Annotated in this window: 94 protein-coding genes (2 of these 94 running past the window's edge); 45 read left to right on the forward strand and 49 right to left on the reverse strand. The window is 68.5% G+C overall.

Features of this window, described 5'->3' with window-relative positions:
* A protein-coding gene (locus PotMrB4_RS12365) for a shikimate 5-dehydrogenase (protein ID WP_172433430.1) crosses the window boundary here: on the forward strand, positions 1-233 show its end. It extends 586 nt beyond the left edge of the window; only the last 233 of its 819 coding nucleotides appear in the window; the start codon falls outside the window, past its left edge; its stop codon occupies positions 231-233.
* A gap of 15 nt (positions 234-248) precedes the next feature.
* On the opposite strand, the gene PotMrB4_RS12370 is transcribed toward PotMrB4_RS12365, so the two are convergent.
* Entirely contained in the window at positions 249-2630 is a 2382-nt protein-coding gene (locus PotMrB4_RS12370; protein WP_172433431.1) for an autotransporter family protein, read from the reverse strand.
* Positions 2631-3007: 377 nt separating this feature from the next.
* Between PotMrB4_RS12370 and PotMrB4_RS12375 the strand changes: the two genes are divergently transcribed.
* A complete protein-coding gene (locus PotMrB4_RS12375) occupies positions 3008-3451 on the forward strand; it encodes a sn-glycerol-3-phosphate transporter (RefSeq protein ID WP_074971329.1) in 444 nt (147 codons plus the stop codon).
* A gap of 4 nt (positions 3452-3455) precedes the next feature.
* On the opposite strand, the gene antC is transcribed toward PotMrB4_RS12375, so the two are convergent.
* The 3 genes from antC to antA are packed head-to-tail and all read right to left on the reverse strand — an operon-like array spanning position 3456 to position 6373.
* Complete coding sequence (gene antC / locus PotMrB4_RS12380) at positions 3456-4475, reverse strand: anthranilate 1,2-dioxygenase electron transfer component AntC (RefSeq protein ID WP_172433432.1); 1020 nt, start codon at positions 4473-4475, stop codon at positions 3456-3458.
* Positions 4476-4490: 15 nt separating this feature from the next.
* Positions 4491-4982, reverse strand: coding sequence for an anthranilate 1,2-dioxygenase small subunit (gene antB, locus PotMrB4_RS12385; RefSeq protein WP_172433433.1), 492 nt, complete (start codon positions 4980-4982; stop codon positions 4491-4493).
* Entirely contained in the window at positions 4979-6373 is a 1395-nt protein-coding gene (antA, locus tag PotMrB4_RS12390) for an anthranilate 1,2-dioxygenase large subunit (RefSeq protein WP_172433434.1), read from the reverse strand. Before antA ends, antB begins: the two co-directional genes overlap by 4 nt.
* A gap of 313 nt (positions 6374-6686) precedes the next feature.
* Between antA and PotMrB4_RS12395 the strand changes: the two genes are divergently transcribed.
* Entirely contained in the window at positions 6687-7700 is a 1014-nt protein-coding gene (locus tag PotMrB4_RS12395) for an AraC family transcriptional regulator (protein ID WP_172433435.1), read from the forward strand.
* A 574-nt stretch (positions 7701-8274) separates the two neighbouring features.
* Complete coding sequence (locus PotMrB4_RS12400) at positions 8275-8502, forward strand: hypothetical protein (RefSeq protein WP_044404113.1); 228 nt, start codon at positions 8275-8277, stop codon at positions 8500-8502.
* Positions 8503-8815: 313 nt separating this feature from the next.
* Here the strand turns inward: PotMrB4_RS12400 and acuI are convergent, their stop codons facing one another.
* The 3 genes from acuI to PotMrB4_RS12415 form a co-directional block, all read right to left on the reverse strand.
* Positions 8816-9799: an acrylyl-CoA reductase (NADPH) gene (acuI, locus tag PotMrB4_RS12405; RefSeq protein WP_172433436.1), complete on the reverse strand. Its 984-nt coding sequence runs from the start codon at positions 9797-9799 to the stop codon at positions 8816-8818.
* Between the two features lie 39 nt (positions 9800-9838).
* Positions 9839-10471 (reverse strand): acrylate utilization transcriptional regulator AcuR, encoded by a 633-nt coding sequence (acuR, locus tag PotMrB4_RS12410; protein WP_172433437.1) that lies wholly within the window; start codon positions 10469-10471, stop codon positions 9839-9841.
* Between the two features lie 81 nt (positions 10472-10552).
* Complete coding sequence (locus PotMrB4_RS12415; protein WP_172433438.1) at positions 10553-11200, reverse strand: DsbA family oxidoreductase; 648 nt, start codon at positions 11198-11200, stop codon at positions 10553-10555.
* A 241-nt stretch (positions 11201-11441) separates the two neighbouring features.
* On the opposite strand from PotMrB4_RS12415, the gene fusA reads away from it, so the two are divergent.
* Entirely contained in the window at positions 11442-13544 is a 2103-nt protein-coding gene (gene fusA / locus PotMrB4_RS12420) for an elongation factor G (protein WP_044404101.1), read from the forward strand.
* Between the two features lie 33 nt (positions 13545-13577).
* On the opposite strand, the gene PotMrB4_RS12425 is transcribed toward fusA, so the two are convergent.
* Positions 13578-13799: a hypothetical protein gene (locus PotMrB4_RS12425; RefSeq protein ID WP_044404098.1), complete on the reverse strand. Its 222-nt coding sequence runs from the start codon at positions 13797-13799 to the stop codon at positions 13578-13580.
* A 207-nt stretch (positions 13800-14006) separates the two neighbouring features.
* On the opposite strand from PotMrB4_RS12425, the gene PotMrB4_RS12430 reads away from it, so the two are divergent.
* The 3 genes from PotMrB4_RS12430 to PotMrB4_RS12440 all read left to right on the forward strand — a co-directional run bounded on the left by PotMrB4_RS12430 (position 14007) and on the right by PotMrB4_RS12440 (position 16708).
* Entirely contained in the window at positions 14007-14408 is a 402-nt protein-coding gene (locus tag PotMrB4_RS12430) for a hypothetical protein (protein WP_044404095.1), read from the forward strand.
* 50 nt (positions 14409-14458) lie between these two features.
* Positions 14459-15814 carry a chromate efflux transporter gene (chrA, locus tag PotMrB4_RS12435; protein WP_172435077.1) on the forward strand — a complete coding sequence of 452 codons (1356 nt, stop codon included), beginning with the start codon at positions 14459-14461 and terminating at the stop codon, positions 15812-15814.
* 111 nt (positions 15815-15925) lie between these two features.
* Positions 15926-16708 (forward strand): APH(3') family aminoglycoside O-phosphotransferase, encoded by a 783-nt coding sequence (locus tag PotMrB4_RS12440; RefSeq protein WP_142009834.1) that lies wholly within the window; start codon positions 15926-15928, stop codon positions 16706-16708.
* Here PotMrB4_RS12440 and PotMrB4_RS12445 read toward each other — a convergent pair.
* Together PotMrB4_RS12445 and ppnN are read right to left on the reverse strand one after the other, a co-directional pair.
* Positions 16705-17901 (reverse strand): sugar transporter, encoded by a 1197-nt coding sequence (locus PotMrB4_RS12445; RefSeq protein WP_172433439.1) that lies wholly within the window; start codon positions 17899-17901, stop codon positions 16705-16707. The two genes, PotMrB4_RS12440 and PotMrB4_RS12445, sit on opposite strands and share 4 nt — an antisense overlap.
* Before the next feature lie 187 nt (positions 17902-18088).
* Positions 18089-19471, reverse strand: a complete 1383-nt coding sequence (gene ppnN / locus PotMrB4_RS12450; protein ID WP_172433440.1) for a nucleotide 5'-monophosphate nucleosidase PpnN — start codon at positions 19469-19471, stop codon at positions 18089-18091.
* Positions 19472-19778: 307 nt separating this feature from the next.
* Here ppnN and PotMrB4_RS12455 point away from each other — a divergent pair, with 307 nt between their 5' ends.
* The 3 genes from PotMrB4_RS12455 (at position 19779) to PotMrB4_RS12465 (ending at position 22839) form a co-directional block, all read left to right on the forward strand.
* The gene (locus tag PotMrB4_RS12455) at positions 19779-20033 is read left to right on the forward strand and encodes a hypothetical protein (RefSeq protein WP_074971052.1); all 255 of its coding nucleotides are present in this window, start codon (positions 19779-19781) and stop codon (positions 20031-20033) included.
* Between the two features lie 57 nt (positions 20034-20090).
* Positions 20091-22451 carry a DNA polymerase II gene (locus PotMrB4_RS12460; protein ID WP_172435078.1) on the forward strand — a complete coding sequence of 787 codons (2361 nt, stop codon included), beginning with the start codon at positions 20091-20093 and terminating at the stop codon, positions 22449-22451.
* A 100-nt stretch (positions 22452-22551) separates the two neighbouring features.
* Positions 22552-22839: a hypothetical protein gene (locus PotMrB4_RS12465; protein ID WP_044404077.1), complete on the forward strand. Its 288-nt coding sequence runs from the start codon at positions 22552-22554 to the stop codon at positions 22837-22839.
* A 3-nt stretch (positions 22840-22842) separates the two neighbouring features.
* On the opposite strand, the gene PotMrB4_RS12470 is transcribed toward PotMrB4_RS12465, so the two are convergent.
* The 6 genes from PotMrB4_RS12470 to PotMrB4_RS12495 form a co-directional block, all read right to left on the reverse strand.
* Positions 22843-23118: a hypothetical protein gene (locus PotMrB4_RS12470; RefSeq protein WP_044404075.1), complete on the reverse strand. Its 276-nt coding sequence runs from the start codon at positions 23116-23118 to the stop codon at positions 22843-22845.
* 102 nt (positions 23119-23220) lie between these two features.
* Positions 23221-24858 carry a hypothetical protein gene (locus tag PotMrB4_RS12475; protein WP_172433441.1) on the reverse strand — a complete coding sequence of 546 codons (1638 nt, stop codon included), beginning with the start codon at positions 24856-24858 and terminating at the stop codon, positions 23221-23223.
* A 106-nt stretch (positions 24859-24964) separates the two neighbouring features.
* Positions 24965-28516 carry an ATP-binding protein gene (locus PotMrB4_RS12480; protein WP_172433442.1) on the reverse strand — a complete coding sequence of 1184 codons (3552 nt, stop codon included), beginning with the start codon at positions 28514-28516 and terminating at the stop codon, positions 24965-24967.
* Positions 28510-29151, reverse strand: coding sequence for a response regulator (locus PotMrB4_RS12485; protein WP_172433443.1), 642 nt, complete (start codon positions 29149-29151; stop codon positions 28510-28512). Before PotMrB4_RS12485 ends, PotMrB4_RS12480 begins: the two co-directional genes overlap by 7 nt.
* Before the next feature lie 195 nt (positions 29152-29346).
* Positions 29347-30456 (reverse strand): tetratricopeptide repeat protein, encoded by a 1110-nt coding sequence (locus PotMrB4_RS12490; RefSeq protein ID WP_172433444.1) that lies wholly within the window; start codon positions 30454-30456, stop codon positions 29347-29349.
* Between the two features lie 134 nt (positions 30457-30590).
* Positions 30591-31154 (reverse strand): hypothetical protein, encoded by a 564-nt coding sequence (locus tag PotMrB4_RS12495; RefSeq protein ID WP_172433445.1) that lies wholly within the window; start codon positions 31152-31154, stop codon positions 30591-30593.
* Positions 31155-31341: 187 nt separating this feature from the next.
* Between PotMrB4_RS12495 and zapE the strand changes: the two genes are divergently transcribed.
* A complete protein-coding gene (gene zapE, locus PotMrB4_RS12500) occupies positions 31342-32445 on the forward strand; it encodes a cell division protein ZapE (protein ID WP_160480263.1) in 1104 nt (367 codons plus the stop codon).
* A 207-nt stretch (positions 32446-32652) separates the two neighbouring features.
* On the opposite strand, the gene paaZ is transcribed toward zapE, so the two are convergent.
* From paaZ to paaA, 9 genes are all read right to left on the reverse strand, one after another.
* Positions 32653-34713, reverse strand: a complete 2061-nt coding sequence (paaZ, locus tag PotMrB4_RS12505) for a phenylacetic acid degradation bifunctional protein PaaZ (protein WP_172433446.1) — start codon at positions 34711-34713, stop codon at positions 32653-32655.
* A gap of 59 nt (positions 34714-34772) precedes the next feature.
* Positions 34773-36008, reverse strand: coding sequence for an OprD family porin (locus tag PotMrB4_RS12510; protein WP_172433447.1), 1236 nt, complete (start codon positions 36006-36008; stop codon positions 34773-34775).
* 27 nt (positions 36009-36035) lie between these two features.
* Positions 36036-37679: a cation acetate symporter gene (locus tag PotMrB4_RS12515; RefSeq protein ID WP_172433448.1), complete on the reverse strand. Its 1644-nt coding sequence runs from the start codon at positions 37677-37679 to the stop codon at positions 36036-36038.
* Entirely contained in the window at positions 37676-37984 is a 309-nt protein-coding gene (locus PotMrB4_RS12520) for a DUF485 domain-containing protein (protein WP_172433449.1), read from the reverse strand. Before PotMrB4_RS12520 ends, PotMrB4_RS12515 begins: the two co-directional genes overlap by 4 nt.
* Positions 37985-38127: 143 nt before the next feature.
* On the reverse strand, positions 38128-39204 hold the full coding sequence (paaE, locus tag PotMrB4_RS12525) for a 1,2-phenylacetyl-CoA epoxidase subunit PaaE (protein ID WP_172433450.1): 1077 nt from the start codon (positions 39202-39204) through the stop codon (positions 38128-38130).
* 64 nt (positions 39205-39268) lie between these two features.
* Positions 39269-39793 carry a 1,2-phenylacetyl-CoA epoxidase subunit PaaD gene (gene paaD, locus PotMrB4_RS12530; protein ID WP_142009809.1) on the reverse strand — a complete coding sequence of 175 codons (525 nt, stop codon included), beginning with the start codon at positions 39791-39793 and terminating at the stop codon, positions 39269-39271.
* Positions 39780-40541: a 1,2-phenylacetyl-CoA epoxidase subunit PaaC gene (paaC, locus tag PotMrB4_RS12535; RefSeq protein ID WP_172433451.1), complete on the reverse strand. Its 762-nt coding sequence runs from the start codon at positions 40539-40541 to the stop codon at positions 39780-39782. Before paaC ends, paaD begins: the two co-directional genes overlap by 14 nt.
* 10 nt (positions 40542-40551) lie before the next feature.
* Positions 40552-40833: a 1,2-phenylacetyl-CoA epoxidase subunit PaaB gene (gene paaB, locus PotMrB4_RS12540; RefSeq protein WP_044404046.1), complete on the reverse strand. Its 282-nt coding sequence runs from the start codon at positions 40831-40833 to the stop codon at positions 40552-40554.
* 53 nt (positions 40834-40886) lie between these two features.
* Complete coding sequence (gene paaA, locus PotMrB4_RS12545; protein ID WP_044404043.1) at positions 40887-41876, reverse strand: 1,2-phenylacetyl-CoA epoxidase subunit PaaA; 990 nt, start codon at positions 41874-41876, stop codon at positions 40887-40889.
* 369 nt (positions 41877-42245) lie between these two features.
* On the opposite strand from paaA, the gene PotMrB4_RS12550 reads away from it, so the two are divergent.
* Positions 42246-42638 (forward strand): DUF4280 domain-containing protein, encoded by a 393-nt coding sequence (locus PotMrB4_RS12550; protein WP_172433452.1) that lies wholly within the window; start codon positions 42246-42248, stop codon positions 42636-42638.
* A gap of 18 nt (positions 42639-42656) precedes the next feature.
* On the opposite strand, the gene PotMrB4_RS12555 is transcribed toward PotMrB4_RS12550, so the two are convergent.
* From PotMrB4_RS12555 to tssB, 11 genes are all read right to left on the reverse strand, one after another.
* Positions 42657-43199, reverse strand: a complete 543-nt coding sequence (locus PotMrB4_RS12555; protein WP_160480271.1) for a toxin-antitoxin system YwqK family antitoxin — start codon at positions 43197-43199, stop codon at positions 42657-42659.
* Between the two features lie 151 nt (positions 43200-43350).
* Positions 43351-45351: a type VI secretion system Vgr family protein gene (gene tssI, locus PotMrB4_RS12560; RefSeq protein ID WP_172433453.1), complete on the reverse strand. Its 2001-nt coding sequence runs from the start codon at positions 45349-45351 to the stop codon at positions 43351-43353.
* 13 nt (positions 45352-45364) lie between these two features.
* Positions 45365-46192 (reverse strand): exonuclease/endonuclease/phosphatase family protein, encoded by an 828-nt coding sequence (locus tag PotMrB4_RS12565; protein WP_172433454.1) that lies wholly within the window; start codon positions 46190-46192, stop codon positions 45365-45367.
* A gap of 101 nt (positions 46193-46293) precedes the next feature.
* Positions 46294-47724: a hypothetical protein gene (locus PotMrB4_RS12570; RefSeq protein ID WP_172433455.1), complete on the reverse strand. Its 1431-nt coding sequence runs from the start codon at positions 47722-47724 to the stop codon at positions 46294-46296.
* A 64-nt stretch (positions 47725-47788) separates the two neighbouring features.
* A complete protein-coding gene (gene tssH / locus PotMrB4_RS12575; RefSeq protein WP_172433456.1) occupies positions 47789-50338 on the reverse strand; it encodes a type VI secretion system ATPase TssH in 2550 nt (849 codons plus the stop codon).
* A complete protein-coding gene (tssG, locus tag PotMrB4_RS12580; RefSeq protein ID WP_172433457.1) occupies positions 50338-51378 on the reverse strand; it encodes a type VI secretion system baseplate subunit TssG in 1041 nt (346 codons plus the stop codon). Before tssG ends, tssH begins: the two co-directional genes overlap by 1 nt.
* Positions 51342-53129, reverse strand: coding sequence for a type VI secretion system baseplate subunit TssF (gene tssF, locus PotMrB4_RS12585; protein WP_172433458.1), 1788 nt, complete (start codon positions 53127-53129; stop codon positions 51342-51344). The genes tssG and tssF overlap by 37 nt, the downstream gene beginning before the upstream one ends.
* On the reverse strand, positions 53113-53553 hold the full coding sequence (gene tssE / locus PotMrB4_RS12590; protein WP_142009784.1) for a type VI secretion system baseplate subunit TssE: 441 nt from the start codon (positions 53551-53553) through the stop codon (positions 53113-53115). The genes tssF and tssE overlap by 17 nt, the downstream gene beginning before the upstream one ends.
* Positions 53554-53568: 15 nt before the next feature.
* Complete coding sequence (locus tag PotMrB4_RS12595) at positions 53569-54066, reverse strand: Hcp family type VI secretion system effector (protein ID WP_074971089.1); 498 nt, start codon at positions 54064-54066, stop codon at positions 53569-53571.
* Between the two features lie 82 nt (positions 54067-54148).
* Positions 54149-55627 carry a type VI secretion system contractile sheath large subunit gene (gene tssC / locus PotMrB4_RS12600; RefSeq protein ID WP_172433459.1) on the reverse strand — a complete coding sequence of 493 codons (1479 nt, stop codon included), beginning with the start codon at positions 55625-55627 and terminating at the stop codon, positions 54149-54151.
* Positions 55628-55656: 29 nt separating this feature from the next.
* Positions 55657-56214 carry a type VI secretion system contractile sheath small subunit gene (tssB, locus tag PotMrB4_RS12605; protein ID WP_044404012.1) on the reverse strand — a complete coding sequence of 186 codons (558 nt, stop codon included), beginning with the start codon at positions 56212-56214 and terminating at the stop codon, positions 55657-55659.
* Positions 56215-56418: 204 nt separating this feature from the next.
* Here tssB and PotMrB4_RS12610 point away from each other — a divergent pair, with 204 nt between their 5' ends.
* The 5 genes from PotMrB4_RS12610 to tssA all read left to right on the forward strand — a co-directional run bounded on the left by PotMrB4_RS12610 (position 56419) and on the right by tssA (position 63976).
* Positions 56419-56895: a type VI secretion protein gene (locus PotMrB4_RS12610; protein ID WP_172433460.1), complete on the forward strand. Its 477-nt coding sequence runs from the start codon at positions 56419-56421 to the stop codon at positions 56893-56895.
* 66 nt (positions 56896-56961) lie between these two features.
* Positions 56962-58296 (forward strand): type VI secretion system baseplate subunit TssK, encoded by a 1335-nt coding sequence (tssK, locus tag PotMrB4_RS12615; RefSeq protein WP_172433461.1) that lies wholly within the window; start codon positions 56962-56964, stop codon positions 58294-58296.
* Positions 58297-58314: 18 nt separating this feature from the next.
* Positions 58315-59085, forward strand: coding sequence for a DotU family type IV/VI secretion system protein (locus tag PotMrB4_RS12620; RefSeq protein ID WP_074971099.1), 771 nt, complete (start codon positions 58315-58317; stop codon positions 59083-59085).
* Positions 59082-62903 (forward strand): type VI secretion protein IcmF/TssM N-terminal domain-containing protein, encoded by a 3822-nt coding sequence (locus PotMrB4_RS12625; RefSeq protein WP_172433462.1) that lies wholly within the window; start codon positions 59082-59084, stop codon positions 62901-62903. Before PotMrB4_RS12620 ends, PotMrB4_RS12625 begins: the two co-directional genes overlap by 4 nt.
* On the forward strand, positions 62900-63976 hold the full coding sequence (gene tssA / locus PotMrB4_RS12630) for a type VI secretion system protein TssA (RefSeq protein WP_172433463.1): 1077 nt from the start codon (positions 62900-62902) through the stop codon (positions 63974-63976). Before PotMrB4_RS12625 ends, tssA begins: the two co-directional genes overlap by 4 nt.
* A gap of 8 nt (positions 63977-63984) precedes the next feature.
* Here tssA and PotMrB4_RS12635 read toward each other — a convergent pair whose 3' ends face one another.
* Positions 63985-64341 (reverse strand): DUF1428 domain-containing protein, encoded by a 357-nt coding sequence (locus tag PotMrB4_RS12635; protein WP_232060825.1) that lies wholly within the window; start codon positions 64339-64341, stop codon positions 63985-63987.
* Positions 64342-64506: 165 nt separating this feature from the next.
* Here PotMrB4_RS12635 and PotMrB4_RS12640 point away from each other — a divergent pair, with 165 nt between their 5' ends.
* On the forward strand, positions 64507-64899 hold the full coding sequence (locus PotMrB4_RS12640; protein WP_172433464.1) for a VOC family protein: 393 nt from the start codon (positions 64507-64509) through the stop codon (positions 64897-64899).
* 1 nt (position 64900) lies between these two features.
* Positions 64901-65632: a hypothetical protein gene (locus PotMrB4_RS12645; protein ID WP_172433465.1), complete on the forward strand. Its 732-nt coding sequence runs from the start codon at positions 64901-64903 to the stop codon at positions 65630-65632.
* 36 nt (positions 65633-65668) lie between these two features.
* Here the strand turns inward: PotMrB4_RS12645 and paaK are convergent, their stop codons facing one another.
* The 6 genes from paaK to paaF form a co-directional block, all read right to left on the reverse strand.
* Complete coding sequence (gene paaK / locus PotMrB4_RS12650) at positions 65669-66982, reverse strand: phenylacetate--CoA ligase PaaK (RefSeq protein WP_044404129.1); 1314 nt, start codon at positions 66980-66982, stop codon at positions 65669-65671.
* Between the two features lie 104 nt (positions 66983-67086).
* Entirely contained in the window at positions 67087-68292 is a 1206-nt protein-coding gene (pcaF, locus tag PotMrB4_RS12655; protein WP_197939524.1) for a 3-oxoadipyl-CoA thiolase, read from the reverse strand.
* Between the two features lie 7 nt (positions 68293-68299).
* Positions 68300-68749, reverse strand: coding sequence for a hydroxyphenylacetyl-CoA thioesterase PaaI (gene paaI / locus PotMrB4_RS12660; RefSeq protein WP_107330720.1), 450 nt, complete (start codon positions 68747-68749; stop codon positions 68300-68302).
* Positions 68736-70259 carry a 3-hydroxyacyl-CoA dehydrogenase PaaH gene (gene paaH, locus PotMrB4_RS12665; protein ID WP_172433467.1) on the reverse strand — a complete coding sequence of 508 codons (1524 nt, stop codon included), beginning with the start codon at positions 70257-70259 and terminating at the stop codon, positions 68736-68738. The genes paaI and paaH overlap by 14 nt, the downstream gene beginning before the upstream one ends.
* A 4-nt stretch (positions 70260-70263) precedes the next feature.
* Positions 70264-71055, reverse strand: a complete 792-nt coding sequence (gene paaG / locus PotMrB4_RS12670) for a 2-(1,2-epoxy-1,2-dihydrophenyl)acetyl-CoA isomerase PaaG (RefSeq protein ID WP_172433468.1) — start codon at positions 71053-71055, stop codon at positions 70264-70266.
* Positions 71056-71096: 41 nt separating this feature from the next.
* On the reverse strand, positions 71097-71870 hold the full coding sequence (paaF, locus tag PotMrB4_RS12675; protein WP_044403976.1) for a 2,3-dehydroadipyl-CoA hydratase PaaF: 774 nt from the start codon (positions 71868-71870) through the stop codon (positions 71097-71099).
* Positions 71871-72206: 336 nt separating this feature from the next.
* Here paaF and paaY point away from each other — a divergent pair, with 336 nt between their 5' ends.
* Both paaY and paaX read left to right on the forward strand, forming a co-directional pair.
* The gene (gene paaY, locus PotMrB4_RS12680) at positions 72207-72803 is read left to right on the forward strand and encodes a phenylacetic acid degradation protein PaaY (protein WP_172433469.1); all 597 of its coding nucleotides are present in this window, start codon (positions 72207-72209) and stop codon (positions 72801-72803) included.
* Positions 72804-72891: 88 nt separating this feature from the next.
* Entirely contained in the window at positions 72892-73815 is a 924-nt protein-coding gene (gene paaX / locus PotMrB4_RS12685) for a phenylacetic acid degradation operon negative regulatory protein PaaX (protein ID WP_044404127.1), read from the forward strand.
* A 75-nt stretch (positions 73816-73890) separates the two neighbouring features.
* On the opposite strand, the gene PotMrB4_RS12690 is transcribed toward paaX, so the two are convergent.
* Complete coding sequence (locus tag PotMrB4_RS12690; protein WP_142009762.1) at positions 73891-75384, reverse strand: aldehyde dehydrogenase family protein; 1494 nt, start codon at positions 75382-75384, stop codon at positions 73891-73893.
* 406 nt (positions 75385-75790) lie between these two features.
* Between PotMrB4_RS12690 and peaA the strand changes: the two genes are divergently transcribed.
* The 6 genes from peaA (at position 75791) to PotMrB4_RS12720 (ending at position 83377) form a co-directional block, all read left to right on the forward strand.
* Positions 75791-77356, forward strand: a complete 1566-nt coding sequence (peaA, locus tag PotMrB4_RS12695) for a quinohemoprotein amine dehydrogenase subunit alpha (RefSeq protein ID WP_172433470.1) — start codon at positions 75791-75793, stop codon at positions 77354-77356.
* A 73-nt stretch (positions 77357-77429) separates the two neighbouring features.
* Positions 77430-78860, forward strand: coding sequence for a quinohemoprotein amine dehydrogenase maturation protein (peaB, locus tag PotMrB4_RS12700; protein WP_142009758.1), 1431 nt, complete (start codon positions 77430-77432; stop codon positions 78858-78860).
* A 1-nt stretch (position 78861) separates the two neighbouring features.
* Positions 78862-79185 (forward strand): quinohemoprotein amine dehydrogenase subunit gamma, encoded by a 324-nt coding sequence (gene qhpC / locus PotMrB4_RS12705; RefSeq protein WP_044403960.1) that lies wholly within the window; start codon positions 78862-78864, stop codon positions 79183-79185.
* Between the two features lie 29 nt (positions 79186-79214).
* Positions 79215-80336: a quinohemoprotein amine dehydrogenase subunit beta gene (gene peaD, locus PotMrB4_RS12710; protein WP_074971126.1), complete on the forward strand. Its 1122-nt coding sequence runs from the start codon at positions 79215-79217 to the stop codon at positions 80334-80336.
* 223 nt (positions 80337-80559) lie between these two features.
* The gene (locus PotMrB4_RS12715; protein WP_172433471.1) at positions 80560-82260 is read left to right on the forward strand and encodes an AMP-binding protein; all 1701 of its coding nucleotides are present in this window, start codon (positions 80560-80562) and stop codon (positions 82258-82260) included.
* A 91-nt stretch (positions 82261-82351) separates the two neighbouring features.
* Complete coding sequence (locus PotMrB4_RS12720) at positions 82352-83377, forward strand: AraC family transcriptional regulator (protein ID WP_172433472.1); 1026 nt, start codon at positions 82352-82354, stop codon at positions 83375-83377.
* A gap of 6 nt (positions 83378-83383) precedes the next feature.
* Here the strand turns inward: PotMrB4_RS12720 and PotMrB4_RS12725 are convergent, their stop codons facing one another.
* On the reverse strand, positions 83384-83809 hold the full coding sequence (locus PotMrB4_RS12725; protein ID WP_172433473.1) for a VOC family protein: 426 nt from the start codon (positions 83807-83809) through the stop codon (positions 83384-83386).
* Positions 83810-83912: 103 nt separating this feature from the next.
* Between PotMrB4_RS12725 and PotMrB4_RS12730 the strand changes: the two genes are divergently transcribed.
* Complete coding sequence (locus tag PotMrB4_RS12730) at positions 83913-84782, forward strand: LysR family transcriptional regulator (protein WP_172433474.1); 870 nt, start codon at positions 83913-83915, stop codon at positions 84780-84782.
* A gap of 7 nt (positions 84783-84789) precedes the next feature.
* Here PotMrB4_RS12730 and PotMrB4_RS12735 read toward each other — a convergent pair whose 3' ends face one another.
* The 3 genes from PotMrB4_RS12735 to PotMrB4_RS12745 all read right to left on the reverse strand — a co-directional run bounded on the left by PotMrB4_RS12735 (position 84790) and on the right by PotMrB4_RS12745 (position 88448).
* Positions 84790-86868 carry a hybrid sensor histidine kinase/response regulator gene (locus PotMrB4_RS12735; protein WP_232060826.1) on the reverse strand — a complete coding sequence of 693 codons (2079 nt, stop codon included), beginning with the start codon at positions 86866-86868 and terminating at the stop codon, positions 84790-84792.
* A 124-nt stretch (positions 86869-86992) separates the two neighbouring features.
* Positions 86993-87499, reverse strand: coding sequence for a thioredoxin family protein (locus PotMrB4_RS12740; protein WP_074971210.1), 507 nt, complete (start codon positions 87497-87499; stop codon positions 86993-86995).
* A 64-nt stretch (positions 87500-87563) separates the two neighbouring features.
* The gene (locus tag PotMrB4_RS12745; RefSeq protein ID WP_074971212.1) at positions 87564-88448 is read right to left on the reverse strand and encodes a LysR family transcriptional regulator; all 885 of its coding nucleotides are present in this window, start codon (positions 88446-88448) and stop codon (positions 87564-87566) included.
* Positions 88449-88546: 98 nt separating this feature from the next.
* On the opposite strand from PotMrB4_RS12745, the gene PotMrB4_RS12750 reads away from it, so the two are divergent.
* The 12 genes from PotMrB4_RS12750 (at position 88547) to PotMrB4_RS12805 (ending at position 109450) form a co-directional block, all read left to right on the forward strand.
* Complete coding sequence (locus PotMrB4_RS12750; protein ID WP_172433475.1) at positions 88547-89509, forward strand: DMT family transporter; 963 nt, start codon at positions 88547-88549, stop codon at positions 89507-89509.
* 190 nt (positions 89510-89699) lie between these two features.
* Positions 89700-91274, forward strand: coding sequence for a sensor domain-containing diguanylate cyclase (locus tag PotMrB4_RS12755; RefSeq protein ID WP_172433476.1), 1575 nt, complete (start codon positions 89700-89702; stop codon positions 91272-91274).
* 114 nt (positions 91275-91388) lie between these two features.
* Complete coding sequence (locus PotMrB4_RS12760; protein WP_172433477.1) at positions 91389-98087, forward strand: MBG domain-containing protein; 6699 nt, start codon at positions 91389-91391, stop codon at positions 98085-98087.
* A gap of 2 nt (positions 98088-98089) precedes the next feature.
* Positions 98090-99742: a ShlB/FhaC/HecB family hemolysin secretion/activation protein gene (locus tag PotMrB4_RS12765; RefSeq protein WP_172433478.1), complete on the forward strand. Its 1653-nt coding sequence runs from the start codon at positions 98090-98092 to the stop codon at positions 99740-99742.
* Positions 99743-99817: 75 nt separating this feature from the next.
* Positions 99818-100390 carry a DUF1993 domain-containing protein gene (locus PotMrB4_RS12770; RefSeq protein ID WP_172433479.1) on the forward strand — a complete coding sequence of 191 codons (573 nt, stop codon included), beginning with the start codon at positions 99818-99820 and terminating at the stop codon, positions 100388-100390.
* A gap of 292 nt (positions 100391-100682) precedes the next feature.
* Positions 100683-102623 carry a methyl-accepting chemotaxis protein gene (locus PotMrB4_RS12775; RefSeq protein WP_172433480.1) on the forward strand — a complete coding sequence of 647 codons (1941 nt, stop codon included), beginning with the start codon at positions 100683-100685 and terminating at the stop codon, positions 102621-102623.
* Positions 102624-102831: 208 nt separating this feature from the next.
* On the forward strand, positions 102832-104514 hold the full coding sequence (locus tag PotMrB4_RS12780) for a BCCT family transporter (RefSeq protein WP_232060827.1): 1683 nt from the start codon (positions 102832-102834) through the stop codon (positions 104512-104514).
* A gap of 122 nt (positions 104515-104636) precedes the next feature.
* The gene (locus tag PotMrB4_RS12785) at positions 104637-105134 is read left to right on the forward strand and encodes a DinB family protein (RefSeq protein WP_044403922.1); all 498 of its coding nucleotides are present in this window, start codon (positions 104637-104639) and stop codon (positions 105132-105134) included.
* 15 nt (positions 105135-105149) lie between these two features.
* Positions 105150-106289 carry a site-2 protease family protein gene (locus tag PotMrB4_RS12790; RefSeq protein ID WP_172433482.1) on the forward strand — a complete coding sequence of 380 codons (1140 nt, stop codon included), beginning with the start codon at positions 105150-105152 and terminating at the stop codon, positions 106287-106289.
* Positions 106279-106968, forward strand: a complete 690-nt coding sequence (locus PotMrB4_RS12795; protein ID WP_172433483.1) for a helix-turn-helix transcriptional regulator — start codon at positions 106279-106281, stop codon at positions 106966-106968. The genes PotMrB4_RS12790 and PotMrB4_RS12795 overlap by 11 nt, the downstream gene beginning before the upstream one ends.
* A gap of 87 nt (positions 106969-107055) precedes the next feature.
* Positions 107056-107424, forward strand: coding sequence for a VOC family protein (locus PotMrB4_RS12800; RefSeq protein ID WP_172433484.1), 369 nt, complete (start codon positions 107056-107058; stop codon positions 107422-107424).
* Positions 107425-107521: 97 nt separating this feature from the next.
* Positions 107522-109450: a hypothetical protein gene (locus PotMrB4_RS12805; RefSeq protein ID WP_172433485.1), complete on the forward strand. Its 1929-nt coding sequence runs from the start codon at positions 107522-107524 to the stop codon at positions 109448-109450.
* Positions 109451-109523: 73 nt separating this feature from the next.
* On the opposite strand, the gene gltS is transcribed toward PotMrB4_RS12805, so the two are convergent.
* The gene (gltS, locus tag PotMrB4_RS12810; protein WP_172433486.1) at positions 109524-110738 is read right to left on the reverse strand and encodes a sodium/glutamate symporter; all 1215 of its coding nucleotides are present in this window, start codon (positions 110736-110738) and stop codon (positions 109524-109526) included.
* 480 nt (positions 110739-111218) lie between these two features.
* Between gltS and PotMrB4_RS12815 the strand changes: the two genes are divergently transcribed.
* The 4 genes in view from PotMrB4_RS12815 to PotMrB4_RS12830 are tightly spaced (at most 13 nt apart) and all read left to right on the forward strand, a layout consistent with a single transcriptional unit that may run on beyond the window.
* Positions 111219-111872, forward strand: coding sequence for a hydrolase (locus PotMrB4_RS12815; RefSeq protein ID WP_172433487.1), 654 nt, complete (start codon positions 111219-111221; stop codon positions 111870-111872).
* A 1-nt stretch (position 111873) separates the two neighbouring features.
* Positions 111874-112302, forward strand: a complete 429-nt coding sequence (locus PotMrB4_RS12820; protein WP_172433488.1) for an organic hydroperoxide resistance protein — start codon at positions 111874-111876, stop codon at positions 112300-112302.
* A gap of 13 nt (positions 112303-112315) precedes the next feature.
* On the forward strand, positions 112316-113329 hold the full coding sequence (locus tag PotMrB4_RS12825) for an alpha/beta hydrolase (protein ID WP_172433489.1): 1014 nt from the start codon (positions 112316-112318) through the stop codon (positions 113327-113329).
* Positions 113326-113843: the 5' portion of an antibiotic biosynthesis monooxygenase gene (locus PotMrB4_RS12830; protein ID WP_172433490.1), read on the forward strand. The gene runs 91 nt beyond the window's last position; the window shows 518 of its 609 coding nt (coding positions 1-518); the start codon lies at positions 113326-113328; the stop codon falls past the right edge of the window. Before PotMrB4_RS12825 ends, PotMrB4_RS12830 begins: the two co-directional genes overlap by 4 nt.

Raw genomic sequence — 113843 nt, forward strand, 5'->3', positions numbered from 1 at the left:
CCGGCCAGTTGGCGTTCGGCGCCGAGCAGGTGGCGGCGGCCGAGGTGGTCTTCGATGTGGTGGCGATCCCGGTGGAGACGCCGCTGATCCGCCTGGCCCGTTCCCTGGGCAAGCGGGTGATCACCGGGGGCGAGGTCATCGTGCTGCAGGCGGTGGAGCAGTTCGTGCTCTACACCGGCGTGCGGCCCACGCCGGAGCAGATCCGCCAGGCGGAAGCGGTGGCCCGCGCCTGAGCGCGGGCCGTTGGCTCAGAAGGCGAGGGCAGCGGTGAGGCCGGCGCTGTTCCACTGTGCGTCGCTGCGCTGGGTGCGGCTGAAGCCGGCACCGAGGGTCAGGTCGCCCAGGTCGTAGCGCACGCCGAGGCGAGCTTCGAGGGTGTCGCGGCCCTGGCGGACGCCCGGGGTGGTGAAGGTATCGCCACCCACCAGGAAGCGCGCCTGGGTATCGCTGCGGTCACCGATGCCGTCGTGCCAGGCCATCAGCGAGGCCTCCGGGGTGAGGCGGCCGCTGGCCAGGGGGAACAGGCCGGCCACCCGCAGGCCGGCGCCGACTTCGCCGCTTTCATAGCGCGAGCTTTCCACTTTCAGCGCGGCGGAGGAGCCGTGCTCGCGGTAGCCGTCCAGCTCCACGCGGGTGTAGCGCATGCCGAGGCGGGGCTCCACCAGCAGGCTGTCCAGCTCCAGGCGGTAGCCGCCGATCAGGCTGGCGCCGTACTGCTGGCCGTCCTGGTCGCCGGAGGCGCGGGTGCCGGTGATGTAGCGACGGCTGTCGTGCTCGAACCAGCCCATGGACAGGCTGCCATCCACGAAGTAGGGGCCCCAGCCCTGGTGGGCGTAGAGGCTGACCAGGTGGCCCTTGGTGTCCAGCTTGTTACCGGTGTGGCTGTCGCTATTGCCCTGGTAGTGGCTGTAGGCGATGCCTGCCAGGCCTTGGTCACCGAAGGCCTGTTCCAGGCCGAGGGCGATGCCCTGGGTGTCCTGGTCGAAGCCACGGGCACCGTCGCGCTCGCCGGTGTGCCCACGGTTGTCCAGCAGGCTGACCCAGGCGCGGGGGCCGCGTGCCGGGTCGCCGGCCGGCTCGTGGCGCTGCTGAGTGGCGCTCTCCAGCAGGCGCAGGCCGGCGATGGGGGCGAGGGTATTGGCACCGTTGGATTCAGGGGCCAGCTGCTCGGCGATCTCGGCGGTGCGGGCTGCATCGGCAGCGGCCAGGCTGAGGAACACCGGGTCATCGGCGGCCAGGGCCGGCATCTGCGCGGAGAAGCTCGCCAGGGCGCGCTGGGCGCGGCGCGAGGCGCCCTGGTTGGCCACCAGGCTGGCGGCGGCAACACCGCTGAGGGTTTCCACTTCGGCACTGAGCACCTGGCCATCGAAGCTGTGGCTGAGGACGCGCAGCAGGCCGGAGGTGCTTTCTGGGGCGTTGGGGGTTTCGGTCCAGGTGTTAGACCTAATCAACTGGTAGGTGCGCGGACCGCTCAGGCCGAAGTCGTTGGGTTTGGGGGTGAGGAGGATGCGGCTCTCGTTGCCTGGCGTGCGATCAACCTCGACGCGTCCCTGGACGTTGAGGAACGGGGTGTTGGGGTCGGTGGCATTGCTCAGCATCAGGTTGAGGTCGGCACCCAGCAACTCGAGATCGCCGGTCAGGATAGATCCTGCATGCACCAATGTTAGGCGGCCATCGCTCATTTCCAGGTAACGTGCGTCGATCAGCGCGCTGTCCAGGGTGACATCACCGACAAACATCTCGATAACACCGATGCCGGTGATGTTGCCGCGGATCTCACCCCCTTGCAGCCACAGGTTGCTGTCGCCCTGGCCCTTGACCGCAACCACGCCGCTGGTGAGACCACTCATTTGATGGTAGGTACTCTCGCGGACGGTACTTATGTCGACGGCTACGTCATCCGAGAGCACATTGCCGTAGTTGGTCAGCCTATGGTCATCGACGATGCGTGCGGCGGTGGCGCCGGTGCCCCGTGCCTCGAGGGTGCCGTGGTTGAGCAGGTTGTTTGGGCCAAGGGTCATGCCGGTGCCGACCGATAACGCGGTTACGTTGGTGCCCTCGGCGAAGATCGTGCCTTGGTTATCCACCAGGCCTATGGTGCTGTCTTCCATTTCGAGGGCAATCGCGCCGTTGCCGGTGGCGCGCAGGGCACCTGCGTTGATCAGGTTGCCGGTAATCACGGCATTGTTGACCGCGAGGTTGGGAGTGTCAGGGACACGGTTACCGACTTTCTCGATCAGGCTGTTGTTGATGAAGCTGCCGCCAATGGTCCCTTCCAGAAATACGTTAACGTCTGATGTGTCCTGGCTGCTCAGTTGGCCATTGTTGATCATGTTCCCTGTCACACGCCCGTTTTGCAGGTAGAGCGTGCCGTTGGTGATCAGTTGGCCATTGCCGTTGATGTTCATGTCGGCGTTGTTGACCAGATTGCCGTTGACCTGTCCGGTGACATCAATTACGTGGTTGCCAGCAGCGCTCACACTGCCCGTCAGTGTCAGTCCGTCGTAGGTCCCGGAAAGAGTGGCTGGCGTCGCATTGGTGATGTCGAAGGTATCGGCCTTTGCCACCTGAGACAGGGTGGCAAGGGTGATGGCGAGAGCGAGGTGATGGCGACGGGCGAGCGGGTGCATCGTGTCAGGCATCCTTGTCTGAGTGGGTGGGTATGCGAAAGGGCGGAGAGCCTAAGGTGACCTGTCGAGAGGGTCAAGAACCGTACAGGCACAGTGATGGCATTTCGTGAGTAGGGTCGCAAAAGCGCTTGGCCCCGGCCCGCTGGGTGCCGAGGTCGTTGCTTTCAACGTGACTCTGCGCTTTGCGTTCTGCAGCGGGTATCGACTGGGTACTTGTGCGGAACTGGCGCCTTCATCCAGGCGGCAGGATCGGACATCCCTGAGCAAGCCCGCCGCAGGAAGACGCCGCTGGACAGGGCTCGTTCAGCTTCGTTCAGGCAGGCTGTCGGGCCTTTACCTGACCCGAGGTCCTGAACGCCATGATCCGTCGCGGACTCCTGTCTTCGCTCTGCCTGTCGCTGCTGCTGGCCTTGCCGGTGGCGGCCGAGGAGGCCTGGTACCTGCAGACCAGCGTCTACACCCGCCACTTCCATCCGGACCCCGAGCACAACAACCACCAGAACCTCATCGGCCTGGAGTACCAGGCCGATGACGGTGTGGTGGCGGGTGGGGCGACCTTCCGGAACTCGTTTCGCCAGCGCAGCCAGTACGCCTACGTAGGCAAGCGTTTCGACAGTGATGTGGCGCCGGTCTACCTGAAGGTGACCGGCGGGCTGCTGCAGGGTTACCGCGGCGAGTACCGCGACAAGATCCCGCTCAACCGCTTCGGCGTGGCGCCAGTACTGATCCCGTCCCTCGGGGCCCGCCTGGGCCCGGTGGGTGGGGAGCTGGTGCTGCTGGGCAACTCGGCGATGATGGTGAACCTCGGGGTCTACCTCTAGCGGCTCAGGTGCCGCTGTCGAGGAATTTCTCCAGGTACAGCCGGGTCTGGCCCAGTGCGTTGGACTCCAGCCAAGCCTTGACCGCGTCGACCATGGGCGGTGGCCCGCACACATAGAGGTCGCAGGCCTGTTCCCGTAGCGCATCGGCGTCCAAGTGTTCGGGCACGTAGCCCCGCGCACCCCTCCAGTCGGCTTCGCCGGGTTCGCTGACCACCGGGGTGAAGCGAAAGCCGGGCAGCCGCTCGGCATACCCTTCGATCCGCGACTGTTCGCAGAGGTCCGCCGCCTGGCGGACGCCGTGCAGCAGGTGGATGGGCTGCTGGCAGCCCTGTTCGGCCAGGGTGTCGAGCATGCCGAGGAAGGCCGAAAGCCCCGTCCCTCCAGCGGCCATGACCACCGGGCGCTCCACCTGGCGCAGGTAGAAGGCCCCCAGCGGCGCTTCCAGTTGCAGGGTGTCGCCCACCTGGCAGCGTTCGCGCAGGTAGTCGCTCATCACCCCCTGTGGCAGCAGGCGGATGAGGAACTGCAGGCGATTGCCCGGGTTGGGGCGGTTGGCGAAGGAGTAGGCCCGGTGAGCCTCGGTGCCGGGCACCTGGAGCCGGGCGTACTGCCCGGGGAGGTAGTCCAGCGGCGCACCGTCCGCCTCGACTTCCAGGATCGCCGCTGCGGACGAGACCTGCTGCAGGGCGATGACCCGTGCGTTGCGGCGCACCAGCGGTGCGGCGTTGCACAGGCTGGAGTCGAAATCGAAGCGGAAGGTGGCGTCGGACTGCACCAGCGTCTGGCAGGCCAGGATGTAGCGGCGGGCCACTTCGTCCGCCGACAGCGCTTCTTCATCGGCGTAGTCGAGGCGGTACTGGCCGGATTCGCATTGGCCCCTGCAGGTGCCGCAGACGCCTTCGCGGCAGTCGAGGGGGATGTTGAGGCCGTGGCGCAGGGCGGCGTCCAGCAGGCGCTCGTTGCCCTGCACGGTGAGGAACTGGGTTGTGCCGTCGGCGAAGCTGAGGGCGACCTTGTGATCCATGGGCGTGGGTCCGGTTCAGAGGTGATAGAAGTCGAGCACGGCATTGATCCGGTCGTTCAGCAACAGGATGTGCTTGCGGGTGATCAGCCAGCTGTCGCCATGGGGCTTGAGCCGGTAGGTGACGTGGCCGAAGAACTGCCCGCTCTCGCCCAGGCGATGGAACAAGGTGTGCCAGTTGGCCCGCACCTCCAGTTGGCCATCGGCCTGCTCGGCAACGCGCACGTTGCTGATGCTGTGCAGGGTGCGGGGCATGGGCACGGTGGATGCGGCCTTGCCGGTGCGGATGCGGAACACCCGGTCTTCCAGGCCGGCGCGGCTGGCGTAGTAGATCAGCGACATCTCGCGCTTGGGGTCGCGGGTGTAGACGTGCTCCGAGTCCCACTGCGGCAGGTGGAACTCGCACTGCTCGTCGAACAGCGCGAGGTAGGCGTCCCAGTCCTGGGCGTCGCACAACTCGCAGGCGCGGTAGAGGAACTGCTCGATCCGGTGCTGCAGCGGCGCGTTCATTCGGTCACCTCCTTGGGTTGCAGGGCCTTGCGTTCCAGCCCGTCGAGGAGGAAGCGCTGCCAGTGGCGGTGCTGGTTGACGTAGAGGCCTTCGTGGGTGCACTCCACACCGGTCATCAGCGGGGCGATGCCGAGGATCTCGCTGTTGCGGGTGGCGCCGGTGGCCCAGCGCGGGTGCCCGCGGGAGATGTCGCTCCAGCGTTCCAGGCGCCCCTGGAAACCACGCTGCTGTTCGCGGAACTCCACCAGGTCGTCGGGGGTGCCCATGCCGGAGACGTTGAAGAAGTCTTCGAACTGTCGGATGCGGCTTTCGCGGTCGGCGTCCGACTCGCCCTTGACGCCGATGCACTGGCTGATGATCTCGGTCTTGTTCCAGGCCAGCGGCCGCACGATGCGCAACTGGGAGCTGATCTGGTCCATGAAGAACAGGCTGGGGTAGATGTTCAGGTTGCGCAGGCGGTGCATCATCCACTCCGCCTTGGCCTGGCCGTAGGCCTCCACCAGGCGCGGCATCACGCTGGCGTAGCCGGGGCGCACGCTGGGGTTGGGCATGTCGCTGAACAGCACGCTGTGGCCGTTGTGGAAGGAGAACCAGCCGTCGTCGGTCTCGGCATCGCCAGCGCCGAGCTTGCTGTAGTCGAGGGTGGCGCTGGCGGTCCCTTGTGCGGCGTCCACCTGCTGGCGGTGCTGCACGGTGGCCACGTAGTTGTAGTGCACGGTGCTCACGTGGTAGCCGTCGAGGCCGTTCTCGTTCTGCAGCTTCCAGTTGCCGTCGAAGGTGTAGCTGGAACGGCCGGGCAGCACCTCCAGTTCACCGGTGGGGGACTGGGCCACCATCATGTCGAAGAACACCCGCGCGTCGCCGAGGAAGTCCTCCAGGCGGTCGCTGCCGTGGATGTCGAGGCTGACGAAGACGAAGCCCTTGTAGCTCTCGATGCGGGCCTTGCGCAGGCCACGGGTGGCCTTGTCGAAGCATTCGGAATATTCGCCGGGGGCCTTCACCTTCAGCAGCCGGCCGTCGTTCTTGTAGCACCAGGCGTGGAAGGGGCAGGTGAAGGTGGACTGGTTGCCCTTGCCGACACGGGTGAGGGTGGCGCCGCGGTGCTGGCAGGCGTTGACCAGGGCGTGCAACTGCCCGCTGGCGTCGCGGGTGACGATCAGTGGCTGGCGGCCGGCCTGCAGGGTGATGAAGTCGTTGGCGTTGGCGATCTCGCTCTCGTGGCAGGCGTAGATCCAGTTGCGCTCGAAGATCAGCTCCATCTCCAGTTCGAACAACGCCGGCTCGGTGAACATGTCCCGGGCGATGCGGAACACGCCATCGTGCGGGCGGAAGTCCAGGCAGCCGGTGATGTAGGCCTTCCAGTCGTCGAGGCTTCTTGTCGTGATGGGCATGGGGGGCTCCAGGCGGTGATTCGGTGGAGCGCATTAGGGGGCGCGGGTGGGGTGGGGGTCTATCCGCTTAGTGGGCGAACACTCGCCGGAAAATCCGCACCCCGGCGGGGCGTGGGGTAACGCTCGGGAGCCTCGGGTAACGCTTCGTGCGGTGGGGCAGGGTGCCCGTCCGTTTTGTCTATCCGGAAAGTTGAAGAAGCCTGTCCCAAAGATTCGATTCCGGCCTGTGGGACGGCCGTGGCATGGTGCTTGCCTTGATCCTGGCAATGCGCCGCCAGAGCGCGCTTCCATAAACCCTCATGGGTGCCGCGTGATGAACCTGAACGAATCCCCTCGTTGCCGGGGCCTGCTCGCCGATCGTTTCGATCTGGCGGGTGCCCGTGCCTGGATGGCGGCCATCTGCGGGCCGCACCGACTGGACGCCACGCGCCCGGAGCGCATCCGCTTCCACCACAGTGGCAACGTGCTGCCTACCAGCGCCATCACCCTGGGCCATGTGGAGTACGGCACCGACGTCACCATCGGTGTCGGCGAGGAGGCCACCCTCGACTGCTACAGCCTCAGCCTGCCCCTGGGCGGCGAGCAGGAGCTGGACCTCGCCGGCCGTCGCCTGCGCTCCGACCCTGGGCTGGGCCTGGTGCTGTCGCCCGACCAGAGCCAGCGGCTGACCATCGCCGGCAACTGCCGCAAGCTGCAGGTGGCCATCCCGCGACGGGCGCTGGTGGAGGTGCTGGAGGCGTTGCTGGAGCGCAGCGTCGTCCAGCCCCTGCACTTCGAGCCGCAGATGGACGCGGTCGACGGGGCGACGGGTGCCTGGTGGCGCATGGCCCGCCATCTCACCGATGAGCTGGCACGGGGTGCGGCCCTCTACGGTCAGGGGTTGTTCTCCCGGGACCTGGAGAGCGCCTTCATCAAGGGCCTGCTGCTGGCCCAGCCGAACAGCTACAGCGACGAGCTGCAGGCGCGCCAGGCCCCGCAGCTGCCGCATTACCTGGTCCGGGCGCGGGACTTCATGCGCACCCACGCCCGGGAGAACCTCTGCCTGGAAGACATCGAGCGCGCTGCCGGTGTATCGCGCTTCAAGCTGTTCGAGGGGTTCCGCCGGCACTTCGGGGTGTCGCCCATGGCCTTTCTCAAGCGCCATCGGCTGCTGGCGGTGCGCCAGGCGCTGCTGGACGACCACAGTCCGCGCAACGTCTCCGCCATCGCCATGGCCTGGGGCTTCACCCACCTGGGACGTTTCTCCTGCGAGTACCGCAAGCTCTTCGGCGAGCCGCCCAGCGCCACCCTCCAGCGTCTGGCGGCGCAGCGGGACGCCTCCTGCTGAGCGGGGCGGCCGTCCGTCCGCTTAATTCGAGTCGTCACCCGGTCGTCATCAATCTGTCACGGGCGGTGGACGACCATGGCCCGGACGCTGCCACCATTAGGACCTGTCCCATGGCGGCAGACGGCGAAAGGCTTGATCCTTGGGCCCTCGCCAACGTTGAAAGGAAAGATCAGGAAACAAACTCGGGCCCCCGGGCCTAGCCAAGCTTCGGAGCATGCCGTATGATCCGCCGCCTAGTACCTAGCTGTAAGTCAGTCCGGTCAGCTGTACTCCGCGACGTCCCCGCGCACCACGGCACCGGTCTCCTCGATGGTCACCTGAACGCAACTTCCCGCCCAATGGCGTTCCCGCGTTCCTGGCCAGCCATCCAGAAGTCTGATCAGGACAGCCGCCGGCCCAGAACCTTGCCGCGGCTACAACCTGGCACCCGAAGTACTTCGTCGGCTCACCTATCGTGGGTGGAACCAAATGCCGATTCATTCACTCCGATAAGGATCATCCGTTGCGCCCATTTGGGCGGCGGATTCGGAGTTTTATTACGCGGCCATGCCGCTTGTATGCAGGACATAACAACATGACCATTCATCATCAGGCCAAAGACGCCATCACCACCCTGACCCGCGCATTCGCTCCGCTGCAGTGCCAGATCACCGCCCCGTCCCGCAAGGGCGGCTTCAGCTTCACCATCGTCAGCGAGTACGGTGTTGCCTGCCACAGCCAGCGCCTCTACCCGGAGCACTACCGTGACTCCAGCCAGCTGCAGCAGGTGATCGACCGCGCCCAGCGTGCGCTGACCGCCTGAGGCGAGTCGGCGTTACCCAAAGCCCCGCACAAGCGGGGCTTTTTCATGCCCGTTGAAACGTGGAGACAAAGCAGGGCAGGCTTTTCGCCAGACGAAAAAAAGCAGCCCGGGGGGCGGGCTGCATGGATGGCCAAGGGGGATGGCCATGGGAGGAGCTAGGAGCAATACACGATCGGTTCGCGACCGCCACCAGCAGGGGCGGGTGGCAGCAGGGCTGCCGGCGAGTCGATGGGTGGCAGGATAGTCACCGGCTCCCGTGGCGGGAAATCACCTTAGGTAATAGTGACTATCGGCTGCGCTTATCGCCGTCCCCTCAGCGGTTGACGTCCACCACCACACGCCCGCGCACCTGGCCGTCCAGCAGCTCGCGGGCGACCGGCAGGGCTTCCTCCAGGCTGATCTCGCGGGTGATCGCGTCCAGCAGCGCCAGGTCCAGGTCACGGGCCAGGCGATTCCAGGCTTCGATACGGTCGGCCTTCGGGCGCATCACGCTGTCGATGCCGGCCAGGGTCACGCCACGCAGGATGAAGGGCGCGACGCTGGCGGGAAAGTCCATGCCCTGGGCCAGGCCGCAGGCCGCGACCGCGCCGCCGTAGCGGATGCCGGCGCAGACGTTGGCCAGGGTGTGGCTGCCGACCGAGTCGATGGCACCGGCCCAGCGCTCCTTGCCCAGCGGGCGACCGGGTTCGGCGAGGCTGGCGCGATCGATGATCTCGCTGGCACCCAGGCGCTTGAGGTAGTCCGCTTCCTGCGGTCGACCGGTGGAGGCCGCCACCTGGTAGCCGAGGCGGGCGAGCAGGGCGATGGCGAAGCTGCCGACGCCGCCGTTGGCGCCGGTCACCAGCACCTGGCCTTTGTCCGGGGTCACGCCGTTGCGCTCCAGGGCCAGCACCGAGAGCATCGCGGTGTAGCCGGCGGTGCCGATGGCCATCGCCTGGCGCGGGGTGAAGCCGGCCGGCAGCGGGATCAGCCAGTCGGCCTTGAGGCGCGCCTTCTGAGCCAGGCCGCCCCAGTGCGTCTCGCCCACGCCCCAGCCGTTGAGCAGCACCTTGTCACCGGCCTTGAAGGCGGAGCTGTCGCTGGCCTCCACGGTGCCGGCCAGGTCGATGCCCGCGACCATGGGGAAGCTGCGCACCACCGGGCCCTTGCCGGTGATGGCCAGGCCGTCCTTGTAGTTCAGGGTGCTGTAGTCGACCTTCACGGTGACCTCGCCCGCGGGCAGTTGCGCTTCGTCCAGTTCCGCCAGCGTAGCGCGGTAGCCGGTGTCGTCCTTGTCGATCAGGATGCCTTTGAACATCGGGTGTCTCCTCGTGCGGAACCTAGGGAAAGGGACGGGCTAGCGCGGCAGCCCGGCGAGAAATCCTTGGATGAAGCAGTCCAGCGGCGCATTGCCGCGTACCAGCCGGGCGCGCAGCACGGCGCCTTCCCAGCCGATCCAGAAAAAAGCGGCCCAGCGCTCGCAATCCGTGTCCGTAGCCAGCTCGCCCTCGGCCTTGGCGGCCTCCAGGCACAGCGCCAGGCGCTGCTGCCAACTGAGCAGGATGGCTTCCAGGGATTCGCGGAAGGCTTCCGGCAGCTGGGTCACCTCCTGGCCCAGGTTGCCCACCAGGCAGCCCCGGCGGTAATCGAAGCGCTGCATGCCGGCCTTGGCGTCCTCCACGAAGGCGGCGATGCGCGCCAGCGGCGGGCGCGACGCGTCCAGCAGGCAGCGGTCCAGCTTGCGCGCGAAGTAGTCGGCATAGTTCGCCAGCACCGCGTGGCCGAAGTCTTCCTTGCTCTGGAAGTAGTGGTAGAACGAGCCCTTGGGCACGCCGACGCGGCTCAGCACCGCATCGATGCCGGTGCTGAGGAAGCCCTGCTCGGTGAGGATCTCGGTGCCGCAACGCACCAGGGCGTCGCGGGTGTCGGGGTTGTCGCGATTGACCTTCGGTGGTCGGCCGCGACGGGGCGTGACTATGGAATCGGTCATGGCGGGGGATATTAGACCGACTGTCTATAAAATCAATGGCGGGTGCGTCGCATCGCTCGCACCCGCCTCGCGCCGCGCCCCTTATCCGGCAGCGACGAGCTGGCGGATGGCCTGCTCGAAATACTCCGCCGGCTGGCCACCGCTGATCAGGTGGCGGCCGTTGAGGATCACCGACGGCACCGAGCGGATGCCATGGCTCGTGTAGAAGCGTTCCTCCTCGCGCACCTCCTCGGCGAAGCGGCCTGACTCCAGCACCTCCCGTGCCGCCTCGGCATCCAGCCCGGCGGCTGCGGCCACCTCCACCAGCACCGCGCGGTCGCTGGGGTTGCGCCCCTCGCTGAAATAGGCGGCCAGCAGGCCCTGCTTGAGCGCCAGCTGTCGGCCTTCCAGCCCGGCCCAGTGCAGCAGGCGGTGGGCGTCGAAGGTGTTGTAGATGCGCCCGCGCGCCTGCATGTCGAAGCGGAAGCCCACCTCGGCGCCGCGCTGACGGATGTGCTCGCGGTTGGCCGCCACCTGCTCCGGCGTGCTGCCGTACTTCTGCTGGATGTGCTCGACGATGTCCTGGCCTTCCGGCGGCATGTCGGGGTTCAGCTCGAAGGGCTTGAAGGCGAGCGTGACCGCCACCTCGTCGCCGAGGTTGGCGATGGCCTGCTGCAGCGCGCCCAGCCCCACCGCGCACCAGGGGCAGACCACGTCGGATACGAAGTCGATGTGGATGGCCTTGCTCATGGGCATGCTCCGTGAAGGATGAAAGGCGCCCAGTCTATGCCTCGAAAGCCCGTACCGCGACGTATCGCACGGCTGTCATCGGCAGGCAGTAAAAAACAGCGGGCGGGTGCCGCTTGGCGGCTTGCGTCGGCGGCATCTTCAACCATGCTTGCTAATCCATCCCGGCTGCTTCGCCGCTCGCGTCCCCGAGCGGCCGTGCCGTTCCCGTCCCGAACCCATCCCGACCATCACGAGGTGAGCCATGGCCCGCGCCACATCCATCGACCGTTACCGCAACATCGGCATCGTGGCCCATGTGGATGCCGGCAAGACCACCACCACCGAGCGGATCCTGTTCTACACCGGGGTCAACCACAAGATGGGCGAGGTGCACGACGGCGCCGCCACCATGGACTGGATGGTGCAGGAGCAGGAGCGCGGCATCACCATCACCTCGGCCGCCACCACCGCCTTCTGGTCCGGCTCGGCCAAGCAGTACGACAAGCACCGCTTCAACATCATCGACACCCCCGGCCACGTCGACTTCACCATCGAAGTGGAACGCTCCCTGCGGGTGCTGGACGGCGCCGTGGTGGTGTTCAGCGGCGCCGACGGCGTCGAGCCGCAGTCCGAGACGGTCTGGCGCCAGGCCAACAAGTACGGCGTGCCGCGCATCGCCTACGTCAACAAGATGGACCGCGCCGGCGCCAACTTCCTCTGGGTGGTCGGGCAGATCCGCCAGCGCCTCGGCCACACCCCGGTGCCCATCCAGCTGCCCATCGGTGCCGAGGAGAACTTCGAGGGCCAGATCGACCTGTTAAAGATGAAGGCCATCTACTGGAACGACGCCGACCAGGGCACCAGCTTCCGCGAGGAGGCGATCCCCGAGGCCCTGCTCGCCGAGGCCGAGTCCTGGCGGGAGAAGCTGGTGGAGGCCGCCGCCGAAGCCAACGAGACGCTGATGAACAAGTACCTCGAAGGCGAAGCCCTGAGCCTGGAGGAGATCAAGGCCGGCCTGCGCCAGCGCACCATCGCCTGCGAGATCGTCCCCGCCGTGCTGGGCTCCTCCTTCAAGAACAAGGGCGTGCCGCTGGTGCTCGATGCGGTCATCGACTACCTGCCGGCACCCACCGAGATCCCGGCCATCAAGGGCACCCACCCGGACGACGAGAACCGCCACGACGAGCGCCACGCCACCGACGACGAACCGTTCTCCGCCCTGGCCTTCAAGATCGCCACCGACCCCTTCGTCGGCACCCTGACCTTCACCCGCGTCTACTCCGGCGTGCTCAGCTCCGGCGACTCGGTGCTCAACTCGGTCAAGGGCAAGAAGGAGCGGGTCGGCCGCATGGTGCAGATGCACGCCAACACCCGCGAAGAGATCAAGGAGTGCCGGGCCGGCGACATCGCCGCGCTGATCGGCATGAAGGACGTCACCACCGGCGACACCCTGTGCGACATCGACAAGCCGATCATCCTCGAACGCATGGACTTCCCCGAGCCGGTGATCTCAGTCGCCGTCGAGCCCAAGACCAAGGCCGACCAGGAGAAGATGGGCATCGCCCTCGGCAAGCTCGCCCAGGAGGACCCGTCCTTCCGCGTGCGCTCGGACGAGGAGTCGGGGCAGACCATCATCTCCGGCATGGGCGAGCTGCACCTGGACATCCTCATCGACCGCATGAAGCGCGAGTTCAACGTCGAGGCCAACATCGGCAAGCCCCAGGTCGCCTACCGCGAGAAGATCCGCAATCGCTGCGAGATCGAAGGCAAGTTCGTCCGCCAGTCCGGCGGGCGCGGCCAGTTCGGCCATTGCTGGGTGCGCTTCGAGCCGGGCGAGGAGGGCAAGGACACCCTCGAATTCCACAACGAAGTGGTCGGCGGCGTGATCCCCCGCGAATACATCCCGGCCATCCAGAAGGGCATCGAGGAGCAGATGAAGAACGGCGTGCTGGCCGGCTACCCGCTGCTCGGCCTCAAGGCCACCGTGTTCGACGGCTCCTACCACGACGTCGACTCCAACGAGATGGCGTTCAAGATCGCCGCCTCCATGGCCACCAAGCAGCTGGCGCAGCACGGCGGCGCGGTGCTGCTGGAGCCGATCATGAAGGTCGAGGTGGTCACCCCCGAGGACTACATGGGCGACATCATGGGCGACCTCAACCGCCGGCGCGGCCTCATCCAGGGCATGGACGAAGTGCCGGCGGGGCGGGTGATCCGCGCCGAGGTGCCGTTGGGCGAGATGTTCGGCTACGCCACCGTGGTGCGTTCCATGTCCCAGGGGCGGGCCAGCTACTCCATGGAGTTCTCCCGCTATGCCGAGGCGCCGGCCAACATCGCCGACGCCATCATCAAGGGGCATGCCTGAGCCGATCCGGCGGGCCCCAGCGGGCCCGCGGGGTCAGGCGGAGCGGCGGGCGAGGCTGGCCATCTCCAGCGCCACGTCGCGGATCAGCGCGTGCATGCGGCGCTTGCAGAACACCGCCTCGCCGTCGAAGGCGCGGGTCAGCTCCAGCCGGTCGTTGCGGCACATCGACAGCAGCCACTTGCCGTCGGGGCGCGGGGTGACGGCCACGCTGTGGTCGGGAAAGGCGTCGTAGATGTCCTTGATGGCGGTGAACATGGTCCTTCCTCGTGGTGTGTTTGGACCTGACCCCCAATGCAGGGGCCGTGCCAGCGTCCCGACGGACGGCAACGCCCGTGCGGCCGGCCTTGTCGCAGGCGCGCCGCCCCAGGTTTCGTGCAGCCTGCACGATGCCGCCTGCGAAGGCCGGGCAACCTGCATGACGGCGTGGCGCGGAAGCCCGGCTGCTGGCTATGCTGCTGCCCCATGAACGACGCCTTCCCCCTGCGCGCCCCCTGCCCACCGGGCACCTGTGACTGCGACCGTGACCGCCTGCTGGAAACGCCGGGCGCCGACCTGCGTGCCCTGCGCCTCACCCGCATGGAAGAGAAGCGCCTGCTGGAGCGCCTGGAGCAGCTGCGGGATCTGGACGACCTCCACCATATGCAGCAGCGCCTGTTCGACCTGCTGGGCGTGCGCCTGCACCTGGGCCCGGGCCACAACGAGGTGCGCAGCATGCGTGGCCTCGACATCCGCCTGGAGCCCATGCCGGGCCTGTGCCGCAAGGTGCGTCAGTCCGTGCCAGCGGCCATTCGCCGGGCCCTGGAGCAGCGCCCCGAGATCGCCTGGCGCCTGCTGGATGCCCACGACCTGCTGCGTGACGCCTGAGCGTCATGTCCGACGTGCAGACTGCCCCCACCGATCCGCCGAGCCGCGCCATGCCCGACACCCCTGCCGAGCCCCTGACCCCTGTCGCACCCGCCGCCGTCAGCCTGCGCGAGGCGTTGCCGTTCTGGCTGCGGCTCGGCTTCATCAGCTTCGGCGGGCCGGCCGGGCAGATCGCGATCATGCACCAGGAGCTGGTGGAGCGGCGGCGCTGGCTCTCCGAGCGGCGCTTCCTGCATGCCCTCAACTACTGCATGGTCCTGCCCGGGCCGGAGGCCCAGCAGCTGGCCACCTACCTGGGCTGGCTGATGCACCGCACCCTCGGCGGCGTGCTGGCAGGCGTACTGTTCGTGCTGCCTTCCCTGGTGCTGCTGATCGGCCTGGCCTGGGCCTACCTGGTGTATGGCGAGCAGCCCCTGGTGGCCGGGGTGTTCCGGGGCATCAAACCGGCCGTCACCGCGCTGGTGCTGCACGCCGCCTGGCGCATCGGCTCGCGCACGCTGCATGACCCGGGCCTCAAGCTGCTGGCCGTGGTCGCCTTCCTCGCCGTGTTCGCCCTGGATGCGCCGTTCCCCCTGGTGGTGCTGGGCGCCGGCCTGGTCGGCTGGATCGGCGGGCGCCTGGCGCCCTCGCGCTTCCAGCCGGGCGGTCACGCCGGCAGCGTGGCCCACCACGGGCCGGCCCTGATCGACGACGACACGCCTCCACCGCCCCACGCGCGTTTCAACCCGCGTCGGCTGGCGGTCCTGCTGCTGGTGGGCGGGGTGTTGTGGGCGCTGCCCATGGGGCTGCTGCTGGCGGCCTTCGGTCCCGAAGGCACCTTCACCCAGATGGGCTGGTTCTTCACCAAGGCCGCGCTGCTGACGTTCGGCGGCGCCTACGCGGTGCTGCCCTATGTGTTCCAGGGCGCGGTCGAGCACTACGGCTGGGTCAGCGCAACCCAGATGATCGACGGCCTGGCCCTCGGCGAGAGCACGCCGGGCCCGCTGATCATGGTGGTGGCCTTCGTCGCCTTCATCGGCGGCTATGCGCAGCAGGTGTTCGGCCCCGAGCAGGCCTTCCTCGCCGGCGCCGCCGCCGCCGTGCTGGTCACCTGGTTCACCTTCCTGCCGTCGTTCCTGTTCATCCTCGCCGGCGGACCGCTGGTGGAGTCCACCCATGGCGAGCTGCGCTTCACCGCGCCGCTGACGGCCATCAGCGCGGCCCTGGTGGGGGTGATCCTCGACCTCGCGCTGTTCTTCGGCTATCACGTGTTCTGGCCCTCGGGCTTCGACGGGCGCTTCGACTGGGCCTCGGCCGTGCTGGCCGGGCTCGCCGCCCTGGCGCTGCTGCGCTGGCGGCGCGGGGTGATCGAAGTGCTCGCCTGCGCCGGCGGGCTCGGGCTGTTGCTGCAGTGGGCGGGGATCTGATCCGCCCAGGCTGCGGCCATCTGTAGCTTTTCCGACAACGGGCCCGGCAGTAGGCTCGCTGCCGTTTCGCAAGCCCGGCTTGCTCCCATTGGCTCGGCAAAGGACTCCGACATGAACCTGCCCCTCCCGCCCCAGGCCCTCCGCTTCATTGGCGACGCCCCCCTCGAACGTGACGAAGTGGGGGAATCGCCCTGTCCCGTCTACGCCTTCGAGCAGCGCGGCGAGCGCTTCTTCCTCAAGCTGTCACCGGCCATCTACGCCCCCACCACCTACAGCGTGGTGCGCGAGGCCGCCGTGCTCGACTGGCTGACCGGGCGCCTCCCGGTGCCGGAACTGGTGCTGGTGGAGGAGGGCGAGGAGCACGCCTGCATGATCACCCGCGCCGTGCCCGGCGTGCCCCTGTACGACCTGGTGGACGACGGCCAGCACGAGCGCGTGCTGGCGGCCTTCCAGGAAGCGTTGCGGCAATTGCAGGGTGTGCCCGTGGACGGCTGCCCGCTGCGCGCCGGCATCGCCGAGCGCCTGCGGGAGCTGGACCACCTGCTGGCCAACCGGCTGCTGGCCGACGACGTCGACCTCACCCAGTGGCCCGGCCTGGAAACCACCGGTGACCTGCTGGCGCTGCTGCACAAGGGCCTGCCCGACGAGGGCCGGGTGTTCGCCCATGGCGACCTGGGGGACAGCAACCTGTTCATCGACAAGCGCGACCGCCTGTACTTCATCGACCTGGGACGCGGCGGCGTGGCCGACCCCTGGATGGACATCGCCTTCGCCCACCGCAACCTGAGCGAGGAAATCTCCCCGGCCTTCGCCGACCGCCTGCTGGCGGAGCTGCCCTACCCGGACCAGCCGGAGCGGCGGCGTTACTTCCAGCAGCTCGACGAACTCTTCTAGACGCCCGCCCGCGGCCCCAGTTGCGCGGCGTAGCGCCAGCAGGCGAACGCCGCCAGGGCCAGGCCGGCAAGCGCCAGGCTGCCGCCCACCACCCCCACCTGGGCCAGCCCGACATGGCGGCTGACCAGGCTGCCCAGCAGCGCACCGCCGCCGATGCCGACGTTGTAGAGGCCGGAGAACAGCGCCATGGCCACGTCCGTGGCGTCGTGGGCCTGGCGCAGCACCGCCGACTGCTGGGACAGGCTGAAGGCCAGGATCGCCACCCCCCAGAACAGGCTCAGGCCGGCCAGGGCGAGCCCGCTCGAAGCCAGCGGCAGCAGCAGGAACAGGCACACCGCCAGCAGCAGGGTGGAGGCCAGCAGGAAGGCCCGTGGGCGGCCCTCGCTGTAGCGGCTGAACAGCACCGAACCGAACAGCCCCGCGCCGCCGAACAGCAGCAGGAGCAGGGTGGTCATGCGCCCCTCCAGCCCGGCCACCTGGCGGCTGAAGGGCTCGATGTAGGTGTAGGCGGTGAACTGCGCGGTGATCACGATCACCGTCAGCGCATAGAGCGCCAGCAGCGCCGGGCGCTTGAGCAGCACCGGCAGGCTGCGCAGGGAACCGGAGTTCTGGCTCGGCAAGCGCGGCAGCGTGCGTGCCAGGAAGGCCAGGGTCAGCAGCGACAGCCCGGCGATGGCCAGGAAGGTGGTGCGCCAGCCCATGGCCTCGCCAAGCACCCGCCCCAGGGGGATGCCCAGCACCATCGCCAGGATGGTGCCGGTGGCCAGCAGCCCCAGCGCCTTGGCCTGGCGCCCCGGCGGGGCCACGCGCACCGCCAGGGACGCCGTGATGGACCAGAACACCGCATGGGCCAGGGCGATGCCGATGCGGCTGGCCATCAGCGTGGCGAAGCTGGTGGCCAGGCCCGAGGCCACGTGGCTGGCGGCGAACAGCAGGAACACCCCCACCAGCAGGCGGCGCCGCTCGATGTTGCGGGTCACCAGCATCATCGGCAGTGAGGCCAGGGACACCACCCAGGCGTAGACGGTGAGCATCAGGCCCACCTGGTCGGGGCTCATGTCGAAGCTGCGGCCGATGTCGCTGAGCAGCCCCACGGGCACGAACTCGGTGGTGTTGAAGATGAAGGCGGCCAGCGCCAGGGCCATCACGGCCAGCCAGCTGCCCTGGCGGGCGTCCTCGGAAGGGGTGTCCATCGGTGGGGTCGTCTCGTTCAGGTGGGTTCACGCACCCCGGCGGCAGGACCCGGCGACGGCTTCGCCACCCGGCGCGGATGGCCAGGGAGGGGAGCGGCGGGCTTGTTGTAGGTATGGAGGGGGATACGACGCGTGGCGGATTCTACGCCGCCCGCCCGGGCACTGCACCCCGGGCGGGCGTCGTCGGTCAGGCGTGGCGCGGCACCACGCGGTAGCACGGCTCGTAGGCGGCACCGCCGGGCAGCTTCATGCGGTGCTGCTCGACGAAGGCCTGCAGCAGCCGGTCCAGCGGGTCCATGATCGCGGGGTCGCCGTGGATCTCGTACGGGCCGTGCTCCTCGATCAGGCGGATGCCGGTGGCCTTGACGTTGCCGGCGACGATGCCGGAGAACGCCCGCCGCAGGTTGGCAGCCAGCTCGTGGGGCGGCAGGTCGCGGCTCAGGTCCAGCGCTGCCATGTTGGCGTGGGTGGGGTCGAACGGGTGCTGGTAGCGCTCTTCGATCTTCAGCAGCCAGTTGAAGTGGAAGGCATCGTTGCGCTCGCGGCGGAACTGCTTCACCTCCTTCAGCCCGGCGGAGAGGGTGCGGGCCACCTCGGCGGGGTCGTTGATGATGATGCGGTAGCGCGCCTGCGCCTCGGCCCCGAGGGTGGCGCCGACGAAGGCGTGCAGCTGCTCCAGGTAGGCGGCGGCGCTCTTCGGCCCGGTGAGCACCACCGGGAAGGGCAGCTCGCGGTTGTCCGGGTGCATGAGGATGCCCAGCAGGTAGAGGAACTCCTCCGCCGTGCCCACGCCACCGGGGAAGATGATGATGCCGTGGCCGACACGGACGAAGGCCTCCAGGCGCTTCTCGATGTCCGGCAGGATCACCAGCTCGTTGACGATGGGGTTCGGCGCCTCGGCGGCGATGATGCCCGGCTCGGTCAGGCCCAGGTAGCGACCGCCGACCACCCGCTGCTTGGCGTGGCCGATGGTGGCGCCCTTCATCGGGCCCTTCATCACGCCGGGGCCGCAGCCGGTGCAGATGTCCAGGTTGCGCAGGCCCAGCTCGTGGCCGACGCGCTTGGTGTACTTGTATTCCTCGGTGCTGATGGAGTGGCCGCCCCAGCACACGACGATGCGCGGCTCCACGCCCGGGCGCAGGGTGCGGGCGTTGCGCAGCAGGTGGAAGACGTAGTCGGTGATGCCCTGGGAGCTCTCCACGTCGATGCGCAGGCTGTCCAGCTCGCTGGCGGCGTAGACGATGTCGCGCAGGGCGCTGAACAGCATCTCGCGGGTGCTGGCGATCATCTCGCCGTCGACGAAGGCGTCGGCCGGGGCGTTCAGCAGTTCCAGGCGCACGCCCCGGTCCTGCTGGTGGATGCGCACCTCGAAGTCCTTGTAGGCATCGAGGATGGTCTTGGCGTTGTCGATGTGGGCGCCGGTATTGAGGATGGCCAGGGCGCACTGGCGGAAGAGGGTGTAGACGCTGCCGGAGCCGGCCTGGCTCAGCTGTTGCACTTCACGTTGGGAGAGGGTCTCGAGGCTGCCCTTGGGGCTCACCGAGGCATTGATCACGTGTCTTTGCGGCATTTCAGATTCCATGGCTGGGATGCGAGGGCATCCGGGGGTGAAAGTCGCCGGGCGCTTTCCCGCGCTGGCGCAGTCGGCCGCTGCTCGCTGCCGGGCGAGGACGGGCCGGGAGGGGGATTCTACGCATCCTGTGCGGTGCCCGCGCAACGGGCATCCCCTGTGACAAGCCTGGACAGGCTTTGGTTGCAGGGCGATGAAGGCCGATGCACGGTCGCACCGCCCGTCCGTGCTGCCTGCGCAACGGTGGACAGCCGCTGCGCTGCGATTATTCTGGCGTCATTCCTCCGACCCTTGCGGACGCTTCCCCATGACCCTCACGCCCGACGACATCGCGCGGCTGTTCGAGCTCTACCTGCCCGACCACGCCTGCGGCGTGACCCGCCAGGAGGACGGCGCCTTCACCCTGCAGTTCACCCACCGCAGCCGCCACGACGTGCTCACCGTTCCCGGCCTGGCGGCCAGCCAGCTGGCCTCGGCCGGGCTCATCAAGCGCCTCAGCCTCGGCCTGGCCGAGGAATTCGCCGCTGCCGCCCGCAGCCACCTGGCCTTTCGCCTCGCCTGAAGGCAAGCCGGCCCCGGCCCTGTAGAATCACCGCCCTGATCGAAACGAGGGTGGATGGTGGAGCTGCAACAGGGGTTCGTGCTGACCCGACACTGGCGCGACACGCCGTCCGGCACCGAGGTGGAGTTCTGGCTGGCCACCGACGCCGGCCCGCGCCGCGTGCGCGTGGCGCCCCAGGTATCGGTGGCCTTCATCCCCGCCGAGCAACGCCCGGCCGCCGAAGCCCTGCTGCGCGAGGAGCGGGGCGTCGAGCTGCGCCCCCTGGCCCTGCGTGACTTCCATCGACGCCCGGTGCTGGGCCTCTACTGCAACCAGCACCGCCAGCTGATCGCCCTGGACAAGGCCCTGCGCCAGGCCGGCGTCGACGTCTACGAAGCCGACATCCGCCCCCCGGAGCGCTACCTGATGGAGCGCTTCATCACCGCCCCGGTGCTGTTCGGCGGCCGCGACGACGGCCAGGGCCTGCTGCTGGACGCCCAGCTCAAGCCCGCTCCCGACTACCGCCCGCGCCTGCGCCTGGTGTCCCTGGACATCGAGACCACCGAGTACGGCGAGCTGTACTCCATCGCCCTGGAAGGCTGCGGACAGCGCCAGGTGTACATGCTCGGCCCGCCCAACGGCGACGCCAGTGGCGTGGACTTCGACCTCGCCTGGTGCGACAGCCGCGCCGAGCTGCTGGAGTGCCTCAACCGCTGGCTGGCCGAGCACGACCCGGACGCCATCATCGGCTGGAACCTGGTGCAGTTCGACCTGCGCGTGCTCAACGACCACGCGCGCCGGCTCAAGGTGCCGCTGCGCCTTGGGCGCGGCGGCGACGTCATGGGCTGGCGCGAGCACGGCAGCCGCAGCAACCACTACTTCGCCGACGCCGCCGGGCGGTTGATCATCGACGGCATCGAGGCCCTGCGCTCGGCCACCTGGAACTTCGCCTCCTTCAGCCTGGAGAACGTCGCCCAGGAGCTGCTGGGGGAGGGCAAGGCCATCGACGACCCCTACCACCGCATGGCCGAGATCAACCGCATGTTCGCCGAGGACAAGCCGGCCCTGGCCCGCTACAACCTCAAGGACTGCGAGCTGGTCACACGCATCTTCGAGCACACCCGGCTGCTGGACTTCCTGCTGGAGCGGGCCAGCGTCACCGGCCTGCCGGCCGACCGCAGCGGCGGCTCGGTGGCGGCCTTCACCCACCTGTACCTGCCGCCCATGCACCGCCAGGGCTTCGTCGCGCCGAACCTGGGGGAGAAGCAGCCCGAGGCCAGCCCCGGCGGCTTCGTCATGGACTCCCGCCCGGGCCTCTACGACTCAGTGCTGGTGCTGGACTACAAGAGCCTCTACCCCTCGATCATCCGCACCTTCCTGATCGACCCGATCGGCCTGGTGGAAGGGCTGCACGACCCCCGTGACGAAGCCTCGGTGGAGGGCTTTCGCGGCGCCCGCTTCTCCCGCACCCAGCATTGCCTGCCGGCCATCGTCGAGCGCGTCTGGCAGGGGCGCGAGGCGGCCAAGCGCGAGGGCAACGCGCCGCTGTCCCAGGCGCTGAAGATCATCATGAACGCCTTCTACGGCGTGCTCGGCTCCAGCGGCTGCCGCTTCTTCGACACCCGCCTGGCCTCGTCCATCACCCTGCGTGGCCACGCGATCATGCGCCGCACCCGCGAGCTGATCGAAGCCCAGGGGCACCAGGTGATCTACGGCGACACCGACTCCACCTTCGTCTGGCTCGGCCGTGCCCATGAGGAGGCCGAGGCGGTGGCCATCGGCAAGGCCCTGGTGGCCGGGGTGAACCAGTGGTGGCGCGAGCACCTGGCCCGCGAGTTCGGGCTCACCAGCGCCCTGGAGTTGCAGTTCGAAACCCACTACCAGCGCTTCCTCATGCCGCGCATCCGGGGCGCGGAGGAGGGCAGCAAGAAGCGCTATGCCGGCCTGGTGCGCCGTGATGGCCGCGAGGACATGGTGTTCAAGGGCCTGGAGACGGTGCGCACCGACTGGTCACCCCTGGCCCAGCGCTTCCAGCAGGAGCTGTACCTGCGGGTGTTCCGTGGCGAGCCCTGGCAGGACTGGGTGCGCGACTACGTGCAACGCACCCTCGCCGGCGAGCTGGACGACCTGCTGGTGTACCGCAAGCGCCTGCGCCGCCGGCTCTCCGACTACCAGCGCAACGTCCCGCCCCACGTGCGCGCCGCGCGCCTGGCGGACGAGCACAACCAGGCCCTGGGGCGCCCCCGGCAGTACCAGAGCGGCGGCTGGATCAGCTACGTGAACGCCCTCGCCGGGCCCGAGCCACTGGAGGCCCGGCGCACGCCCATCGACTACGAGCACTACGTCAGCCGCCAGCTCAAGCCGGTGGCGGACGCCATCCTGCCCTTCGTCGGCGGGGACTTCGACAAGCTGCTGGACGGCCAGCTGGAGCTGTTCTGAGGGCAAACGGGACGCACCTCGCGACCCGTGCAAGCCGCCTATGGCGGCGGTTACGGGCCTCGCGTACTCTGGCGGGCATTTGCACTCAAGGAGCCAGAGCATGTACCAGGAAACCGTCACCCTGACCGTCAGCGCGGAACACCGGGGCCGCGAAACCGAGGCGGTGGACAACACCGGCGTCGACATCGGCCTGGAGTCCATTTCCCCCGGGCTGATGCGCGTTCACTTCAACGGCCAGCTGGACGCCCCCGACGAGCCCACCCACGTCTGCATCACCCTGGGCAACGGGCTGACCTACTACGGCCCCATCGCCGGCGGCGAAGCCAACGCCGAGGGCGGCTGGCTCACCTTCGAATGCGACATGATCGACCCTTCCCAGCTGGGTTGAGCCTCACTCCTCGTTGCGCCGGAGGCTGAGCAGTTCGCTGTAGGGCCCGACCGGCGCCTGCCCCGGGCGCTGCCGCAGCAGGCGGATGTCGGTGATGACGTAGCCCAGTTCCTCCAGCCACCCCTCGATGCGGTCGATCGGGCGGGAAGGTGCGGGTAGGCCGGGTTGTTCCAGGGAAAGTATCGAGAAGGCGATGGCCTTGATGTTCGGCAGGCCTCGCGTGTTCATGCGCATGTACCGGGTTTCATCCCGGTAGCGGTAGGTCACCAGCCATTCCATCCGTTCGCAGTTCCATACAACGGGCCGCGCCCTGACCAAAGGCGGGAACCGTATCAGAACGCCGTGGTCGCGCAATGCTGGCGCCCTGATGACAGGGCGCCGTCAGGGCGCGGGGCGCTCCACCAGTTGCGGCTGCAACAGCTCGCCCAGGCGCCGCTTCAGGTCCTCCACCGGTTCCAGGTCGTGGGCGCGGCGCAGGCGTTGCACCGCCTCTGCCGGCCAGTCTTCACGGCTCCAGGCTTCCAGTGCATTGAGCGCCATGTTGCGGTTGCGCACCACAGGGCTGGCCAGAGCCGTGTCCAGCAGGTCCCAGCCCTGGCCGGGAAAGGCGCCTAGGCGCTGGATGATGAAGTCCAGGTCACCGTGGGCCTGGTAGGCGAGCCCCAGCCCCAGGGCTGTGCCCGGCCCGCTGGCGATCGCCGCCAGGTCCAGACGTTCGCGGGCCAGGTCCAGCACCTGGGCGATGCGGGCCGGGTCGTCGCTCTGCATCAGGTGGTACCAGGCGCTGGAGCGGCCTTCGCGCTGGCGGGCCAGCCAGCGTTCCCAGCAGTCGATGCCAAGAAGGCCGGCAGCCTGGGCCGCCTCGTGGAAGCGCACGTCATCGGCTGCGTCCAGGCCCTGGTTCACCAGGGCCTCCCAGCGTTCCGGCTGGCACAGCTCCCGCGCACGCCGGAGGATTTCCTCGCGCAGCGCCTCGCTCCAGCCGTGCTCATGCAGCGCGTTCCAGTCGGTGTAGGGGCTCTCGATGAAGTCGGCGACCTGGGCGGCAACGATCAGGTGGGCCAGGGCCCGTGGCGGGCGGCGGGCCAGGTGGTCGAGCAGCAGCAGGACCACTTCGGCGCCGTCGGCGTAGTCATGAATGTCCCGCGCCGGGCCGCCTGCCAGCAGGGCACCCACCAGTTCGTTGGCGGCATCCAGCAGGCCGTCGTCGACGTCCTGCCCGCTCAGCGCCGCTAGCAGGTTGCCACCCACCGCACAGGGGTAGGCGAGGTATTCCACCATCACCGCGTTGCGGTAGCCCTCGCGCAGCAGCCAGTCCTGCACCTCGGGCGAGGGAGCCACGGCCAGGCGCTCCACCAGATGGATGCGCCCCCAGCCATGGACCTTGCGCGCCAGGCTCCACCAGGCACGTTCGCGTTCCGGTGGCGCCAGGCTGCAGCCCAGGGCCACGGCGGCGTACAGGGTGAACTCCTCGTGCAGGCCGAAGGTGAGGAACAGCGCCCGCTGGCTGCCGCTGTCCAGTGCGCCGAGCAGGGCCAGGGCGAACTTCACGGCGCCGCGATCCGGGCTGCTGCGCGCCAGCCACAGGGCCAGCGCGTGCAGCCGTGCGCGGGGCAGGCCGGGGCGGGCCAGCAGGCGTTCGATGAGCGGGTCGATGAAGGCCAGCACGCTGCCATCGGCCACCTGCTGGTAGAGCCGGGGCAGGTTCGGGGTCGGGTCGTCGAGGGTGGCCAGCAGCAGGTCGTGGATGGCCTGGGCGGCCTGCAGGTCATCGCCGGCGGCGTGGTGGCCGAGCACGCCGTCCAGCGCGCCGGGTGCCCAGCTCAGCCCATCGCCGTCCCCGGCGTCCTCGTCGGGCAGTTCGAGGCCGCCGGCGGGCAGGCCTTCGGCGGCCTCGGCATAGGGCTGGAGGACGCTGTACAGGCTGGGCCGGGCAGGGTCCCAGGGGATGGGGTAGCCCTGGGTCTGGCCCTTGTCGTCGCGGACGATGCGGAAGAAGGAGGCGATCCAGTTTTTCATCGGGAAGGGGCGTGGCGGCAAACCACTCCTCTTACCTGAAGCCCCCGGCGCGGGCAATCGCCACGTACCGGGAGCCCGACGCAGTCCGCAACCCGGCCGACGAGCGTCAGGCGGTGCGCTGACGAACCTGCTCCAGCAAGGCCTGCAGCACCCCGCGCAGGGCGTCCAGGGCCGCTGGCCGGTGCTCGTCCTCGGCACGGCGCAGGCCCTCGCAGGCCTTCATCAGGGCCGGCGAATCGATGGTGCAGGCCAGCCCGCCGAGGCGGTGGGCGGTCTGCGCCACGTAGCGCTCGGTGCTGGTGCCGTCGGGGATCTGGCCCAGGCGTTCCAGTTCGTCCCCCAGGTTGCGTTGCAGTTCCTCCATCAGGGTCGCCAGCAGGGTCGGGTCGGCACCGCGGATGCCTTCCAGGTGGCCGAGGTCGAACAGCGCGCCGGGCTGTTCTGCCGGGGCCTCGCCGTCGGGTTCGGCCTGGGCCTGGCAGGCCAGGGCTTCGGCCAGGCGGCCGAGGGTCACCGGCTTGACCATCAGGTCGTCCATGCCGGCCTCGTGGCAGCGCTGGGCCTCGTCGGCCAGGGCGCTGGCGGTGTAGCCGACGATGCGCAACCGGGGGTGCTGGCCCTCGGCTTCGCGGTCGCGCACCGCGCCGGTCAGGGCGTAGCCGTCCATATCCGGCATGTTGCAGTCGGTGATCAGCAGGTCGAAGGCTTCTTCCTCCAGGGCTGCCAGGGCGCTGCCGCCGTCGCCGACGAAGCGCGCCTGGTGCCCCAGGGCTTCCAGTTGCTGCACCAGCACCAGCCCGTTGATCGACAGGTCGTCCACCACCAGGGCGCGCAGCACGCGGGTGGCGCCGGTGGCCTCCACCACCGGGGCCTCCAGCGGCTCGGCAGCGGCTTCCCAGGCGGCGGGCAGCTCCACGCCCACTTCGCAGCCCTGGCCGGGTTCGCTTTCCAGCCACAGGCGGCCGCCCATCAGGCCCACCAGGTGGTGGCAGATGCTCAGCCCCAGCCCGGAGCCGCCGTAGTGGCGGGCGGTCTGTGCGCCGCCCTGCTGGTAGGGCTCGAGGATGCGGTCCTGCATGTGGCGGGGAATGCCGATGCCGGTGTCGCTGACCATCAGCACCAGGCGCGATTGGCCCGGCGCGGTGTCCTCGACCCGGGCCACCAGGCGCACCCGGCCGTGGGCGGTGAACTTCACTGCATTGCCCAGCAGGTTGAACAGCACCTGGCGCAGGCGCAGCGGGTCGAGCCGGTAACGGCGGTCGGCCGGCAGCTTGCAGTCCAGTTCCAGCTCCAGGCCCTTGCTGCGCGCCTGGGCGCCGAACAGGTCGAGCGCGCCGCGCAGCAGCGGCAGCGGCGCCACCGGTTCGAGGGCCAGCTGCATGCGGCCGTTCTCGATGCGGTCCAGGTCGAGGATGTTGCCGATCAGGGCGATCATCGAGGTGGCCGATTGCTGGGCGATGCGCAGGTTCTCGGAGGGGGCGGCCTGGGCGCGGGCCTCCAGCTCCAGCAGGCCCACCAGGGCGTTGAGCGGGGTGCGCAGTTCGTGGCTCATGGTGGCGAGGAAGCGCCCCTTGGCGGCGCTGGCCTGCAGCGCGTCTCGGCGGGCCTCGCGCAGCTCGGTCTCCAGGGCCTTGCGGTCGCTGATGTCGATCCAGCCGCCGAGCAGGCCCTGCAACTGGCCGCCGGCGCTGTAGAAGGGCACCACCCACTGGTAGAGGTCGTGCTCGCGGCCGTCGATCTCGATGCGACCGTCGAAGAAGCGCGGCTGGCGGTTCTGTTGCAGCAACTGGTATTCGGCCTCCATGGCCTGGGCCAGGCTCGCCGGGGCGATGCCCTGCTGGCGCACGGTGGTGCCGCGCAGCTGCTCCAGGTCGCAGCCGAAGAACTGCTCGTAGGCGCGGTTGCAGGTGCTCAGCCGGCCCTGCAGGTCCCGCACGTAGAGCGGTGTCGGCAGGCCGTTGAGCAGGGAGAACTGGAAGGCCAGCTGGTCGCTGAGCTGTTCCTGTGCCTCGCGGCGCTGGCGGATTTCCCGGCGCAGGCGCCAGTTCCACAGCAGCGACAGGGCCACCACCACCAGGGCCAGGATCGACAGGTGCCAGAAGTCTTCCGGCAGGCGCTCCAGCCAGCCGTTGGCGGGGGCAGCGAGCAACTTGATGCCATCGCCGAATTCGCCGCTCTGGGCCAGTGAGCCGAGCAGCTTGTCGAGGATGCCGCGCAGCTCCGGCACCTGGCCGCTGACCGCCAGCATCTGCGCTGGCGATGCGGCCTCGACGCGCTGGCCCAGGCGCAGGCCCTGGCGCTCCAACCACTGCAGGTGGCTGGGGCTGCCGCCGAGGTTGTCCAGGCTGGCGTCCACCTCGCCCAGGCGCACCCGCTCCATGGCCTGGGGCGCGTTCTCGGTTCGCACCAGGGTGATGGCGGGGTAGCGCTTCTCCAGGTAGTCGATCAGCGGGTGGTGCCGTGGCAGGGCCAGGCGGCGGCCGGTCATGGCCTCCAGGGAGCTGGGGGAGCTGGCGTCCTGGCGCACCACGAAGGCCCAGCCGCGGGCGCCGAAGGGCTCGGTGTAGAACACGCCGGGGCTGGCGCTGCCGTCGAGGGTGCTGGCCAGGTCGGCCTCGCCCCGCGCCAGGCGCTGGCGGTCGCGGGCTGCGCCTTCGCTGTCGAGCAGTTCCAGCTTGAGCTGGTAGGTGTCGCCGAGCTGCTTCAGCAGCTCCAGGCCCAGGCCCGACCATTTGCCCCGGGCGTCGCGGAAGAAGTAGGGCGGCGCCTCGGCGAGGATCAGACGCAGGCGGGGCTGCTGGTCCAGCCAGCGTTCCTGGGCGCTGTCGAGGGCGAAGGCGCCGGTGGGTGAGAACAGGCGCGGCGCTGCGGTCCAGTGGGCGAGGATGGTCTCGCGCTGGTGTTCGTCGAGGGTGCCGAGCACGTAGTCCACCAGGGTCAGCAGGCGGGTGTCGTCGGCGCGGCTGGCGAAGCTGAAGCCGCCGCTGGAGAGGTTGGCGGCGAACTTGTTCTGCAGGGCTGCACCAGGCCGGGCGCGCATGTGGTGGTCCACCCGCAGCTTGTCGCCGATGAAGGCATCGGCTTCGCCGCTGAGCACCTGATCGAAGCCCTCGGCGGTGCTGCGCACCGTCTCCAGGTGGGCGGCGGGGTAGGCGTTGCGCACCTGCTCGGGGTCCAGGTACTGGGCCAGCACCAGCACGCGCTTGTCGGCCAGGTCCGGCGGCAGGCAGGGGTCATCGCGGCGGCCGACGATGATCGGGGTGTCGTCCAGGTAGGGGCTGCTGTAGGCCAGCCCGGGTTCGCGCCGTTCGTAGCCGGTGACCCGGGTCAGCAGGTCGACTTCGCCGGCCTTGAGGCCCCGGATGGCGGCCTCGACGCTGGGAAAGGGGACTTCCTCGATGCTGCGCCCGACGAAGGCGCCGACCCGCGCCAGGTAGTCGTGGGTGATGCCGCGCAGCATGGCGCTGCCGGGGTACTGCGGCCACTGGCTGATGGGCCGCACCACCGCCACGCGCACCGGGTGCTCGGGCAGGCCGGCGCCCAGTTCGGCGAGCTGGGCCAGGTCCAGCGGAGGTGTGGCGCCGGCGGGGGCGTGCCAGCCCGGGCCTGCCAGCAACGCCAGCAGGGCGAGCAGCGCCAGCGCGCGCCGCTTCAGCACAGCCCGGCTTCCTGGATGTAGTGGAACAACCCGGCGTTGGTGTCGATGCCCAGCTTGCGCATGGCGCTGCTCTTCTGCGCGCTGATGGTCTGCTTGCTGCGGTTCAGGTGCAGGGCGATCTCGCCGATGGCCATGCCGCTGCCGTACAGGCGCAGCACTTCCGCCTCACGCGGGGAAAGCTCTTCGGCGCTGGCCAGGGGCTTGCCGTGCTCGGCTTCGCTTTCGCCCAGCTGGCGGCGGATGGACTCGGAAAGGAACGGGCGGCGCAGGCTGGCGCGCAGCGCGCGGGGCAGGTCGGCCAGCAGGCCGCGCTTGCTCACCAGGCCCTGGATGCCCAGGCGCAGCAGGGAACTGGCCAGGGCAGCGTTGCCGAGCATGGTGACGACGATGATGGCCATCTGCGGATAGCGGTTGCGCAGGTGTTGCACCAGGCGCAGGCCGTCGGCCTGGCGGCTGTCCGGCATCATCAGGTCGGTGATCAGCAGGTCGCAGGCCTGCCGGTCCAGGAGTTGGTAGAGGCCGTCGACGTCATGGGCCTCGCCAACGATGGCGAGGTCGGATTCGTCGGCCAGAAGGGCGCGCAGGCCGATCAGGGTGATCGGGTGGTCATCGACTATGACGGTTCTCAGAGTCATGCATGGCCTCGGCTCGGATGGGGGCGGGGCGCATGTTAGTGACTCGTGGCGTTCAGAAAAGGGGCGGAGCCCGTCATTGGGCCGGATTAAGTAATACCCTTCTATGTCGTAGGAAAAACCCTACATTTACAGGCTTAATCGGAAAAATCTCGTTGCGTTCGGGGTGGCTGCCGGGCGGGCATTCCACCCCGCCCGTCACTCCGGCTGGCCACCCGGGTTGGCCACGATGGCGCTGTCCAGCGCGGCGATCATCGATTCCACCAGGCCCGGCTGCTGCTGTTCGCTGGCATTGCGTACCGGAGCCAGGCTGGCCACCCGGGCCGGTGCTTCGGGGTGACCGTGGTCGGCGGCCACGGCGAACCAGGCGTAGGCCTCCAGCTCGGGTTGCAGGGACGGGTAGGTGCCCTCGAGCAGATGCTGGCCGTAGTCGTACATCGCCTGCGGGTCACCGGCGAGGGCCTGGCGCTTGGTGGCTTCCGCCTCGGCTTCGCGGGTGACCGGTTCCGCGTCGAGGGCGATGGCGGTGGCGTCGCGTTCGGCAGGGGCCACGGGGTCGCTGGCCAGGCAGGGCAGCCCCGGTTGCTCGGCGCTGGCCGGCAGCGGCTGGCCGACGTCCTGCTGCTGGGCCATCTGGTACAGCGAGGCGGCGATGCGGTCGCCCGCGGCGCTGGCCACCTTCAACTGGGCTAACCCGCGCTCGCGGTCGGCCAGGTCGGGCTGGCAGGTGCCGAGGTAGAGCAGGCTCAGCTCGCGCAGGGCGCGGTCGTTGGTGCGCGCGGATTTCTCCAGCAGGCGCTTGCCGTAGTCCAGGTCCTGCGGCACGCCGGTGCCGCGCAGGTAGTTCCAGGCCAGCACGCGGCTGGCTTCGGCGTTGCCCAGGGCATCGGCCTGGCTCAGGTGGTTGAGGGCCTGGGCCGGGTCGGCGGGTACGCCATCACCCATCAGGTAGTGATGGGCCAGCTCGTAATGGGCACGGCCGTTGCCGGCGTCGGCGGCTTGCTGCAGCAGTTGCAGGGCGGTTTCCTTGTCGCCCTGCTGGTCGGCGAGCACGGCCTGGGCCAGGGTCTCGGCGGCCGGCTCGACACGGGGCTTGACCAGGCGGGTACGGCCCTTGATCTCGGTGGCAGGGACCTCCACCACCCACACCAGCGGTGCCTCATAGCTGGGCACGCCGTAGACCGGGTTTTCCGGTGGCAGGGGGCGGTTGCCGCTGAGAACGGCGGGTTTGGAGTGCAGGGGTTGGAAACCGGAGCTGCAGCCGGCGATGAGCAGGGCGGCGAACAGCAGGGAAAGGCGCGGATTCATGGCGTGACAGAAGGGGATACGGCTCGAAAGGCGCATAGCATTCCAGACTGTGGCGCGCCTTCCAAGGCGTCTGTGCCGCCTGTTCGCATTCCGTGCGCGGGGGAGCCGTCGTCATCCCCCGGTGGCCGGGGGCATCAGCCGTTGATCAGGTTGCGCAGGCGGATGTCCTGGAAGCTGAGGGGGATCGACTCCGGCTCCTTCTCTTCCTTCTGCTGTTGCTGCTGCAGGGCGTTCAGCTCGGTCATGCGCTGGGCGATCATCTTCTCCACCTGCTCGCGCTTCTCCGGTGGCATTTTCTCCAGATCCTCCTCGGTCAGCCCCATCTGCTTGAGGATCTTGTCGCGGATCTTCTCCGAGTCGGTCTTCTCCATGTAGGCATGGAAATCCTGGGAGGCCTTGCTGGCGACGGGTTTCTCGACGCTGGCCGCGGCGCTCTCGGCGTCGGGGTAAACGTCGTCGCGGACGCGCTCGCCGTTGTTCTGCAGGTCCACCTTGAGACGGGCGAAGGCTTCGTCGTAGGCCGCGTCGCGCCGGGCGGCACCGGTGTCGGGGGCGGGGCTGTTCTGGCGCAGGGCACTGGCCGCCTGCCTGGAGGGCGCTTCGCTCGCGGTGGGTGCGGCGGCATTGCCCCGGCTGGTGAGCCGGGCGCTGGCGGTGACGTCCCGTGAGCGGGTGGGGTCGACGGAGAACAGGCTCATGGTGAGTTCCCTCTCGGAAAATTCCTTGTGCCACCCCGGGAGCAAGGGCTGTGCCAGCTTCTGAAACGCCCGTGCCAGAGCCTTCGGCGGTTTCCGCCGGGGCAACGGGCGGCAAGTGCCTGCCGCAGGCGACCGTGGCCTTGCCGCTCGGGTAGACTGCGCCGCGATTCCACAGAGGGAGCTTTACATGGACGCGCTGTCGCCGCTGGCGGCCTACGAAGACGCACTGGCCCGCCAGGGCTTTGCCGAGGACCCGGCGCAACGCCGCGCCGCCACGCTGCTGGAGGTTTGCCAGCAGGCCCTGCAGGCCGGCGAGCCGAGGGTGCGGGGCGTGTACCTGTGGGGGCCGGTGGGGCGCGGCAAGACCTGGCTGATGGACCGCTTCCACGCCAGCCTGTCGGTGCCCGCCCGGCGCCAGCACTTCCACCACTTCATGCGTTGGGTGCACCAGCGGCTGTTCGCCCTGACCGGCACGCCGGACCCGCTGCTCGCCCTGGCCCGTGAGCTGGCCACCGAGGTGCGGGTGCTGTGTTTCGACGAGCTGTTCGTCAGCGACATCGGCGATGCGCTGATCCTCGGGCGGCTGCTGCAGGCGATGTTCGACGAGGGCGTGACCCTGGTGGCCACCTCCAACCAGCCGCCTTCGCAGCTGTATGCCGACGGCTTCAACCGTGACCGCTTCATGCCCGCCATCAGGGCCCTGGAGCGGCACACCGACGTGGTGGAGGTGGACGGCGGCCAGGACCACCGCCTGCACCCGGGCGCCGTGACCCAGCGCTACTGGGTGGCCGAGCCGGACGCCCTGGCCGGGGTGTTCCGCACCTTGAACGGCAATGCGCCGGCCACCGATGCGCCGCTGCAACTGGCCCACCGCGAGGTGACGGTGCGCCTGCGTGGCGAGGGCGTGCTCTGGTGCGACTACGCCCACCTGTGCGAAGCGCCCCTGGCGGCGCTGGACTTCATCGAACTGTGCGACCGCTTCCCGGCCATCCTCCTCGGCGCGGTGCCGGTGCTGGGTGCGGCCGAACGGGAAGGGCGCATCGCCCGAGGCACCGAGGACGCCGCCGAGAAGGTCGCCGCCGGCGACCGCCAGCTGCCGCGCCTGTCGCCGAAGGACGACGGCGTGCGCCGTTTCATCGCCCTGGTGGACGAGTGCTACGACCGCCGGGTGCCGCTCTACCTGGAGGCTGCCGTGCCGCTGGAGGCGCTCTACACCGAGGGCGGCCTGGCCTTTCCCTTCCGCCGTACCCTCAGCCGTCTGCGGGAGATGCAGATGACGCGATTCGCATGAGCCCCCGGTGGTGAGCTCGCGAACCGCATCGTTCCGGTCCCGATCCTTGGCCCGCGATCCCAGGGCGTGTCTTCGTCAAATGGGCTCGCCCGGGAAGGCGAGACGGAGTCGGTAATCGACTTGACCCCGTAACAACGGCGCTGGAGCCCAGCCAAAAAAAGACCGGCCACAAGGCCGGTCGAATCGCTCACGGAGAATCGAGGCTGATCAGGCGCCTTCCGGGCGCTTGAGCACCAGGGTGAGGATGTCGTAGCTGGCCACCAGCTCGCCGTGCTGGTTGGTGACCTCCACATCCCAGGCCACCACGCCCTGGGGTTCGCCTTTGGGGCTCTTCTTGCCCTGGTCGATCTTGCGCTTGCAGGTCAGGCGCGCCTGGAGGGTGTCGCCGATACCCACCGGGTTGATGAAGCGCAGGGTGTCCAGGCCGTAGTTGGCCAGCACCGGGCCCGGGGCGGGGGAGACGAACAGGCCGGCGGCGGCGGAGAGCACGAAGTAGCCATGGGCGATGCGCTTGCCGAACTGGGAGTCCCTGGCCGCCAGCTCGTCGAAGTGCATGTAGAAGTGGTCGCCCGAGAGGCAGCCGAAGTTGACGATGTCCGCCTCGGTCACGGTGCGGCGGTGGGTCAGCAGCGACTCGCCGATCTGCAGTTCGTCGAACCAGCGGCGGAACGGGTGCACCTCGGTCTCGATCACCTGGGCGCCGCGCACGTGCTCGCGGGTGACGGCGGCCAGCATGCTCGGCGAGCCCTGCACGGCGGTGCGCTGCAGGTAGTGCTTCACGGCCCGCAGGCCGCCCAGTTCCTCACCACCGCCGGCGCGGCCGGGGCCGCCGTGCTTGAGCATCGGCAGCGGCGAGCCGTGGCCGGTGGATTCGGCGGCGGCCTCGCGGTCGAGGATGTGCACGCGGCCGTGCAGGGCGCCCATCACCGGCACCACGCGGGCGGCCAAGGCCGGGTCCTTGGTGACCAGGCTGGCCACCAGGCTGCCCTTGCCACGGGCGGCGAGGGCGACGGCTTCGTCCAGGTCCTCGTAGGCCATCAGCGTGCTCACCGGGCCAAAGGCCTCGATGTCGTGGGCGCCGCCTTCGGCATGCGGGTTGCGGGCGCGCAGCAGGGTGGGGGCGAAGAAGGCGCCTTCGGCCACGCCCTCGCCACGGGGGGCGAAGCCGTCCCGGGCGCCGAACAGCAGTTCGCTGCTGGCCAGCAGGGCGTTCACCCGCTCGGCGACGTCCGCCTGCTGGGCGTGGGAGGCCAAGGCGCCCATCTTCACGCCCTCCACCGACGGGTCGCCCACCACCACCTTGGTCAGGCGTTCGCGCAGGCGCTCGGCCACGGCGTCGATGTGCTTCGCCGGGACGATGGCGCGGCGGATGGCGGTGCACTTCTGCCCGGCCTTGACGGTCATCTCGCGGGCCACTTCCTTGACGAAGAGGTCGAACTCCGGGTCGTCCGGGGTGATCTCCGGGGCGAGGATGGCGCAGTTCAGCGAGTCCGCTTCGGCATTGAAGGGGATGGAATGGCGCACCAGGTTGGCGTTGACCCGCAGCTTGGCGGCGGTGTCGGCGGAGCCGGTGAAGGTCACCACGTCCTGGCCCTGCAGGCGGTCCAGCAGGTCACCGGTACTGCCGATCACCAGTTGCAGGCTGCCTTCGGGCAGCAGGCCGGACTCGTGCATCAGGCGCACCGTGGCTTCGGTCAGGTAGCTGGTGGCGCTGGCCGGCTTGACGATGCAGGGCATGCCGGCGAGGAAGGTGGGGGCGAACTTTTCCAGCATCCCCCAGATGGGGAAGTTGAAGGCGTTGATGTGCACCGCCACGCCGCCGCGCGGCACCAGGATGTGGGTGCCGGCGAACTGGTTCTGTTTGCCCAGGGGCAGGGCCGGGCCTTCGTGGACGAGGTTGCCGGAGGGCAGTTCGCGGGCGCCGACGCCGGCATAGGCGAACAGGGTGCCGGTGCCGCCCTCGATGTCGATCCAGCTGTCGGCGCGGGTGGCGCCGCTGTGGTGGGAGAGGGCGTAGAGCTGCTCCTTGCGCTCGTTGAGGTACAGCGCCAGGGCCTTGAGGCGCGCGGCGCGCTGCTGGAAGTCCAGGGCCATGAGCGCCGGGACGCCGCGGGTGCGGCCGAAGTCCACGGCTTCGGCGAAGTCCGGCGTTTCTTCATGGGTGCGGAACAGCGGTTGCCCGTTGAGGGCGCTGCGCAGCACCTGGGCACCGTGCTGGCCGATCCAGCGGCCGCCGATGAAGCTCTGCAGGGTGGGGGCGTTGCTCATGGGGATTCTCCGTGAAAAGGGCCGGCACCCCGGGTGCCGGCTGGGGCTCGTGGGTGGCGCTACCAGAGGGCCAGGGTGTAGCCGAGGATCAGGCGGTTCTCGTCCAGGTCGGTGGTCAGGCCGTTGCCGGAGCGGAAGGTGACGTTGCGCCAGCGCAGGCTGACGCCCTTGAGGGCGCCGCTCTGGATGACGTAGGCGATGTCGGTGTCGCGCTCCCACTCCTCGCCGCGATCACCGCCGGCGGTCTTGACGTTGCGGCCGTCGACGTAGCGGGTCATGAAGGTCAGGCCGGGGACGCCGAGGGCGGCGAAGTCGTAGTCGTAGCGCAGCTGCCAGGCGTCTTCCTCGGCACGGGTGAAGGTGTTGTAGGTCACCAGGTTCACCACGTAGGGGTCGCCGCCGTTGAGGAAGGGGAAGGCGCTGCTGCCGGACATGCGCTGGAACGCCGCGCTGAGGCGGTGGCCGCCCTGGCTGAGGCTGAACAGGCCGTTGAGGTTGCGGTTGTCGATGCGCCCGGCGCGTTCGGCGCCATCGCCCCGGGTGTCGAAGTAGCGCAGGTCGCTCTTCAGGCTGAAGCCACCCGGCAGCGGCAGGGTGTGCACCAGGCCGGCGAACTGCTGGCGGTAGATGCCGTCGAGCTTGCCGTAGTAGTAGCTGGCCGCCAGCTGCGGGTTGATGGCGTAGGTGCCGCCGGCGAAATCGAAGGCGTCGCTGGTGGCGGCCCCGTAGCCGATGTCGTCGCGGCCGGAGGAGTCGCGCAGGTTGGCGCGGGTCAGGCGGCCGCCGTTGAGGGTCAGGCCGTCCAGCTCCTGGCTGGTCAGCATCCCGCCCTGGAAGGTGGAGGAAAGCAGGCGGGTGTCGTTGTAGGTGGCCACCGGCAGCAGCGGTTGCAGGGTGCCCAGGCGCAGCACGCTCCTGGAGACGCGCAGCTTGGCGGTCAGCCCCAGTTCGCTGTAGTCGTCCACCGGCTCCTTGCTCGTGGGGCCGAAGGGCAGCAGGCCGGTGCCGCGCCGATCGCGGCTGGAATCCAGCTTGACGCCCAGTTGGCCGATGGCGTCGAGGCCGACGCCGACGGTGCCTTCAGTGAAGCCGGATTCGATGCGTGCGGTGAAGCCCTGGGCCCATTCCTCGGCCTTGGACTGGGCCGCACCGTGCTGGCGGAAGTCGCGGTTGATGTAGTGGTTGCGCAGCTCCAGGCTGGCCTTGCTGTCGTCGACGAAGCCGGCCAGGGCCGGGGTGGCCAGGGGCAGGGCCAGGGTGGCGAGCAGCGGTGTGGTCCGGTTGAGGCGTTTCATTGTTGTTGTGTCCGTCAATCCGTGGGTTCAGTGGCGGCTGGCAGCGGCGGCGCCGATGCCGGTCATGGAGCGGATGAACTGCGCCAGGTAGCGGCCGCGTTCCTGCCGGGCGCGCTCGGAGGCATCCGTCACCGAGAACGCCCAGGCACTGAAGAAGGCCAGGCCCATGGAGAACAGCGCCGGGTTGGAGTAGGGGAACAGCGGCGATTCGTGGTGCAGCACGTTGACCCACACCGCCGGGCTGAGCACCAGCAGGACGATGGCCGAGAGCAGCCCGGCGACACTGCCGGCGACCGCGCCACGGGTGGTCAGGCCCTTCCAGAACATGGAGAGGAACAGCACCGGGAAGTTGACCGAGGCGGCGATGGCCAGCACCAGGCCGGAGAGGAAGGCGATGTTCTGTGACTCGAAGAGCAGCCCGAGGATCACCGCCAGCACGCCGATGCCGAGGGTGGCGATGCGCGAGACGCGCATTTCCTCGCGCTCGCTGGCCTTGCCCTTGCGCACCACGCAGGCATACAGGTCGTGGGATACGGCGGAGGCGCCGGAGAGCGCCAGCCCGGCCACCACCGCGAGGATGGTGGCGAAGGCCACGGCGGAGATGAAGCCGAGGAACAGGCTGCCGCCCACCGCGTGGGACAGGTGCACCGCCACCATGTTGCCGCCGCCGATGATGGCGCCGGCCGCGTCGCGGAACTCGGGGTTGGTGCCGACCATGACGATGGAGCCGAAGCCGACCACGATCAGCAGCAGGTAGAAGTAGCCGATGAAGCCGGTGGCGTAGAACACGCTCTTGCGCGCTTCACGGGCGTCGCTGACGGTGAAGAAGCGCATGAGGATGTGCGGCAGGCCGGCGGTGCCGAACATCATGCCGAGCCCCAGGGAGATGGCGTCGACGGGGTTCGACAGCAGCCCGCCCGGCGCCATGATCGCGGTGCCCTTGGCGTGCACCTCGGTGGCGGCGGCGAACATCGCCTCGGTGCTGAAGCCGAAGTGCTTGAGCACCATGAAGGCCATGAAGCTGGTGCCGGAGAGCAGCAGCACGGCCTTGATGATCTGCACCCAGGTGGTGGCCAGCATGCCGCCGAAGGTGACGTAGCAGACCATCAGCACGCCCACCAGCAGCACCGCCTGCAGGTAGCTGAGGCCGAACAGCAACTCGATCAGCTTGCCGGCGCCGACCATCTGCGCCACCAGGTACATCAGCGCCACGGTGAGGGTGCCGAAGGCGGCGGTGATGCGGATCGGGCTCTGTTCCAGGCGGTAGGAGACCACGTCGGCGAAGGTGAACTTGCCCAGGTTGCGCAGGCGTTCGGCGATCAGGAAGAGGATGATCGGCCAGCCGGCGAGCACGCCCAGGGCGTAGAGCAGGCCGTCGTAGCCGTTCATGAACATCATCGCGGAGATACCGAGGAAGGACGCCGCGCTGATCATGTCGCCGGCGATCGCCAGCCCGTTCTGGAAGCCGGTGAGGCCGCCGCCGGCAGTGTAGAAATCGGCGGTGGAGCGGGTGCGCAGCGCGGCCCAGCGGGTGATGCCGAGGGTGAACACGACGAAGGCCAGGAACATGTAGATGGCCGTCCAGTTCAGCGGGCGACCGGCATCGGCGGCGAAGGCCAGCGGCGAGGCCAGCAGGCCGGCGCCGAGCAGCAGGGAGGCGAGCGCTTTCATGGGACGAGCACCTCTTTGACCTTGTCGTTGAGCGGGTCGATGACGCTGTTGGTCTTCGAGACGTAGATGCCGGTGAGGGCGAACGACAGCAGGATCACGCCGACGCCCACCAGCATGCCGACGCTGGTGACGCCGCCATTGAGGGACTGGCCGAGCACGCCGGGGGCGAAGGCCACCAGCAGCACGAAGCCGTAGTAGATGACCAGCATGGCGCCGGTGAGGGACCAGGTCAGGCGCTGCTTGCGCCGGACCAGCTGGATGAAATCCGGGTGCTGCCGGATGCGTTCGAGGTCGTGCGGGGTCATGGGTGCTCTCTCTTGTTGTGGTTGTAGAGGCGGTGCAACGCAGGTGAAGCAGATGGAGCTGTTTCCTCGTGGGGTGGGCTTCAGCCCACCGATGGGCGCGCGCTGCGTGGTGGGCTGAAGCCCACCCTACGGAGCGAGTCGGTTCAGGGCTGGTCGAAGTCGAGGACGACCCTGTCGCTCACCGGGTAGGACTGGCACGAGAGCACGTAGCCGGCGGCCACTTCGTAGTCCTCCAGGGCGAAGTTGCTGTCCATCTCCACCTCGCCTTCGATGACCTTGCACTTGCAGGTGGAGCACACCCCGGCCTTGCAGGAGTAGGGCAGTTCCAGGCCCTGGGCGTTGCCGGCGTCGAGCACGCTGCGGGTGTTGCGCGGCAGGTCGAAGCTCAGGGCGCGGCCGTCGCTGATGACGGTGACCTGGCTACTGGCGCTGTCGGCGGCGCGGGCGGCTTCGCGGGCCTCGCGGCGGGCGGCGGCGCCCTCGCTGGCGAAGAGTTCGAAATGGATGCGTTCGGCGGCCAGGCCGTGGCCCTGCAACTGGTCGCGGACGGTCTCGGTCATGGCCTGCGGGCCGCAGATGAAGGCGGCATCCAGGGCTTTCACGTCGATCCAGCGGGCGAACAGCTGGCCGCATTTGTCGGCGTCGATGCGGCCGTTGTAGAGGTCCACGTCCTGCTGCTCGCGGCTGAACACGAAGATCAGGTTGAGGCGCTGGAGGAAGCGGTTCTTCAGGTCCTCCAGCTGTTCGCGGAACAGCGCGGAGGCACTGGAGCGGTTGCCGTAGAGCAGCGTGAAGTGGCTGTGGGGCTCGCGCTCGAGGGTGGTCTTGATGATCGACAGGATCGGCGTGATGCCGCTGCCGGCGGCCACGGCGAGGTACTGGCCGTGGCGGGCCGAGTCGAGGGGCACGAAGAAGCGCCCGTCCGGCGGCATCACGTCCAGGCGCTGGCCGGGTTGCAGGCGTTCGTTGGCGAAGGTGGAGAAGCGCCCGCCGGCCACGCGCTTGATGGCCACGCGCAGTTCGCCGTCGCCGGTGCCAGTGCAGATGGAGTAGGAGCGGCGTACCTCCTCGCCATCCAGCTCGGTGCGCAGCACCAGGTACTGGCCCTGGGTGAAGTGGAAGGCCTCGGCCAGGCTCTCGGGGATGTCGAAGGCGATGGATACGGCGTCGCGGGTTTCCGGGCGCACGTCCTTGATGGTCAGGCTATGGAATTGGCTCATGTTCTCTCCTGCGGCTTGGCCGCGCGGGGGACGAAGGCGAGCGCCGCCGTTCGTGCTCGCCCGCCTAGATGCACTTGAAGTAATCGAACGGCTCCAGGCAGTCCCTGCAGCGGTGCAGGGCCTTGCAGGCGGTGGAGCCGAATTCGCTGAGCTGTTCGGTGTGGGCGCTGCCGCATTGCGGGCAGCGGATCTCCGGCGCCTCCCCGAGCAGGCTGCGTTTGCTGGCGCTGCCCTGGGGTGGGGCAATGCCGTAGGCGCGCAGCCGTTCGCGGCCTTCGGCGCTGATCCAGTCGGTGGTCCAGGCGGGCGTCAGGCGGCGCTCCAGGCGCGGGACGAAGCCCGCCTGCAGCAGCGCCTGCTCGATGTCCCGCTCGATCACCTCGGTGGCCGGGCAGCCGGAGTAGGTGGGCGTGACCACCACGTGCAGCCGGCCGCCGTCGCGCTCCAGCGCCCGCACGATGCCGAGGTCGACCACGCTGACCACCGGGACTTCCGGGTCCATCACCGCATCCAGCACCTGCCAGGCACGGGTGATGTCGCCGGCGCCGAGGGGCGCGCGGTCGCTGGCGATCAGCTCACCAGCTCGCATCGGGGTAGGCCCGCTGGAGGAACTGCATCTCGGCCAGCAGCAGGCCCAGGTGCTCGGTGTGCAGGCCCCGGCGACCGGAGAGGTAGAAGGGGCTGGCCGGCGCCGGCAGCGGCAGGGTGGCGCGGGCGAACACGTCGGCGACCTTGGCCTGCCAGCCGGCCGCGACCTGCTGCGGGTCGGGGGCGAGGCCGGCCTCGAACAGGCGCTGCTCCACCTCGTCGGCATTCACCAGCTCGATGCTGAAGCGCCACAGCGCGCTCACGGCGGCGAGCATGCGCCGGTGGCTTTCCTCGGTGCCGTCGCCCAGGCGCTGCACCCACTCGCTGGAGCGGCGCAGATGGTAGGTGACTTCCTTCAGCGCCTTGGCGGCGATGCCGGCGACCCGTTCGTCAGCGGAGGTGGAGAGGCCATGCAGCACCTGGAAGTGCCAGGCATCAAAGAGGAACTGCTTGGTCATGGTGACGGCGAAGTCGCCGTTGGGCTGCTCCACCAGCAGCAGGTTGCGGTAGGCGCGTTCGTCCCGGCGGTAGGCCAGGTGGTCGGCGTCGCGGCCGTCTCCCAGCAGCTCGGCGGCGTAGTCCAGCCAGTTGCGGGCCTGGCCCACCAGGTCGAGGCCGACGTTCATCAGCGCCAGTTCTTCTTCCAGGGCCGGGGCCCGGCCGCACCATTCGCAGAGGCGCTGGCCCTGGATCAGGGCGCTGTCGCCGAGGCGCAGCAGGAGGTCGATGAGATCGTGCTTGGCAGTCATGGCAGGCGTCTCACATGTGGCCGACTTCGGCCGGCAGCTCGTAGAAGCTGGCGTGGCGGTAGACCTTGTCCTGGGACGGGTCGAACAGCGGCTCCTTCTCGTCCGGGGCGGAGGCGGTGATCAGTGCGGAGGGCACCACCCACAGGCTCACGCCCTCGTTGCGGCGGGTGTACAACTCGCGGGCGTTGTCGATGGCCATGCGGGCGTCGGCGGCGTGCACGCTGCCGACATGCTTGTGGTTGAGGCCGTGCTTGCTGCGCACGAAAACTTCGAAAAGGGTCCACTCAGTCATGGGGCTATCTCCTCATGGGGCCGGGTCGTGCCGGCGCCCTTCTTGTCGTCAGGTCAGGCGGCGCTGCGTTCACGCTGCTTGCGGGCATGGGCCACGGCGGCTTCGCGCACCCAGGCACCGTCCTCGATGGCCTTGCGGCGGGTGGCGAGGCGTTCGTGGTTGCAGGGGCCGTTGCCCTTGAGCACTTCGTAGAACTCGCTCCAGTCGATTTCGCCGAAGTCGTAGTGCCCGCGCGCTTCGTTCCACTTCAGGTCCGGGTCGGGGGCGGTGCAGCCGAGGAACTCCAGCTGCGGCACGGTCTGGTCGATGAAGCGCTGGCGCAGCTCGTCGTTGCTCTGGCGCTTGATCTTCCAGGCCATGGACTGGGCGCTGTTGGGGGAGTCGGCGTCGCTCGGGCCGAACATCATCAGTGCCGGCCACCAGAGGCGGTTGATGGCGTCCTGGACCATGTCCCGCTGGGCCTGGTTACCGTGGCGCATCATGTGCAGGAGGATTTCGTAGCCCTGGCGCTGGTGGAAGGACTCTTCCTTGCAGATGCGCACCATGGCGCGGGAGTAGGGGCCGTAGGAGGTGCGCTGCAGCACCACCTGGTTGACGATCGCGGCGCCGTCCACCAGCCAGCCGATGGCGCCCATGTCGGCCCAGTTCAGCGTGGGGTAGTTGAAGATGCTGGAGTACTTCACCTTGCCGGCGTGCAGCTTGGCGACCTCCTCGTCGCGGCAGGCGCCGAGGGTCTCCATGGCGCTGTAGAGGTACAGGCCGTGGCCGGCCTCGTCCTGGATCTTGGCCATCAGCTGCAGCTTGCGCTTGAGGGTCGGCGCGCGGGTGACCCAGTTGCCTTCCGGCAGCATGCCGACGATCTCGGAGTGGGCATGCTGGGAAATCTGCCGGATCAGCGTCTGGCGGTAGCCGTCGGGCATCCAGTTCTTCGGTTCGATCTTGATCTCGGCGTCGATCCGCTCCTGGAAGGCGCGTTCCTCGGGCGACATCTCGTCCAGCGCCTTCACGCGCTTGGCGCCGGTTTCTACCAATTGTGCGTACATGCCGTTCTCCAGCCATGCAGGGTTCGTGGGAGGGCCATGGCGCTCTTTTTAAATGATACGAAATCAAATATCAAATATAAAAATATGTATCGCGTAGCGGTCGTGTATCGCTTTGCAGATGGCCGGCTCCAATGCCTGGGCCTTGCATGCTGCGTTTTTCCTGGGCTTTGAGCGTGGTTTGACGCTCTGTGGCGAGGGTTGTGGTCGTTGGGTTGGGGGCGAAGGAGGTGTCGTGAGCCGGATTCTGTATCGTATTTTGCGATACGGAATGCTGCGCCGGTTTGTCGGCGAAAAAGCGGCGTGAGGACGCTGGTGGAGGGCGGAGGGCTGGTCTAGAGTCACTGCCGACCAGCAAAAGGAGGGGGTGCGATGGGATGTCCGCAGGTGTGCAGCGGGGCGACGCTGCAATGCAGTTTCGGGGTGGCGCCGTCGGTGCTGAACGTGCTGCCGGTCAACCGGACGCTCACCAACAACATGCCGGCGGCGAACATCATGGATCACATCCCGCTGGTGAACATCATGCCCTTCGGCATGTGCCAGAGCCTGGCCAACCCCATGGTGGCCGCCGCCACCGCTGCCGCACTGGGCGCGCTGACGCCGATGCCGTGCATCCCCGCCACGGCTTCACCCTGGATACCGGGGGCGCCGACGATGCTGCTGGGCAACATGCCTTCGCTGGATGCCAACTGCGTGCTGATGTGCAGCTGGGCGGGCGTGATCAAGGTCGCCATGCCGGGCCAGATGCAGATGCTGATCCCCTAGGTATCGCTCAAGGTCGGATCAGACCTCGCTCGATTCGCTCCAGCGCCTCCACCACCAGCGCAGCCGCGAGATCGGCTTGCCCTCGGCGTCCAGCGGCCGGCCGTCCTCGGCGAAGCCCTGGCCTTCGTCCAGCGGCTTGCCGTTGAGGTAGCGGCTGCGCTGGGCCAGCTGGCCGTTGCCGTGGAAGCGCTGGTAGAGGCCGTCGCGCACGCCGTCGCGGTACTGCTCCAGTTCGGCCAGGCTGCCGTCCGGGTAGTAGCTGCTGGCTTCGCCGTGCATCAGCCCCTGGCGGTAGCCGACCTTGCGTTGCAGCCCGCCTTCGGCTGCGAAGTACTGGGCCACGCCCTGCAGGCGACCGTCCACGTAGGGCAGCAGCGCCGACACCTGGCCGTTGGGGTGGTAGAGGGTGCTGGTGCCGTGCAGTACGCCGTTGGCATAGAGGAGCTGGGCCTGGGGACGACCGGCTTCCTGGATGCGCACCGGGCCGTCGAGGGCGCCATCTTCCAGGCGGCCCTGGAGGCGGCTGTCGCCACGGGTGAGGTCGAGGGTTCCGTTGGCCATGGACGCCTCAGAGGGTGTTTACAAGATAGGCGAACGAAGGCAAGACAAGGCGAAAATGATCGAGAAAGCGGAGTTTACGTGCTGTAAATGAGCATTTCGAGATCGTTTTCAACGCAGTATTGCCAAGTGCAGCCATTTTGTAGAAACCCTCTCAGTTCACCTTTACCAGTCCGCCCTTGAGGGTCAGCATGCCGCCGCCGTCCACGGTCTGTTCGGCGGCGGCCTTGTTGGTGAGGCTGACGCCGGCGTCGTTGGTCAGGGTGGTACCGGCCTTGTTGTCCAGGGAGGTGCCGGCCTGGTTGGTGAGCGAGGTGCCGGCCTTGTCGGTGAGCGCCATGCCGGCCTGGGTGGTGAGGTTCTTGTCGCTCTTGGCGGTGAAGTCGCCGCTGCTCTGCAGGGTGAGGGTGCCGGTCACCTTGATGGTGAGGTTGCCGTCCACCGTCAGTTCGTAGTTGCCGCTCACCTTGTGGCTGTAGTTGCCGCCGGTGCTGTGGGTCTGGTCGGCGCCGACGCTGACGTTGCGGCTGTCCTTCACATCGAGGGTGTCGCTGCCGGTCTGGATGGTCACCGTGCGCTTGCCCTTTTCCAGGGTGATGGTCTCATCGCCTTCCTTCACCGTGCGGGTGCGGGCGTTCTGCACCGTGAGGGTTTCGTCGTGGCCGATGGTGGCGGTGCTGTCGTTGAGCACGTTGACCTTCATGTCCTTCTGCGCCTGGAGGAAGACTTCCTCGGCGTCCTTCTTGTCTTCGAAGCGCAGCTCGTTGAAACCGCCGCCGCCCTTGGAGGAGTTGGTCTTGATGCCGGACTGGGTCTGGTTGTCCGGCAGGGCGTAGGGCAGGGTGTTGTCGCCGTTGTAGACGCAGCCGGTGACCAGCGGGCGATCCGGGTCGCCGTCGATGAAGGTGACGATCACCTCCTGGCCGATGCGCGGAATGAACTGCATGCCGAAGCCCTTGCCGCTCCAGGGCAGCACCACGCGCACCCAGCAGGACGAGGTTTCGTCGTTCTTGCCGTCGCGGTCCCAGGGGAACTGGATCTTGATGCGGCCGTACTGGTCGGTCCAGATCTCCTCGCCGGCCTTGCCCACCACCTGCGCGGTCTGGGTGTGCATGCGTGGCTTGGGCGTGAGCCGGGGCGGGCGGTAGGCAGTGGCCTTGGGGATGGCTTCGAAGCGGTTGCGGTAGTGCTTGTGGCTGGCGTCGTGGGTGACGGCGGTCACCACCCAGTCGATATTGAGGCTGGCGTCGTCATGCCCGGTGAGGGTGAACCAGTGGCCGGGCACCAGCCAGCGGCAGTCGCTCTCGCCGATCAGGCGCCTCTCCTGGCTGCGCAGCCCGTCCACGCGCTGCTTGGTCAAGGCATCGCCCCGCGCCTTGGCGATGTAGCCGCCCGGGTGCTCATACATCGACAGCGGCCCGGCTACCGCCTCGGCCTTGCTGTAGAGCGAGGTGGTGGGGGTGGTGAAGGCATAGTCGGTGGCGCTGTACACCCCGCTCACCGCCTGCACGCTGTACTGCGCCGAACGGATGCCATGCAGCTCGCGCACGCCGATGCCCTGGCCCAGGTAGGGCACCTTCGGCCCGTTGGGGATCGGCACGAAGGCATCGCTGCTGTCGCCCAGCACCAGCGTGTGCTTGCCATCCTCGTGAGTGAAGAACCAGAAGATGCCTTCCTCCTCCAGCAGCCGCGAAACGAAGGCGAAATCCGTCTCCCCGTACTGCACGCAATACTCGCGCGGCTCGTAGCTGCCGGAGAGCGACAACTTGAAATCGGTGAAGCCATGGGCCTTGAAGATGGTGGTGACGATGTCGCTGGTGGAGAGGTTCTGGAACACCCGGTTGTTGCTGGCCAGGGTCAGCCACCAGAGCCAGGGGCGCAGCACCACCTGGTAGCGGTCGGCGGTGGCATCGGCGGGTAGCTGGCGGATCTCCGAAACCAGGGCATCGAGGGGGCGCTGGTTGGCGTCGTTGATCAGCAGCGTAGAGAAGTGACTGGCTACCAAGTCGCCCAGAGCTAGGGCAGTGGTGCAATGGGCATCAAGGCAGAGGTTGCCTAGATCATTTAGTTGTTCGCTACCAGTAAGACCTTGAGCGTGCAGATTGACTGAGGTCGTGGTGTTTATTACGAGGCTAGCGGTTTCGTTTGTGGCCATCCGTCCCTCAGCGTTATGCGTCTTCCAAGGTTACGTACATCAGTGAATGGTCGCTTTTGTTGGTGATCTGTTTGTTGTTGATAGTCTCGCTAGCCTGACTCCAAAGCACATGAATGTCGAATTCGACATTATAGGAGACCAGTATATGTTCGAGATGGTTGCGGCTTGGGGAGATATCTAGGTATCCGTCGAAGAGAGTTTCTTTTTTCATGAATCTCGGTTTGTTTCCCCTTTTGTTTTGCAGCTCAATGTCGATTAGGTACTGCCGCCAATTTTCTTCAAATTCCACCTGTTTGATGTTCAGGTCTCCCGCCAGAATAATTCGTTTGGGTGTCATGTTTGGATTAAAGGTCATAGAAGTCTGTACGCCTACCATGGATTCTAGGTTGCTACCGCCCTTGAGTCGTTTGGATAAATCTCCCGACGTGTGTACATTGATCGGCGCGTGCCAGTTGGCAATGCGATAATCTTTGCCGCCGTGGCTGAGTTCTAAGTATATAGGGCTGCGTCCATATATTTTGTCGAAAAGCGTCAAGGACCATGGGTAATTCAATTTTGCATTTTCAGGGTCAAGGCGGGGGTCAAAACGTTCGATGGAAGAAATGTTGCTGCAGGTGCTTTTATTGATGACGATGTAATAATTCTTGCCGCCATAACCTTCTGGTGCGCTTGCTACATGCCAGTCATTGGCTGAAAGTGCATCTAAATAATTGCTCAGGTCGGTATTGCTGCCGACTTCCTGAAGGCAGGCGACATCGATTTTTATATCGTGAAGATAAGCGGCGATGACATCTGCTTGGCTCTGATCGCAAACTTTGGTGTTCCAGTTGACTATTTTCAATTTCACCCATCCTTGTGATGATCCGGGCGGTCTGGGTTGTACACGGCTATTTCGTCGATTCTTAAGTTGGGGATTTTAATAAAAGGGTGGGTATTTTTTAGTCAGAAAGTCAGTCCTACCAATTGACATCGCTGAATGATGTGGAAGTCTGTGAGGTCCGGCGCATGAGCTTTTATCAAGTTGAAGAGTGCCGGGCGGTCTATTCCAAACATCTCCCGAGTGGGCGTGGGAATGACAGGGCTTACTTGGCTGCGCTCGTTTATCACCGAGGCGGTAAGCGACTCCACCAGATAGGAGGGCCAGTTGTCGAACATCAGGGAAAACAGAATGGTTAGCTGGTTTCTGTCGGCCAGATTGATATTGATATCGTTGCGAGTGATTTTGATGTCGTGCCATTGCCGTGGTTCGCCGGTCGCAACCTGAGTGATGGGGATAAACGAGTTAAGTGCTGAGATAGATGCTCCTACCACGGCAATACCGTCGGGAACCTGAGCATTCCATGGCAGCTCGCTCATCGGTGCGGTTTGTTTGTTGCGTAGGGTTGGCGTCGTCGTATTGTAGGTGGCGGCTCCTACAATCATGATCTTTCTGTCTGCTGTGCCTAGGGCCAAAACACCTTCCTCTCGTGCTCCCAGCGCGCCATTCAGATCAATAATTGGTGACAGTGCATTACCTATTTCCGAGTCGAGAATTTGGTAAAGACTGCTGGTCAGTCTTGTATCGGTATCACCGCCGAGCGCATAGATGAATTGATCAGCAATGTAGTAATAGTTTTTTCCCTTGATATGGATATGCAGCTTGGTATTCACAATCTCGATTCTTTCAACTTCCTCGAGTCGTTTCAGGTCATTATCTTCACAGAGTTTGATGATCTTGGCGTTGCGTGAGCCGGGTAATACTGCGCCGCTGAATTCGGTTCCCCCTGGTCGAGCGAACCAATTCATGCACGGTGAGTTTTGGCTGGCAAGATCCGCTACCCAAGCGGCCGTGGCGCTCCCCCCATAAATGGCGCGATCAATATTCGCTGTGTATTCATCGGGATTAGATAGAAAATCAATGCCCTCTATGATCTGTGTATAGCCAAGTCCTAAGGGGCTCGTACCGCTCACGGGAGGAGGCTTGCGTTGAGCACCTATCCCGGTGGCGATCACGATCTTGTCGACGATCAGCGCGTGGTTGTGATCGAACCAGGCAACGTATTTGCCTGGTTGGCTCAGGGATTTGGAAATGCGCTGCACCTTGCGGCTCGGGTTATACCCATAACGCTTCCCGGCAACGATTCGGCTGACACCTTGTTGAAAAACTCCCGAGGAAAGAAAGTTGTTGAGGTTCATCTCTCCGTTGGGGGCCTGAAATGTCGGGACAGGGGTTCCCGGCAGCTGCAGGAGATGGGCAGGTTGCCCCATCGGATGTTCGGCTAGTTTGGCCCAAAGGCCATCTTCACCGACTACTACGGTTTCATGATCGTCGTCTGACGTTTGCAAGAATGCCGCAGCGGAGACACCGGCGCCTATGATCAATCTGGTCGGCATGTCGTTTTTATCCCTATAACAACACTCAGTCCCGGAGGGACTGTCACAGTGCTTGAGTTCGAATTCATTCCAACACCCACTCCGCCAACTTCCCCGTCACCTGCGCCATCAACACATTCTCGATGTCCCGCGCGCCCGCTGCGCTGCATTTGGCGAGCACGGCCTTGACGATGGCGGGGTCGAAGTCGAACTGTTTGCCGGTGGCGGCCTTGTAGCGTTCGCGCAGTTTTTCCAGCTTGGCCAGGACGATGCCTTCCAGCGTGGTTTCGTCCAGCGGGCGGTAAGGCACAACGGTCATGCGGGCCAGGAAGGCGGGGCGGAAGGCTTGCAGCAGAACCTTGCGCAGGCGTTCGTTGAAGGCGTCGCTGCCGAGCTGGTCGGTGGGGGTGTCCAGCACCAGTTCGGCGCCGACGTTGCTGGTGGCGAGCATCACGGTGTTCTTGAAGTCCACCACCAGGCCGGTGCCGTCTTCCATCACGCCCTTGTCGAAGACGTTGTAGAAGGCTTCCAGCACGTCGGGGTGGGCCTTTTCGATTTCGTCCAGCAGCACCACGGAGTAGGGCCGGCGGCGCACGGCTTCGGTGAGTACGCCGCCGGTGCCGTAGCCGACGTAGCCGGGCGGGGCGCCCTTGAGCTGGCTGACGGTGTGGGCTTCCTGGTACTCGGAGAGGTTGATGCTGATGAGGTTGCGTTCGCCGCCGTAGAGGGCGTCGGCCAGGGCGTAGGCGGTTTCGGTCTTGCCGACGCCGGTGGGGCCCACCAGCAGGAACACGCCCACCGGCTTGGCCGGGTCGGTGAGGCCGGCGCGGTAGGCCTGGATGCGCTGGGCGATGGTGCCCAGGGCGCTGTCCTGCCCCATGACCCGCTGGCCCAGGCGCTGGCCGAGGGTGCGCACGGCATAGGCTTCGTCGGCGAGCATCTTGCCGATGGGGATGCCGGTCCAGCCGGCGATCACGGCGGCCACGGTGCGTGAGTCCACCTGCTCGGGCACCAGGGGGTCGTCCTGGCGGATGGCGTCGAGGCCGGCCTCCAGCCGGGTGAGTTCGGCGGCGAGGTGGTCGATGCGCTCGTCGAGGGCCTCGTCGGGGTGGCTGGCGTCGGCGCTCTCGCTCAGGGCCAGCAGTTCGCGGCGGGCCTCCAGCAGTTCGCGCACCGCTTCGCGCTCTTCGCCCCAGCGGGTTTCCAGTTCGCGGATGGCGGCCTGGTTGCCGGTGGACTCCTGCTCCAGGGCGGTGATGCGCTCGCGGTGGTCGAGGCCGGTGGCCTGTTCCCGGCGCAGGCGTTGCAGTTCCTCGCCCAGGGCCTGCTGGCGGTGGCGCAGGCTTTCCAGCGGCGGCGGCACGTCGTGCTGGCCGAGGGAGACCCGGGCGCAGGCGGTGTCGAGCACGCTGATGGCCTTGTCCGGCAATTGGCGGCCGGAGATGTAGCGGTGGGAGAGCTTGACCGCGTCGTGGATGGCGCTGTCGAGCACCTGCACGCCGTGGTGCTGCTCCAGCTTGGCGGCGACGCCGCGCAGCATCTCCACGGCGGTGGCCTCGTCGGGCTCTTCCACCTGCACCAGTTGGAAGCGGCGGGCCAGGGCCGGGTCTTTCTCGAAGTACTTCTTGTATTCCAGCCAGGTGGTGGCGGCCAGGGTGCGCAGCTCGCCACGGGCCAGGGCCGGCTTGAGCAGGTTGGCGGCGTCGCTGCCGCCCTCGCTGCCGCCGGCGCCGATGAGGGTGTGGGCCTCGTCGATGAACAGGATGATCGGCTGCTCGCTGTTGCGTACGGCGTCGATCACGCCCTTGAGGCGCTGCTCGAACTCGCCCTTGACCCCGGCGCCGGCCTGCAGCAGGCCGAGGTCGAGTACACGGAGGATGACGTTCTGCAGGGGCGGCGGCACGTCACCGGCGGCGATGCGCAGGGCCAGGCCCTCGACCACGGCCGTTTTGCCGACACCGGGGGCGCCGACGAGGATCGGGTTGTTCTGCCGCCGGCGCAGGAGGATGTCGATGCTCTGGCGGATCTCCCCGTCGCGCCCGACGATGGGGTCGATGCGCCCGGCGCGGGCGTCGGCGGTGAGGTCCTGGGTGTACTGGTCGAGCACGCTGTCCTGGGGCGCTTCCTGGGCGGGGCGGGTCTTGCCGGCCGGGCCGGGGCTGCCGGTGTGCTCACGGGAGGTCTGGGTCCATTCCAGCAGGTTGGCGCGCAGGGCTTCGCGGGGGATGCGCAGCAGTGAGGAGGCGCTGTTGAGCAGCAGGCTGCGGCGTTCGTCGCGGTCCAGCAGGGCCACGAGCAGCAGGCCGGAGCGGATGCTCGCCTGGCCCTGAACGCTGGCCTGCACCACGGCGTCTTCCAGCAGGCCGATGGTCTGGGCGGAGAGCGCGGGGGTGCGGGTGCTGCCGGCCTTGAACAGCTCCAGGGCGCGGTTGATCTCGGTGGCGACGGCGTCGCGCTCCAGGCCGAAGCGCGGCAGCAGCCAGGCGAGGTCGCCGCCTTCTATATCCAGCAGCTCCAGCAGCAGGTGCTCGATCTCCACGTAGTGGTGGGTGCGCTGCAGGCAACGCTGGGCAGCCCGCTCCAGGGCGCGGCGGCTGTCGGCGTTGAGGCGGCCGATGAGCGCGGCGAGTTCCATCAGGGCGTCTCCTTGGACGGCAGGCCGGCATCGCTGTGCCGCAGGTGGGTGTCGATGCGTTGCAAGGTGCTTGCTGCGGCCAGGTGCAGCCCGCCGCTCCAGCGCAGGCGTGGCGGTTGCTGGCGGTCCAGGCGCAACGGCGCGCCGGGGCGCACCAGCAGGCGCAGGTGGCAGTCCAGGTCGGGGCCGAGGTAGAGGCCGGCGAGGTCGGCAAGGCGTCGGTGCTGCTCGCCGCCGGGCAGGTAGGCATTGGCCTGTTCGGTGCCCAGCGGGCCGAGGGTGAGGCGGATGCCGGCGTGCTCGTCCCACACCCGGGTACCGGCGATGGCGTCGCGGCCCAGGCCGAGGTTGCGGCCGCCGCGTTGCAGGCGGCTGCGGCTGGCCGGGGGGATCTCCCGCCAGGCGCCCTGGTAGGCCTCGTAGTCCACCGCCACGCCGAACTGGTGGCGCACCAGCACGGCGAAGCCGGCCAGGGAGCGGCGCGGGCCGTTGAACAGCGCGGCGCGGGCGGTGATGGCGGCGTCCGGCAGGTCCATGCGCTGCTGCAGGCTGCGCGGCAGCAGGCCGGCCAGTGCCAGCAGCGGCGGGTGCACGGGGGCTTGCTCGGGCGGCTGGAAGCCGAGGGCCAGGCGATGCCGGCCGAGTACACGGTAGAGCTGGGCGAGCAGGCGGTTCTGGAACAGGTCGAGGAATTCGGCCGGGGCATGGTCCTTGTGGCGGGCGCGCTGTTGCAGCCACTCCTGGTAGGCGTAGGGCAGCGGGCCGTCGGGGCCGCCGAGGCCGAATACGGCGGTGCTCAGCACAGGGGGCTGCCCCGGCTTTTCCTCCAGGCGTTCCACCTGGCTGGCGGCGAAGGTCGGTGTGAGCGGCCCGCGCAGGCGCAGGGCCTCGTCATCCGGGCTGCTGCCCTGACCCAGTGGCATGGCATCGGGGCGCTCGCGCTCCAGCAGCAACAGGGCCTGGAGGAATTCGAAGGCCTGGGGCCTGTCGCGCAGGCGCTGGCTCAGAGGCTGAGGGGCTTGCCGGCCTGGGGCTGCCATGTCCGCACCTCCTTGTCGTGATCCACCAGCACCGTTCGCACGAAGCGGTTGGGCGTGGCGTAGAGGGAGAAGAACTGCGCCAGCACGGCGGAGAACAGCACGGCGCTGCTGCCGGCGAAGTGCTGCGGGTCGAGGCGGATGCGCACCTCCAGGCCGTTGCGCCAGCCGCGCCAGGCGTCGTCGCCGACCCGCGCCACCACCCGTTCGCTGGTGAGTTCCACGAGGCCGTCCACCTGGCGCCGGGGCCCGGCTTCGTCCCGCAGGTTGTGCAGGTGCAGCAGTTCGCGCAGGGCGTCCAGGGCCTCGGGGCCTTCCACCAGGGACAGGTGGTTGAGGCTGAGCTGGGACACCAGGCGCCAGCGCGAGGGGCCGGCGAGGCGCGGCAGGCTCTGCGGCGTGGGCGGTGCCAGCAGGCTGGCCAGGGCCACCGGGCCGGGTCGCTCGAAGCCCAGCCGGGTGCCGGCGGGCAGGTTCTCGGCCAGGTGCCGGTTGGTGCACAGCAGCTCGGCGGTGAGGCTGTATTCGGGGGCGTCGTGCAGCGGGTCGAAGGCGGTGTCCACCAGGCTCAGCAGCAGGTCGCTGCCGGGGCGTGCCGGGTTCAGGCCCTGGACGCGCCGGGCATGCCAGTAGAGGCCGGCGCCGGCATGGCTGTGGCCGTAGTAGGCCGGCACGCGGCGCACGCCCTGGGGCGTGGCGGCGCGGACGCTGCGGACGCTGTGGATCTCCACGCTGCTCTCGCGGTGGGCGTCGGCCACCAGGCGGTATTCGCTGCGGGTACCGTCCGGGCGCAGGGGCTCGGAGGTGCGCGGGAACAGGTTGATGGCCGGGGCGCAGCCCAGGCGCAGTTCACTGGCCTGCAGGTGCGGCCGGCCCGATGGGGCGCGGTCGAAGGCAATCAGCACCTGGCAGTCGCGCCCGCCGCCGGCCGGTGGCAGCAGCGGCAGGTCGAAGAAGGCGAACTTGTCGGGGAAGGCGAAGTACTCCGCCAGCAGGCGCAGGCCGGGGTGCTGGCCGTCTTCGTCGGGCAGCAGCGCCTGGTCTTCGGCGAAGCCCACCGGGGCGACCTCGCCGGGCACCAGCTGCAGCGGGCTGTCCGGGGCGCCGCTCCACACCCCGAGGCTGTGGGCGCCGAGCAGGTCGTAGAGGGTGGCGTTGGTCATCGGCGAGGCGGCCAGGTGCACCCGCAGGTGGCGCACCGGCAGTTGTGACCAGTCGAATTCGCCCAGGCATTCCAGGGTCAGGCGCAGGGCCGAGCGTGCGCGCGGGTGGCCGGAGAAGGCCACGGCGGCATCGCCGTCCAGCAGGGTCGCTTCGCGGATGCGCAGCGGCCAGAGCACGGCTTCGGCGCTGGTGCGCAGGTGCACGCTGGCACCGTCGCGGGTGGTGACGAACAGCGGCGTGTCGCGGGGCAGGCGGTAGCCTTCGGCGAGGCTGCCCTGGGTCGGGTCCGGCTCGAACTGCACGATGGCACAGGAGGGCAGGGGCCTCAGCACCAGGGGGTAGAGCTGCTCCAGCAGGGCGTCGCTGAACTCGGCGTAGTCGTCGTCGAGGCGCCGGTGCAGCCGCGCGCTGAGCAGGGCGAAGCCTTCCAGCAGCCGTTCGACGTGGGGGTCCGGGCATTCGCCGGGGGCCAGTTCCAGGCGCCGCGCCACCTTCGGGTAGCGCTGGGCGAAGCTGTTGCCGGCGTGGCGCAGCCAGGTGAGTTCGCGCTGGTAGTAGTCCAGCAGGTCGGCATCAATCGAGTCGCTCATGGCGCACCTCCAGGCCGTCGTCGCCGGGGGCGAGGAGGAACAGCGCCGGCCAGCTGCGGCGACCGCTGCGCAGGTGCCCGGCCAGGCGGATGCCGAGGCGCTGGGGCTGGTCGGGCAGGGCCTCGACGTCGATCTCGCTCAGCTGCAGGCGGGGTTCGAAGTGCTGCACGGCGGCGCGCAGATCCCTCAACAACAGGCGCCGGTCATCCACCCGCAGGGCCTGCAGGGCGCTCCAGTCGGCGATGCCGTAGTCCAGCACGGTCAGTGGCCGGCCGGGTGCGCGGGGTGGGCGACGGGTGTTGAGCAGGCGCGCCAGCTCCAGGCGGACGGACTCGGCCAGGGCGTCGCGGTCGAAGTCCGGCGCCTCGTCCGCCTGGGCGGAGAGGCGCTCGAACAGGGGGGGCAGCAGTCCGCTGTACGGCATGGAGCGGCGGCGTCCTTACTTGACGAGCTTGTTGGCGGCCAGGTCCCAGGTGGAGGCGGCGGTGCCTTCCTTGGTGCCGTCGTCCTTCTGCGCGGTGAGTTCCCATTTGATCTTGGTGAAGTTCAGCGAGAGGGTTTCCACCGGCTTGCCGCCGGCACCGCCGCTGACGCTGACGTTGGAGAGCACCACGTTGTCGAGGGTGTAGATGATGAACGGCAACAGCTTGCCGTCGCCTTCGGCGGCGTTGCGGCCGATGGTGATCTTGGCCGTGGCGATGGGCTTGCCGGCGCAGCAGTATTCGTTGAGCGAGGGGGTGGCGGTGTCGACGAACTTGGTGACGGTGAACTCGCCGATGTGCGGCTTGCCGGAGGTGCGTTCCGAGTTGCTGACGTCGTTGGTGACCTGCATCGCCACGTTGTGGCTGTAGGACATCAACTCGATCTTGTCGGTGTAGCCCTCGAGCAGGCTGTCGCCTTTGATGTCGTCGCCGAGGTCGAGAATGATGGCATCCATCGCGGATAACTCCTGGGTCTGGAAACGGGGTGGATCGTGAGAGAGGCGAGCCCCCGCCGGAGCGGCCGGCGGGGGCGTCGGGTCAGGCCGCTACCGGCGGTGGCAGGCTGGCCACCAGGCGGATCGAGGCGGTCAGCTCCTCCAGCTGGAAGTGCGGGCGCAGGAACACCGTGGCGCGATAGACCCCCGGCTTGCCGGCCACTTCCGAGACGTCCACGCGGGCTTCGCGCAGCGGGTACTGGGCCTTGATCTCCTGGGGCGCGTTGTCGTTGATCAGCACGTAGTCCGCGATCCAGTTGTTGAGGTAGGTCTGCACGTTGTCGCGGGTCATGAAGCTGCCCACCTTGTCGCGCATGATCACCTTCAGGTAGTGGGCGAAGCGCGAGGCGGCCAGCACGTACGGCAACATGGCCGAGATGCGTGCGTTGGCGTTGGCCTCGTTGGTGTTGTAGACCTTGGCCTTGTTGGTGGTCTGGCCGCCGAAGAACACCGCCATGTCGGTGTTCTTCTTGTGGCAGAGGGAGATGAAGCCGAGGTCGTTCAGCTCCTTCTCGCGGCGGTCGGTGATCGCCACTTCGGTCGGGCACTTCAGCGACAGGTCGCCGGACAGGGTGCGGAAGGTGTGGGCCGGCAGGCCTTCCACCGCGCCACCGCCCTCGGCGCCGCGGATCGCCGCGCACCAGCCGTACTTGGCGAAGGCGCTGGTGATGCGCGCGGCCAGCAGCCAGGCGGCGTTGCCCCAGAGGTACTTGGAGTGGTCGGTGCCGTTGACGTCCTCGACGTAGTCCATGCCTTCCACCGGTTTGGTGTCCGGGCCGTAGGGCAGGCGCAGGAGGAAGTTCGGCAGCACCAGGGAGACGTAGCGCGAATCCTCGCTCTCGCGGAAGCTGCGCCACTTGATCAGCTCCAGGCTCTCGAAGATCTTGCCGAGCTCACGGGGCACGGCCAGCTCGGTGAAGCTGTTCATGTCGAACAGCTTGGGGTTGGCGGCGGCGATGAAGGGCGCGTGAGCGGCGGCGGCGACGTTGGAGAGCTTCTCCAGCAGGGCCACGTCCTGGGGGTGGCGGCCGAAGGCGTAGTCGCCGACCAGCAGGCTGAACGGGTGCCCGCCGAAGGTGCCGTATTCCTCTTCGTAGATCTTCTTGAACAGCGCGCTCTGGTCGAACTCGACGGCCTTCTCCAGGTCGTTCTGCAGCTCCTTCTGGGTGACGTTGAGCAGGCGCAGCTTCAGGCGGCTGCTGGTCTCGGTCTGGTCCACCAGCATGTGCAGGCCGCGCCAGGAGGCTTCCAGCTTCTGTAGCTCGGGGTGGTGCAGGACTTCGTTGAGCTGGTCGCTGATCAGCTTGTCGATCTGGCTGATGCGGTCGTTGATCATGGCCACGGTGTCCTTGTCGATGGCCATGCCTTCGTCGAGGACCTGGGTGGCGAACTCCGCGAGCAGGTCGCGGGCGTAGCCCTGCTGGCTCTCGTCGTGGGCCATGCGGCCCTCGGCGATGATGCGGTCGAGCAGGGTCAGGGTCTGGGTCGTGCTCTCGCTGGATGCACCGGCTTCGGTTGCCATTGCGTTGTCTCCGGGAATTCGGGGGGCGGTCAGGCCGGTTCGGCCGGTGCTTCGCCATCGGCTGCGGCGGCGCCTTCAGCGGCCGGCGCTTCGCCTTCGGGGCGGGCGGACTTGATCTCCTGCAGGCCTTCGGTGTTGCTCACCACCTCCTGCAGCAGCTTGTCGAGGTCGTCGTTGCCGTCGAGCTTGGTGAGCAGGTCGCGCAGGCGCTGGCGGGCCTCGTAGAGACGGCGCAGCGGGGTGATCTGCTTGACGATGTTGACCGGGTCGAAGTCGTCGAAGTGACGGAAGCGCAGCTCGACATTGAGCTTGCTGCCGTCGCCGCTGATGGTGTTCTCCACCTGCAGGGTGCTGCGCGGTTCGATGGAGGCGAGCACCTCGTTGAAGTTGTCGCGGTCGAGTTCGGTGAAGCGACGTTCGATCAGCTTGGGCAGGGGCTTGTCGGGTTTGCCGGAGAGGTCGGCGAGGATGCCGACCACGAGGGGCAGCTCCTTCTTCTCGATGGCGTTGCCGATCTCGACGTCGTAGGTGATCTGGACGCGGGGCGGGCGGATCCGGTCCAGCTTGTGCTGCGTGCTTTCTGCCATGGTGAGGGGGCTCCGATGCAATGCTTCGAGCGCAATGCCTCGGCGACGCCTGCCATTGCACTCCCTTGCGAGGCCGCCGGAACGACGCGGCCTGGAGCCGGTGCCTGTCCGTGGCGGTCCTACAGATTCGTCTGTCAGACGAACTATCCAGACACGCTAGAACAGGTTTATAAATTTGCAAACGCAAACCAAGAACGGACCTCCATGAAGCACGGACGTTTCAAATTCCGCCTCCGAATCCTCCTGCTCGCCCTTGCCGTACTGCCCCTGGCTGGCTGCGCCTGGCTGTTCGCGCCGCGCGTCCAGCTCGACGAAATCACCCTCGATGTCGCTCCCCGCGCCAACGACGACACCCCCCTGGCGGTGGACTTCGTGGCGGTGGACGACCCGGACCTGTTCAAGCTGCTCTCCAGCGTCAATGCGCGGCAGTGGTTCAGCGAGCGCGAGCAGTACCGCCGCGACTACCGCACGCAGTTTTCCGTGTGGAGCCTGGAGCTGGTTCCGGGGCAGTTGATGCAGGTCCAGGACTTTCCGTTTTCCGGCCGCCGCTCGGCTGGACTTTTGGTCTTCGCCGGCTATAACACTCCCGGTGCTCACCGCCTGCGGCTGGATGAGCAGAGCCGTGTGTGGCTCAGGTTCGACAGCCGAGAGATTCGCCTGATGGGTGACGACGGGCGGTGAACCCGAGCCCCTGAAACAGCGGGAAACCGCATTGCGGGATGGTCAAGGATGTCGAAGGGGAGTGGTATGAACGTGTTGCCTGACGCAGTCTGCTGGCACGAGGGCATGCAGTTGCTGCCCCAGCATTTCCAGCTGCAGGGATTGCGCGCCGAGGTCCTCGCCGCCCGTTTCGGTCACGCCGCCAACCCCTGGTTCTGGGGGCTCAGCCAACTCGAACTCGACCCCGCCGCGCTCAGTGCCGGCCTCATCCGCGTGCTGGCCCTGGAGGCCATCCTCCCCGACGGTTTGCCGGTGAGCCTGCAGCCCGGCGACGGCGCCACCCTGGAGCTGGATGTCGGCCCCGCCATCGCCGAATCGCCCACCGCCAGCACCACCGTCTACCTCGCCATCAACCCCCTAGGCCGCAGCGGCCAGGTGCTGCCGCTGCGCGGTCGCCTGCAGTCCCAGGTCGGCGAGGCGGTGCCGGACCTGGCCAGTGGCGAGCACCCGGAGCCGATCCTGGTCTGGCGGCCCGCCGCGCGCCTGGTCACCGACAGCGGCCGGGCCGATTCGGTGTGCCTGCCGCTGCTGCGCATTGCCAAGGAGGGCGGCGGCTTCGTGCGCCAGCCCTATGCCGCGCCAACGCCGCGCATCCTCCCCGAATCCGACCTCGGCCGTGCAGTGGCCGAACTCTGCGCCCGGGCGCGGGAGAAGTGCCTGTTCCTCGGCGGTCGCCTGCGCCAGGCCGAGCAGGCCGGGCAGGACGACGACCGTGCCGAGATCGGCCGCCAGCTCACCGCGTTGTGGGCACGCCTGCCGGAAGTGGAAGCAGCGCTGAACAGCCGCGTCGCTACCCCGGATCGCCTCTACGGCCTGCTGGTGGGCATGGCCGGCGCCTGGTGCGCGCTGGACCCGGTGGCCGGCGTACCCGCATTCGCCCCCCTGGACTACCTGGACCTCAAGCGTGGCTACGACGAAGTGCTCGACTGGCTGGATGCGGTCCTGGCGCGCATTCGCGTCGGCTACCGCTGCCTGCTGTTCCAGGGCCTGGAGCAGGGCTTCGCCATCCAGCTGCCCGACGCCCGTTCCCCCCGCCAGCGCCTGGTGATCGGCCTGCGCATGCCCGCCGGTGCCGGCGAACAGGGCGCGCTGGACTGGCTCGGCCAGGCCATCATCGCCTCGCAATCGAAGGTCGCCACCCTGGCTCGCCAGCGCATGAGCGGCTTGCCCCACCAGAGCATGAGCCGCGCCGAGCAACTGGCCTACGGCGTGGGCGAGGACACCCGGCTGTTCGTGGTCCAGGCCGCCGGGGAGTGGTTCGACCCGGAGCAGCGCTTCTGCCTGATCGTCCCCGGCCAGGCGGCCCAGGTCGGTCCCTGGCAGGTGGTGCTGTTCGTCAACCAGGACACCGAGACCGCCTGATCAGCCAAGGACGCGCACATGCCCGAAAGGAGTCTGGCCCTTTACCCGCCCGAGTTCGGCGAGGCCCCCCTGAGCCTCGCCTTCCGCGAAGCCTGGCTGGAATGGCGAGGGGCCTGGGACCTGCTGGAAGACCTCGACGACCCCGAGCCGCAACTGGTGGAGAAGGTGGCCGAAGCCGCCACGCGCATCGTCCGCCGGCTGTGGCGCAGCGGCTTTGCCCGGGTCGGGGATTCCGCCGCGGACCAGGTCAAGGCCTCGGTCTATGCCTTCGTCGCGCTGCTGGATGAAAGCCTCCTGTTCACCCCCTGGCGTGGCCAGTCCACCTGGCAGGAGCGCCCGCTGGAGATGCGCCTCTACGGCTCGCGCAATGCCGGCGAGCGCCTGCCGGCGGCTATCCGTACCCTGTTGCAGACCCGCTCGCCGTCCACCCGCGACCTGGCCAATGTCTACCTGCAATGCCTGGTGCTGGGCTTCCAGGGGCAACTGCGCGGGGAGCGCGGTCGGGTGCTCCACGAACGCTGGCGGCGGGCGCTGTTCACCTTCGCCTGGCACCGCGAGCCTGATCCCCAGGGGGCCCTGCAGAGCCTGGCGCGGCCGACCCAGGCGGCGCCGCTGCGCCTGCCGCTGCGGCGCACCCTGCCTGACGGTTTCCGCCTGACCCTGGCGGTGGTCGCCGGCGTCCTGCTGCTGACCGCCGTGGGCCATGGGTTCTGGCGCGACATCCAGTCCGAGCTGGAGCCGGTGATGCACCTGGGCCAACTGGTCGATGAAGAGGAAGGCGCCGAATGAGCGGCTTCGCCATCGCCCTGACCGTCTTCCTGGTGATCCTCGCGCTGGTGGCCCTCGGCGCCCTCTATTGGTGGCTGCGCACCCAGTCCGGCGCGGCGATCCGCACCTTCTACAACGCCGTGCGCAAGATGGAGCACGACCAGGGCACCCAGGACCGCTACCAGACGCCCTGGCTGATGCTGGTGGGCGACCCCCGCGAGGGCGCGCTGCTGGCCCCGGACTGGCAACTGGCCCCGGTGGGCCGCCCGGCCTGGTTCGGCCGCTGGTGGGCCGACCCGGACGGCAGCCTGCTGGTGGTGCCGCAGAGCCTGTTCCTGCCGGAGGAGGGCGGTACCGCGCCGGCCTTCGTCTGGCGCCGCCTGCTGGGCATGCTGCTGCGCCTGCGTGGCCAGCGCCCGCTGGACGGGGTGATCTGGGTGGTGCCGCTGTCGCGCCTGATGAACGAGGCGCAACTGGCGTCGGATGCCATCACCGCACGCCGCCGCTTCAGCGAGCTGATGCAGCGCCTGGGCCTGAGCCTGCCGGTGCAGGTGATGGTCACCTGCATGGAAGACATGCCCGGCTTCCTCGAACTGCTCGACGCCCTGCCCGACGAGGCCCGCGAGCGTCTGCTGGGCTGGTCCTCACCCTACAGCCTGGATGCCGGCTGGCAGGGCTACTGGCTGGACGATGGCCTCGACCAGGTGATGCAGGCCCTGCAGGCCACGGTGATGGAAGTGGGCGCCCTGCGTGGCGAGCTGGGGGAGGACCTCTATCGCCTGCCGGGCCAGCTGGACAGCCTGCGCACCCACCTGCGGGCGCTGCTGGAGCCGGTGTTCCAGGGCAACACCCAGGGCGAGGCGCCGCGTTTGCGGGGCATCTACTTCAGCGGCGCGCGTGCGCTCGGCGGCCCGGCCGACCCCTGGGCAGTCGGCACGGGCGAGGGCCAGCCGCAGCAGCCGGCCTTCGCCGCCGGCCTCTGGCGCCAGCGCTTCCTCGCCGAGCAGGGGCTGGCCCAGGCCGTTCCGCGCATCCTCTACCTGCGCCAGCGCTGGCAGCGGGTGACGGCGGTGGTCGCCGGGGTGGTCGGTGTGTGCTGGCTGCTGGGCATGGTCTGGGTCTGGCACGACGCGCGGCAGGATGCCCGCGAGCTGACGCGCCTGGTGCAGGTCACGCAGAACGCCCATGTGCAGCTCAAGGACCCGGCCCGCAGCCAGGAGCAGGCCCGGCGCAACATCCAGGGTTTCTGGAACCTGCTGCGCGATGCGCCGCGCTGGCATTTCGCCGCGCTGGTCTACCCCACCTCCTGGTTCTCCAGCCAGAACGCGCGCATGGACGAGGTTCTGCGCACCCTGGCCCGCAGCGAGGCCCTGTCGCCCGTGCTGCAACTGGAGCAGATGGAGCTGGAGCGCCTGCTGGCGATCCGCCCGACGGAGCGCCACACCAATGTCGAGGGCGAGGTTCCGGAAGACTGGCCCAACTACGTCAAGGCAAAGAGTCTGGCCTACGGCGCTGCGGCCCTGGAGCAGCAGAACCGCTGGCTGGGCGATGCGCTGTCCGGTGACAAGGGCGTGCTGGAGCCCCTGGCGCAACTGGCCAACACCACCCTGGGCATGGAGCTGAACAGCGCCAGCCTGCACCGCCGCGCCTACTACGACCAGGTGCTGCGCAACCTCGGCGGGGCCGGGCTGGCACCGCTGGACCTGCGCAATGCGCGCGAGCCGATCACGGAGAACTTCCAGTCCCTGATGAAGCTCTGGCTGACCCAGTACTTCCTGGCGGAGAACTTCGTCGAGCCGGCGGCCTACCTGCGCATCCACCTGGAGAGCCTGCGCCGGGGGCAGGGCAGCTCGCTGTCCGACCTGGAAACCATCCGTGCCCGCATCGCGCGGCTGCAGGACATCCTCGCCCTGACCAACTCCGCGTGGAGCCACACCAATGGCGAGGAACTGGTGCCCGGCTACGGCAACCTGATGCAGACCGTGCGCCAGAGCAGCCTGCTGGGGAGCACCGTCGAGCAGGAGCTCAACGAGGAAGCCAACAAGCTGCGCCGCAGCTTCCACGGCCAATGGATCGCCGGTAGCGGAAACGACGCGAGCCTGCTGCAACGCCAGGCCGGCAACACCCTGGCCCTGCAGGACCACGTGGTGGCCCTGGACCGCGCCATCGACGACCTGCTGCGGCGGGACTTCACGGTGGCGGCCCTGCGCAAGGACTCGGGCGATGCCAACCCGCGCAGCCTGCGCAACGTCGACGCCCGCGCCCTGACCCAGGCCTTCAGCTACGTGGAGAGCTACCGCGCCTTCGTCGCCAGCGCCATGGCGCCGATCCCTTCGGACTACCGCGAAGGCATGCGCATCGCGGCCGGCGAAGCGGTTGCCCGCGCCGTGTGGGCCAGCCTGGTGGCCTCGCCGGAGCGTGCGCCCGGTGCCACCGGGCGGGTCTTCGACGTACCGGTGGACCAGGCCATGCAGGTGCTCCAGGCGCTGCTGGAAGTGGGGCGCCACGACCTCGCCGGGAGCCTGCGCGGGCAGCTCACGCGGATGGCCATGGCCGACGTCAACGGCGCGCTGGCCAGCATCGACGGCATGCCGCTGTTCACCCAGCGCTACGACATCGCCCAGTGGGACGGCTCCCGCGAGCTGGGCCTGCGCCTGTTCCGCGCCAGCGACGTGCAGGACCTGAAGACCAGCCTCGCCCAGCAGTTCGGCGCCATCCAGGGCAGCTGCGAAAGCGCCGCCCCGGCCCTGGCCTGGCTGCAGGACCAGCCCGAGCTGAGCGTCGCCGAGCAGGACCGGGTGCACCGCCTCGCCGCCCTCAGCGAGGAGATGGTCAAGTACAAGGCACAGAACCCCACCAGCTCGCCGGCCCTGTTCGAGCAACTGGTGGCCCGCGACTTCGTCGAGATGGACCGTGGCTCCTGCCAGCAGGTGCTCACCACCGCCACCCTGTCCACCGGCTCCGGTGACCTGGCGCGCCGCTCCCAGGTGCTGCGTGACCAGGCCGCCCAGCGCTGCAGCGACCTGCAGCGGCAGCAAGCCGCCCAGGCCTGGGACGCCCTGGCGGTCTACTTCAACCAGTACCTGGCGGGGCGCTTCCCCTTCGCCTACAGCCTGCGGACCGAAGACGCCGACCCGGCCCGGGTGCAGCACCTGGTGGAGCTGATCGACACCCACCTGGCTGCCGCCCGCGAGGGGCTCAAGTGGGGGCAGGCCGCCGACCGGCCCGCCGCCGAGGACTTCCTCACCCGCCTGGAGCAGGCGCGGGCCTGGCTCGGGCCGCTGCTGCAGCGCGACAAGTCCGGCGCCCTGGGGCTGGACATGGAAGTGCGCTGGCGCACCGACCGCGAGTCCGAGCGCGGGGCCGACCAGGTGATCGCCTGGTCCCTGCACGCCGCCGATCGCCAGCTGGACTACCCGGGCGAACCCGGGCGCCTGCTGTGGAATGCCGGCGAGCCGCTGCACCTGCTGCTGCGCTGGGCCAAGGACAGCGGCCAGCGGCCGGGCATCGACCCGCTGCAGCCGAGCATGGCGGTCAACGACCTGGAGGTCGGCTGGGAGTACCGCGGGCCCTGGGCGCTGATGCGGCTGCTGCGCACCCATGTGGTCGCGCAGCGCCAGCCCAGCCCGGACTACACCGACTTCCCGCTGACCCTGCGCGTACCCGTGCGCGGCGTGACCCAGGGCGAGCCGCAGGCGCTGATGTTCCTGCGCCTGTCGCTGATGGCCCAGGGCGGCAAGCAGCCCCTGTCGCTGCAGCCCTTGCCGGTGCGCGCGCCGCGCTCGCCGTTCGACGGCTGGCGGCCCGATTCCTTCGTCAGTTCCCAGGTAACCCCATGAGTTGGCAACCCACCGGCCCCAGCCTCGACGACCTGCTGGCACCGATTTCCGACGGCGATCCCTGCGGCGAGAACCTGCGCCACGCCCCCGAGATGGACCGTCTGCGGCAGATGCGCCGCGAGGACGACCCGTCGCTGCCCGAGGGCGTCTGGCAGGCCGAACTCAAGCGCGGTGACTGGAGCGGCGTGGAGGCCCTGGCCGGCGACCTGCTGTGTCGCCGCAGCAAGGACCTGATGCTCGCCGCCTGGCTCGGCGAGGCGTGGTTGATGCGCCATGGCCTGCATGGTGCGGCGCCGGCCCTGGGCCTGCTGGCCGGGCTCTGGGCGCGCTACCCGGACGACCTGCACCCGCGCGCCGAGGATGACGACCGCTCCTGGCGGGTGGCGCCCCTGGAGTGGGTGGCGCGGCGCTACAACGAACTGCTGCTGACCCGCTGCCCGATGCTGGGCGTGGTGGAGGGTGACCTGGCCGATGTCACCCTGGCCCACTGGCAGGGCCTCAAGCAACGCCAGGTCCAGGTCGGCGACAGCAAGGCAGCCAAGGCCGCTGCCGAGGCCGCGCGGCTGGAGCAGAGCAAGCTGGATGAGGCACTGCGGCGCCTGCCCGCCGAGCAGTTCGTCACCCTGGACGCCGAGCTGGGCCAAGCGCTGGCCGAGCTGGCACGGCTCGAGCACGGCTGCGACGAGTGGCTGGGCGAGCTGGCGCCGGGTTTCGGCCCGCTGCGTGGCGTTCTGGACGCCCTGCATGCCTTCGTCCACGAACGTCTTCCCTACGTCCCCGAGGTGCCGCCCATGCCGGAGCCCGTTTCCACCCCCGAGCACGAGGCCGCACCGGCCACTGCCGCCGTCGCCGCCTTGCCCGCCGGTGCGCCCAGCAGCCGCGAGGAGGCCTACCGGCAACTGGCGCAGATTGCCGACTTCCTGGCCCGTACCGAGCCCCACAGCCCGGTGCCCTATGTGATCCGCCGCGCGGTGGAGTGGGGGCATCAGCCGCTGAGCAGCCTGCTGGACGAGCTGCTCAACGCCGACGCCGAGTCGCGGCGCCTGTGGCAGTTGCTGGGGGTGCTGAGGTAGCGCAGCGGTCAGGCGCTCACCAGCACCTCGAACCCGCCGAAGATCATCCGCTTGCCGTCGAAGGGCATTCCCGCGGGGTCGGTCTTCAGGCGCGGGTCTTCCATGGCCCGTTGCATGCCACTGTCGCGCATGGCCTTCGAGGGCCAGGTGATCCAGGAGAACACCACGGTTTCCTCCGGTTTGCACTGCACGGCCATGGGGAAGGACGTCAGAGTCCCTTCCGGGACGTCATCGCCCCAGCATTCGCAGACGCTGAGGGCGCCACAGTCCCTGAACACAGTGGCGGCCTGCTCGGCCAGTTCGCGGTAGGCCTCGCGGGAAGCCGTTGGCACGGCCAGTACATAGCCGTCGACGTAGAGGGTCACGGTCGATCTCCTGGGTGGACTCATGGACAGGCGGTACGGCTTGCCTGGATTCATTCGACACGGGTTTCGTCACCCTGCGGAAGCGTGCCGACCAATGGGCCGCTTGTGGGCGCGGCGGTGAGCGAGGAAGATGCCGGACCTCCCAGACAACACGGACGTACGACCATGAAACTCGGCTACACCATCCTCTACGTCAGCGACGTATCCGCCTCCCTGGCCTTCTTCGAAACAGCCTTCGGGCTGCCGACGCGCTTCCTCCACGAGTCCGGCGACTACGGCGAGGTAGAGACCGGCGCCACCACCCTGGCCTTCGCCAACCATGCCCTGGGCGACTTCAACTTCCCCGGCGGCCATGTGCGTGCCGATGCTTCCGCCCAGCCGCTGGGCATGGAGATCGGCCTGGTCACCGACGATGTGGCCGCCGCGCACCAGCGCGCGCTGTCGGCCGGTGCCCACGAGCTGGCGCCGCCGGTGGCGCGGCCCTGGGGCCAGGTGGTGTCCTACCTGCGCTGCCCGGACGGCCTGCTGGTGGAACTGTGCACCCCGGTGGAGGGCTGACGTGCGCACACGGCACCTGGCACTGGGGGCGCTGCTGGGGCTGGCCGCCGGCCCGCTGCTGGCAGCGCCCTACGAGGGCTATGACGAGTTCTATGCCGGGCTCGGCAGGAACCTGTTCCCGGGTGAGGGGCTCGAGTTGCAGCAGGCCTGCACCGACGAGCCCCGTCATTGCCTGTGGACCAACGCCCTCGGCGTGGCGGCCGAGCGCTACCCGGATGCGCTGTGGAGCGCGCCCGGGGCGCTGGGCAGCGAGGCACCGGCCGGCTGGCCGGCGCTGGTGTTCGATGGCAGCACCCTGGCGGTTGCCGGGCGCACCTTGTCGCTGGCGGACGCGGTGAACCTCGCCCCGGCGGACTGGGGCGGCACCTCGCCCCAGGACCCGGAATCGCTGGCCTCGGTCACCGCCTGGCAACAGGGCACGGACCTGTGCCTGGAGCTGCACTACAACGGCAGCGGGCGCATGACCCGCTACAGCGGCGTGCTGGTGGTGAGGGACGGGAACCTGCATGTGCTGCCGCCGCTGTTCGCCGCCTGCGGGGCGGTGCGCGAAGGGGGCAACGGCGTCTTCTTCTATCCCGACACCCGCTACCTGGAAGGCCCGGGCGACCTGCCGCCGGGTGTGCAGATGGATTACCGGCGCAGCGACGGGGCCGCCTCGGCCGAAACCTATCGCTTGCGCTTCAGTGAGCCGGACAACCCCTATCGCTTCGTGATCGAGCCCGCGCCCCGCTGAGAACGGGCGCAGGCCCGTTCCCGGCGGCGGGGTGGCTCAGCCGGCCTTGCGCCGGTCGTAGACGTGGCAGGCCTTGCCCTCGGAGCGCTTCAGCGAGAAGGGCGGGCGCAGCACCACCCGCGCGCTGATGCCGATGTAGGTCTTGATCAGCTTGCCCAGCTCGCTGCACAGGGCCAGCTCCTGGGCCGTGTTGGCCGGCTCCTGTCCCGGGCGCGGCTCGACGTGGATCTCGATGCCGTCGAGGTTGCCGTCGCGGTAGAGGTGGATCTCGTAGTTCTCCGACAGGGCACGCACTTTCAGCACCAGCTCCTCCACCTGGGTGGGGAACACGTTCACGCCGCGGATGATCAGCATGTCGTCACTGCGCCCGGTGATCTTGTCCATGCGCCGCATCGGCCGTGCGGTGCCGGGCAGCAGGCGGGTGAGGTCGCGGGTGCGGTAGCGGATCATCGGCAGCGCCTCCTTGGACAGGGAGGTGAACACCAGCTCGCCGTACTCGCCGTCTGGCAGCACCTGGCCGGTCACCGGGTCGATGATCTCCGGGTAGAAGTGGTCCTCCCAGATGGTCGGGCCGTCCTTGGTCTCGGCGCATTCCATGGCCACGCCCGGGCCCATGATTTCCGAGAGGCCGTAGATGTCCAGCGCGGTGATGCCCATGCGCTCCTCGATGGCGCGGCGCAGCTCGGCTGTCCAGGGTTCGGCACCGAAGATGCCCAGGCGCAGGGGCAGGTCGTGGGGGTCGATGCCCTGGCGTTCGATCTCGTCCGCCAGGTTCAGCATGTAGGACGGGGTGACCATGATGATGTCGGGCTGGAAGTCGCGGATCAGCTGCACCTGCTTCTCGGTCTGGCCGCCGGACATGGGGATCACCGTGCAGCCCAGGCGCTCGGCGCCGTAGTGCGCGCCCAGGCCGCCGGTGAACAGGCCGTAGCCGTAGGACACGTGCACCTTGTCACCCTTGCGCCCCCCGGCCGCGCGGATGGAGCGCGCCACCACGCCGGCCCAGGTGTCGATGTCGTTGCGGGTGTAGCCCACCACCGTCGGCTTGCCGGTGGTGCCGCTGGAGGCGTGCAGGCGCACCACCTCGCTCTGGGGCACGGCGAACATGCCGTAGGGGTAGTTGTCGCGCAGGTCGTTCTTGCCGGTGAAGGGGAAGCGCGCCAGGTCCTCCAGGGACTGCAGGTCGTCCGGGTGCACGCCCGCCTCGTCGAAGCGGCGGCGGTACAGCGGGACGTTGTCGTAGGCGTGCTTCAGGCTCCAGCGCAGGCGATCCAGCTGGTGCTGGCGCAGTTCGTCGACGCTGGCGGTTTCCATGGGATCGAGCAAGGCGGTGGAGGCGATCGTGTTCATCATGGGTCACTCGAATTGTTGTTGTAGTCGACAGCCGGTGAGGGGCTGCGAGTGCAGGCGAGCAGCATACTCCGCGCTGTTCGCCCGGGCTCGGGCGTAGCGTTTCAGCGCCTTTCAATGACCAGGGCGATGCCCTGGCCGACGCCGATGCACATGGTGCAGAGGGCATAGCGGCCCTGGCGTTCTTCCAGTTCGTGGAGGGCGGTGGTCACCAGGCGCGCGCCGCTCATGCCCAGCGGGTGGCCGAGGGCGATGGCGCCGCCGTTGGGGTTGACCCGGGGGTCGTCGTCGGCCACGCCCAGCTCCCGCAGCACGGCCAGGCCCTGGGCGGCGAAGGCCTCGTTGAGTTCGATCACGTCCATGTCGGCCAGGGACAGCCCGGTCAGCTCCAGCACCTTGCGGGTCGCCGGGACCGGGCCGATGCCCATGATGCGCGGCTCCACCCCGGCAGTGGCCATGCCGACCACCCGGGCGCGGGCCTTGAGGCCGTGGCGCCGGGCGGCGGCGGGGCTGGCCAGCAGCAGGGCACAGGCGCCGTCGTTGACGCCCGAGGCGTTGCCGGCGGTGACCGAACCGCCCGGGCGGAAGGGCGTGCCCAGTTTGGCCAGTTGCTCCAGGGTGGTATCGCCGCGCGGGTGCTCGTCCTGGCTCACCACCTTGGGCGGGCCTTTGCGCTGGGGGATTTCCACGGGGACGATCTCTTTGCCCAGGCGCCCGCTGGCCTGGGCCGCGGCGGCGCGCTGCTGGCTGCGCAGGGCGAAGGCGTCCTGGTCGGCGCGGGAGATGCCGAACTGCTCGGCGACGTTCTCGGCGGTCTCCGGCATGGAGTCGATGCCGAATCCGGCCTGCATCAGCGGGTTGACGAAGCGCCAGCCGATGGTGGTGTCGAAGATCTCCGCCTGGCGGGAGAAGGCGGTGTCGGCCTTGCCCATGACGAAGGGCGCGCGGGACATGGACTCCACCCCGCCGGCGATCATCAGTCCGGCTTCGCCGCAGCGCAGGGCGCGGGCGGCGCTGCCCACGGCGTCGAGGCCGGAGCCGCACAGGCGGTTGAGGGTGGTGCCGGGCACGCTCTGCGGCAGGCCGGCGAGCAGGGCGGCCATGCGCGCGACGTTGCGGTTGTCCTCGCCGGCCTGGTTGGCGCAGCCGTAGATCACGTCGTCGATGGCGCTCCAGTCCAGTTCCGGGTGGCGCGCCATCAGGGCGCGGATCGGCACCGCGCCGAGATCGTCGGCACGCACGCCGGACAGCGCCCCGGCGTAGCGGCCGATGGGGGTGCGCACGGCGTCGATGATCAGGGCGTCGTTCATCTGGACATCACTCATCAGGGGTCTCCTGCGCGAGCACCGTGCCGCGCACTTTGTAGGATTTGCCGTGGAACAGGGCGATCAGCTGCCCGTTCTGGTTCTCGATGCGCACGTCGTAGTTGCCGGTGCGCCCGCTGCGGCTCTGCTCGCTGGCCTGGGCGGTGAGGGTGTCGCCCAGGCGCGCCGGGGCCACGTAGTCGATGCTGCAGCCGATGGCCACGGTGGCTTCGTTGTAGCTGTTGCAGGCGAAGGCGAAGGCCGAGTCGGCCAGGGCGAAGAGGTAGCCGCCGTGGCAGGTGCCGTGGCCCTGGACCATGTCGGCGCGCACGGTCATGCCCATCTGCGCCTGGCCGGGTGCGACGGAGAGCAGGCGCATGCCCATGGCCTGGCTGGCGGTGTCGCGCTCGAACAGGGCGCTGCCGCAGGCCTCGGCCAGGGACAGGGCTTCATGGTTGGTCATGGAAGGTCCTCCCTTCGGCGACGTGGCGGCGCAGCAGCAGCGACGGGCGATAGCGCGCCTCGCCGTAGGCCACCTGCAGGTTGTCCAGGGTGCGCAGCAGCGCCGCCAGGCCGATGGCGTCCGCCCAGGCCAGCGGGCCCTTGGGGTAGTTGACGCCAGCGCGCATGGCCAGGTCGATGTCCGCCGCCGAGCCGACGCCCTGCAGCACCGCATCGGCGCCTTCGTTGGCCAGCATGGCGACGGTGCGCAGCACGGCCAGGCCGGGGATGTCGGCCAACGGCGTGGCGGTGATGCCGGCGCGCTGCAGCAGTGCCACGGCCTGGTCGCGGGCGAGGGCGGAGGTGCTGGCGGCCCAGGTGATGCCCAGGCGGCTGGCCTCGGCGTAGTCCAGCGCCAGGTCCAGCAGCACCAGGTTGGCCAGGCCGTCCTCACGGGCGCGCTGGCTGGCCAGGCGGCCGTCGGAGAGGGCCAGCACGGCATCGCCGACCCGCAGCAGGCCGGTGCCGTCACGGCGGGTCACCGCCAGGCCGGCGGCCTGCAGGCGCGCCGCCAGCGGCTCGGCCACGCCCAGGTGGCCCTCCACCACGCAGCCGTCCACGGTCTGCTCGCTGGAGAGCGCGGCGGGCGTCGGGCGCTGGGCGCCCTCGGCGTAGTCGTAGAAGCCACGGCCGCTCTTGCGCCCGAGGCGGCCGGCGTCCACCAGCTCCTTCTGGATCAGCGAGGGCTGGAAGCGGAAGTCGCCGTAGTAGGCCTCGAACACCGAGCAGGTGACGGCGTAGTTGACGTCGTGGCCGATCAGGTCGGTGAGTTCGAAGGCGCCCATGCGGAAGCCGCCGGCCTCGCGCATCAGGGCGTCGAGGGTGGCGCAGTCGGCGGCACCCTCCTGCAGCAGGCGCAGGCTTTCCGCATAGAAGGGCCGGGCCACGCGGTTGACGATGAAGCCGGGGGTGGAGCGGGTGTGCACCGGCTGCTTGCCCCAGGCACGCGCAGTGGCGTACAGGGCGTCAGCCAGGGCCGGGTCGCTGGCCAGGCCCGAGACGACTTCCACCAGGGCCATCAGCGGTGCCGGGTTGAAGAAATGCAGGCCGATCACCCGCCCCGGGTGGGCGAGCCCGGCGGCCAGGGCGGTGATGGACAGCGAGGAGGTGTTGCTGGCGAGGATGCAGGTGGGGCTGCACAGCGCCTCCAACTGCTGTAGCAGGGCGCGCTTGATCTCCAGGTTCTCGACGATGGCTTCGATCACCAGGCGTGCGTCGGCCAGGGCTTCCAGCGTCTCCGCCGGTTGCAGGCGGGCGACGATGGCCTGGCGCTCGGCGGCATCCAGCTTGCCTTTCTCCACCAGGCGGCCGAGCTGGCGGTCGATGCCGTCCACGGCCTGGGCGGCGGCGCCGGGTCGGTTGTCGTAGAGCCGGACCGGGTGGCCGGCCTGGGCCGCCACCTGGGCGATGCCGGCGCCCATGGCACCGGCGCCGATCACGGCGACGAGGGACGTTTGGGGCAGGGCGGGCATGGGCTCAGCGTCCTTTGAAGACCGGGGTGCGTTTGGCCATGAAGGCGCTGACGCCTTCGCGGTAGTCCTCGCTGCGGCCGGCCAGGCGCTGCAGGTCGCGCTCCAGTTCCAGCTGCTGGTCGAAGCTGTTGTCCAGGCTGGCATTGAGGCTGCGCTTGATCAGCGCCAGGCCGTAGGTCGGCTGGGTGGCCAGGTGGCGGGCGAGCTTGAGGGCCTCGTCACGCAGGGCGGCATCGTCCACCACGCGGTGGATCAGCCCCCACTGCTCGGCCTGCTCGGCGCTCAGGCGCTCGCCCAGCAGGGCCAGGGCCTTGGCGCGGGCCATGCCCACCAGGCGCGGCAGGGTCCAGGTGCCGCCGGAATCGGGGATCAGACCGATCTTGCAGAAGGCCTGGATGAAGCTGGCGGAGCGGGCGGCCAGGACCAGGTCGCACGCCAGGGGGATGTTGGCCCCGGCCCCGGCGGCGACGCCGTTGACGGCGCAGACCACCGGCATGGGCAGGTCGCGCAGGGTGCGGATCAGCGGGTTGTAGAACTGCTCGATGGAGGTACCCAGGTCCGGCGCCTCGCTGCCGGGGGCGACGTTGCGGTCGGCCAGGTCCTGGCCGGCGCAGAAGCCACGGCCTTCGCCGGTCAGCAGCAGCACGCGCACCGCCGGGTCCTGGCGCACCTGCTTGAGGGCCTCGCGGACCTCGCCGTGCATCTGGGCGTTGAAGCTGTTGAGCTGCTCGGGTCGGTTGAGGCTGAGGGTGGCGACACCCGCCTCGATGGAAAAGAGGATGTGTTCGAAGGTCATGTCTCGGGCGCTCCAGGGCGGCGGGAGAGGGCGGCCAGCGGTCACTGGCCGGTGAAGTCGGGGCGGCGCTTTTCCTGGAAGGCACGGATGCCTTCGTCGCGGTCGCGGGTGCCGGCCAGCAGGGTGAAGGCATGGCGCTCGAAGCGCAGGCCGCTGGCGAGGTCGGTGTCCTCGGCCTTGAGCACGGCCTCTTTAGCCAGGCGCACGGCCAGTGGCGCTTTCTGGGCGATCAGCCGGGCGATGGCGAGGGCGCGCTCGACGGTGAACTCGGGTTGGGTCACCTCGCTGACCAGCCCGGCGCGCAGGGCGTGGCGGGCGTCGATGGCTTCGCCGGTGAGCACCATCTGCATGGCCAGGGACTTGCCCACGGCGCGCAGCAGGCGCTGGGTGCCGCCGGCGCCGGGCATGATCCCGAGGTTGATTTCCGGCTGGCCGAAGCGGGCGTCTTCACCGGCGATGAGGATGTCGGCGTGCATGGCCAGCTCGCAGCCACCGCCGAGGCAGAAGCCGTTGACGGCGGCCACCAGCGGTTTGCCGAAGCGTGCGATGCGTTGCCAGTGGGCCTGGCGCGGGTCGTTGAGGATGCCCACCAGGTCGCGCTCGGCCATCTCCTGGATGTCGGCACCGGCGGCGAAGGCCCTGCGGCTGCCGGTGATCACCACCGCGCGGGTGTCGGCGTCCTGCTCGGCCAGGTCCAGCTCGGCAGCCAGTTCGCCGAGCAGCTCGGTGTTCAGCGCATTCAGCGCCTCGGGGCGCTGCAGGGTGATCAGGCGGACACCCAGTTCGGGCGGCAGGACAGCAAGGGTACGAGGCATGACGAACGTCCTCTGGTGCACGCGCGGCTCAGGCATGCCGCTCTTGTTGGTGAGATGGCGCGTGACCCGGGCGTTCGCGACGGGTCGCCATCCGTTGTGGCGGCAGTATAGGCATAAAGCGATACAAAACAACAAATCTAAAAATAGAAAATGTGTCTTAAAAGATCGCGGCTTGGTGGTTGTGAAGGGTCTGCTACAGGGCTTATCGGCCTTTAATTAGCGTTGAGTGGCTGATTGGTCGTGATTCTGGTGCTTTTTTGAAGGTGTTTCCATGTGATACAAGAGCTGTGTATTTTTGAATCGAATAAGGCTTGAGCCTGAGAAGGAGAAACGCCCATGGCCTGCTACAGCCTGGATGGACTGGTTCCGGTGGTGCACCCCACTGCCTATGTGCACCCGAGCGCGGTGCTGATCGGTGACGTGATCATCGGCCCGCACTGCTACGTCGGCCCGCTGGCCAGCCTGCGCGGCGATTTCGGGCGCATCGTTCTGGAGGAGGGCGCCAACATCCAGGACACCTGTGTGATGCACGGCTTCCCCGGCAGCGACACGGTGGTGGCGCGCAACGGCCACATCGGGCACGGCGCGGTGTTGCATGGCTGCCAGATCGGCGAAGACGCCCTGGTGGGCATGAATGCGGTGGTGATGGATGGCGCGCGCATCGGCGCGCGTTCCTTCGTTTCCGCCACGGCCTTCGTCAAGGCGGGTTTCACCTGCGATGCGCAGTCCCTGGTGATGGGCTCCCCGGCGCAGGTGCGCCGTGTGCTGAGCGATGACGAGGTGGCCTGGAAACAGGCCGGCACCCGCGAGTACCAGCGCCTGGCCCAGCGCTGCCTGGCGGCGCTCGAGCCCTGCGAGCCGCTGGCCGAGGTGGAGCCCGGCCGGCCGCGCATGAGCGATCCGGGCCTGCGGCCCAAGGGCGAGGCACACTGATGGGTTCGGTCTGTGGCCCCCTAACGCCTGTGGCCCCATCGTGAAGCGTGCGGGTATAGTCGGCATCCCTTAACGACCCCGTATGCCCATGACCTCCCTCGCGCCCCTGGACCAGCTCATCACCCGCTTCCAGCAGCAGACTCCCATTCGCGCCAGCTCGCTGATCATGACCCTCTACGGGGATGCCATCGAACCCCACGGCGGCACCGTCTGGCTGGGCAGCCTGATCCAGATGCTGGAACCCATCGGCATCAACGAACGGCTGATACGCACCTCGATCTTCCGCCTCACCAAGGACGGCTGGCTGAGTGCCGAGAAGGTCGGGCGGCGCAGCTACTACAGCCTCACCGGCACGGGTCGTCGGCGTTTCGAGAAGGCCTTCAAGCGCGTCTACAGCTCCGGCATCCCGGCCTGGGATGGCTCCTGGCACCTGGTGGTGCTGTCGCAGCTGCCCCAGGAGAAGCGCAAGCAGGTGCGCGAGGAGCTGGAGTGGCAGGGCTTCGGCGCCATCGCGCCGACCGTGCTGGCCAACCCCCGCTGCGACCGCGTGGACCTCACCACCACCCTGCAGGAGCTGGACGCCCTGGAGGACAGCATCGTCTTCGAGACCAGCGCCCAGGATGTGCTGGCCTCCAAGGCCCTGCGCATGCAGGTGCGCGAGAGCTGGCGGCTGGACGAACTGGGCGAGCACTACCGCGAGTTCATCCAGCTGTTCCGCCCGCTCTGGCAGGCCCTGCGCGAGCAGGAAAGCTTGGACCCGGAGGACTGCCTGCTGGCCCGCACGCTGCTGATCCACGAATACCGCCGCCTGCTGCTGCGCGACCCGCAACTGCCGGACGAACTGCTGCCCAGCGACTGGGAAGGCCGCTCGGCACGCCAGCTGTGCCGCAACATCTACCGCCTGATCTACGCCAAGGCCGAGGAATGGCTGAACGCCAACCTGGAAACCGCCGACGGCCCGCTGCCCGACGCCAGCGAGGGCTTCTACCGGCGCTTTGGCGGTCTGCGCTAGCACGCTGAACGAGGTGGGCAGGCCGGCCGCCTGCCCAGTCTTGTGCCGGCCCCTGCCTTGGGGCCGGCGTTGCGCTTACAACCGCATCAGCACCGACTTGAGTTCGGTGTAGTGCTCGATGGCGGCTGCGCCCATCTCGCGGCCGAGCCCCGACATCTTGTAGCCGCCGAAGGGCAGGGCCGGGTCCAATGCGCTGTGGCAGTTGACCCACACGGAGCCGGACTTGATGCGCGGGATCATCCGGTGCACGGCGCCCAGGTCGTTGGACCAGATGCTCGCGCCGAGGCCGTAGGGGTTGTCGTTGGCCAGGCGCACGGCTTCGTCGAGGTCGTCGAAGGGCATGGCCACCAGCACCGGGCCGAAGATCTCTTCCTGCACCAGGCGGTGCTTCTGGTCGACGTCGGCGATCACCGTCGGCTTGACGAAATACCCCGGCCCGAAGCCTTCGCCGCCGCAGACCACCGACGCCCCCAGCTCGCGGCCGAGGTTGATGTAGCCGGTCACGCGGTCCTGCTGGCGGGCGGAGATCAGCGGGCCCATCTGCACGCTCGGGTCCAGCCCGTTGCCCAGCTTCATGCCGTTGGCGATGCCGGCGATGTCGGCCACCACGTTGTCGAAGTGCTTGCGCTGCACGTACAGGCGCGAGCCGGCGCAGCACACCTGGCCCTGGTTGAAGAAGATCGCCGTGGCGGCGCCGGCGGCGGCGTCCTGTAGGTTGGCGTCGGCCAGTACCAGGGTGGGCGACTTGCCACCCAGCTCCAGGGTGACGCGGGTCATGTTGTCCATGGCGGCTTTGCCGATCTGCTTGCCGACCTCGGTGGAGCCGGTGAAGGTCAGCTTGTCCACGCCCGGGTGGCGGGTGAGGGCGGCGCCGGCGTTCAGGCCGGTGCCGGTCACCACGTTGAACACCCCGGCGGGGTAGCCCGCCTCCAGCACCAGTTCGGCCAGCTTGAGGGCGGTAACCGGCGTTTCGTCCGCCGGCTTGAGCACCACCGTGCAGCCGGTGGCCAGGGCCGGGCCGAGCTTCCAGCAGGCCAGCAGCAGGGGGAAGTTCCAGGCGACGATGGCGCCCACCACGCCGACGGCTTCGCGGCGGATGAAACCGTGGAACTGGTCGTCCGGCATCAGCGGCAGGGAGACGTCGACGCTGCTGCCTTCGATCTTGGTGGCCCAGCCGGCCATGTAGCGGAGGAAGTCGATGGCCAGTTGCACGTCCATCACCTGCGCCACCGCCGCGCTCTTGCCGTTGTTCAGGCATTCCAGCTCCGCCAGTTGCTGGGCATCGCGCTGCATCAGGTCGGCCAGGCGCCACAGCAGGTTCTGCCGTTCGCGGGGGCGCATGCGGCTCCAGGCGGAGTCATCGAAAGCCTGGCGGGCGGCGCGCACGGCACGGTCCACGTCGTCCGCGTCGGCCGAAGGCACGCGGCCGATGACGTCACCCGTGGCCGGGTTGCGGAAGTCTAGGGTGGCGCCGCTGGTGGCGTCCTGCCACTGGTCGCCGATGAGCATCTTCAGCGGGCGGTCGAGGAAGGCGCGGGTGGCCGGCAGGAGGGGCAGCTGGTCGGACATGGGTTCGCTCTCTTGTTGTCAGGGAAGGAGGTGACAGCCATGGGGCAACCGCCATGCCAAGCTGCGCGCGAGGGCGCCAGGCGCCGTCTGCCGTGACCTGCGGCGACGATGAGGTGGGCACCGGCGCATTGGGGCTGTTGCACTTTGAGACGGCGTGAGACAACCCGTGCAACAGCCGCGCCCGCTGCGCTCGGGTGTCACCGTGGCGGCGTCTCAGGCTGGAACAGCCTGTCTCGAAATTAGACGCGTGCGGTGTTTCGCCACAGCCCCGATGAAGCCGCGTTGCGCGCTCAAGGCATTGATTTAGAAAGGTTTATCGGAAGTGGCACACATCCTGTATCGGCTGCGACAGTTGTGCCGCCCGGTTCGGCGCGACCCATAAGAACAAAACCGTGGAGGTCTGACCTTGAAGACGACTCGACTCCGGCGGCAAGCGGGCAGCCTGGTGCTGACCCTGGCAGCCTTGCTGTGTGCCCAGGCCCATGGGGCGGAAGAGGGGCCGGCGCTCCTCCAGTCCAAATGCATGGGGTGCCACATCCCCGAGGGCAACGACACCTACAGCCGCATCAGCCACCAGCGCAAGACGCCCGAAGGCTGGCTGATGAGCATCGCCCGCATGCAGGTGATGCACGGCCTGAAGATCAGCGACGAGGACCGTCGCACCCTGGTCAAGTACCTGGCCGACAAGCAGGGCCTGGCGCCCAGCGAGACCGACGGCGTGCGCTACGCCATGGAGCGTCGGCTGAACACCGTCGAGCAGTTCGACGATCACCTCAGCCAGATGTGCGGCCGCTGCCACTCCGGTGCCCGTGTCGCCCTGCAGCGGCGCCCGGCGAAGGAGTGGGAGCACCTGGTCAACTTCCACCTCGGCCAGTGGCCGTCCCTCGAATACCAGGCCCAGTCCCGCGACCGCGACTGGCTGGACATCGCCCTCAAGCAGACCGTGCCCGACCTGGCCAAGCGCTTCCCGCTGGACAGCCAGGCCTGGACCGACTGGCAGAAGGCCCGGCCCAAGGCCGACGTGCTGCCGGGCCAGTGGAGCTTCAGCGGCCACATGCTCGCCAAGGGTGATGTGCGCGGCGTGATGACCGTGACCGCCGATGGTGCCGACACCTTCAAGGTGGACGTGAAGGGCCAGTACGCCGACGGTTCGCCGTTCACCGGCAGCGGCTCGGCGATCCTCTACAACGGCTACGAATGGCGCGGCAACGTGAAGGTGGGCGACACCACCCTGCGCCAGGTCTTCGCCGCCCTCGACGGTCAGATGACCGGCCGCATGTTCGAGAGCGAGCACGACGAGCGTGGCCTCGACTTCAGCGCCGCGAAGCAGGGCCAGGCCCGGCTCCTGGCGGTGCAGCCGGCGCAGGTCAAGGCCGGCAGCGAAACCGAGCTGACCCTGGTGGGCAGCGGCCTCTCGGGTGCGCCGCAACTGGGGGCCGGACTGGAGGTGGTGAAGGTGCTGGACAGCACCCCGGACCATGTGCGGGTGAAGGTGAAGGCGGCCGCCGATGCCGCCCCCGGCCTGCGTGAGGTGTCCATCGGTGCGCTCAAGGGCGTGACCCTGGCGGTCTACAAGGACATCGCCGAGGTCAAGGTGGTGCCCGCGTTCTCCATCGCCCGCATCGGCGAGAACGGCGGCTCCACGCCCAAGGTCCAGGGCCGCTTCGAGGCCGAGGCCTGGGGCACCGACGCCGCCGGCAAGGCCTACCGCATCGGCTACCTGCCGGCGAAATGGTCGGTGGAACCGTTCGATGAGCGGGCCAAGGAAGACGAGGACGTGAAGTTCGCCGGGGTGATGCAGAAGGATGGCGTCTTCGTGCCCGGCGGTGCCGGCCCCAACCCGGAACGCAAGATGATGACCAACAACGCCGGCAACCTGAAGGTGATCGCCGAACTGGAGGAGGGCGGGCAGAAGGGCGAAGGCCACCTGATCGTCACTGTCCAGCGCTGGAACAACCCGCCATTGCCCTGAGTGGGAAGGACCGGGCAGGGCGGTTGCCCCGCCCGGATTCGAAACGAATCGGGACGAATTCCAGGAGGTCGCCATGGGCGCAATCTTGAATCTGGTCGAACGCAACCTGCACGAGGTGCAGGTCAACACCGACCGCATGCTGTTCCACATCCCCAGCAGCTCGCTGTTCGCCACCGACGCGCTGACCGGGGGCATCATCGACGCCCTGCGCCAGCAGGGATGCTCGCCCGAGGAGTTGGTGCAACGCCTGGGCGGGCGCTTCGCGGGGGCCGAGATCGACGAGACCCTGCGCGAGCTGATCGCGCTGGAAGTGGTGAGCGACGGCTCGCCGCTGACGCCGGAGATCGGCCTGAAGAAGGTCGACCGCACCGCCCTCAACACCGTGGTGCTGAACGTCAACACCGGCTGCAACCTGAGCTGCACCTACTGCTACAAGGAAGACCTCGACAAGCCCTCGGCCGGCAAGAAGATGGCCGTGGAAACCGCCGAGGCCTCGGTGGAGATGCTGCTGCGCGAGTCCCCCGACGAGGCCCGCTACAGCGTGGTGTTCTTCGGTGGTGAGCCGCTCTCCAACCGCCCGCTGATCGAGCACATGGTGGGCTACTGCGAGCGTCGCTTCGCCGCTGCGGGCAAGCAGGTGGAGTTCGTCATGACCACCAACGCCACGCTGCTCACCGAGGAGATCGTCGACTGGCTGAATGCCCACCGCTTCGGGCTGTCCATCAGCATCGACGGGCCGAAGACGGTGCACGACCGCAACCGCATCACCGTAGGCGGGCAGGGCACCTACGACGTGGTCCGGCGCAAGGTGGAGATGCTGCTGTCGCGCTACACCAGCCGCCCGGTGGGCGCGCGGGTGACGCTGACCACCGGCGTCACCGACGTGGAAACCATCTGGGACCACCTGTTCAACGAACTGGGCTTCGCCGAGGTGGGGTTCGCCCCGGTCACCTCCGGCGACATCAGCAGCTTCAACCTAACGGCGGACGAGCTGGTGCAGGTGTTCGCCAACATGAAGGCCCTGGGCCGGCGCTACCTGGAGGCGGCGCTGGAGAACCGCAACATCGGCTTCTCCAACCTGCACCAGCTGATTACCGACATCCACGAGGGTCAGAAGAAGGCGCTGCCCTGCGGGGCCGGGCTGAAGATGCTGGCGGTGGACCACAAGGGCGAGCTGAACCTCTGCCACCGCTTCACCGGCTCCAGCCTGCCGACCTTCGGCAACGTGCACGGCGCGGTGAAGCAGGCCGAGCTCAACGACTTCCTCTCCCAGCGCCTGGACCGCACCGGCACCGGCTGCGACAGCTGCCGCATCCGCAACCTCTGTTCCGGCGGCTGCTACCACGAGAGCTACGCCCGCTACGGCGATCCCACGCACCCGACCTATCACTACTGCGAACTGATGCGCGACTGGGTGGACTTCGGCATCGAGGTCTACAGCCGCATCCTGGCCGGCAACCCGGCCTTCATCAGCCGCACCATCACTCCGCGGAAGGCGCACTGACATGAAACACCTCAAGCCGCTGAACCAGAAAGCGCACCTGCTCGAACAGGCCGCAGCCGAAGACCGCCTGGAAGAAGTCGTTGCCATGAGTGCCGTCGCTGGCTGTACGGCGACCACCGACCCGGGCTGGGAAGTGGATGCCTTCGGGGGCGTCAGCTCCCTGTGCCAGCCCATGGAGGCCGACCTTTACGGCTGCTCCGACCCCTGCTGGTGGCCGGCCCAGGTGCCGGACATGATGACCACCTACCAGGACTGGAACGCCAGCGCGCAGGACTCCTCGCAGGACTGGCGCAACCTCGGCACCGTCTTCCCCAAAGACAAATGACCGGCCACCCGAACACGAGGGATAACCCGATGAAGCTCAATGCGTTCGCCAGCCTGGCCGTTGCCGCCGGGCTCGCCCTGGGTGGCCAGGCCCTGGCCGCCGACAACGCCGGCCTGGCACTCAAGGCCGGCCAGGAATACATGATCGCCACCAACTACCCGAACAACCTGCACGTGCTCGACCTGGCCAGCGACAGCCTCTACAAGACATGCCGCCTGCCCGACGCCTTCGGACCGGGCACCGCCATGGTGTCGCCGGATCGCAAGACCGCCTACCTGCTCAACAACCACTTCGGCGACCTCTACGGCATCGACCTCGACAGCTGCCGCGCGGTGTTCCACGCCAAGCTTTCGCGCAAGCCGGACGAGAAGGCCCGCTCCATGTTCGCCTTCGCCCTCAGTCCGGACGGCAAGGAGCTGTACAGCGTGGTCAACCCGACCCGCATGGCCAGCGACCACTACGAGGTCCAGCAGCCGCGCCTGGAGGTGTTCGACACCGCCGCCGGCCTGGACGCCCAGCCCGTGCGCAGCTTCCCGGTGCCGCGCCAGCTGTACATCATGCGCGCCGCCGACGACGGCACCCTGTATATCGCCGGGCCCGACATCTACAAGATGGACGTGAAGACCGGCCACTACGAAGTCGCCGTGCCCGGTCGCAATTGGAAGCGCCCCAACTACGGCCCGCCGGACGTGCTGTACTTCTGGCCGCACCAGACCCCGCTGCACGAGTTCTCGATGCTCTACACCACCACCAGGTTCAAGGACGAGAAGCAGGACCCGGCCACCGCCGACTTCGTCTACGGCTACGTGAGCATCGACCTGAAGACCGGCAAGCCCACCGTGGAGGACTTCGCGCCGCTGACCGAGCTGTACTTCACCGGCCTGCGTTCGCCGAAGGACCCGAACCAGATGTTCGGCGTGCTCAACCGCCTGGCCAAGTACGACATCAAGCAGCAGAAGCTGATCAAGGCCGCCAACCTGGACCACTCCTACTACTGCATTGCCTTCAACACCCAGGGCAGCAAGCTCTACCTGGCCGGCACCTTCAACGACATCGCCGTCTTCGATCCGGACAGCCTGGAGAAGGTGAAGAACATCAAGCTGCCGGGCGGTGACATGGCCATCACCACCACCCAGGTATTCGTGCGCTAGGCCGGTGACTCCCCCGTGGCCCGGGCTTGTGCCCGGGAGCGGGGCGGGTCTGCCGTAGGCGTTCGCACGCGTCATTCCACGCCATCTACGACCAATGGGTCACTGGACAGAACAAAACCCTTTACCCAGATTGACGTTTACGTAAAGGTAATCGGCCTCCCTGCCCGAATCGGAGGCCACTCGGAACGACCCGATCCCACCACAACGACAAGAAGGGACAGCCATGCATCAACCGAGCTATACCCGGGGGCGCCAGGACAAGCCCCTGCTCGCCATGACCATCGGCGCGGCATTCGACGCCACGGTCGCCCGATTCCCCGAACGCGAAGCCCTGGTGGTGCGCCACCAGGGGCTGCGCTACAGCTGGCGCAGCCTGGCCGAGGCGGTGGAGGCCCATGCCCGCGCGCTGATGGCCTTGGGTATCCAGAGCGGCGACCGGCTCGGCATCTGGGCGCCCAACTGCGCCGAGTGGTGCATCACCCAGTTCGCCAGCGCCAAGGTCGGCGCCATCCTCGTCAACATCAACCCGGCCTATCGCAGCAGCGAGCTGGAGTACGCCCTGCGCCAGTCCGGCTGCCGCTGGGTGATCTGCGCCGACGCCTTCAAGACCTCCGACTACCACGCCATGTTGCAGGGCTTGGTGCCGGAGCTGGCCAGCGCGCCCATCGGCCAGCTCGCCAGCGAGGCGCTGCCCGAACTGCGCGGGGTGATCAGCCTGGCCGCCGAACCGCCGGCCGGCTTCCTCGCCTGGGCCGACCTGCAGCAGCGGGCAGGGGAGGCCACCCCGGCCGAGCTGGCCGAGCGCCAGGCCAGCCTGCAGTTCGACGACCCCATCAACATCCAGTACACCTCCGGCACCACCGGCTTCCCCAAGGGCGCCACCCTCAGCCACTACAACATCCTCAACAACGGCTACATGGTCGGCGAGAGCCTGGGGCTAACCGAGCACGACCGCCTGGTGATCCCGGTGCCGCTGTACCACTGCTTCGGCATGGTCATGGGCAACCTGGGCTGCGTGACCCACGGCGCCACCATGATCTACCCCGGCGACGCCTTCGACCCGCTCACCGCCCTGCGCGCCGTGGCGGAGGAGAAGGCCACCGTACTGTACGGCGTGCCGACCATGTTCATCGCCGAGCTGGACCACCCGCAGCGGCATGAATTCGACCTCTCCAGCCTGCGCACCGGCATCATGGCCGGCGCGACCTGCCCCATCGAGGTGATGCGCCGGGTCATCGGCGAAATGCACATGAGCGAGGTGCAGATCGCCTACGGCATGACCGAGACCAGCCCGGTGTCCCTGCAGACCGGCCCGGATGACGGGCTGGAGCTGCGCGTCACCACCGTCGGCCGCACCCAGCCGCAGCTGGAGAGCAAGATCGTCGATGCCGAGGGCCGCATCGTGCCGCGCGGCACCATCGGCGAGCTGTGCACCCGGGGCTACAGCGTGATGCTCGGCTACTGGAACAACCCCCAGGCCACCGCCGACGCCATCGACCCGGGCCGCTGGATGCACACCGGCGACCTCGCGGCCATGGACGACGACGGCTACGTGCGCATCGTCGGGCGCAGCAAGGACATGATCATCCGCGGCGGCGAGAACATTTACCCCCGCGAGCTGGAGGAGTTCTTCTTCACCCACCCGGCCGTGGCCGACGTGCAGGTGATCGGCATTCCCTGCAGCAAGTACGGCGAGGAGATCGTCGCCTGGATCAAGTTCCACCCCGGCCACAGCGCCGGCGAGGAGGAGCTGAAGACCTGGGCCAAGGCCCGCATCGCGTACTTCAAGGTGCCTCGGCACTTCCGTTTCGTGGACGAGTTCCCCATGACGGTGACCGGCAAGATCCAGAAGTTCCGCATGCGCGAGATCAGCATCGAGGAGCTGACGCCGCCCCGGGACGGCAAGGTGACGGCGATCCGCTAGCGCCCCAGGGAGCCGCGTCTTGCGCGGCTCCTTATCCCGCCTTCCATCTCCTACACTGGGCGCCCGTAATCGCCATGACCCCCGGAACGCCATGACAGGAACGTCAGCCGAGAAAGGCACCATCTCCGTCCGCCTCGTCGACGAAGCACTGCAGGTGCTTCGCCAGCAGGGGGGCGACGTCGCCGCGCTGCTGGAGCAGGCCGGCATTCCCGCCGAGCAGATGGCCCGGCCCTACGGTCGGGTCGCCTCCAGGCAGTACGCCCAGCTGTGGCTGCTGATCGCCCGGGTGATGGATGACGAGTTCTTCGGCATGGACAGCCGCCGGCTCAAGTCCGGCAGCTTCGCCCACATGAGCCGGACCGCCCTGCAGGCCGCCACCCTGGGGGACGCGCTGCAGGCCAGCCTGACCTTCCTCGCCCTGGTGCTGGATGACCTGCAGCCCCGCCTGGCGCGGCGCGGCAGCCTGGCGGAGATCGTCCTCGACGACAGCGGCGCGCCGCCTCGGGCCTTCGCCTGCTTCACCCTGTTCCTCATGGTCCACGGCCTGCTCTGCTGGCTGGCCGGTCGGCGCCTGCCGATCCTCGGCATCGAGCTACGGGGGCCGCAGCCGGCCTACATCGAGGACTACCGGGTGATGTTCACCCCGCACCTCCGCTTCGGCCGCGACACCACGCGCCTGGTGTTCAACGCCGACTGCCTGGCCCAGCCGGTGCGCCGCAACGAGGCGGACCTGCGGCGCTTCCTCGCCGGTGCACCGGCCAACATCCTGGTGCGCTACCGCGACCCCCAGAGCCTGGCCGCCCGCATCAAGACCTACCTGCGCAGCCTGCGCCCCGAGCGCTGGCCGGACCTGGAGGCGCTCTCCGGGCACTTCTACATGGCGCCCTCCACCCTGCGGCGCAAGCTCACCCAGGAGGGGCAGTCCTACCAGGCGCTGAAGGACCAGGTGCGCCGCGACCTGGCGGTCGCCCGGCTGGACGCGGGCGAGGTCAACTTCACCGAGCTGGCCTTCGAGCTCGGCTTCGCCGACGCCAGCGCCTTCTACAAGGCGTTCCGCAAGTGGACCGGTTCCACCCCCGGGCAGTACCGGGCGCTGGTGCACCCCGAGGCGGGCTGAGCCCCCTCACTTGGCGAACAGCTGGCCGATGTCCCGGAACGCCTTGAACTCCAGCGCGTTGCCGCACGGGTCGAGCAGGAACAGCGTCGCCTGCTCGCCCACCTGGCCCTTGAAGCGCACATAGGGCTCGATCACGAAGCGCGTGCCGAGGCGTTGCAGCCGCTCGGCCAGGGCCTCCCAGTCCTCCCAGGCGAGCACCACGCCGAAGTGCGGCACCGGCACGTCGTGGCCGTCCACCGGGTTGGTGTGGGCGGCGAGCTGGCTGGTGGTCGGCGGGTGCTCGTGGATCACCAGCTGGTGACCGAAGAAGTCGAAGTCCACCCACTGCGCGCTGGAGCGGCCTTCGGCGAGGCCGAACACCTCGCCATAGAAACGCCGCGCGGCGGGCAGGTCGTGAACGGGGATTGCGAGGTGGAAGGGGGCGAGTTGCATGCTGTGCTCCTGTTTTGTGTGCCCATTTTAGATGTGGAGATTTCGATGCAAAGCCAGGATTATTTGTGCCGAGCACGAACGTTTTCGATCAATGAGGCACCCCATGCTGCGAGAGATCCGCACCTTCGTCGCCGTGGCCCGCCATGGCACCTTCGCCGCTGCCGGCATGCACATCGGCCTCACCCAGTCCGCCGTCAGCGCGCAGATCCGCAACCTGGAAGAAGCGCTGGGCGTGCGCCTGTTCGACCGCACCGGCCGCCAGGCGCTGCTCAACGCGGCCGGTGAGCGGGCGCTGCCCCTGGCACGGGAGATGCTCGACCTGTTCGCCCGCATGGCGGCCACGGACGAGGCGGGCGCCCATGCCGGGGAGCTGCGCATCGGTGCCATCGCCACCGCCCAGACCGGGCTGCTGGCGGACGCGCTGCTGCGCCTGCGGGAGCGCGCCCCGGCGGTGGAGCCGAAGCTGGTGCCCGGCGTTTCGCTGAACCTGCTGAGCCAGGTGGATGCCGGCGACCTGGACCTGGCCATCCTCATCCGCCCGCCATTCGAACTGCCCAAGGAACTGCATGCCGAGGTGCTGCGGGAGGAAGCCTTCGTGCTGGTGGTGCCGCGCGGCCTGGAGGGCGACGACCCGCTGCGCCTGCTGGCCGAGCAGCCGCTGGTGCGCTATGACCGCACCTCCTTCGGCGGGCGCCTGGTCACCCGCTTCCTGCGCCAGCAGCGGCTGGACGTGAAGGTGGCGCTGGAACTGGACGAGCTGGACGCCATCGTACGCATGGTCGAGGCCGGCCTCGGCATCGCGCTGATCCCCGAAGCGGGCCTGTGGCTGGAACGCGACGCCGCCATCCGCGTGGTCCGCCTCGGCCCGCTGACCTTCCACCGGCAGATCATCCTGCTCACGCGCCACGCCCAGCGCCGCCAGCCGCTGCAGCGTCTGTTCGCAGCCTGCCTGGCGGGGGAGGACGCCAAATAGCCGGGCCCTAGACCGCCCGCAGGCCGGCTTCGGCGGGGGGCTGGCCGGATGGTGGGGCTTTGAGCAGCAGGCGGATGCGGTTGGCCAGGGCGTCGATGGCGTAGGGCTTGGCCATGACCTCCATCCCCGGGGGCAGGGGTTCGTTGCCGAACGGGGCGTTCTGGGCGTAGCCGGTGATGAACAGCACCTTCAGGTCCGGGCGTTGCAGGCGGGCGCGGCGGGCCAGTTCCAGGCCGTTCAGGCCCCCCGGCAGGCCGACGTCGGCCAGCAGCAGGTCGACCGCTCGCTCGCCGGCAAGCAGGGCGAGGGCCCCGGGGCCGTCCGCGGCTTCGAGCATCTGGTAGCCGAGGTCTTCCAGCACTTCGCGCATCAGCTGGCGCAGGGGCGCTTCGTCGTCCACCACCAGTACGGTGGTGCACTGCTCGGCGCGGGGGATTTCAACCGGGCGGGGTGTTGGCGCGGGCTCTGCCTCGCCGTGGTGGCGGGGCAGGTAGAGGCTGAGGCTGGTGCCCTGGCCGAGGGTGGAGGCGATGCGCACCTGCCCGCCGGATTGCCGGGCGAAGCCGTACACCATCGAGAGCCCGAGGCCGGTGCCCTGGCCCACCGGCTTGGTGGTGAAGAAGGGTTCGAAGGCTCGGCTGATGACGTCCTCGCTCATGCCGCTGCCGGTGTCGCTGACCATCAGCACCAGGTAGTCCCCCGGTTCCAGCCCGCGCTCGCCGGCAGCCTGGGCGCCGAGCACGACATTATTGCTGCCGATGCACAGGCGGCCGCCGTTGGGCATGGCGTCGCGGGCGTTGATACAGATGTTGAGCAGGGCGCTTTCCAGCTGGTTCGGGTCCACCAGCACCGTCCACAGGTCCGGGCCGTCGACGCACTCCACCTCGATGTTCGGGCCCATGGTCCGGCTGATCAGTTCGTGCAGCGTCGCGACCAGTTGGTTGACGTCGGTGGGGCGCGGATCGAGGGCCTGGCGGCGGGAGAAGGCGAGCAGGCGGTGGGTGAGGGTGGCGGCGCGTTCGGCGGCGCTGCGGGCGATGTCGATGTAGCGGTTAAGGTCCTCGGTGCGCCCCTGGGCGATGCGCAGGCGCAGCAGCTCCAGGCTGCCGCTGATGCCGGCGAGGAGGTTGTTGAAGTCATGGGCGAGGCCGCCGGTGAGCTGGCCGACGGCCTCCATCTTCTGGCTCTGGCGCAGTTGCTCCTCGGCCTGGCGCAGGGCGTCGGCGCGGGCGCGTTCCTCGGTGGTGTCGCGGCCGATGGCGCTGATGAAGCCGTCGCCCGAGGAGGAGGACCAGTTGATCCAGCGGTAGCTGCCATCGCGATGGCGCATGCGGCTGGCGTAGTCCCGCAGGGGCTCGCCCTGGATCAGGCTGTGGATGGCGGCCCAGGCGTCGGCGAGGTCGTCGGGGTGCACCAGGTCCAGGCAGTTGCTGCCCACCAGCTCGGCTTCGCTCCAGCCGAGGATGTTCTGCGTGGCGGGGTTGGCGGCGGTGATCACCAGGTCCTGGCGCGACACCAGCATGATGTCCGGCGAGAGGTTCCACAGGCGGTTGCGGTCGCGGGTGCGCTCGGCCACCTGGCGCTCCAGGTTGTGGGTGAGCTGGCGCAACTGGCGCTCGGCGGTGACCCGGGAGGTGGTCTCGATTACCGTGTCGAGCATGCCCAGCACCCGGCCGTCGGCGTCCCGCAGCGGGCTGTAGCAGAAGGTGAAATAGCTCATCTCCGGTCGCCCGTGGCGGTCCAGCTCCACGGGGAAATCCTCGATGAAGGTGGCCTGGCCCTGGTAGGCCCGCTCGGCGATGGGGCCGATGCTGTCCCAGGCTTCTCGCCAGATGTCGTCGAAGGGCCGGCCGAGTGGCGCGTGCTTGTTGCCGAGGATGGGCACGAAACCGTCGTTGTAGATGGAGATGCGCTGCGGCCCCCATACCAGGCAGCAGGGGAAGTGCGAGGACAGGATGGTGTCGACGCTGATGCGCAGCGCCTCGGGCCAGTGCTCGATCGGGCCTAGCGGGGTGCGGGACCAGTCGTGCTGGCGCACCTGCTGGCTCATCGGCCCGGGGGCGGCGGGGAAGGGGGTAGCGTCCATGTCAGGATTCCGAGGGGCAGCAGCGAGGATGGCCGGGTCAGAGGAGTTGACCACGAAGCGGCCGGACAATTCGATTCCGCGATGCCTGTTTGCCGTGGTGGTGACGGCGAGCAGGCGCGAGGACCTAGCGCTGCTCGGCCTGCTCGATGAGTTCGAGCACGTCGGCCAGGGTGGCGTCGAGGTGCTCGCCGGCCTTGTAGGCGCGCAGCACGGCCTCGTCACCCTCGCGGACGAGGCGCGGCCGTTCGATGAACAGCCCGGCGGGCTCGAAGGCCTCGTCCAGCACCACCACCAGGGGAATGGCGATGCGCTCCAGGCCCAGGCGGGTCTTCAGGTCGTCTTCGGCGCGGCCCTTGGTGATCACCGCGAGGTCGATGCGCGGCTGGCGGCGGCACAGGTCGTCCAGCACGGTGACGTTGATCTGGCAGTCCGGGCACCACATCTCGCCCACCACCAGCAGGTGGTAGCGGCGTTCGATCTGCTCGATGCGCTGCAGCAGTGGGGCGGCCGGTCCCTGGTCTTCCAGGCGCTGGGCGATGGCGGCGGCTGCGGCGGTCTCGGCCGGTAGGCCGCTGCCGACGAACTCGGTGTAGGACTGGCCGATGTCGAACAGCTCGCGATAGGTCGCCATGGGGATGCTCCGTTGAAAGTGAGGCGGCATCCCAGCAGAAAAGCCCACCCGGGGCAACTGCGCCTCACCCCGGCGACAGGTAGCCGAGCAACTGCCGGGCGTGGGAGCCGAGGCCATCGGTGCCACGGATGCACAGGCGCAGCTCGCGGGTGGCCCAGGTGTCCTCCAGGGTGACGATGGCCACCGGCAGCTCCTGGGTCAGGCGGTGGGCGGCGGCCTCCGGAAGCATGGCGATGCCGGCGCCCTGGGCCACCAGCTGGGCGATGGCGTCGAAGCTCGGTGCGCGGACCCGCACCATCAGCGGCAGGCCGTTCTGCCGGGCCATTTCCTCGACGAAGCGCTGCATGGAGCGCTCCGCCGGCAGGCACACGAAGGGGTAGCCCAAGGTGTCGCGCAGGTGGACGCTGCGCAGCGGCGCGAGGGCGTGGCCAGCAGGCACCAGCATCACCAGGCGGTCGTCGCGGAAGGGCAGGGAGATCAGCCCGCCGGTGGGCAGGTTGCCGTCGTACACGCCGATGTCGATGTCGCCGGCCTGCACACCCCGCAGCACGTCGCGGCTGGTCTGCTCGGTGAGCTGCAGGTCCACCTCGGGGTAGTCCGCCAGGAAGGGGCCGAGGGCGCCCGGCAGGAAGGAGCTGTTGGCCACGGTGGTAGCGGCCAGGTGGACGACGACGCGCTGCTGGCCGGCCAGCTCCTCCAGCAGCACCTTGAGCCCCTGGGCTTCGTTGAGCAGCGCGTGGCAGCGCTCCAGCACCAGGCGGCCGGACGGGGTGGGCGTCATGCCGTCGGCGCGGCGGGTGAAGAGGGTGATGCCGCAGCGGGATTCGAACTGGCGCAACCGGGTGCTGGCCGCAGAGACCGCCACGGGGAAGGTGGCCGCCGCCTTGCTCAGGCTGCCGGTGGCGGCGATGGCGCTCAGCAGGCGCAGGTCGGACAGGTCGAAGTGCATGGCGTTCTGATTTCCATAAGGGGTGGTTCTGGAAAAACCGATTCTAGCCCTCTCGCGTTCTGTCCAGAATAAGGCTCTACCTGCTGATGGCCTGCCTCATGAACGCTCTGTTTTCCCTGTACCAGCGCGGCCTGCGCAACGGCAGCCTGTTCGCCGTGCTCTCGGCGGCGGGCTTCAGCCTCAAGGCGATCTTCGTCAAGCTGTCCTATGCCGCCGCCCCGGTGGATGCGATCACCGTGCTGGCGCTGCGCATGGGGCTGGCACTGCCGCTGTTCGCCTGGCTGCTGTGGCTGAGCCGCGGGACGGGCGAGGCGCGCCTGTCGCCCGCCGATGGGGGGCGCATCCTGCTGCTGGGGCTGGTGGGCTACTACCTCTCCAGCCTGTTCGATTTCTATGGGCTGGAGTCCATCAGCGCCGGCCTGGAGCGGCTCATCCTGTTCACCTACCCGACCCTGGTGATGCTGTTCCAGATGGTTGCCCTGCGCGAGCGCCCCGGCAGCCGCACCTTGCTGGCCATGGGCATCTGCTATGCCGGGCTGGGGGTGGCGCTGTTCCACGACGTGAGCACCTCGACCCTGGGCAGCCAGGTGCTGGTGGGCTCGGCCTGGGTGTTCGCCAGCGCGGTGACCTACGCCCTCTATTACCTGGGGGCGGGGATGATGCTGCGGCGCCTGGGCTCGATGCGCCTGGCCGGCCTGGCCGGGAGCGCCTCGGCGCTGATGGTGCTGGTGCACTATGCAATCACGGCCGATATCACCCAGTTGACGCACCTGCCGGCGCAGGTGTGGCTCTATGCCGCGCTCATGGCGCTGCTCTCGACGGTGCTGCCGATCTACTGGATGGCCCTGGCGATCCAGCGCATGGGCGCGACCCAGACGGCTGCAGTGGGCAACCTGGGGCCGGTGCTGACCATCCTCGCGTCCTGGGCGGTGCTGGGCGAGGCGGTGTCGCTCTACCAGGTGGCGGGGTTGGCCCTGGTGCTGTTCGGCGTGTCCCGCCTCCGGCCTGCCGGCCCGGCGCCGAGCGCAGCGGCAGCGCCGGCTCCCGTGGCGCGTGGGTGATGGCACTGCGCTGTTTCGGCCTTGGTTTCGCCTTGGCCGACGCGTAAAATCCCCACGTTTTCCGGGCTCTTTCCGGGCCTGTGACGGTCCGTGCAAGGCCTGCTTGCCCACCCTCACGATGCGATCACCCCCAGGACCTGCTGCAAGGATCGCAGTCCCCTTCGAGTGATCGCCCATCGGGACATGACCCATGCCGTTCGGGCCGCCCCCCAAGCTCAACCTGCGCAGCCTCATCCTGCTGTTCGCCCTCACCGCGACCCTGGCGACGCTCGCCAACAACCTGCTGGTGACCTACGGCATCCAGCGCCAGGCGCTGGTGCAGAACGCCCTGGAGGCCAACCGTGCCTATGCGGCCAAGCTCGCCGCCAGCATCAACGAGAACCTGGCCGGTGACCTGGAACGCCTGCGTTTCAGCGCCACCCTGCTGGGCAACGTGCCGGGCGACACGAAACAGATGGCGCTGGAGGCCGAGCGCCTGCTGATGCAGGACCACAGCTTCAACACCGTGCTGGTGGCCAACGCCGAGGGCACTGTGGTGGCCTCCAAGCCGGACAGCCTGGGCATCAACGGCCAGGCCCTGCGCTCGCGGGAGGCCCTGCAGCAGCGCCGGGCCATGGTCAGCCCGGCATTCCGCTCCCTGGCGGGCAACCTCATCGTCTTCGTCTCCCACCCCATCTGGGGGCACGACGGCCAGTACCTGGGGCTGATCGGCGGCACCATCTACCTGGGCAAGCCCAATGCCCTGGATTCGCTCGTCAGCCAGCACTTCCACCACGACGCCTCCAACGTCTACCTGGTGGACCCGGACCGCAAGGTGCTGTTCCACCCCGACGCCAGCCGCGTTGGCGAGCGGCTGGGCGCCAACCCCATCGTCGACGCGGTGCTCAAGGGTGAGAGCGGCGCCATGCAGGCGGTCAACACGCGGGGCGTGGAGATGCTCGCCGGCTACGCCAGCGTGCCGTTGAGTGGCTGGGGCGTGGTGGCGCAGCAGCCCCTGTCTGAAGCCCAGGCGGCGCTGGAGGACCTGATGAAACGCCTGCTGGTCGGGCTGCTGCCCATGAGCCTGCTGGGCGTGGGGCTGATTCTCTGGATCTCCGCGCGCATCAGCCGCCCCCTGCGGCAACTGGCCGAGAGTGCCGCGCAACCGGAGCGGGCGGAGAAGGCCCTGTGGGTGAAGGCCTGGTATGCCGAAGCGTGGATGATCAAACAGGCACTGCTGGCGGGCCTGGAAGTGACCCGGGCCAAGCTCGGCCAGCTGGACCTGCAGGCCAAGAGCGACCCCCTCACCGGACTGGCCAACCGGCGCGCCATGGAAGAGCGTTTGCAGGCCTGGCAGCGGCTGGGCACGCCGTTCTCCGTCATCAGCCTGGACATCGACCACTTCAAGCGGGTCAACGACACCTTCGGCCACGACACGGGTGACGATGTGCTGCGCCAGTTCGCCGACCTGTTGCGTCAGGGTTGCCGGGAGCGGGACCTGCCGTGTCGTGTCGGCGGCGAGGAGTTCATCCTGCTGCTGCCCGAGGCGCCCCTGCGCACGGCGGCGGAGGTGGCCGAGCGCTTCCGCGCCCGGCAGGAGGCCACGCCGATCGCGCCTGTCGGCCAGATCACCGTGTCTCTCGGTGTGGTGCACTGGTCACCTCAAGGTGGGCGCAGCGTGCAGGACGTGCTCAAGCGTGCGGACGCCTTGCTCTACCAGGCCAAGCAGGCCGGGCGTAACCGGGTGATGGCGGACGAAGCGCGGGTGTTCGAGTCAATCAGTTGACGTCAAAAATATTCACTGTAAAAAATTTCTGACAGCCAATTCCTACGCAAAAGTCGGCGTGGTATACAGCGGCGGTTTTCCCGAGCCCTTTCTTGCCGTCAAAGGACTGCTGCCATGAATCGAGCCTTCTCGCTGGTCTGGAATCCCCGTCTGCGTGCCTGGTGTGTCGCCGATGAGCATGCCCGGCGGCGCAAGGCGGGGTCCGGCGCGGTCCTGGCGTGCGCGCTGCTGGCTCCGGTGGCGGCGCTGGCGGCCGACCTGCCCACTGGCGGCCAGGTGGTTTCCGGCAGTGGCGCCATCAGCCAACCCAACGCCCAGCAGATGGTCATCGACCAGTCCAGCAACAAGCTGGCGATCAACTGGCAGAGCTTCGACATCGGTGCCGGCAAGCGCGTGACCTTCAACCAGCCCGGCAGTGACGCCATCGCCCTCAACCGCGTGGTGGGCAGCGACGGTTCGAAGATCATGGGCCAGCTGGATGCCAACGGCCGGGTGTTCCTGGTCAACCCCAACGGCGTGCTGTTCGGCAGCGGTGCCCAGGTCCAGGTCGGCGGCCTGGTGGCCTCGACCCTGGACATCGACCCGCAGGATTTCGAACGCGGCCACTACCGCTTCAAGGGCGACGGCACGCCGGCGGCCGTGGTCAACCAGGGCACCCTCAGCGCAGCCGACGGCGGCGCCGTGGCGCTGCTGGGTGGCACCGTCAGCAACCAGGGGGTGATCGTCGCCCAGCAGGGCAGCGTGGCCCTGGCGGCCGGCAATGCCATGACCCTGGATTTCGCCGGTGACGGCCTGCTCAAGGTCCAGGTGGACGAGGCCGCAGCGGATGCGCTGGTGGAGAATCACAAGCTGATCCGCGCCGACGGCGGCAAGGTGCTGCTCACCGCCGACGCGGGCGATGCGCTGCTCAAGACCGTGGTCAACAACACCGGCGTCATCGAGGCCCGCACCCTGGGCCAGAAGGACGGCAAGATCATGCTTATGGGCGACTTCGACGGCGGCGTGGTCAAGGTGGCCGGCACCCTCGACGCCAGCGCGCCCAACGGCGGCAACGGCGGTTTCATCGAGACCAGCGGCGCCCACGTGCAGATCGCCGACGACGTGAAGGTCACCACCCTGGCGCCCAAGGGCAAGACCGGCGAGTGGCTGATCGACCCCTACAACGTGACCATTTCCAGCGCCACCAGCTCCGGCATGGGCGGCTTCAACGGCAACGCCAACGACAGCGTGCTCAACGTCACCACCCTCACCAATGCCCTGGCCAGCACCGGGGTGACGGTGACCACCGGCGTCGGCGGCAGCCAGGCCGGCAACATCACCGTGGACGCGCCCATCCGCTGGAACGCCAACACCGTACTGGCGCTCAACGCCGCCGGCAGCATCATCATCAACAAGGACATCACCGCCACCGGCAACAACGCCGGGTTGTCCATGTCCTACAGCGGCAGCTACAGCCTGAACAAGGGCGCCCGCGTGACCCTGTCCGGCAGCAATGCCAGCCTCAGCCTGGCGGGCACCGGCTACGTCCTGATCCATGACATCGGCGCGTTGCAGAACATCACCAGCACGGGCTTCTACGCCCTGGGCAACGACATCGACGCCAGCGCCACCGCGGGCTGGAACGGTGGCGCCGGCTTCAACCCGCTGGACGGGGCGAGCACCAACTTTGCCGGCCTTGGCCACAGCATCGACAAGCTGACCATCAACCGCGGGTCGGAGAGCGACGTCGGGCTGTTCCGCACCGTGAGCGGCAACGTCCGTGACCTGACCCTGTCGAATGCCCGCATCACCGGCCAGATGAACGTCGGCGGTATCGCCGCCACCCTTGGCGGCACCCTCAGCAACGTCCACATGACCGGCAGCGTGTCCGGCTCCGGGGCCTTCGTCGGAGGCCTGGCCGGCACGGTGAACAACGGCATCATCCGCTACTCGTCCTCGGCCGCCGACGTGACCGGCCTGACCGTGGTGGGCGGGCTGGCGGGCAGCGTCCAGAGCATTGCCATGGCCGACTCCTATGCCACCGGCTCGGTCACCGCCACGGTCAGCAACACCAGTGCGTTTGCGGGCGGGCTGCTGGGCGAGGTGATCTCCAGCGCGACGCTGACCAACACCTACGCCAGCGGCAAGGTCACCGGCTACACCACCACGGGCGGCCTGATCGGTGGCGGCTACCTGCCCACCATCACCGTCAACACCAGCTACTGGGACATCAACAGCACCGGCCAGTCCAGCTCCCTGGGTGGCGGTACCGGCCTGACCAGCGCCGTGCGCAACCAGTCGGCCTACACCGGCTTCGACTTCACCAACATGTGGGTGATGTTCGAAGGCGATACCCGGCCGATGCTGCGCAACGAATACTCCACGACCCTCTTCACCCCCCACGCCCTGCAACTGATGGGGCTGGACCTGACAGCCAATTACCGCCTGGGCACCGACCTGAGCCTGGCCAGCGCCATGGCCGCCAGCGGCGGCTACTATGGCGAGGTATGGGGCGCGTCGGGTTTCCGCCCGGTCGGCAGCAACGCACAGCAATTCACCGGCAGCTTCGACGGGCAGGGCCACAGCATCAGCGGCCTGGCCATCAACCGCGCGGCCACCGACTATGTCGGCCTGTTCGGCTACACCTCCGGCGCGACCCTGGCCAACGTCAAGCTGGTGGGCGGCAACGTCACCGGCAGAGACAACGTCGGTGCCCTGGTCGGTTACATGCAGGGCGGCACCCTCGGCAACGCGTCGGCCAGCACCACGGTCAACGGCACCAGCACCAGCGAAGCCAATACCGGCGGGCTGGTGGGCACCAACGACAGCGGCGCCATCGCCGATGCCTCCGCCACCGGCAATGTCACCGGGGCCGGCTACCAGGTCGGTGGCCTGGTCGGCTTCAACGTCAACGGCGGCAGCATCACCCGCTCCTATGCCACCGGTAACGTCACCGGCACCAACACGACCGCAAACCTCGGCTATGTCGGTGGTCTGGTGGGCGCCAACGGCTACAGCGGCGACGGTGGCTCCATCAGCCAGTCCTACGCCACCGGCACGGTGAGGGCGTCGTCGGGGCCGGTCGGCGGTTTCGTCGGCCACAACGAAGGCAGCATCACCGACTCCTACGCCACCGGCGCGGTGATCGGCCAGGGCTCTGCGAGCAACATCGGCGGCTTCGCCGGGGTCAATTTCATCAACGGCACCATCAGCAACAGCTACTCCACCGGCTACGTCGCCGGCGGCACCCAGCTGGGTGGCTTCGTCGGCTACAACAACGGTACCAACGGCGCCATCAGCAACGCCTACTGGAACACCCAGACCAGTGGCCAGTCGCAGGCCGCGTTCGGCGGCCTGATGACCGGCATCACCGGGCGTACCACCGCGCAGCTCCAAGGCGGGCTGCCGTCCGGCTTCTCCTCGTCCATATGGGGCACCGGCGCCAACCTCTACCCGTACTTCACATGGCGCTACAGCACCACGCCCATCGCCATCAGCGGCAAGGCCTTCAGCAATGGCGGCAGCACGGCCCTGGCGGGCGTGACGCTGACCGCCGTATCCGGCGGCGTGGCCATCGGCAGCGGCAGCAGTGGGGCGGACGGCTACTACTACATCCTCAGCGATGCCAGCGGCCTGGATGCCAACGGCGCCATCGCCTACCTGGACGGCAACGTCGACACCGGTGCCGGCTTCGGCGACGTGATCGGCATCAACGGCATCCAGGGGCTGGACGTCTACAGCTCCGCCGCGCGCCTGGCCACGGGGCAGGGCAGCCTCTCGGCGACCCGCAGCCGCTACCTGGCCGCGCGCGGCAGTTATGCCGATGCCGACCTGGCGTTCCTCTCGTCCAGCGACTTCTCAGCCCTCACCAGCAGCGGCTACGGCCTCTACCTGGCTGCCAGCGCTGCCAACTACAGCCTGGACACCAACCTCGGCTCCGGCGGCCTGCTCAGCCTCGACAGCGGCGGTGCCTTCGGCATCAGCGGCACCCGCCAGCTGTCGGCAGGCGGCAACCTCAACGTGGCCGACCGCCTGACCTGGGGCGACAACGCCGGGCTGACCCTCAGCACCAGCAATGGCGGCAACGTCCTGCTGGGGGATGGCATCGACGCCGCCAACGGCAGCCTGACCCTCTCTGCTGCCGGCACCACGACCAGCAACGGGGGCGTCAACCTCGGCGTGCTGAATCTCACCGGCGGCACCTGGAGCCAGGTGGCCGCCAGCCTGCCCAGCTTCAGCGTCACCGACTTCCGCCTCAGCCCCGGTGCCACCTTCGTGCGCGCCCTGGGCGGTGACGGCAGCCTCGCCACGCCGTACCGCATCACCGATGTCTATGGCCTGCAGGGCCTGGCCTCCACCAGCCTGGCGGGCAGCCGCTTCGTCCTGGCGAACGACATCAATGCCTCCAGCAGCGCGCTGTGGAACAGCGGCACCGGCTTCCTCTCCATCGGCAGCCTGGCCAACCCCTTCACCGGCCGGTTCGACGGGCAGGGGCACCGCATCAGCGGCCTGGCCATCAACCGTCCCGGCAGCACCTACAGCGGCCTGTTCGGCTACAACGCCGGCTACGTCGGCAACCTCAACCTGGTGGGGGGTAGCGTGGCCGGCGGCACCTACACCGGTGCCCTGGTGGGCTACAACGCTGCCGCCGGGCTGGTCGAGCGGGTCAGCAGCGACACCACCGTAACCGGCACGGGCAACGTCGGCGCCCTGGTCGGCACCAACGCCGGGACCCTCAGCGAGTCCCTGGCCACGGGCAGCGCCAGCGGCGGCCTGAATGGCGGCGGCCTGGCCGGCAGCAACGCCAGCACCGGCACCATCCGCGACAGCTACGCCACCGGCAGCGCCCAGGGCAGCGCCACGGCAGGCGGCCTGGTCGGGTTCAACGACGGCAGCCTGCTGCGTGTCTATTCCACGGGCACGGCCAGCTCCAGCGTCGGCGCGGTCGGCGGCCTGGTGGGCAGCAATGTCGGCACCGCCACCGGCAGCTTCTGGAACACCACCACCAGCGGCCTGGCCCAGGGCGCCGGGGCCGGCAACGGCAGCGGCATCTCCGGGTTGACCAGCGCCCAGCTCACCAGCCTGACGCCCTTCGTGGCGGCCGGCTGGAGCATCGATGATGCCGGTGGCACGGGCGCCACCTGGCGCATGTACGAAGGCCACAGCGCGCCGCTGCTGCGCAGCTTCATGACCGCCCTCAGCGTCAACGTCGGCAACGCCAGCAAGACCTACGACGGCACCGCCACCAGCAGCACCGGTGCCCTGGTGTACCCCATCGGCTACGACCCGGCCCTGGTTTCCGGCAGCGCCCTCTACACCGCCAACAGCGTCAACGCCGGCACCTACACCGGCGCCAACCTGCGCGCGAGCGGGCTCTATTCCAGCCAGTTCGGTTATGACATCGAGATGCTCGCCGGCACCCTGACCATCGACAAGGCGGCGCTGACCATCACTGCCAGCAATTCCAGCAAGACCTACGGCCAAACTGCTTCGCTGAGCGGCTTCACCACCTCGGGCCTGATTGCGGGCGACCAGGTCAGTGGCGTGGATCTCGCCAGCCTGGGCTCTGTCTTCAATGCTGGCGTCGGCAACTACGCCATCGTTGCCAGCAACGCCCAGGGCACCGGACTGGGCAACTACGACATCACCTACGGCAACGGCACCCTGACCATCGACAAGGCCGCGCTGACCATCACTGCCAGCAACGCCAGCAAGACCTACGGCCAAACTGCTTCGCTGAGCGGCTTCACCACCTCGGGCCTGATTGCGGGTGACCAGGTCAGTGGCGTGGATCTCACCAGCCTGGGCTCTGTCTTCAATGCTGGCGTCGGCAGCTACGCCATCGTTGCCAGCAACGCCCAGGGCAGTGGGCTGGGCAACTACGACATCACCTACGGCAACGGCACCCTGACGATCGACAAAGCTGCGCTGACCATCACTGCCAGCAACGCCAGCAAGACCTACGGCCAGACTGCTTCGCTGAGCGGCTTCAGCACCTCTGGCCTGATAGCGGGCGACCAGGTCAGTGGGGTGGACCTCACCAGCCTGGGCTCTGTCTTCAATGCTGGCGTCGGCAATTACGCCATCGTTGCCAGCAACGCCCAGGGCAGCGGGCTGGGCAACTACGACATCACCTACGGCAACGGCACCCTGACCATCGACAAGGCCGCGCTGACCATCACCGCCAGCAACGCTAGCAAGACCTACGGCCAGACTGCCTCGCTGAGCGGCTTCACCACCTCGGGCCTGGTAGCGGGCGACCAGGTCAGTGGCGTGGACCTCACCAGCCTGGGCTCTGTCTTCAATGCTGGCGTCGGTAATTACGCCATCGTTGCCAGCAACGCCCAGGGCACCGGACTGAGCAACTACGACATCACCTACGGCAACGGCACCCTGGCCATCGACAAGGCCGTGCTGACCATCACCGCCAGCGACGCCAGCAAGACCGCCGGCCAGGTGGCGAACCTCAGCGGCTTCACCACCGCCGGGCTGGTGGCGGGGGACCAGGTCAGCGGTGTCAGCCTGGCCAGCAGCGGTGCCGGGGCAGGGGCTGCGGCCGGCAACTACGCCATCGTCGCCAGCAACGCCCTGGGCAGTGGCCTGGCCAACTACGACATCAGCTATGTCGACGGCCTGCTCACCGTCACCGGGACCCTGCCTTCCAGCACCGTCAGCGATCCGCGCGTGCAGGTGGCGCAGATGACCGGCAAACAGCCTGGCAGCGAAACCGAGCGGCCCCTGGTGGTGGTCACCCCGGCACTCTTCGCACCGGCCGAGTTCGGCGCGCAGCTCAACCTCGTCAACAACGGCATTCGTCTTCCCGAAGGAATCTGAAGATGCGTTCGACACCCGTGCTGGCCGGCCTTGCCGCCTCACTGATCAGCCTGTCCGTCTCCGCCGCCACCGCGCCGGATGCCGGCCAGGTGCAGCAGGGCCTCGACCAGCAACCCCTGCAGCTCAGCCCCCGGCAGTCCCTGCCGCTCAACCTGCCGGACGCACCCGCCGATCCGGCGGCGGACGCCGGCCCGCGCCTGCAGGTCAACGGCTTCACCCTGGAAGGCAACAGCGCGCTGGGCAGCGAGGAGCTGCTGGGCCTCTTGGCGGACCTGCCCGGCAAGGAACTCAGCGTCGGCCAGCTGCAGGCCGCCGCCAACCGCATCACCCGGCGTTACCGCGAGCAGGGCTACCCCCTGGCGCGCGCCTACCTGCCGGCCCAGGAGATCGAGGGCGGCGTGGTGAAGATCGCCGTGCTGGAAGGGCGCTACGGCGAGATCAAGGTGGACAACCCGGTGGGCCTGGGCGGCAGCGCCCTGGCGCCGCTGTCCGCGCTGAAGGCCGGCGACGCCGTACAAGGCCAGCCGCTGGAACGCAGCCTGCTGTTGCTGCAGGACACCCCCGGCGTGGAGGTGAAATCCACCCTGCGCCCCGGTGCCAGCACCGGCACCACCGACCTGCTGGTGGGCCTGCAGCAAGCGCCCCTGGTCACCGGCTCGGTGGACATGGACAACTACGGCAACCGCTTCGTCGGCCAGTACCGCCTGGGCGGCACCCTGAACCTGAACAACCCGCTCAACCTCGGCGACCGTCTCAGCCTGCGGGCCATGGGCAGTGACCAGGACCAGCACTACGGCCGCGTGGCCTACCAGTTGCCGCTCGGCCCCTGGGCCACCCAGTTCGGCGTCGCCTACTCGGACATGGACTACGAGCTGGGCAAGGACTTCGAGGACCTGCGCGCCCACGGCAACGCGCGCATCGCCAGCGTCTACGCCATCCAGCCGCTGGTGCGCTCGCGGGACTTCAGCCTGTTCACCCAGCTGCAGTTCGACGACAAGCGCCTGAAGGACGACATCGACCTGTTCGACGAGAAGAGCGACAAGCACGCCCGCGTCGTCACCCTGACCCTCAACGGCAACAGCCGTGACGACCTGCTCGGCGGCGGGGTCAACAGCTTCGCCCTCGGCTGGAGCCAGGGCAGCCTGACCCTCGACGGCGCCCAGGCCCAGCGCACCGACGACGCCACCGCCGGCACCCGTGGACGCTTCCACAAGCTCAACCCCAGCCTGGTGCGCCTGCAGCGCCTCAGCGACCGCTTCAGCCTCTACACCCAGCTCCAGGGCCAGTGGGCCGACGGCAATCTCGACAGCTCCGAGAAGCTCTACCTGGGCGGCGCCTACGGCGTTCGCGCCTACCCCCAGGGCGAGGCTTCCGGCGACCAGGGCTGGCTGGCCAACGTCGAGCTGCGCTACGCCCTCACCGAGGCCTGGCAGCTGTCCACCTTCGTCGACCACGGCGAAGTGCGCCTGAACAAGGACACCTGGACCTCGGGCGACAACCACCGCAGCCTCTCCGGCGCCGGCTTCGGCGCCCTGTGGGCGGCCCATGGCTGGCAGGTCAACGCCGTGGCGGCCTGGAAGCTGGGCAACGCCGAAGCCGAGAGCGACGTGGAACGCACGCCTCGGGTCTGGGCCCAGGTGGTGCGCGCCTTCTGAGCCGTTGTCCCTGCCCGATGGTCAGGGGCAGCGCGGGCGGCGTAGAGTGGCAAACCCCTGCACCAGGAGTTCGCCATGTCACTGACGCACCTGCTCGTCCCGACCTTCTCGAACCAGCTGAACAGCCTGGCCCAATGGCTGGAGAAAGCCTCCCTTCATGCCCGTGAGCACGGCGAGCACGCCGACGCCTGGCTGGCGCTGAAGCTGGCCCCCGACATGTACCCGCTGGCTGCCCAGGTGCGCTTCGCCGCCTTCCAGGCGCTGGAACCCTGCTACCGGCTGCGCGGCCAGTCGATCCCGGAAGGCTGGCTGGAACGCCGTCGCCAGGCCTGGGCCGCCCATGACCACCCCGGCTCGCTGGAACAGGCCCAGGCGTGCCTGCGTGATGCCCTGGCCGAACTGGCTGCACTGGAACCGACCGCGCTGGATGGCCGGATGGATGCGCCCATCGCCCTGGAGTTGCCCAACGGCATGGTCTTCGACATGGGCGCCGAGCAGTACGCCCGTGACTGGGCCCTGCCGCAGTTCTACTTCCACGCCATCACCGCCTACGCCATCCTCCGCCACCACGGCGTGGCGCTGGGCAAGGCCGACTACGTCGCGCACATGTTCGCCTACCTGCGGCCGGGGACCGTGCCGCAGGGGTAATGCTGCAAGGGGCCTCCACGAGAGCGGTGCTCCGGGTCGTTCGTCCAGCGAAACGGCTCGGGGCACTGCCGTCAGCCACGCATTTTTCACGCTCGGGTATCGGCTGCTGCGCACCGTGGAAACCCCGCCATTTCCTCCTATGCTCCAGCGGTAGTCGTCGGTAAACGACATCGTTTTGTCACGCACGACATGCGACCTCAAGGAGGCGAGGGCAGCGCCGATAGCCGGATTGTTCCCCTCCGCGACGCGCCGTACCGCACGTGGCGAACACCCACTCTCGAGAGCACTTGGAATGAACATCAAGCAGAAGCTGACCTGGGCCTTCGCGGCCATCGCGTGCGTGCCCATCCTGCTGGTCGCCGTGGTGGTGATCTACAACCTGCGGTCTCAGGCCGAGGCGGACTTCATCGATGGCAGCAACCGCGAGATCCGCCAGATCGACAACGCCATGGGCATGTTCTTCAAGGGCATCAGCGAGAACGTGGACTACATGGCCGCGCTGCCCCAGGTGGTGGCCGCGCCGGTGCTGAAGAACTACACATCCGCCGATGCGCCCAGCATCCCGCTGCCGGAGACCAACAAGAAGCTGGAAGCCTTCTTCGACCGCTTCGCCAAGGCGCACCCGACCACCGCCTACCTGTCCTATGGGCGGGTCGACGGCGGCTACGCCATCTGGCCGGCCGACCCGGGGCTGAAGAGCTACGACCCCCGCGTCCGCCCCTGGTACAAGACCGCGCTGGCCAACCCCGGCCGCACGGTACGCACCGCCGCCTACTACTGGGCGCCCGACGATGCGGTGCTGATCGGCACCGTGCGCTCCGTCAACGATGCCCAGGGCAACCTGGCCGGTGTGGTAGGGCTGGACGTCTCCCTCAAGCAGCTCACCGACCTGGTCAAGCAGATCCGCATCGGCGAGACCGGCTACCTGATGCTGGTGGAGGAGAGCGGCAACGTGCTGGTCGACCCGAGCGACTCGGCGCACAACTTCAAGTCCCTGAACGACCTTGGCGAGGGCTATGCCAAGCTGGCCAATGCCCAGGGCCTGGTGCAGGTGGAGCTCAACGGCAAGCGCTACATGGCCAACGTCTGGGCCTCCCAGGGGCTCGGCTGGCACTTCATCGGCCTGATCGAACACGGCGAGGTGATGGCCAAGGCCAACGCCCTGGCCTGGCAGATCGGCATCATCGTGGCGGTGCTCGCCGTGCTGTTCGCGGTGGTCGGCGCGGTGTTCGCCAACCTCATCGTCAACCCGATCCGCAGCGTGGCCGATGGCCTGGAAGGCATTGCCCAGGGCGAGGGCGACCTGACCCGCAGCCTCTCGGTCACCGGCAAGGATGAAACCGCCGTGCTGGCGGGCTGGTTCAACCAGTTCCTCGGCGCCATCCGCCAGCTGGTGCAGCGCATCGTCGAGGCCTCGGCGGCCCTGCGGCACACCTCCGAGGGCAGCACCCGCGTGGCCCGCGAGATGACCGATGTCGCCGAGCGCCAGCGTGGCGCCGTGGAGATGGTCTCCACCGCCTTCAACGAGATGGTGGCCACCGCCAACGAAGTGGCCCGCTCCTGCAGCGCGGCGGCCACCTCCGCCGACGACGGCCAGCGCCAGGTGCACACCGGGCAGACCCAGATCGAAGGCGCCACCGAAAGCGTGCTGCGCCTGAGCGAGAACCTGAAGCAGTCCGCCGAATCCCTCCAGGAGCTGGAGAAGGACAGCCAGAACATCAACGCCATCCTCGACACCATCCGCTCCATCGCCGAGCAGACCAACCTGCTGGCACTCAACGCCGCCATCGAGGCCGCGCGGGCCGGCGAGCAGGGGCGTGGCTTCGCCGTGGTGGCGGACGAGGTGCGGGCCCTGGCGCAGCGCACCGCCGTGTCCACCGGCGAGATCGACAGCCTGCTGGGTGGCCTCGCCCGGCGCACCCAGGACGTGACCCGGCAGATGCAGAACAGCCTGGAAATGTCCCGCGCCAGCGTCGAGCGCATCGACCTCGCCAGCAAGAGCTTCGAGCAGATCCGTGGCGCGGTGGACCACATCCGCGACCAGAACACCCAGATCGCCACGGCGGCCGAGGAGCAGCACCACGTGGCCGAGGACATCAACCGCCACATCGCGCAGATCCAGGACGATGCGCTGCTGGTGGAGAACCTCGCGCAATCGGCGCGGCGCGACTCCCACGAGCTGGCCCAGCTCTCCGAGCAGCTGCATGGGCTGGTGGGGCGCTTCAAGGCCTGAGCCCTTCCAGTTCGTACCTTCCACCGCCGGCACCCTGCCAGCGGTGGCGTTTCCGGCCGGGCGAACGTGGCTGTTGATCGCCCGGCTTCCTGTCAGGGTGTCGCTTCTGGTTGGTTGCATGCCGCTTGTCGGCCCTGGCCCGGCAACGCGCTTTGCTAGGTTGGACGGCCTTGACCGAGCCCACGGCCGACGACCACGGAGCAGCCCCTTGAGCCACGCCACCGCGTCCCACCGAACCGACACCGCGTCGAGCGACATCCCGCCACCTTCGGGTGACGCCAACCCGATCCTCACCGGCTACCGCGTCGGCCAGGACAATCTCCGTGGGCACTGGCTGGTGCCGTTCGACATCCACGGCGCGGTATTCCTCACCTCGGCGCTCACCGTGCTGCTCTTTGTGGTGCTGACGCTGGTGTTCCGCGAGGCGGTGGAACCGCTGTTCACCGGCCTGCGCGACCTGCTCACCGGTCGCCTCAACGGCTTCTTCCTCGGGGCGGCGAACGTGTTCGTGGTGCTGTGCCTGGCCCTGGTGGTCTCGCCCCTGGGGCGGGTGCGCCTCGGTGGTACCCAGGCCCGGCCGGACTACTCCTACGGCAGCTGGTTTTCCATGCTGTTCGCTGCCGGCATGGGCATCGGGCTGATGTTCTACGGCGTCGCCGAACCTATCTCCCACTACCAGACCGCCCTGGCCGGCCCGCAGCTGGGCGAGGGCGGGGCGCGCATCGACTGGGCACCGCTGGCCGGCGCGCCGGGCAACCCCGCCGAGGCCGCGCGCCTGAGCATGGCGGCGAGCATCTTCCACTGGGGCCTGCACCCCTGGGCGATCTACGCCATCGTGGCGCTGGCCCTGGCGCTGTTCTCCTTCAACAAGGGGCTGCCGCTGTCGATCCGCTCGATCTTCCACCCCCTGCTCGGTGAGCGGGTGTGGGGCTGGCCGGGCCATGTGATCGACATCCTCGCGGTGTTCGCCACGCTGTTCGGCCTGGTCACCTCCCTGGGCCTGGGCGCCGAACAGGCGGCGGCGGGCATCGACTTCCTCTTCGGCACCGGCGCCTCGCTCACCGCCAAGGTGGTGCTGATCGTGGCCATCACCCTGGTGACGCTGTCCTCGGTGGCCGCCGGGGTGAACAAGGGCATCAAGCGCATGTCCGAGCTGACCATGGTCCTGGCCGTGGCGCTGCTGTTCTTCGTGGTCCTCGCCGGGCCCACCCGCGTGCTGCTGGCCGGCACCCTGGACAACCTCGGCGCCTACCTGCAGTACCTGCCGGCGCTGTCCAACCCGCTGGAGCGCAGCGATGCCGCCTTCAGCCAGGGCTGGACGGCCTTCTACTGGGCCTGGTGGGTGAGCTGGTCGCCCTTCGTCGGCATGTTCATCGCCCGCATCAGCCGGGGGCGCACCGTGCGTGAATTCCTCATCGCGGTGCTGCTGGTGCCTTCGCTGGTGTCGGTGTTCTGGATGAGCTCCTTCGGCGGCGCCGCGCTGCACCAGGTGTTCAGCGGCCTTGCCGGGGTGCAGGAGGCGGCCCTGGAGCTGAAGCTGTTCGTGATGCTCGCGCACCTGCCCTGGAGTGCGATCACCTCCTTCGTCGGCATCGTCCTAGCGCTGTTGTTCTTCATCACCTCGTCCGATTCCGGCTCCCTGGTGATCGACACCATCACCGCCGGCGGCAAGCTCAATGCACCGGTGGTGCAACGGGTGTTCTGGGTCGTGCTGCAGGGCGTGCTGGCCATCGTCCTGCTGGTCGGCGGTGGCCTGGCGGCATTGCAGGCGATGGCGGTGTCCACCGGCCTGCCGTTCACCTTCGTCCTGCTGGTGGGGGGCGTCGCGGTGGTCAAGGGCCTGCTCAGCGAGCCCCGTGGCCAGGTGCGCCGCTCGATGGCAGGCGGGTAGGGCGCACAGGACCTCGCAGGCGTGAACGGGGTGGTAGCAGAGGGCGCGGATTTCCGCTCTACTGCCGCACCTTGGCGGGGGCGAGCGGCCTCCGCGTTCCCCAGCGACTGCGAGGTACACGGATGTTGGCTCAGGCCTTTCACTACAAATGCTGGGCGGACCGGCGCACCCTGGACGCCATCGCCCTGATCGATGCCAGCCGCTTTGCCGATTCGCTGGCCTTCACCCTGCAGCAGCTCAACCACATGGTCATCGTCGAAGACCTGTTCCGTGCCCGCCTGAGCGGCGTGGCCGAGCCGCACCCGGCCACCAACAGCCAGGCCGTGCCGCCCTACGCGGTGCTGCGCGAGCGGCTGCTGGCGTCCGGCCAGTGGTACGCCGCCCAGGCCGAGGACCCGGCCGATGGCGAGATCACCTTCCGCTTCACCGACGGCCAGGCCGGGCGCATGAGCCGCCAGGAAATGCTCTTCCACGTGCTCAACCACGGCACCTACCACCGGGGCAACATCGCCCATGCCCTGGACCTGGCCGGCGTGCCCCATCCCGCCGACACCTACACCGTGTACCTGCACGCGGTGCAGCCGGAGCGTCGGCAGCCCTTTGATGCGCCGGCGCGCTGAGGCTTCCCCGTGACGATGCCGACGCGATTGGCCCAGGTGTTCGAATGGCTGATGAAGCTGCTGCAGGCCGCCTTGACCCTGGGCGGCGCCATGGTGACCGGGATCGTCTCCGGCATCGCCCTGGACGGCGGCCCCATTGCCGCCGTGGCGCTCACCCTCGCGCACCTCGCTCTGGCGCTGTGCGTGCATGAGGGCGGCCACTGGCTGGGCGCCCGCTGGGATGGCTTGACGGTGTTGCTGGTGCGGGTGCTGGCGGTGGAAATCCAGCCGATGCGCCGTGGCCTGCGGGTGCGCTGGTCCCGTCAGAAGCGCCTGCGCGGGCTGGGGGGCTACGTGTTCTGTGCCGACGCCGTGCCGCCGCGCGGCCCTCGTGCGCGCCTGCGCATGATCGCCCTCGGGCCCGGCGCCAACCTGCTGCTGGCGGCGCTCGCGGCCCTGGTCGCGCTGCTCTGCATCGACTCGCCGCCGGCCTTCGGCATCGCCCTCGGCATGGCCAGCAGCAACCTGAGCATGGGCCTGGCCAACCTGGTACCCACCCTGCGCCCCATGCCCAGCGATGGCGCTCGCCTGTTCATGGCCTGGCGGTGCGCCGACGAGTCCGGCCCGGCGTTCGCCTACGCCCGCCTGCTGGCCCTCAGCGTGGCCGGCGTGCCTGCCGAGGCCCTGCCCGAGGCGGACCTGGCGAGCCTGGAGCAGCAGCCGATGCCCATGCCGCTGGTGGCGCTGTCCTACCGCCTGGATCGCGCGCAGGCGGCCGGTGATTGGGCGGCGGCGACGGCCATGCAGGCCCAGCTGGAGGCGTTGCTCACCGCGCACCCCCAGGCGCGTACCGAGTGTGCGGCGGTGGTGGCCTTGCTGCGGGGCGAGCTGGCCTTCAGCCAGGCCATGGCCAGTGGCCGTGCCGACGGCCTGGACGCCGTGCTGAACAACCGCGAGGTGGCCTGGTACTCACCGACCCTGCCGGTCCGCTGCCGAGCCTTGCAGGCACTGTTCAGCGGTGACGAGGCCGGGGCCGAGCGCGAACTGGAAGCGGCGGTGGCACTGGGGGCCAACGCCAGGGTTCGCTCGTCCCATCCCCTGCAGCTCGCGCTCGCCGGGCATGTCCGCGCGTTGTTCAGGGGCCGGACCGCCGAAGGAGCACTGCATGCCCCGTAGCCAGCGCCTGCTCGACCTGTTGCAGATCCTGCGGCGTCATCGCTACCCGGTGGCCGGCCACGTGCTGGCCGGCGAGCTGGGCATCAGCCTGCGCACCCTCTACCGCGACATCGCCACCCTCCAGCAACAGGGCGCGCACATCGAAGGTGGCGCGGGGCTGGGCTACGTGCTGCGCCCCGGCTTCGAGCTGCCGCCACTGATGTTCTCCCTGGAGGAGATCGAAGCCCTGGTGCTGGGCATGCGCTGGGTCGGCCGACGTGGCGACCGCCGTTTGATGGGGGCGGCGCGGGACGTGCTGGCCAAGGTCGGTGCCGTGCTGCCACCGGCCCTGCGCGAAGAGCTGGAAACCAGCACCCTGCTGATCGGCCCGGCGCCGGCCAGCGACGTGCCCGACGCGCTGCTGGAGCAGGTCCGCGATGCCATCCGCCGGGAGCACCGGGTGCAGCTCGGCTACCGCGATGCCGACGGGCAGGCCTCGCAGCGGGTGGTCTGGCCGTTCGCCCTGGGCTACTTCGAGCAGGCCCGCGTGCTGGTGGCCTGGTGCGAGCTGCGCCAGGCCACGCGGCACTTCCGCCTCGACCGGGTGGAGGCCCTGCAGGACCTCGGCCAGCGCTACCCGCGCCGGCGCCAGGTGCTGCTGCGTGAGTGGCGCGCGCAGGAGGGCATCGCCGAGCAGTGAGGCTGCTGCCAGAAACTGACAGGGGAGGGGCCTAGCCTGTGCGCATCGAGTGACGACGCCCGTCGCTCCACACAAGGAGCCCCACCCATGATCGCCCCCAGCCTGCTCAACCTGTACGTCGACGACCCGGCCCGCAGCGCCGATTTCTACCGGCGCCTGCTGACGGGGGACATCGTCGAGCAATCCCCGACCTTCGCCCTGTTCGTCTTCCCCAATGGCTTCAAGCTCGGCCTCTGGGGCCGTACCGGCGTCGAGCCGGCCACCACCGTGCGTGGCGGCGGCAGCGAGCTGTGCGTCCATGTCGACAGCGACGAAGAGGTGGACCGCCTGCACCAGCGCTGGCGCGAGCAGGGCGTGGAGATCGTCCAGGCACCGCTGGCCATGGACTTCGGCTACACCTTCACCGGCCTCGACCCGGACGGCCACCGCCTGCGGGTGTATCACCTGGCGATGTAGTCCGCCCGAGGGTGTTGAAACTGCGGTGGCATCGCTGCTTTGCCACCGCGCTTTCTGCTAGCGTGTGCACGCCCTCGAATCGGAAGGACCCGACCTCATGCAGCGAATGATCCTGGCCCTTGTGGCCGGCATGGTACTCACCGTGCTGGGCTACTCGGGTTTCTCCTGGTTTTCCGCCCACTACCTGCCCCTGGCCCCCGAGGCCAAGCTGACCCGTGCGTTTCCCCCGCCGCCCGAGATGCAGGCCCGCTGGCAGCGGGTGGACGCGTTGGCGCGCGATGCTGGCAATGCCGGGCTGTCGGCGCAGATGGAGATACGCATGCGCCAGCGCTCCCTGGCCTGCTCCCCGGGCTACCTGCCAGCCTGGTACGAGCGCATCGAGACCGTCAGGCAGCGGGTGGCCAACCCCACATGCTTTGCCGCGCAGGACCGCAAGATCGAGCGCTGGCTCGCCCTGCTGGAGGTCGGCGCGATGTTACGTCTGGAGCCCTTGCGAGCAATCCCCGCCCAGTTTCCCGAGGCCTTGCAGGGGGACGCGCCCCTGGTCGATGCCGTCTTTGCCGAGCGGGCCGGCATTGCGCTGCTGCAGACCCGCAGAAGCCTGCAGGTGATCGACGTCGGACGGGACCAGGCGCTTTACCGGGAGCCCTCCGATGGCCAGTTGAGGGTGGGTTCGCTGTCGGAGAATGGCCGCCTGTTCGTCTCCTATGGTTCCAAATCGCTGCGTATCCGTGAGGCGGAAACCGGGCGGACCGTCGCGCAGATCCATGGTGCGTACCCGAACTCGTTCATCTGGCTGGACGGGCAGACCGCCCTGTTCCAGGGGCGTTCCCACACCCAGTTCATCGACTTCAGCCAAGGGCGGATCATCGATACCGAGCTCTATCGCCAGCCGGAGCGTGCGGCGCCCGTTCCCGGCAAGCCGGACCACTACGTGGCGTTCGGACGGGGTGGCGCCGTCGAGTTGGCCCTGGAGCAGCGCACCAGCGCTCCGAAGGTCCGCGTGGTACGCCTCCAGGACTCACGCAACACGGCGGCCGCAGCCCTGGACAGCGAGCCCGGTGGTGGGGCCTTCAGCCTCGATGGCACGCAGTACCTGAGCCCGCTCAGGCCTAACAACCTGGCTGTCTTCTCCATTGGCGAGCTGAAGAGCGAGGTCATCGAGACCGGTCCCTTCAAGGCGCTGAAGGTGATACCGACCGCAGACCCGGACAAGTTTCTGTTCGGTGGGAGCACCTTGCCGTTCTCCCAGGCCACGGTCCGGGCGTTCGTGCTCGATACCGCCCTCCAGCGCTTGGCCCCGGTGACCGAGGAGCTGAACCTTGCCGGGCTGTCCTATGTGAGGCCCCTGGGCGTGTTCGGGGCCATCGATGCAAGCCGCTACCGCTTGATAAAGACGTTGCCGGTGGGGGAGGAGGTCGATCTCGTTACCTGGCGTGATGGCCTGGTCCAGGCAGCGATGCAGCGCAGGATCGAGCAGATCGCAGCCCAGGGGCCTGCACCCATCCGCCAGCCCGTGCCGTCGTCCATGCCTGATGTGCTCGCGCTGACCGGGCAGATGCCGCCGCGCCCCCAATTGCCGACCCCAAGCGACGCCTCGTCCCCGTCCAGGACGACACCGGTTCAGGTTCCGGTGGTCGATACCCAGGTCGAAGTGATCGGCGTGTACGAATCCGCACGGGGGCAGCACGGCGGAGGCGAGCACCATCCCGGTGTCATCGACGTAGAGGTCCGCAAGAGCCAGAAGCCGTTGACGCTGGTGCTGTCCTCGTATGAGCCCATTACCTGGAAGCTGAACCGCCAACCGGGAAGCCGTATCCACCAGGTGCTGCTCTCCAGCTACCACCCCTCCACGGTGGAGGGCGCCGGGGATGCGCGGGTCATCGTCGTCAAGGTCGGCTATGACTACCAGGCGTCCGGCTACCGGACACTGCCGCCCGAGGTGACCAACCTGACCGGGCAGCAGACGGGGCTCTACCAGGGCACCTATTCGGGGGGACGCTTCTCTGTGGGGGGCGGCCAATAGCGTCGATAGCACCGCTCACGCGTTGCAGCCCAGCATCCCCCGGCCAGCCCAGGGGATACCGGGCGGTCCCGGGTCAGAGGCCGACGAAGAAGCCGATGGCCAGTGCGTTGATGAGGTCGATGAAGAACCCGCACACCAGCGGCACCACCAGGAAGGCCTGGGGCGCGGCGCCGTACTGCTTGGTCACCGCGCTCATGTTGACGATGGCCGTGGCGGTGGAGCCCAGGCTGATGCCGCCGAAGCCGGCGCAGATGACGCTGGCCTCGTAGTTCCTGCCCAGCAGGCGGTAGACCACCCACACGGTGAACAGGACGGAGAGCACCACCTGCAGGCCGAGCGTGCTGAGGATGAAGCCGAGCATGCCGTGCAGCTCCCAGAGCTTGAGGCTCATCAGGGCCATGGTGAGGAACATGCCCAGGCAGATATCGGAGATCAGCGACATGCCGCGCCCGGCCCCCGCCCAGCTCTGGATACGGCGCGGGCTCAGCCATTGCAGGCCGTTGCGCAGGATGATCCCCGCCATCAGCGCACTGACGAACATGGGCAGGCGCAGGCCGGCCGAGGTCAGCAACTGGTCCAGGCCGTAGCCGAGCATCATGGCGAGGTTGAGCCACATCCAGGCCCAGAGGATGTCGTAGTAGCTCACGCTCACCTGGGAGGTGTCTTCGTAGGTGGCGCCGATGGCCAGGTCATGGTCCGAGGAGGTGGCCAGGCGATCGCGGCGGATCAGGTAGTTGGCGATGGGGCCGCCGATGACGCACGCCGCGATCAGGCCCACGGTGTTGCTGGCAACACCGATCTCCAGCGCGTTGCTGATGCCCAGGTCGCGGATGAAGGTGTCCGTCCAGGCCAGCGTGGTACCGACCCCGCCGATCAGCGAGATGGACCCCGTCATCAGCCCGGCCTTCGGGTCGAGCCCGAACAGGCCGGCCATCCCCAGGCCCAGCAGGTTCTGCAGGATGATGAACAGGCTGGCGAGCGCGGTGAGCACCAGCAGCGGCCGGCCGCCCTTGAGCAGGGTGCGGACGTCGGACTTCAGGCCGATGCCGGCGAAGAAGTAGAGCAGCAGCCAGTCCCGGACCTTGAGGTCGAAACTGACCTGGGTGTCCAGCGCCCAGTACAGGATGGCCACCACCAGGGCGCAGATCAGCCCGCCGATCACCGGCTCGGGAATGCTGTAGCGGCGCAGCAGTTCATAGCGCGAGCAGACGGCCTTGCCGGCGAACAGCAGCATGATCGCCAGCGTGAAGCTGATGAAACCGTGAATCTCCAGGGTGTGTTCAAGCATCAGGGGCTCCCGGCAGGCAGCGCGGTTCTGGGGTGCCGGACAGGGGCCGGGCCGTGCGATCCACGCCGTCGTGTGCAAAAAACAAGCGGCGAAGGCTAACCGAAACAGGCGGGGCCAGGATTGACCGGTGACGGCCCCGGGCGCGCCCTGCGTTCGCCGTTACTCCTGCGAAATGTTCGTCGCACTGGCCTGTCCGCCGAATGCGGGGGCTTTTCGACGGCACCTGGCCAAGGCTAGGTCATCAGAAAGAACCCCGAAGGCTATTCCGCATGTCTGTCATGCCTGTGGGCTGAATGCCTACGCAGCGGGCCCGGCACGACGCCGCCGGGTCGCAAGGCTCGATGAACGCGTGCAGCCGCTCTGGCCCGGCCCTTTCAAACAAAACCGCACACCGTTGCAACCCGAGCACGCGCCTTCAATTCCCGGGAAACGGCCTGGGGGAAGCTTGAGTCTCCATTCATCCCTCCCTGGAGAACCCCCATGGCCGTCGCCATCGCCGCCCCCGGCAAGACCCTGCTGGACCCGAAGAACCACACGCTGATCCTCATCGACCACCAGTCGCAGATGGCCTTCGCCACCAAGTCCATCGACGCGGTGACCCTGCGCAACAACGCCGCGCTGGTGTCCAAGGCCGCCCGTGAGTTCGGGGTGGACACCCTTCTCACCACCGTCGCGGAGAAGAGCTTCTCCGGCCCGATCTTCGACGAGATCAAGTCGGTGTTCCCGGATCATCAGGTGATCGACCGCACCACCATGAACACCTGGGAAGACCCGCGCATCGCCGTGGAAGTGAACCGCATCGGCAAGCCGAGGATCGTCCTCGCCGGCCTGTGGACCTCGGTATGCATCGTCGGCCCGGCCCTGTCCGCGCTGGACCAGGGCTTCGAGGTGTACGTCATCACCGACGCCTGCGGCGACGTCTCCAGCGAAGCCCACGATATGGCCATCCAGCGCATGGTGCAGCTGGGCGCCCGCCCGATGACTGCCCTGCAATACCTGCTGGAACTGCAGCGTGACTGGGCCCGTGGCGAGACCTACGACCAGACCGTGAAGATCGCCATCGCCAACGGCGGCGCCTACGGCCTCGGCCTGATCTACGCCAAGACCATGTTCAATGCCTCGGAAGGTCACTGAGATGCGCATCGAACAGGTTCTCTACCGCGCCTCCGCCGAGGCCACCGGTGGCCGTGACGGTCGCGCCATCTCCTCCGATGGCGTGCTCGACGTCGCCCTTACCACGCCCCGCGAGCTGGGCGGCGCCGGCGGCGTCGGGACCAACCCCGAGCAGCTGTTCGCTGCCGGCTACTCGGCGTGCTTCCTGGGGGCGATGAAGTTCGTCGCCGCCCGCGACAAGCTGGCCATCCCCGCCGACGTGTCCATCGAGGCCGTGGTCGGCATCGGTGCCATTCCCAACGGCTTCGGCATCGAGGCCGAGCTGCGCATCAGCCTGCCGGGGCTCGATGCCGAGGCCGCGCGCACCCTGGTGGAGCGGGCGCACATCGTCTGCCCGTACTCCAACGCCACGCGCAACAACATCGACGTGACCCTCACCCTGATCGACTGAAGGAGCAGACAACATGCCCCGCATAGCCTTGCTGAGCGCATTGATCGCCCTGGCCGTCGGCCAGGTCCAGGCCGCTGACTACAGCGGCGTGGAACACAACACCCGGACCTTTCTCGAAGCCCTGGAGAAGGGCGGCGGCAAACCGCTGGAAACCCTCAGCCCGCAGGACGCACGCGCCGTGCTGGTGGGCGCGCAGAACTCGGTGAAGGTCGACCTCTCCGGCATCAAGGTGGAGGAGAAGGCCATCCAGGCCAACGGCCAGCCCCTGAAGCTGACCGTGGTACGGCCCACCGACGCCAAGGGCACGCCCCCGGTGTTCATGTACTTCCACGGCGGCGGCTGGGTGCTGGGCGACTACCCGACCCACGCACGGCTGATCCGCGACCTGGTGGTGAACTCCGGCGCCGTGGCCGTCTACGTCGGCTACACCCCATCGCCCGAGGCCCGCTTCCCCACCGCCATCGACCAGGCCTATGCCGCCACCCGCTGGGTGGCCGAGCACGGCAAGGAGCTGGGCGTGGACGGCAGTCGCCTGGCGGTGGCCGGCAACAGCGTCGGCGGCAACATGGCCGCCGTGGTGGCGCTCAAGGCCAAGGAGCAGGGGGCGCCTGAACTGCGCTTCCAGCTGCTGCTGTGGCCGGTGACCGATGCCCGCTTCGATAACGCGTCCTACACCCAGTTCGCCCAGGGCTACTTCCTCACCCAGCCGATGATGAAATGGTTCTGGGACAACTACACGACCGACGCCCAGCAGCGCGCCGACATCCATGCCTCGCCGCTGCGCGCCAGCGCCGAACAGCTCAAGGGACTGCCGCCGGCACTGGTGCAGACCGCCGAGTTCGACGTGCTGCGCGACGAGGGTGAGGCCTATGCCCGCCACCTGGACGCGGCGGGCGTCGAGGTCACCGCCGTGCGCTACAACGGCATGATCCACGACTACGGCCTGCTCAACCCCCTGGCTCACGTACCGACGGTGCACACCGCGCTGCGCCAGGCCGGGGTCGAGCTGCGGCGGCACCTGCAATGAGTGCCCTCCGGCCCGGTGAAGGGCAGGGGGCCGATGACCCGGTCACCCTGCTCATCCGCCATCGCGTCCATGCCGCCCATGCCACGCAGTACGAAGCCTGGCTGCGGCGCATCGTCGGTGTCGCCCAGGGCTACCCCGGGCACCTCGGGGTGGACGTGATCCGCAGCCATGAGCAGGGCGTGCCGCTGTTCACCAGCGTGCTGCGTTTCACCGGGCCGGAGTGCCTGCAGGACTGGCTCGGTTCCGAGACCCGACGCCAGCTGGTGGCGGAAATCTCGCCGCTGCTGCTGGAGGACGAGGCCCTGGAGCTGAACCCGGCGCGGGAGTTCTGGTTCGCCCCGGCCAGCGCCGAACAGCCACCGCCCCCACGCTGGAAGCAGGCCTGCGTCAGCTTCCTGGTGATCCTGCCGCTCAGCCTGCTGGTGCCCTGGGCCTGGCAGCCGGCATTCGCTGCCTGGCCCTGGCTGGGTGGCTACTTGCCGAGCAACGTGGTGATCACCCTCAGCATCGTCCT

The sequence above is a fragment of the Metapseudomonas otitidis genome, assembly GCF_011397855.1.
In the GTDB taxonomy this organism is placed as follows: domain Bacteria; phylum Pseudomonadota; class Gammaproteobacteria; order Pseudomonadales; family Pseudomonadaceae; genus Metapseudomonas; species Metapseudomonas otitidis.

What these genes read in the sequence shown, in the direction of transcription:
- PotMrB4_RS12370 (WP_172433431.1), bottom strand. Translation starts at nt 2,630, where the DNA reads ATGCACCCGCTCGCCCGTCGCCATCACCTCGCTCTCGCCATCACCCTT.
- antC (WP_172433432.1), bottom strand. Translation starts at nt 4,475, where the DNA reads ATGGATCACAAGGTCGCCCTCAGCTTCGCCGACGGCACAACCCAGTTC.
- antB (WP_172433433.1), bottom strand. Translation starts at nt 4,982, where the DNA reads ATGAACGCGCCGCTGCAGCACCGGATCGAGCAGTTCCTCTACCGCGCC.
- antA (WP_172433434.1), bottom strand. Translation starts at nt 6,373, where the DNA reads ATGCCCATCACGACAAGAAGCCTCGACGACTGGAAGGCCTACATCACC.
- PotMrB4_RS12395 (WP_172433435.1), top strand. Translation starts at nt 6,687, where the DNA reads ATGAACCTGAACGAATCCCCTCGTTGCCGGGGCCTGCTCGCCGATCGT.
- PotMrB4_RS12400 (WP_044404113.1), top strand. Translation starts at nt 8,275, where the DNA reads ATGACCATTCATCATCAGGCCAAAGACGCCATCACCACCCTGACCCGC.
- acuI (WP_172433436.1), bottom strand. Translation starts at nt 9,799, where the DNA reads ATGTTCAAAGGCATCCTGATCGACAAGGACGACACCGGCTACCGCGCT.
- acuR (WP_172433437.1), bottom strand. Translation starts at nt 10,471, where the DNA reads ATGACCGATTCCATAGTCACGCCCCGTCGCGGCCGACCACCGAAGGTC.
- PotMrB4_RS12415 (WP_172433438.1), bottom strand. Translation starts at nt 11,200, where the DNA reads ATGAGCAAGGCCATCCACATCGACTTCGTATCCGACGTGGTCTGCCCC.
- fusA (WP_044404101.1), top strand. Translation starts at nt 11,442, where the DNA reads ATGGCCCGCGCCACATCCATCGACCGTTACCGCAACATCGGCATCGTG.
- PotMrB4_RS12425 (WP_044404098.1), bottom strand. Translation starts at nt 13,799, where the DNA reads ATGTTCACCGCCATCAAGGACATCTACGACGCCTTTCCCGACCACAGC.
- PotMrB4_RS12430 (WP_044404095.1), top strand. Translation starts at nt 14,007, where the DNA reads ATGAACGACGCCTTCCCCCTGCGCGCCCCCTGCCCACCGGGCACCTGT.
- chrA (WP_172435077.1), top strand. Translation starts at nt 14,459, where the DNA reads ATGCCCGACACCCCTGCCGAGCCCCTGACCCCTGTCGCACCCGCCGCC.
- PotMrB4_RS12440 (WP_142009834.1), top strand. Translation starts at nt 15,926, where the DNA reads ATGAACCTGCCCCTCCCGCCCCAGGCCCTCCGCTTCATTGGCGACGCC.
- PotMrB4_RS12445 (WP_172433439.1), bottom strand. Translation starts at nt 17,901, where the DNA reads ATGGACACCCCTTCCGAGGACGCCCGCCAGGGCAGCTGGCTGGCCGTG.
- ppnN (WP_172433440.1), bottom strand. Translation starts at nt 19,471, where the DNA reads ATGCCGCAAAGACACGTGATCAATGCCTCGGTGAGCCCCAAGGGCAGC.
- PotMrB4_RS12455 (WP_074971052.1), top strand. Translation starts at nt 19,779, where the DNA reads ATGACCCTCACGCCCGACGACATCGCGCGGCTGTTCGAGCTCTACCTG.
- PotMrB4_RS12465 (WP_044404077.1), top strand. Translation starts at nt 22,552, where the DNA reads ATGTACCAGGAAACCGTCACCCTGACCGTCAGCGCGGAACACCGGGGC.
- PotMrB4_RS12470 (WP_044404075.1), bottom strand. Translation starts at nt 23,118, where the DNA reads ATGGAATGGCTGGTGACCTACCGCTACCGGGATGAAACCCGGTACATG.
- PotMrB4_RS12475 (WP_172433441.1), bottom strand. Translation starts at nt 24,858, where the DNA reads ATGAAAAACTGGATCGCCTCCTTCTTCCGCATCGTCCGCGACGACAAG.
- PotMrB4_RS12485 (WP_172433443.1), bottom strand. Translation starts at nt 29,151, where the DNA reads ATGACTCTGAGAACCGTCATAGTCGATGACCACCCGATCACCCTGATC.
- PotMrB4_RS12490 (WP_172433444.1), bottom strand. Translation starts at nt 30,456, where the DNA reads ATGAATCCGCGCCTTTCCCTGCTGTTCGCCGCCCTGCTCATCGCCGGC.
- PotMrB4_RS12495 (WP_172433445.1), bottom strand. Translation starts at nt 31,154, where the DNA reads ATGAGCCTGTTCTCCGTCGACCCCACCCGCTCACGGGACGTCACCGCC.
- zapE (WP_160480263.1), top strand. Translation starts at nt 31,342, where the DNA reads ATGGACGCGCTGTCGCCGCTGGCGGCCTACGAAGACGCACTGGCCCGC.
- paaZ (WP_172433446.1), bottom strand. Translation starts at nt 34,713, where the DNA reads ATGAGCAACGCCCCCACCCTGCAGAGCTTCATCGGCGGCCGCTGGATC.
- PotMrB4_RS12510 (WP_172433447.1), bottom strand. Translation starts at nt 36,008, where the DNA reads ATGAAACGCCTCAACCGGACCACACCGCTGCTCGCCACCCTGGCCCTG.
- PotMrB4_RS12515 (WP_172433448.1), bottom strand. Translation starts at nt 37,679, where the DNA reads ATGAAAGCGCTCGCCTCCCTGCTGCTCGGCGCCGGCCTGCTGGCCTCG.
- PotMrB4_RS12520 (WP_172433449.1), bottom strand. Translation starts at nt 37,984, where the DNA reads ATGACCCCGCACGACCTCGAACGCATCCGGCAGCACCCGGATTTCATC.
- paaE (WP_172433450.1), bottom strand. Translation starts at nt 39,204, where the DNA reads ATGAGCCAATTCCATAGCCTGACCATCAAGGACGTGCGCCCGGAAACC.
- paaD (WP_142009809.1), bottom strand. Translation starts at nt 39,793, where the DNA reads ATGCGAGCTGGTGAGCTGATCGCCAGCGACCGCGCGCCCCTCGGCGCC.
- paaC (WP_172433451.1), bottom strand. Translation starts at nt 40,541, where the DNA reads ATGACTGCCAAGCACGATCTCATCGACCTCCTGCTGCGCCTCGGCGAC.
- paaB (WP_044404046.1), bottom strand. Translation starts at nt 40,833, where the DNA reads ATGACTGAGTGGACCCTTTTCGAAGTTTTCGTGCGCAGCAAGCACGGC.
- paaA (WP_044404043.1), bottom strand. Translation starts at nt 41,876, where the DNA reads ATGTACGCACAATTGGTAGAAACCGGCGCCAAGCGCGTGAAGGCGCTG.
- PotMrB4_RS12550 (WP_172433452.1), top strand. Translation starts at nt 42,246, where the DNA reads ATGGGATGTCCGCAGGTGTGCAGCGGGGCGACGCTGCAATGCAGTTTC.
- PotMrB4_RS12555 (WP_160480271.1), bottom strand. Translation starts at nt 43,199, where the DNA reads ATGGCCAACGGAACCCTCGACCTCACCCGTGGCGACAGCCGCCTCCAG.
- tssI (WP_172433453.1), bottom strand. Translation starts at nt 45,351, where the DNA reads ATGGCCACAAACGAAACCGCTAGCCTCGTAATAAACACCACGACCTCA.
- PotMrB4_RS12570 (WP_172433455.1), bottom strand. Translation starts at nt 47,724, where the DNA reads ATGCCGACCAGATTGATCATAGGCGCCGGTGTCTCCGCTGCGGCATTC.
- tssH (WP_172433456.1), bottom strand. Translation starts at nt 50,338, where the DNA reads ATGGAACTCGCCGCGCTCATCGGCCGCCTCAACGCCGACAGCCGCCGC.
- tssG (WP_172433457.1), bottom strand. Translation starts at nt 51,378, where the DNA reads ATGGCAGCCCCAGGCCGGCAAGCCCCTCAGCCTCTGAGCCAGCGCCTG.
- tssF (WP_172433458.1), bottom strand. Translation starts at nt 53,129, where the DNA reads ATGAGCGACTCGATTGATGCCGACCTGCTGGACTACTACCAGCGCGAA.
- tssE (WP_142009784.1), bottom strand. Translation starts at nt 53,553, where the DNA reads ATGCCGTACAGCGGACTGCTGCCCCCCCTGTTCGAGCGCCTCTCCGCC.
- PotMrB4_RS12595 (WP_074971089.1), bottom strand. Translation starts at nt 54,066, where the DNA reads ATGGATGCCATCATTCTCGACCTCGGCGACGACATCAAAGGCGACAGC.
- tssC (WP_172433459.1), bottom strand. Translation starts at nt 55,627, where the DNA reads ATGGCAACCGAAGCCGGTGCATCCAGCGAGAGCACGACCCAGACCCTG.
- tssB (WP_044404012.1), bottom strand. Translation starts at nt 56,214, where the DNA reads ATGGCAGAAAGCACGCAGCACAAGCTGGACCGGATCCGCCCGCCCCGC.
- PotMrB4_RS12610 (WP_172433460.1), top strand. Translation starts at nt 56,419, where the DNA reads ATGAAGCACGGACGTTTCAAATTCCGCCTCCGAATCCTCCTGCTCGCC.
- tssK (WP_172433461.1), top strand. Translation starts at nt 56,962, where the DNA reads ATGAACGTGTTGCCTGACGCAGTCTGCTGGCACGAGGGCATGCAGTTG.
- PotMrB4_RS12620 (WP_074971099.1), top strand. Translation starts at nt 58,315, where the DNA reads ATGCCCGAAAGGAGTCTGGCCCTTTACCCGCCCGAGTTCGGCGAGGCC.
- PotMrB4_RS12625 (WP_172433462.1), top strand. Translation starts at nt 59,082, where the DNA reads ATGAGCGGCTTCGCCATCGCCCTGACCGTCTTCCTGGTGATCCTCGCG.
- tssA (WP_172433463.1), top strand. Translation starts at nt 62,900, where the DNA reads ATGAGTTGGCAACCCACCGGCCCCAGCCTCGACGACCTGCTGGCACCG.
- PotMrB4_RS12640 (WP_172433464.1), top strand. Translation starts at nt 64,507, where the DNA reads ATGAAACTCGGCTACACCATCCTCTACGTCAGCGACGTATCCGCCTCC.
- paaK (WP_044404129.1), bottom strand. Translation starts at nt 66,982, where the DNA reads ATGAACACGATCGCCTCCACCGCCTTGCTCGATCCCATGGAAACCGCC.
- pcaF (WP_197939524.1), bottom strand. Translation starts at nt 68,292, where the DNA reads ATGAACGACGCCCTGATCATCGACGCCGTGCGCACCCCCATCGGCCGC.
- paaI (WP_107330720.1), bottom strand. Translation starts at nt 68,749, where the DNA reads ATGACCAACCATGAAGCCCTGTCCCTGGCCGAGGCCTGCGGCAGCGCC.
- paaH (WP_172433467.1), bottom strand. Translation starts at nt 70,259, where the DNA reads ATGCCCGCCCTGCCCCAAACGTCCCTCGTCGCCGTGATCGGCGCCGGT.
- paaG (WP_172433468.1), bottom strand. Translation starts at nt 71,055, where the DNA reads ATGACCTTCGAACACATCCTCTTTTCCATCGAGGCGGGTGTCGCCACC.
- paaF (WP_044403976.1), bottom strand. Translation starts at nt 71,870, where the DNA reads ATGCCTCGTACCCTTGCTGTCCTGCCGCCCGAACTGGGTGTCCGCCTG.
- paaY (WP_172433469.1), top strand. Translation starts at nt 72,207, where the DNA reads ATGGCCTGCTACAGCCTGGATGGACTGGTTCCGGTGGTGCACCCCACT.
- paaX (WP_044404127.1), top strand. Translation starts at nt 72,892, where the DNA reads ATGACCTCCCTCGCGCCCCTGGACCAGCTCATCACCCGCTTCCAGCAG.
- PotMrB4_RS12690 (WP_142009762.1), bottom strand. Translation starts at nt 75,384, where the DNA reads ATGTCCGACCAGCTGCCCCTCCTGCCGGCCACCCGCGCCTTCCTCGAC.
- peaB (WP_142009758.1), top strand. Translation starts at nt 77,430, where the DNA reads ATGGGCGCAATCTTGAATCTGGTCGAACGCAACCTGCACGAGGTGCAG.
- qhpC (WP_044403960.1), top strand. Translation starts at nt 78,862, where the DNA reads ATGAAACACCTCAAGCCGCTGAACCAGAAAGCGCACCTGCTCGAACAG.
- peaD (WP_074971126.1), top strand. Translation starts at nt 79,215, where the DNA reads ATGAAGCTCAATGCGTTCGCCAGCCTGGCCGTTGCCGCCGGGCTCGCC.
- PotMrB4_RS12715 (WP_172433471.1), top strand. Translation starts at nt 80,560, where the DNA reads ATGCATCAACCGAGCTATACCCGGGGGCGCCAGGACAAGCCCCTGCTC.
- PotMrB4_RS12720 (WP_172433472.1), top strand. Translation starts at nt 82,352, where the DNA reads ATGACAGGAACGTCAGCCGAGAAAGGCACCATCTCCGTCCGCCTCGTC.
- PotMrB4_RS12725 (WP_172433473.1), bottom strand. Translation starts at nt 83,809, where the DNA reads ATGCAACTCGCCCCCTTCCACCTCGCAATCCCCGTTCACGACCTGCCC.
- PotMrB4_RS12730 (WP_172433474.1), top strand. Translation starts at nt 83,913, where the DNA reads ATGCTGCGAGAGATCCGCACCTTCGTCGCCGTGGCCCGCCATGGCACC.
- PotMrB4_RS12735 (WP_232060826.1), bottom strand. Translation starts at nt 86,868, where the DNA reads ATGGACGCTACCCCCTTCCCCGCCGCCCCCGGGCCGATGAGCCAGCAG.
- PotMrB4_RS12740 (WP_074971210.1), bottom strand. Translation starts at nt 87,499, where the DNA reads ATGGCGACCTATCGCGAGCTGTTCGACATCGGCCAGTCCTACACCGAG.
- PotMrB4_RS12745 (WP_074971212.1), bottom strand. Translation starts at nt 88,448, where the DNA reads ATGCACTTCGACCTGTCCGACCTGCGCCTGCTGAGCGCCATCGCCGCC.
- PotMrB4_RS12750 (WP_172433475.1), top strand. Translation starts at nt 88,547, where the DNA reads ATGAACGCTCTGTTTTCCCTGTACCAGCGCGGCCTGCGCAACGGCAGC.
- PotMrB4_RS12755 (WP_172433476.1), top strand. Translation starts at nt 89,700, where the DNA reads ATGCCGTTCGGGCCGCCCCCCAAGCTCAACCTGCGCAGCCTCATCCTG.
- PotMrB4_RS12760 (WP_172433477.1), top strand. Translation starts at nt 91,389, where the DNA reads ATGAATCGAGCCTTCTCGCTGGTCTGGAATCCCCGTCTGCGTGCCTGG.
- PotMrB4_RS12765 (WP_172433478.1), top strand. Translation starts at nt 98,090, where the DNA reads ATGCGTTCGACACCCGTGCTGGCCGGCCTTGCCGCCTCACTGATCAGC.
- PotMrB4_RS12770 (WP_172433479.1), top strand. Translation starts at nt 99,818, where the DNA reads ATGTCACTGACGCACCTGCTCGTCCCGACCTTCTCGAACCAGCTGAAC.
- PotMrB4_RS12775 (WP_172433480.1), top strand. Translation starts at nt 100,683, where the DNA reads ATGAACATCAAGCAGAAGCTGACCTGGGCCTTCGCGGCCATCGCGTGC.
- PotMrB4_RS12785 (WP_044403922.1), top strand. Translation starts at nt 104,637, where the DNA reads ATGTTGGCTCAGGCCTTTCACTACAAATGCTGGGCGGACCGGCGCACC.
- PotMrB4_RS12790 (WP_172433482.1), top strand. Translation starts at nt 105,150, where the DNA reads ATGCCGACGCGATTGGCCCAGGTGTTCGAATGGCTGATGAAGCTGCTG.
- PotMrB4_RS12795 (WP_172433483.1), top strand. Translation starts at nt 106,279, where the DNA reads ATGCCCCGTAGCCAGCGCCTGCTCGACCTGTTGCAGATCCTGCGGCGT.
- PotMrB4_RS12800 (WP_172433484.1), top strand. Translation starts at nt 107,056, where the DNA reads ATGATCGCCCCCAGCCTGCTCAACCTGTACGTCGACGACCCGGCCCGC.
- PotMrB4_RS12805 (WP_172433485.1), top strand. Translation starts at nt 107,522, where the DNA reads ATGCAGCGAATGATCCTGGCCCTTGTGGCCGGCATGGTACTCACCGTG.
- gltS (WP_172433486.1), bottom strand. Translation starts at nt 110,738, where the DNA reads ATGCTTGAACACACCCTGGAGATTCACGGTTTCATCAGCTTCACGCTG.
- PotMrB4_RS12815 (WP_172433487.1), top strand. Translation starts at nt 111,219, where the DNA reads ATGGCCGTCGCCATCGCCGCCCCCGGCAAGACCCTGCTGGACCCGAAG.
- PotMrB4_RS12820 (WP_172433488.1), top strand. Translation starts at nt 111,874, where the DNA reads ATGCGCATCGAACAGGTTCTCTACCGCGCCTCCGCCGAGGCCACCGGT.
- PotMrB4_RS12825 (WP_172433489.1), top strand. Translation starts at nt 112,316, where the DNA reads ATGCCCCGCATAGCCTTGCTGAGCGCATTGATCGCCCTGGCCGTCGGC.